Here is a 114,022-nt window from a genome sequence, read left to right as displayed (position 1 = left end):
TGCGAGTATAAAACAATGAGTAAATTAACGTCTGATATCGAACAGAACCTAAAGCTGTTTATTGAAGAAACAAGCAAAACCCAACTTGTTTGGGGTCTTCGCAACGACGAAGGTTGGTTGGCGGTTGACTCGACTGAGTTCGAAAACAGCGAAGTAATGCCTTTTTGGTCATCTGAAGAAGATGCTAAAACGCATAATGTAGAAGAATGGGCTGACTTCGAAGTGCTGCACATTCCACTCGATATCTTTGTTGAAGACTGGTTGCTAACACTGGATGAAGATGGCGTACTAATCGGAACTAACTGGAACGATAAGTTAGAAGGTAAAGAAATGGAGCCTTCTGATGTTGCTAAGCTTTATCTAAAAGCAGATTAATAAAGAAAGAGGCGCTTAATGCGCCTCTTTTTAGTTGGACTTGTCTTCTAAGGACTTCATTACCGTTTCTTTATTGTCTAGGTACTGATTCAGTCCATTGGCTCTTAGCTCACATGATGGGCAGTCGCCGCAACCATCACCAATCACACCGTTATAACAAGTCAGCGTCTCATTTCTAACTAGCTCAAGTGCATCGTATTTGTCTGCTAACGCCCACGTCTCCGCTTTGTCTAACCACATTAGTGGCGTCACAATATCGAGCTGTCTATCCATGCCTTGCACCAAAGCGCTGTTCATCGCTTTGATGAAGTCATTACGGCAGTCTGGGTAACCAGAAAAATCGGTTTCACAAACACCAGTAATCACTGCTTGTGCACCAATCTGGTACGCATAGATACCAGCAAGCGTCAGAAATAGGATATTACGACCAGGCACAAAAGAATTCGGCAAACCGTTCTCTTGCAGCTCATGGGAAACAGGAATATCGTCTCGAGTCAGTGAGCTGATAGCGAGTTCGTTAAGAAGACCCACGTCCATCACTTTATGAGCTTTCACGCCTAGCTTTTTCGCTACCGCTTGTGCTACTTCAATTTCCAGCTTGTGTCGTTGCCCATAATCAAACGTGATCGCGTGGACTTCATCGTACTCCTTTAGAGCCTGCACCAAACAGGTTGTGGAATCTTGACCACCACTGAAAACAACTACTGCCTTTTTCATTACTTTCTCCATTTGCGGAATTCTGCGCTATCCAATTAAGCAATATTCAAATATTTATGGGTCTGAACCGACAAACGCCAATTACGAGCAATACAAGTCGACATACACAGCTCCGTCGCTCGAGGCTTTTGACTGATCGGTTGAAGAGCAATCACCACATCATCTTTAAGTGCAACGCCATCTAGCAGTTCATCTAGCTGTTCGATGTTTTTATCTGTCGCTACTGGATGCTTAATCTCGTTCGCACGCTCTAACGCCGATTCTAATACTTCACGTTTACCTTTCATTGCGATTTTAGGTGACACTGTCACCCATGTCGCATCGGTAACTTTCACTTCAGACGTACCGCTGGTCTCAATTTGACATCGAGCACCTATTGCCTCGAACACTTCACATAGCGGCGTCAGATCGTACTCACACGGCTCCCCGCCTGTGATAACAATATGCTTAGCATTAAAACCCTGCGCGTTATACATATCAACGATGTCTTGAGCACTTACATCGCTCCACGTTGGGCTATCGCCTTGCTTCGCGATGATTTCTCCAAACGCTCGCTCATCCTCTGCTTTTGCTTCCCAAGTTTGCTTGGTATCACACCATGCACAACCAACGTTGCAAATCTGAAGCCGGACGAACACCGCGGGAACGCCTGTAAATACGCCTTCACCTTGGATGGTTTCGAACATTTCGTTGATCTTGAATTGTTTACCGCTCATTGAATATTGCCAATTATATAAGATGAGCAGACCTTAAAGGATGCGCATTAGAAATTCAATACAAACCCACCGACAAAATTGCTGGTAGTTCACGACACTTTTCCCTATTCTGGAATCGTTTTGTTTTATTTCTTTTTTTAGGTAAGTCACGTGTACAAACTCATAGCTATCGATATGGATGGCACCCTACTCACATCCGAAAAAACCATCTCTCAAAGAACCAAAGAAGCGATTGCCGCGGCCAAAGCGAAAGGCGTCACTGTGGTTCTAGCATCGGGCCGTCCACTTAACGGCATGAAGGATGCGCTTGCTGAGCTAGAACTAATGCAGCAAGACGATTTCGTCATTCACTTTAACGGTACCTATGTGGAGAAAGTAGCGAGCGGTGAACGTTTGCACGAGCAAACACTAACAGGTAAAGATGCCAAAGAGGTTGCGCGTCTTGCTCAAAAGCTCGGTCTCGACTGCCACGCCTTCAGTACTGAAATTGGGTTGATTACACCAAGAGCCAACACATATACCGATCACGAAGCTGAAATCAATAAGCTCGATATCAATATTTATGATTTTGAAAAGCTAGAAGATGATCATCAGATTATTAAAGCTATGATCGTAGGCGAACCTTCCAAGTTAACCGAGCAGATCGCCAACATCGATGTTGATTACCATAACCGCTACACCGTTGTGCAAAGCGCACCTTTCTTTTTAGAGTTCCTTAACCCTCTAAGTAACAAAGGTGAAGGGGTCAAGGTCATTGCAGACCATTTAGGTATCCCATACGAGCAAACCATGTGCTTTGGCGATGCAGAAAATGACCATCATATGATCAAATTTGCAGGTAAAGGTGTCGCCATGGCGAATGCGATGGAAGAGACCAAAGCCATTGCCGATTACATTACCGACAGCAACAACGAAGATGGCGTTGCGAAAGCTATTGAAAAGTTTGTGCTATAGTTTCAGCTAACTCTCTGTTTTAAGGAAGAAACATGACTACTCGCCTACTACTTAATGGAAAGAAAGCGTCACAAGAATATATTCGTGAGGCGGTCTATCAACTTAGAGAACAGGGGCACGAGCTGGAAGTTCGTGTCACTTGGGAAGGCGGAGACTTTGAGAGACTAGTAAAAGAAGCCGGAGAGCAAGGTGTCACTCGCCTGATTGCTGGTGGTGGAGACGGAACGGTGAACGAAGTCGTTGATGCCTTAATCAGGTATCAACTGCAGCACATTGAGTTAGCCGTTCTACCTTTAGGCACGGCTAACGACTTCGCCACGGCCTCCGAGATCCCCACAGCGTCACCTTACGACGCCCTTCTTCTCGCAATGACAGGCGACGCTACACCTATCGATGCAGCATCAGCGAATGAACGACATTTCATCAATATTGCAACCGCCGGTTTTGGCGCGCAAGTGACGGCTAATACGCCCGTAGCTCTCAAGAATTTTCTGGGCGGCGGCGCCTATACACTTGCAGGTGTTGTTCAGGCAATCAATTTTCAACCATTTAGCGGCACTGTACTGTTTGATGGCGAGGTGGTCGAAAGTAACGTCGTTGTAGGGGCGGTATGCAATGGCAGAATGGCAGGTGGTGGTCAGCCGCTATCTCCTAACGCTCTGCTGAATGACGGCTTATTAAATGTCGTGTCTCTAGAAGAGTTCTCGCCTACCGATATTCCTGCGGTTGTAGACGAGTTGCTTCAGGATTCTGATTTCAGTGGTAAATATGTCAAACGTAACCAAGTCAAAACGCTTGAGTGGGTCTCGGACAGTATCATGCCCGTAAACTTAGATGGTGAGCCGCTGATGGCAAAACATATAAAGTTCAGCGTCTTGCCCAACGAAATCAAACTTGTGCTACCTTCATGTTCGCCCGTGCTTGTCAACGGCTCAAACGGTGGTCAGGGTTAAACGCAAGTTTAACCACCTCTAGCTGCTCTAAGTTGAAAGCTGCGTGTTGTATGTTGAGTAAACAATTAAACTCTCTAGGTACTATTGTCGAAGGGATTTTTAAGCACAAGCTCATCTCGCTCTCAAGCCACTCATCTCCAATCTGAGCAGTGGAAGATGGCGCCGGGTCTTCTTGCCAATCGTCTGGTAGATAGCTCTGGTCGAGCTCTATGATCAGGGCTTCTTCAATATCTATTCGATAAAGATCGTAGTCGTTAAGTAATTCGGTATCGTTTAAGTGAACCAGAACTTCGAGAATCGCGAGCGATTCTGAGGTAGCGAGATAAACACAACGGTTACCCGCTGAATTCCAGCGCCCGCCGTATCGCCTCGCTCCTTCACCATCGAATACTTGCTCGATATTAGTAGCAAATTTCTTTTTGACGATACGATATAAGAACATTAGTTGAATACACCGTGTTCGAGGCGACCGATTACGCTCAACACCTCTTCGGTCTCAGCACTGGTTTTCAACATATCGCTTGGCGCAACGTACCCGAGAGCTTTAACTGGATTGTGCATCCATTGAAACGCTTTCAACTTATTATCTTCAAATAGTCGCAAAGACGCGTTATACACTTCGGCGTAGCGATAAAGTCTATCACTCTCTTCAGAAGAGAACTTACCGTCCTTCGCTCGTCGACTCAGAGTCGCACTTTTAATGTTGGTGATACGTGCTAGCTCTTTTTTCTCAATGCCTGTAACGTTGGCGAGTTTTTGATAGGTCGCATAATCAAAGCCAGCCTCGATCGCCTCATGCAGTTTGCGACCTCTTGGCGGCACACCAATTTGCGACCAAAATCCGGCAGTCGATCGAGAAGGAACAAATTTTGTTGAGGCAGTCATAAAACCTCCACTTGATAGCTTATAAACATATCAAATGATATACCAGTTTGATCGTTTTCTCAAACCAGACTCCAGAAACAACAAAGGCGACCACTGCGGTCGCCTTTAGCAAATTCAAGCGTCTTATTTGATGTTCAAGAATGCTGCACCACGAACACCACCTGAATCGCCGTGCTTCGCTTTAACAATCTTAGGACACTTAGCCACAGACATTAGGTATTTAGGCACGCGCTTTGGCATCTCTTCGTAGATAAGCTCAAAGTTTGACAGACCACCACCTAGCGTAACGACATGTGGGTCGTTCGCGGTGAAGATATTTGCAAAGCAGATTGCCAATAGCTCCATGAACATATCAACAAATTCAATCGCATCCGCATCGCCTGCTTCGCGAGCTTTAATGATGTCGATCGCTTTTTTGCTCTCGCCGTAATAGTTAGCGTAAAGCAACTCGAAACCGCGACCTGAAAGGTAGTTATCTAGACAGCCTTTTTTGCCACAGCCACAATCAAGCAACGGTGCTTTGTCACCAAGGTGGAACCATGCATCGATAGGTAGACGCATGTGGCCCAACTCACCCGCAACGTTGTTGCGACCAGAGAACACTTTACCTTCGTAAATTAGACCGCCACCAAAGCCAGTGCCTAGAATTAGACCCATAACTGATGGGGCATCTTGTAGCTCATCATCCCACGCTTCAGAAAGCGCGAAGCAGTTTGCATCGTTCTCTAGCTTAACTTCGCGACCGATCTTTGCTTCTAGATCACTACGAAGCGGCTTGCCCTTTGCACAACCAATGTTAACGGTCAGTACCGTACCATCGTCTGCATCTTCCATACCCGGAAGACCAAGACCAACCTTACCCTCTGTACCCAACTCTGCATCGTACTTTGCTACAAGACCAGCAAGTGTGTCTAGTAGTACTTGGTAATCATCAACAGGTGTTGGAACGCGCTCAGTTGCCACACGTTCTAGTTTTTCGTTGAAAGCACCAAACTCAATTTTTGTGCCGCCGACGTCAAAGCCGTAATACATGAAACTCTCCTTGAAACCTCAAACCGAGGCAAAAAAATAGATAATTGATGGCATTATCCATATCCCTACCCCCTCAAACTGTGATGGAGCCCCAATTTATACCTTTGCTTGCACTGCTTGGCTAACAAGTCGTCACCTAACTGAACACAATTAGAGTCAGGTCTCGTTTTTTATTAGACCTATGAAATTATTCAGTGCCGGGCGAGACATATCGGAAGAAAAACGTGTCTTGCTCAACATATAACTTTCACGGAAAACCGCAAACCACTCAGACAAAATCATCGCGTTTCTTGAAGCGCCAAATTGCTCAAAAACCAAACTCGCGACTTCGGCAGTCGCTAGGTGGTCTTCTTTCTCTGATTTTCGCATCATGTAGTTAGATACAGCTTCTGGTTTGATCGAACAAACTGGGAACCCATCTAAGTATGGAGACTTGCGAAACATTCGTCTCGCCTCGCGCCAACTGCCATCAAGCAAAATGAATAGCGGCTTTTTACCTTCCAATGAAACTAATTTCGTCTCAGACAACACGCGCTTTTTGTCGTCTACATACTCTTCTGGAAAGATAATGATAGGTTGTAGGGTCTCATCTTTGAGCATTGCCAACATCTCAGGATTAGGCTCAGTACGATGCCAAGGAAACGCATAGCCCTGTTCTACCGTATCAAGTATCAAGCGACCTGTGTTACTCGGCTTTAGGATTTCAGCATCAGATACAAGAAGCATCACCGCAACATCTGAGCTCGGCTCTGGCTGGTGCTCACAGATACAATATTGCTGTGCAATTTGGCATGTTTTACAGCGCACCACTTTTGCTCCGCGAGCATTAAATGGTTTGGTTGCAGCGGCAAGGCGCTCGTCGTACATTGTATGGAAGGCGTGGCGTCTCATGTTGGTGTTACTCTGATAAAAGGTGGCGGGATTCTACTTCGCCCGTCACAGATAGTAAAAGGAAACTCATCATTAATGGAAAACAGTGACTCAATTCGATTAGCGATTTTTCTCTCCGTACTAATAATCTGTGCAGTATGGGAATGGTGTGCGCCTCGAAAAACCCGCACTCGCAGTCGCTGGCTGCGTTGGACAAATAACTTGGGCTTGGTTGGTTTTAACTCACTGGCACTGGCTTTAGTAATGCCTTTACTCGCCATTGAGTCTGCAATGATCGCCGCCGAGAACAATATTGGTTTATTCCATTGGCTTGAGCTTCCTCTATGGCTCTCTTTACCTTTATCGGTCGTACTCCTCGATGCCGCTATTTACTTTCAACACCTCGTTTTTCACAGAGTTCCTCTATTGTGGCGTTTACACCGCATGCACCATGCGGATCGCGACATTGACGTCACCACCGGAGCTCGGTTCCACCCTATCGAAATAGTACTTTCAATGTGGATCAAAGTGGCTATTGTTATGCTATTGGGCGCCCCTGCTCTCGGAGTTTTGGTATTTGAGATCGTATTAAATGCCAGTGCTATGTTTAATCACAGCAATGCCAAACTCCCGCTTGGTGTTGATAGATGGCTTAGAAGGATCGTTGTCACCCCTGATTTTCATCGCGTGCACCACTCTGTCATTCCAAGGGAAACCCACTCCAACTTTGGCTTCTTTTTGTCAGTTTGGGATCGTTGGTTTGGTACCTACCGCGCGCAACCCGAACTCGGTCATGATAGAGTGGAGATTGGCATACCTGAGTTCTCAGCGCCAAACGAACAAAGGCTGGATAAACTACTTACCCAGCCTTTTAGAAACGATTCAAACCTTGGTTAGATTCGGTTCAGCTCGTACTTGTGCAACATCGCTTGCTGGTGCCCAGCAATCTCTGCGACCTGTTCGGCACTCTCAACCATAGATTCAAGTTGCATGTTTGAATGCTGCCCTTGGTCTGTTACGTGAACAATAGCGCGCCCTACTTCAGCGGTTGCCCTTTCTTGCTCTTCTGTTGCCACAGAGACCTGCTCAGCGCGTTCGCGGATGTGGTTCACTGATAAGGCAATATCGGCAAACGACGCTTTTACTCGTTCACTTGACTCTAACGCGTGATTCATTTCACCTCGTGATTCAGTCACAGATTGTCGAGAATCTTGAGCAGCATGCATTAAATCTGACATCATTTGACGGATGTTCGTGGTTTGCTCCGAGGTATCACTTGCAAGCTTGCGAACTTCATCGGCAACAACCGCAAAACCACGCCCCATCTCGCCAGCTCTTGCTGCCTCTATGGCAGCATTAAGCGCAAGCAAGTTGGTGTTATCGGCAATGCCACTGATCATATCAACCATTTCTTGGATCTGTTTTACTTTACCGTCCAACTCGTTCATCGACGCTTCGTTGTTGCCAAGTGTTGTCTCAAGAGAGTGTAATCGCTCTTGGTTGTCTTCCACGGCTTTAAGTCCGAGCGTAGCGAACTCTTCAGCTTGTTGAGAGTCGGCAAATGACGCCGTTGTCACCGTGGCGATCTCTTTAATCGAAGCTTCTAATTGAGTCACAGTTGCCACCATGCTGTCTAGCGACTCATTTTGAGCAAGTAGGCTATTGCGAGTCTCTTCAGCTGCGCCATGGCTAATTTCTGCTGTTTGATACAGGGTCTCGCAGTTCCTTGTCACCACTTCAATAGAGTCATGAGTCGAAGCGATGACTTGGTTGAGCTTGCGTGCAATATCGCGCATCTCCGATGGACCGGACATGACTACATCGCCCGTCAAGTCATGCTCTACTAGTCGCTTCAACTGGCGAGTAATATTCTTGAGAGCGCGATTTACCCAGCGTCGCAACCCAAAGAATACCGAAAGCACAACAACGACCAGAATCGTTGTCGTGATGACAAGAGTGACAATATTGGTTTGAATCGTGTCATTAACCACTGACTGGCTCTCATCAATCAGAATCGCTGCCGTATCAGATATGTCGGAGAGAAGTTGAGTCGTTTCATTCGCCAACACCGCTGCATTCGCCAACTCCTCTCGCTGAGTCGTCACAAGCTCCAAACGTTCTATGATCTGGCGTACCACTCCTGCTGGCTTAAAGCCTTCTTTCACCATCTCGTAAGGTGCTGTGAAACTTGGGAACTCACTGATCTCTGGGTGCCACTCTTCAAACTGATCGTAGGCTAAGTTGATGCTCGCATAGCGATTTCGCATTTGACGATACTCAGCATTCGCTTTCTTAAGGTCGGTTTGCATCATTAACATAAGGAAAGCACTTTCCATGGAGCTTGCCGCTGTGACAACTCGCGTCGCAGCGTCCGCTGAGGATGGGTTATTCTGAGTGAACAGCAAACTAATACGATTCATCTCTTGCCCTAAAGTACTGATCGCATAACGAAAGCCTGTAACTTCCTTATCAATCTTAGCATCCATCGACAAGATATCTGACTGAAAAGCAAGAATCGCCTGAGTGACCTCTTGGAGTTCTAGAATTTTTTGAGCTAATAGATCGCGTTGTTCTGGTGTTACCGCGTTGCCCATTTCAGCAGCGATAGCGAACAGATTTTGGACTTTGCTATCACTTTGCTCGACAAGTTCGGTAATGCGCAATCTGGTTTCTTCTAACTCTTGTGTTGAATCAAGCTGTGTGCCGTAATTGAGAAGCTTGACCTGCTCTAATACATCTTGCGTCAACGCAGCATTATTTAACGAAAGCGGTAAAGCGTTCTCTGACAAATTATCAAATTGCTGCTTTACTTGATTTAGACCGTTAGTACTTAGCAAGCTAACGCCAATAAATGTGAGGATAATAGTTAGGAAAATGGCACTTAAAGCGTGCACGAGCGAAATGGAGCGTGTTCCCTTGTCTGGGGGTGTCATAATCAGTCCGTTGTCTTGATCAATTAAACTGTAACCAAATCGGTAACTCATTCGTACAAGTTAATGATTTGGTATAGAATTATCGGAAATACTAGAGAGCGTTAATGACGTTTTTATTACATTTAAATGTAAGCAGTGTGACAAATGAAAGTTGTTAAATTATTGATTTCATACAGTATGGTAGCTTTATTGGCAGCGTGTTCTAGCCAACCGCAGCGCGCGCAACACACTCAGCAAAGCTACAACACCCAAGAAAATGCCGCCTTTTTAGCAGAATATAAAAAGTGGCAAGGTGTGCCCTACCGACTCGGTGGAACTAATTATTCTGGCGTGGATTGCTCGGCTTTTGTGCAGGCGGTATATAAAGATGCTTATGCTTTGTCATTACCAAGAACCACAGCTCAACAAGTAAAAGTTGGCGATAAAGTCTCTTACAATAACGCACAAAGCGGTGATTTAGTCTTTTTTAAAACGGGAAGAAAGACTCGCCATGTCGGTATTTACTTGGGGGGAAACACCTTCATGCATGCGTCGACATCGAAAGGAGTGGTGCTATCGAGATTAGATAACCCTTACTGGGCTTCTACTTTTTGGCATTTTAGAAGTGTGCAATAACCTTTCTCTTATCACCATTATCGACAAGAGAAAGGTCAATATCATTTAATCGTACTTTGCGACAGCGGTATCAAATAAATTTTTAACCAACGCAATGTATTCATCTAGAAAAGCGATTTGCTCGTTCGTCGCTTTTTTATTCCAGACTCCCGCCAATACCTCTTCCAGATCTTGAATGACTAAGTCGACTTCTTTTAGCAACTTGAAGCGAACACTTGAGTGAAGCTCTGGGTTCTGCTCAAAGACCGCCATGATGTTAGATGCCACCATATCGGTTGATACATCCTCAATCGTTTCTTCGCCGGTATCCCCGACTTCTGAGGTGAACACACTTAAATTGAGTGCAAGGTGTTCGATGAGTGCTTGATAGCCGTCAGTATCTACAACCACGACTGCTCTCCTAGCAATTACTTAAATATGACAAGGCGTTAACCATAGCAAACCTAGGTCACGTTTGTAAGAACACAAGTGGAAATTCGGGTGGCATGTCAATGAATCTGTGCGCTGACAGTATGTTATGTAAGCAATATTGTTCTACACTAGCGATAGTGTTGGCAGGCGGGGGTAATCTATGTGGCAAGCAATTTCAGATCAGCTTTCGGAAACGCTCATGTTCGAGTTCAATATTACCGAGCGAATAAAAATGAGCGGCGGAGACATTAATCAGTGCTACATGATTAGTGACGGCGACCAACGCTACTTTGTTAAACTCAACGACAAAGACTTCATAGCGAAATTCGAAATCGAAGCCGACAACCTCACAGCGTTGCGTGAGACCAATACTGTGCACGTCCCTGAGTTGGTATTGATCGGCAAAACCAAAGAATCTGCATTCATCATCCTTAACTATATCCCCGTTAAGCCTCTTGATACCGGTCCGGCAAGCTACCAGTTTGGAGAAGAACTTGCCAAGCTCCACAAATGGGGCGAACAGAAAGAATTTGGATTCGACCAAGACAATTACATTGGTGCAACGCTCCAACCTAATCAATGGCATAAGAAATGGTCACGCTTTTTCTCAGAGCAGCGCATTGGTTGGCAACTGCAACTACTTAAAGAAAAACAAATCACCTTTACCGACATTGATGACTTCGTTGAGTTGGTCAACGAGCAACTCTCGGGACACAACCCAAAACCTTCTCTGTTACACGGTGATTTATGGTACGGAAATGCCGCCAATACGGCATTTGGTCCAATTTGCTATGATCCTGCTAGCTACTGGGGAGACAGAGAATGCGACCTAGCCATGACTGAATTGTTTGGTGGGTTTAGACAAGAGTTCTATGACGGGTATGAGAGTATTCTCGCGATAGAGCCAATGTACGAATACAGAAAGCACATTTACAACCTTTATCATGTTCTCAACCACTGTAACCTGTTTGGTGGTGAATACTTAGACCAAGCAGAAAAGCTTATCACCACCATCCAATCATCTTAACGGCTTTCCACGACACTCAATCGGCTTTGCTCAGCTTGAAGAATCTCCTCTAGTCTAGCAAAGCCGTTTTCATTGTTGCCTTCATCAGACAAACCACTAGGATTAAACCAGTTTGCTCTTAATCCAGCCCGCAATGCGGGTTCAATGTCCCTTTGATTTTGGTCACCCGTCATCACTAATCGCTCTGGTGAGACGTTTAGCATACTCGCTATAGTTGGGAAGAATTGGGCGTCATCTTTCGTCACACCCAGATTGCTATAACAAAAATATCCAGATAAATACTGAGCTAACCCAACACGCTCAAACGCTTTATGAATATCTCTTTCAGCCGAATCCTTTGCATTAGTAGCAACGTAAACCGGACAAAGAGCGGATAGACCTTTTAGTAAATTAGCCGCACCCTCAACCGCACGAACTTCAGTCCAATCGCACATTTTTCCTTGTTGCGAAGGGTCGTCAAACATCAAGGTATCACCCCAGTCGAAAAGATAAATATGGTTTTGCCGACGCCATTGCACTTCTAGTGACTTCCATTCCTCGCGTAGCACACCATACTTAACCGAATCGTAGTACTCTCCTCGGTAGTATCTAACTTTACGAAGGCGCGCCTCTTGTTGCATCCCCAGTTTTTCTGCGCAGCGCATCATACGAGGGTTTCCAGACCAGGTCGTTAACCCTACACGTGCAATGTCTAGCGTATTGAATAGATGGCTTACCCAGGACACTAACGCTTTCTTGCCGATACTTCTGCCCCACAAAGTAGAGTCATAGACTAATACACCGACTTCAAGCCACCGAGTTGCCTTATCTTCCCAATAATAACTGACGGTACCAATCGCTCGTCCCAAATACTCGATGACCAATGCATCTTGACCTTGTTTCAGTCGCGAAAAGTAGTTGTCCGCAAACTGCGCTTGGGTCGGCCTTTCATAACCAAAGTAAGGTCCGTTGAGTTGAGTCCAGTTTTCATCACCCGTCATAAGATCGTAGATTGCCGGTAGGTCTGCATCGATTGCTTGGCGAAGAATGACATCTTGAAAGCTTAACTTAATCATACCTTTCTTACCTCGCACTCATCGAGTGTCTGCCAAGAATCTGCACCATCAAAGTATCGAATATGCAAATTGGCCAAGTTGTCCGCAAGTCTGAAATTAATCGCTGTTCGCGAACTGTCGGCTTTGCCACTAGAGGAATAATGAGTAACGCATCCACAAATAGAGCAATGTTGGAAATCGATGTAACCATCTCCCCATCGATACGCTTTGGTCTCAATTTTTTTGATTGTCACTAACACATCTTCTGGCGAAAAGTACCCCCAAAGCGCTGCATAACGTCGACAGATAGAACAATTGCAGCTAGTGACGGACTCTGGCATAGATTCAAAAGAGAGTTGAACATTTCCGCAGTGACAACTTAGTGTGTGCTTTTCATGATGAATAGCTCTGTGCATGATGATTCCCCTATTTACCGCCTGATACATCAATAAAAGTGCCGGTGACGAAAGACGCATCATCGGAAAGGAGCCATACGATAGCTTGAGCGACTTCCTCTGCCTCACCACCTCGTCCTAATGGGATCTGAGCAGCAAGACGATTAACTCGCTCTGGTTCTCCACCATCGGCATGCATCTCTGTGTGAATCAGTCCTGGCCTTACTCCGTTTACACGGATATTGCGCGAAGCGAGTTCCAACGATAGCCCCTTGGTTATCGTATCCAAAGCACCTTTACTAGCCGCATAATCGACATACTCAAATGGCGAACCGGTAACTGCCGCACGTGAAGATACGTTAACGATGCTTCCACTATCTGAGCTCATGTATTTCACTGCCTCGCGACAGCAGATTAGCGCACCTGTCACGTTGGTCATCAAAATCTTGTTGATCCTCTCACTTGTCAGAGCCTCTAACGTGCACTGCTTGCTCAATATGCCGGCATTGTTGACCAGTCCATCTATCTCGCCATGCTTTTCATACACCTGACTAAACATGGCGACAACTTCATCTTCATTGGCGATATCAGCTTGATAACACCATGCTTGACCACCTTCTTTTCTAATAGACTCAACTGTCTCTTCTGCTCGGGTCTTATTCGCTAGGTAGTTCACGATTACGCGGTGTCCCTGCTCTGCCAATAGCTTTGCCGTCTCACTGCCAATCCCTCGGCTGCCGCCTGTAACAACAATTAAACGCCCCATAAGTACTCCTAAAATCCAATCAGTGAAATGGCAATTGCCAACATAATACAGCCGACAAGGGCTTCAAGGATCTTCCATGAAATCGGTTTATGAAAAATGGGTGTAAGTAGCCGAGCACCGTAGCCTAAAGAGAAGAAAAACACGAATGATGCCGTCACAGCGCCCAAACCAAAAGAAAGTTGCTCTGGCGCATATTGAGTCGATATCGATCCTAAAAGAACGACCGTATCGAGGTAAACATGAGGGTTAAGCCAAGTTAGCGCTAAGCAGATAAGCACGGTTTTCGTTAGGCTAGAGTTCGCCTCTCCTTCTGGATCAAGTTGATGTGAGCTGGAAATCGCCGACCGAAAACTCTGGAAGCTATAGACAAAAAGAAAAGCAGCACCCGCGTAACGGGCGACCTGTTCAACTTGAGGGTATTTTTCAATCACCACACCGAAGCCACTGACTCCAGCGGTAATCAAAGCGGCGTCAGATATTGCACAAACAGCACAAACAACAAAGACGTAATGACGTTTGAGCCCCTGCTTAAGGACAAATGCGTTTTGAGCCCCAATGGCGAGAATCAAAGAGAGACCAAGCGAAAAGCCGGTAAAAAAGACGGCGATATCCAAACTAACTCCAGTTTACATCCATATAACAAGCTAGTTTGTAACGTGTAATTAGTTGAATTTCAATCTAAACATCATTTTCATGGCGCACGGTAACGAAGACATCATCACTATCTAGAGTGACTTCGAACAAAATAGGACGGCAGCAAACATAACAATCTTCTATATACTCCTGACTATCGACCGTGCAATCGATAGAGGTCTCGAAAGCCTCTCCACAGTAAGGACAATTTACCCGCCACGCTCTGATTGCTTCCATGTTCAATCCCTTTTGCTTTTTTCATAAGTTTAGAATTGCTATAAGGCATTAACAAATGTTGCGTCGTATTCCACATACGGAGCTATAAAAAGCTCCTGTAGATACTCTAGACTGAAGGATCAGATTCAATTGTCGCGAAGTTATAGAGTTTTCGTCATAAACGTACTATTTGGGTCGAGCACATAATCAGCAAACGGCTCGCATTCAACGAAGCCATGACTCAAATAAAGAGCTCTTGCTGCGCTAAAATAGTCCTCTGTGCCAGTTTCTAGGCTTAAACGAGCGTAACCGTGCTGCTCAGCCTTCTTTTCCAAATGGGCTAACAACGACTTCGCAACACCCTTGCCCCTAGCTTGATGCGATGTACGCATTGATTTTATTTCAGCATGTTTGGCATCTAGTGCTTTAAGCGCAATACAGCCCAATAAGTCCTCGCCACGCCAAGCCGTCCAAAACTCAATATTTGACTGACGTAACGCCTCTATATCGAGAGCATGAACACTCTCTGCTGGGGATGTGGCATACATATCGTCCAAGTGCTCTTGAAGAAGAGCCTTAATCTGAGAACCCTTTAAGTCATCCTTGATAATATCCAATTCTTTTTCCTCGATTTAATTTGTTGAGTTTTTGGCAGACTCTATTGCACTTTTCCTCGCAGCGCTTTGGTTTGACTCTTGCGCTTCTTGTTATCCACCCGTCGTTTCTGAGATGCTCTTGTAGGCTTGGTCGCTCTGCGAGCTTTTTGAACGACGGTCGCAGAGAGTATGATCTGCTTGAGCCTCTCTAGGGCGTCTTCACGATTTTGCTCCTGAGTCCGAAACTGTTGAGCTTTTATGATGATGACGCCTTCTTTGGTGATTCTTGAATCAGTTAAAGCTAGGAGCCGCTCTTTGTAGAAATCGGGTAACGTGGAGCGCTTGATATCAAAACGCAAGTGAATAGCTGAGCTCGTCTTATTGACTTTCTGACCACCAGCTCCCATCGAGCGAATAGCGGTCAGTTCTATCTCCCAATCGGCGAGTGTTACTGTATTTGAGATCTTTAACATAGCTATCTAGAGCGAATAATCAAAGACGACAATGTCTTCTAGAATTGGACGAAACACTGCCTTTAATGCGTCATGCTCTGGATGCGGAAGGTAATTTTGGCGCCCGGCTTCGTCACGGAAGGTCATCAACACAGTATGTGTATAGTGTTTATTCTTACCTTCAGGGCTATCGTTTACGCCCCACTCTACAGCGTCTACTCCTTCCACTTTCGAAGGCATAGCCTCAAACAGTGCCTTTAGCTCACTGATGTTTTGTTCCGTTGCGGTTGGTTTAAACTGAATGAGGAGTATATGGCGTATCATGCTCATCACCTTCTGCGTGCTGTTGGCGCGTTAACTTATTGAATTTAAGTGATGGTACAGAATATATCGTCAAGACTCTAGCATGTTGAGACTAAGTTCAAACAAAATGAACAGGGAAAGATGCTCCTTGCCCTGTCCATTAAAATATTACGAGTTATCAGATGCGGCGTCTTTTACCATATGCAGATGCACATCTTGTTGTGGGAATGGGATCGAGATACCCTCGCGATCAAATCTGAGTTTGACCTCTTTGGTAATATCCCAATACACATCCCAATAGTCATCTGTTTTAACCCAAGGTCTGACGATAAAATCGACGGACGAGGTATTCAAGGTATGTACTTTAATATTGGGCTCTGGGGATTTCAGAACGGCTGGATGAGCATGGACGATCTCAGTTAAGACCTGCTCTGCTTTAAGTAAGTCATCGCCGTAGCCAATACCAAATATCATGTCTACGCGTCGAGTACGTTCGTGTGTGACATTCTTGATAACGTCACCCCAAATCTTGCTATTTGGAACGATGATAATCTGGTTGTCGAAGGTGCGAATAGTCGTGTTTACTAGACTCATATGGCTCACCTTGCCATCTACGCCACCCGCAAATACAAAATCCCCCACATCGAAAGGACGGTAGATGAGGAGCATCATACCAGCAGCAAAGTTAGACAACGTATCTTGTAGCGCGAAACCAATAATGACACCCGCAATACCGAAACCGGTTAGGATTGGCGCAAGATTCAAACCGATCTGCGACAGCCCCACCATGATGCCGATAACCCAAACAATGTTACCTGACATCGAAACAAAGAAGTTTTGCATCAGATGGGACAGTTTGAGGTTTTTATTGATTACCGCCTTCGAGACAACCTTTCGTACAAGCCTTACTATCGCTCGGGTTACGAACAAGATGAGTAGAAAAATAAGTACCTGGAACAGCTGCTGTGGAGCATTATCTGCGAGCCAATCAACAGCTTGGCTCCACCAATGGCTTATTAGTGAAAACATTACTTTGGCATCGAGAATATCTTGTGTAATGTTGCCAGTAATGGAGAACACCTGACGCTTATACTCAGACGTATCTAGTCCAACTTCATCACCCAACACAATAAGGTTTCTTAAGCTTTTTGTCTCAATGCTCAGGCGCTGTTTAAGAATCAGCTGGCTCGTTTGCAGCCCTGCTTTATCACCTTCTGGGGCCGACGCTATTTGCGTGCTTATTGCACTTGCTTGCTGTCCAAAATACTCAATAGACGCTGACGTTAAACGAAGGTTTTTACCAATAAGGACTTCAAACTCCGCTTCTGCTTCCTTGTCTTGTACATCCAGCTTTTCGAGCCATACTAGGTTTTGCCAGCTAGCGTCATAGGCTGAGTTCAAGTATTCCTGTAGCTCACTATAAGTGTTGAGAATAGACAACTTGCTCTCGTCTTTAGCCGCGTTAAACTGCTCTGTCACCTCTTCAATCTTCTTCTCGAGGTAAACTTTTGCTCCCGTCGTATATTTCTGTTGGACTCGAACCTGTTCGATCAGCATGTTTTTCGGCAATGAATCAGCGTCAATAGCATTACCAATCACTTCCCGAAGTTCATTGTTTTTGTTGAATAAGCGAAACTGAATCGCGTCTTTTTGATCACCACTCGTCACTTTCAAAGATTCGGATAAATCACGAATTTCGCCATTCACACGTGCCAACGCAGCTTCCGCTTTAGAGGTTGCAGGCGATGCTGTTTGAGCAGGTTCACTTTCTGCATGTAACAACCCGCTAAAACAAGTCAATGACAGTGATAAAAGTAGCGCAGCCCATATACGTCGGGATGGAAAAGAAGAAGGAACACTCATTCAAAACTCCTTGAAGGTGCTAGGTTTTTTATTAGTTACCTAATAATAGAACACTATTGCTCACTGCCTACCATCTCTAAATTGAGATTGTCTATATGATCACCGTCTACAACCAATAGCAAGTCTTTAAAAATCTAACCATCGTCTATGCTTAAGAAGATTCTCACTTCAAAGGAGTTACACATGGGCATTATCTCATGGATTATTCTAGGACTGATTGCAGGCGCCTTAGCAAAATGGTTAATGCCGGGGAATGATGGTGGTGGCTGGATTGCAACTATGCTTCTCGGAATTGCCGGCGCTTTTGTTGGTGGTTTTATTGGTGGATTTTTGGGATTTGGTGGGGCAAGCGGCATAAATATCGGCAGTATTATTACTGCGACGCTCGGTGCCTTTATCTTACTGTTTGTCTACAACCGATTCTTAAAAAATTAAATATTGACAGAGCGCAGTACGGTTCTAAATCTTTCCTGCGCTCTTTATCTGCGGCTTCAAGAGGCTAGATATCTAAATTGGCAGACGAGTTAAACGAATACATCTTCACTTCCTGACGCACCTCCCACCCCATAGACTTATAAAACATCTGAGCCTGTTCATTCTCAGTATTCACGAATAGATGGGTTTTACTGATCCCAATGTGGGCGAAGGCGTTGGTTACTTTTTCAACCAAGGATTTTCCGATGCGTTTGCCACGATAATCTGCCCCAACCGCAAGATGCTGAAGGTATCCACGCCGACCATCAGTACCCGCAAGCACTGCACCTACAATCTTGCCATGGACAATGGCGACAAAACTCATGTTCGGGTTTTTATCGAGGTACGAGGTGACGTTTTCTCGACTATCAGCCTCACGAATCAACATATGTTCAGTCTCTTGCCACAATGCCAAAACAGCATCATAGTCGGCGACCTGCATTTCACGATACGACACGTTCACTTGAGTAACTCCTTTTTACCTCAACGACTTCAACGGTGTAATTTACATACCACTTATCTTTACCTAGGAGCTGAGCCTTTTTATGTAAAGGGTCATCGCGCCATCGCGCGATATCTTGCTCACTAACCCAGTAAGATATGGCTAACTCTTGATTGCCTTCACAACTGCTGACAAAGTCTATACATCCGTATTTTGACATGGCGAGATCACGCAGTTGATTGGCGTAGAAAGAATACTCCTTATCTAGAGTTCGAATAGTAGCTTTAAAGATGACGGCAAACAAATCTGGCTCCTTGCTCTGTTTGTCGGTATTGGACGGGATTCAATATTGAGCTGTATCAGGTGCAGTCGTACCTAGATTCCATGTCTGATACCACTTTCATGAGAAGATCCTCTAGTGCTGAACGATCAATTTTTTCCAAATTCGTGATGTAAAGGCATGACTTAGCGGTTTTTACTTTGCCCAACGCGGCTAACTCTTTCTGAAATTTTTCAAAGCCTTGCATTACGTAAATAGTCGTGTTGCTCTTTCTAGGAGAGAAACCCGTCATCAACCAAGAATACGTTCCACGCGTGTTAGTGTATCGGTATTCTCCAAATCCGATAATACTCTCTCCCCACATAACTGGCTTACGACCCGTAATTTGAGTGAACATTGTGAGTAATGTCTCAGCATCCTCACGGCGCTGCTTATGTTCTACGCTTTCGATAAATTCGACAGGGCTTGCGTCTGATGGTCGTGTTTTTAGAGATGACATGGCTTTCCCCTATTTTGGTTATCTCGTTATAGCTTAAACCCTTTTGCCTCTATAACTGAAAGCTTCTTACCAAGATGGCTACTTTCCATAGCAAGCTCAATCAATCGAATAACTTGCAGCGCTTCTTCTGGTTTTACGGGAGGTTCAAGGCCATCCTGAATCGACGTAGCGAGTTGCTTAAAGTAGTCCTGATAAGCCCCAAGTTCAGTTTTTACCGCCTCTGAACCGACCTCTTGGTACAACGTGCCGTAGCTCTCCTGTGTCTCTTCTGACCAATTTAGCCTATTGGGAAGCACGCCAGAGATTAGCCGCGCTTCTTGAGGATCAAAGCCACACTTCTCATAATTTCCTAGCGTTCCTTTGACGGTGAAACGCCGATTAGGTCCAGCATCAAACATATCACCATGCAAAATCGCCAGACGCTCTGGATAATGTAGAATCACATGAAAATAATCGACATTAGTCGAGTTTTCACGTCGCATTTTGCACTCAGCGCTGACATAGTCCGGGACACCAAACAGCTCCACAGCTTGGTCAATAAGATGGGAACCGAGATCGAATAAGATCCCACCACCATCCGTCGTTTGTTCGCGCCAGCGTTGACGGACTTGAGGTCGGAAACGGTCATAGTGGGATTCAAAGTGTTTGATATCCCCGAGCTTCTCTTCTTCAATCAACTTTTTGACCGTAAGAAAGTCACCATCCCAACGTCGGTTGTGATAGATGCTCAAAACTCGATTGTGCTTTTTCGCCATTTCAATTAACGCTTCTCCGTCTTCAATACGGGTCACAAACGGTTTCTCTATCACCACATGTTTACCACTTTCTAGCGCTAGCTTCGCCAATTCAAAATGAACATGGTTTGGGGCGGTAATGATGACTAACTCTGCATCCGTATCCTCGATCATTGAGGTTGCGCTGGTGTAGTGTTTAACATCTGGCAACCTAGCATTGACCTCACCCGCTTTACTGGTGCTGATAGCGGTCAGTTCAAACTCAGGTAAGGTGGTGATAAATGGGATCTGGAAAGTTTTGGCGGAAAATCCATATCCGATGATGGCTGTTTTAATTCTCTTCTGTGTCATTGAACACTCTCTTTATTGATTAGTGACTACGGCATCATCAGCATTTCACTTAAGCGAAACCCTTCACTTTTCGCTTAACGTAACTTAAAAAATGCAAATTAACTTACGAAACCGCACAAACACGAATTATATTGCACATAAACTTACGTAATTTCAAGTTTAATCACGAACAAAGTGCTACATCGGACTTTTAACAACGAGTTAGCAAACCAAGATAAGTGGTTTTACGCACATATAAGTATTTATTGATATTCACTTACGCTACAATGACAAGCAGATGCAGCAAAGGATCAAACAATGACTCAAGAAGAACGATTGATAGCGATCGAAGAGCAGATAAAAAACCACGGAAAAGTCACCATCGAAGAGATATGCCAAGCCTATGAAATCTCTTACGATTCAGCTCGGCGAGATTTGGTTAAACTATCAGAGCGACCGGGAATATTGAGAATTAGAGGTGGTGCAATCTTAGATGAGAAAACCGTTAGTCTCTCATTTCATCAAAGGTCTGGTACAGATCCAATCAAGCTGCAGCTTGCCAAGTTTGCCGCTTCCCTAGTAGAAGAGAACGATATTGTTTTCCTCGACGCCGGTACGACGTGCACGGCGCTCGCTCAAAACCTCTCAGTCAAATCAACGGTCATTACCAACTCAATTGAGAGCTTGAGTGCCTTAAGTCATAAGCCCAACGTTCGAAAAAGTGTGCTTGGTGGCGCATTCGATGACTTTTCACACGCCATTCTGGGCGATATGACTATTGAGCAGATAAAAAAATATCAGGCAAGCAAGGCGTTTATAGGGATTGGTGCGATATCAGAATCTGGCATCACTACTGATTTAGAGACCGATGCCAACCTGAAACTGGCGATGGCAAATCAGTCTAAGCAAGTGATATGTGTGGTGGACAGTACTAAGTTCAACACGCAACTGATGTATCAATCTTGTACATGGGCAGATATTGATATCGTTGTCACGAATCAGCGACCACCAGAGAACATCGTAAAGCAGATCGAGCTTCATGGTGTGGAGTTAATTGAGGTCTTTTTTGAGTAAGTAATGACAGACTTTTCCTACATATGATTACTATTTGGTACAAGACGTTACAAAAATAACGCTCACATAATAACCATAAATGCAATCTTAGTTTTCATAATGCTGACAAATGCATCATTTACCCCTGACTCTGTGCAGGGTTTTTTTGTGTGTAATTCGCTCGTCCTCAAGGGGGATTAACACGACATTATTGACACATTTGATTTGTGCCCAGCCCAAGGGTTTTGCAGGGATGCATCTCTACAAATAGTATTTACAAGGCTAAGAAATGAAGAAGAGTTTACTCGTAATACCAATGACTGTACTTGCTAGCGCAAACGTTTTCGCAGATGAAGGCGCAAGTGGGGTAATGGAAGTTTACATTGATCAGGATTCAAACGCAGGTATCTACGGTGCAGTTGACATTGTTGAAGATGTGTATGCCGAAGTCGAGGTCGCTGAAAATGGCTATGGTTACATTGGCGCAGGCTACATGCTCACTCAAGACACAGGTCTGGCTGCTGGCTATGCCAAAGATGATTTTTCTGAAGAAGCACGTATCAAGACCTTCACTGGTCACAGCTTTGGTAACCTCTACCTACGCGGCGCGCTAGAGTACCGTCACGGTTTTGATGACTTCGTCGCGGGTGGTTCTGTTACGGGTGATGGTGTTGGTTCTAATAGCGATGTTATCTTGCCTAACCCGAGTCCAACCCCACCTCCAGAGTTCTTTTCAAACGATAGTGTGATCTTACCAAATTTTGAACCACACAACGGCTATACGGTCAATGTTCATCACGACAAGAGTCAAATTGTTAAGTTTACCGTTGGTGCTGATTACAATCTTGCAGACCAAGTTAAGCTTTCATACGACTACGATTACTTTAGCCAACTTGGCGACTACTACGGTGCCGAAGACGCTCAGTCTCATACATTTAAAGCTGTGTACACCGGTAGTGACATATTCCAGCCTTACGTGAAGCATGCCGTAGACCAAGACTTCAACAACGGTTTCACTACGTTAGGTATCGCGATTCCATTCTAAGCCAATGGATCTCTATAAGTTTGAGAGGGTTTACCGCCCTCTCATCAAAATGCTTCACACGTCTATTAGGAGAGACAATGACAATATCATACGCCGTTCAATCACAGCGAAGGCGTCCAACATGAATTCGATCATGAGCGCTCTATACGAGCAAATTAAGGTATTGCGAGAGACCAATTCTCCCTATAACTTGATCCGAGCCAGTGAGCTCACCGATATGGTAAAGAGGCTGCGAAGCGGCAAGTATTGCGTTTACCAACTTCAAGAAAGCTTAAGGACAGGAAAACAAACAATACATATATCAAGTTTGAGTCGAGACAGTGTTCGAGCGCAATATCATCATGAGTTAGACGCTGCGAAAGAAGAGATAAAAAAGCTAAATAAAACAACCGATAAGGAGTACTGGATTTACGATTGGGGAGCTCACGAAAAGTTCGAAGTTTACGAAATTGTCCCAACAGGTGGGGACATCCTAATCAGAACCGTAGAGCTAGTAGAACGCCCTTTAAATTAAACTTAAAAACGCTTTAAAGGCTAGTCGCTATTAACATCACATAACTATTTCAAGACTAGCACGACAGTCCCGTTCCAAAGAATCCATTAGCAGTGGTTTCTTCTCACAAAGACCCGCAACGTCATTCAACGCTGCAGGTAGATTCTTCGCACTTTCACTCTGAGCTATCGCTCACCCAACACTTCAAACTCATCGTAAGTTAAACGAGATAACCCATCTTCTTGTATCTCCCACAACTCTTTGTGTACCACACCGAACGCTTTATTCATGGTCCAATCGGCACTCAAGATGTAGCCAGTGTCATTCTCTTTTACCCACTTCACATTGGTGTAGTCAACATCGGCAAAACCCTGATCCATGATGCCTTGCCAAAATGCTTCAATCGCCTCACGTCCTTCAAAGGTACCAAATGGTTTGGCGACCATTACCGCATCCTCAGCGTATCGTGCTGCACAGCCTACTGCGTCTTGGCTATTGAACGCCGATTGCCAACCTGAAATACCTGCTTTTGACTGTTCTAAAACGGATTCACTCATCATTTTTTCCTACTGTTCCCGCTGTTGATAAGCCAATATTAGGCGTACAATTAACAAAGAAAAACAAAGTAATCAGAAATAACTATTCTGTAAAACAGAACAATAATGAATGGGTTAACGAAGGTACTTATGAATAAGCTACGTTTGATGTCGGTATTTGTTCAGGTAGTCGAAAGCGGTTCTATTTCCAAAGCAGCAGATAAACTGGATGTCTCCAAATCAGTGGTCAGTACTGCCCTCAAGCAGCTTGAGCAAGAGCTCTATACCACATTACTTAAACGCACGACCAGAAAACAGACCCTCACCTCCGCAGGCGAGCGCTTTTATGCAAAGTGTGCCCAGATGAGTGCAATCGCCGAAAGTGCTTGGTTAGAAGCGTCCTCTTCTCTTGAAGCGCCCAAAGGTAGGCTGACCGTTACCGCGCCCCACGCACTAATGAAATCGATTGTCTTGCCAAGCCTCACTGCCAAATTCAAAGATCATCCACAAGTAAGCTTAAACTTGATTGCTGACGACAAGCATGTCGATATTATTCAAGACGATGTCGACCTTGCCATTCGCATTGGAAGCTCAAAAAATTCCAATTTGAAACAACGTAAACTTGGAGAGTTCGTCGATCTGCTTTGTAGCACTGAGACCAAAAACATCAATGTTCTATCGACACCATACATCGCGCAACATTGGGAGTCTGAACCAATAACGCATGAGTTAGAAGTCAATGGTCAAAGTGAGACTATCCACTTCCCTATCTCACATAGAGCCAGTACGGTTTTTGATGTAGTTAGTTTGATAGAAACAGGGTTAGGTATTGGATTGGTTCCCGACTTTATTCTTAATAAACACAAGAGCCTAAGCGCTATCTCAGACGCGCGACCAACTAAAGTGAATCCGATTTATGTACTGCATCCGTATCAAGCGCATGTGCCGCTGGTTGTTACGTTAGCCATAGAGGCTATTGAAAAGATGATTAGTGAGCGATTGACTAGCAGCTGATTGGAGCCAACTAACGTGCATCCCAATAGCACAACCCTTGAGTATTATTATCGATAAATTTTTCTTCCAAGAAATCGATAACAACGCGAACCTTTGCAGCCAGGTTATCTGTATCTAGATAAAGCGCACTAATCACTTGAGGCTCGGCACTGGTGGATACTTTGTAATCTTCCATAATAGCTACCAAGCTGCCATCCGCAAGGTGCTCACCTATCAGCCAAGATGGAAAAACGACAATTCCGCTACCGCCTATCGCGGCTGAGACTAAACTCTCAGCGTTGTTGCTATAGAGGGTTCCTGAAACCTCAAAGGGCTCCAGCTTGTCGGTACCAACGAACCAACGCTGCAAACCCGATGTGCCCCGAAACACGAGGCAGTTGTGCTGCTTGAGATCGTCTGGTGTCTGAGGTGAACCCATCAATTTGATATATTTAGGACTTGCAGCCATGACATAGCGTTGGTCAGCAAATCGCTTCATCCTTAGTGACGAGTCTTGTGGAACCCCAATTCTAATAAGAAGGTCAATTGCTTCCGCCGCTGGATCAATGAAGGCGTCCGTTTGCTGAATTTCGACTTTGAGTAGAGGATACCGTTCGAGCAGTTCTGAAAGGTATGGAGCAATATGAAGGCGACCGAAAGCGACTGGTGCGCTTATCTTTATCGTTCCTCGGGGCGTATCGGCTCTTTGTTCTATTTGCTCAACGACTCTCTCGTACTGGTGGATCATTTCTCCACAGTATTTACTAAATGCCACACCTTCATCGGTCAAAGAAATGGAACGAGTATGGCGATGAAGCAGCTTACTGCCGACCTTTTCTTCAAGCTGTGCCATTTTCCTAGAGACAGACGACGGCGTCATATCATGAGCACGGGCGACGGCTGAGAAATTGCCGAGCTCAGTAGTCATCAAAAACAGTTTGATTTCCAGCAAGGTGACATCGTAATTCACTAAAACTCTCCTATGTTTAGTCCCTAAGCGTAACCCTTAAAAATGAAAAAGGACAAGCTCTCTGTTGGCTTGTCCTCTCTTTTTAGTATTCTGGCAATTATGAGTTCATTGCACCAAGAATGTTCTCTGTAACAATAAACTGAGCATCTTTAGCGAACGAGTTGAACTGCTCGACAATCGCTTTCATTTCCCCAGTTTGAACATCTTCTAAGAATGCCTCTTCTGAGCTCACCTCAATTACCTCAAAGTAATCCCATGGTGAAGCGTTTTGCGTCCCAAACATGTTCAGCCCTTTGTATACGTTAAATGACGATACGCTGTTTAGTCGATTTACTGTCGGAAGATCGGCTTCCTTAGCCCACTTAAGATACGTGGTTTCATCTACATCATTTTTAAGATTAAAAAATACGATTAGCGTTTTAGCTGACATTCGAGAGTTCCTGTTTCAGTTCATTTTCAATAACGGGTGTTTTTTGTCGATTGGCGAAATAGATACACACCAATGCGCCCGCGATACATAACATGGCAGCCAAGCGCCAGTAGTTTAATTCTATTTGTGCGTTGCCGAGCCAGCCTTGAGTATCAATGACTAGGCTCATAATCATCTGACCTAAGATGGTTGAAATGCTGGCCATCGCGACACCGACTCTAGGCACTGCAGCCACCATAACGACCATATAAACGATGCCAAACAGTGCACCAGTAAGTTGCCACTTAGGTACAGACAGCAATGTCACGTCGTAGCTTGGTTCAAAGAAAAAGATCAATAAGCCCGTGATAACCGTGCCCATCGCAAACGTCAGCAGTGAGCTTTCAATAACGCCTACTTTAGCGCCAAGCTTTCCATTAATCGCGGCTTGAGCGCTCAGTGCCATACCAGAAGTGATGGCAAGTATTACGATTGCAAACATCATTGCGCTCCTAAGTAAACAAAACAAAGTGCTAAACCGACCAAGACCAAAGCGACAAGTCGTAGCAGATTCGTCGCCTGTTTTTTCACTCCAAACCATCCAAAATAGTCAATGGCGAAGCTCTTGGTTATTTGCCCAAGTAAGACACAAATCATGGTCATCGCAACACCAAGCAATGGCGTCGCGAGTGTCAGCACTACCACATAAATTGGCCCTAGTAGGCCTCCAACAAGCTGCCACTTTGGAATAGATTTCCAATCGGTAAACTTCCCATTCGGAGTGAAGAAGCGAATAAGCCAAAGCAGTGCAGTCCCCACCCCAAAGATGCTCAGTGTTGCCCATAAGTGCCCCACTTCCTCTCCAAGGGGTCCCAAAAGACCCGCCTCGAAAGAGAGTCCCATACCAGCCAGCACAATCAGTGCGATAAAAATAATATTCATCGTGGGTCAAACAACACAACTGAGCTATCACGTTGGTAGGCTTTACCATTCGGGTAAGACACTAATTCAAGTTGCATTCCCCACGGAGCCATAACGTAGACCCAAGACTCGCCAGCGGTTGGACCGTCGGTCATCACACTTGGCTCGCCAAGAACTTCAATTCCCTGTTCTCTTAGGTATTGAACTGCCGTGTCCATATCATCGACATAAAAAGCAAGATGATGCCCACCAATATCGGCGTTGTTTGGCGATGTTTTACGGCGAGTGACCGAATCTGAGTATTCAAAAATCTCTAGGTTGATGCCTTTAGCGCTCATCACCGCAATCTTGGTGATCTCTGCTCGAGGATCCACATTTAGATGCTCAGCCATCCAGTTGTCGTCAGACGCAAAAGGGCCAAACTGGTACGCTAGCTCGAAGTCAAAGTGCTGCTTAAAGAAAGCGATAGCTTGTTCTAAGTTCGGCACAGTGAAACCGATATGATCCGGTTTTTTAAGCCCTGGAATAGCCATTAGATATCACCTCTTTCATGACGAAGTTTGTTAAGTGCACCCATAGTGGTCGCACCTTTATTAAAGCCAGTGTAAGCCGATGCGAAGATAATCAACTCTTCGAGTTCTTCATAAGTCGCACCTTGCTTCAATGCCATATCAACATGCGCACCAAATGGGTTACCTTCCCCAGTGACGTTTAGCGCCATTTGATCAATAGCAATACTGATTAGCGCTTTAGTTTTTTGGTCGATTAGAGGCATTCCCCAACCTTCCCCAGCAACACGAACGGTCATATCACCCCATACCGGGTTGATAGATTTAAGACCTTCAATCAATGCTTGGTCATCAAGCACAGCATTTTTATATTTGTTCGTCATAACGACACTCTCTTTCAAAACTGTTGGACCACTTAGCTGAGTCATGTCAGCGGATGAGAGGAATTATAGAGAGGTGGGCATTTGGAAAAACTAGCGGATGAGAACAACACTTGTGCAGAATTTGCATAGATAAAAAAGGCACTCATTTGAGTGCCTTTGGAAAAACTAAAACTTCGCCATATACGACTTATCAAGCGGCATTCTGAAATCCTTACCCATCATGTCGTAAACGTTGAATTGAACCGTATTCCAGTTTTCATCGAAGTTGTACTCGAATACTGTGTCACCGGTTTCAAGACTCTGCGTGATGGTGTATTCCGTAGCGTAGCCTGACATACCGTGACCAAAGTCTTTGTATGGCGCATCTACTGGCACTCGGAATGGAACGGTTGACAACTTCATCATGCCATTGGTAACACTTGTCGGTTGCTCTAGGTGACTCATAAAGTAGTTTGCGTGTAGGAAACGACTGTGAGAGTTACCGTTGCCGATTGAACCATAATCGGTATCACGCGTTGCGTCTTTAAAGCGGGGTTCCACTTCTTTAAGTTGCTCCAACTGAATCTTCATCGATGGATCGTTAGTCATGACCATAGCATCGTCACCTCGATAGGAATTGATACCGTCTTCATCCATCTCGATGACAAGACGGTCACCACTCTTATCGGTTACCGACCAGTGCAGTTTCATTTCAACTGGCATACCTTCCATATCAATCGATGCAAACTCAATGTTTGGCAACGCTTTCACTATTTCATCAACTGATGCGTAGCTGGCCAGTAAGTACTCTGCTACCGTAAACTGAGTCACCTCAGAGCCTTTTGTTGCTTTCTTCATTGTCATGTCAGGGTAGAACAGTGCGTTTACCTGCAAACCTTCGCTATTGACGCCATCCGCGACTAGTTCGCCGTAAGCAAGCACGGCAACCATGTCATACTTAACCGTATATTTGTCACCCAAGCCGTTGCCTTGGATGGCTCGGATGTCACCTTTGTTGATATTTCCCAAGACAGGTTTGGTCGATTCCATCCAATCCATTGTTCTTGAGGTAAAGGTGCCAAGCTCAGTATTCCAAGCTACTGATGTACATGCGTCAGCGATGCCCGAAGCCATAGTGCCAGTAAGAAGTGCGATAGTTATTGCTTTTAATTTCATGGTAACTCCAAATCACGTTAAGGAACGATATGGAGTGTAAAATGGTAATGAGAAATCAATAACTCTGCAGGAGAGGACTGAGCCCTCACCTAAGCTTTAATCGAAAACACTTTTGAGTAAAACTCGATAAGTAACAATGACATAAATAGTATCACGATCATATTGAGCGGTCCCTGTATGTTGAATGAAGGGACTAACTCAACCGCACTAGCAGGTATGTTCACAAGGATGTTCCCCGCGAGCGATTTAAGTGGGCTCATTTTAAGGATGTCGCACAATTGCCAAAACAACACAGCGTTGCAAAAATAGAGCGCCAAAATCTGCCACGCTTCTGTAAGCGCAGGCATGATAAAGGTGTACTGCAGCAATAAAAACGCTGCAACGATAGTATAAAACAGCATGATGTATTTCACTGCCTTGCCTGGAATCGCCAATATGTTCGCAGCCAAGACACCTGCCAATGTTGGGAAAAGCACGCCGTTAGGCACTGGCATGTAAATCCACAAAGCGAAAGCAGTGACAGTCACACAAGCTGCAATGTTGGCAAAAAATATCCTTTTTTCCTTGGGTAGAGACATTAGCGGCAATCTAGACAAACTTCGTTTATTGATGTGATGCAGCGGAACATCGCCTTCACTTTCAAGAAAATCTCGGACTTTTTCGATCAGTTCATCGAGAACTTGCAGATCGAGTTCAGATACATTCGTCATCTCTCCTGAACTCGCTTGATCGACGATCTTACTTGCGTTGTCGACAACCGTACTCAGTTCCACCAGCCTCTCTCGATGACGGGATAAAAAGTCACTATCTTCTACCGGAAGAGAAAGCAGTTCCTTTAATCCATTAGAGGTCTTCTTCACACTTGCAGCTAGCTTGCTGATTGCTTCAAAGTCGGGTTTATCAGCTTTAAGCAAGGTTGAAAGCGTTTGGAGTTCAGCCAACCCAGTTTGGGCTCGTTTGATGTAAGCCTCATCCGTTGACGTTGGCCAAACCAATCGATACACCAATGAGAAGACCACTACACCGAGTACCGTATCCTGCATTCTCAATATCGCAGTATTGATTACCGAGGCACTGTCCGCCGAAACGGAGCTAGAAATGATTAAGCAGACAGTAATCGCAATATTGAACATATAGCCCAATGAACGGTGGGACTGATAATACACACAGACCCACAAGAAAGCGGTGAGTGACGCGATAAACATCACTCGATCTTGTGCAGACAGCCCAATTATCAGAAACGCAACAACAGTGCCTATCACCGTGCCATAAAGACGATTGCGGCTTTTTTGCGCCCAATAGCCATATATCTCTAAGGTTGCGAGTACAGTTACCGTAAGCATCGACCACGATGTTTTTGACCACCCTAACGACATAGAACAAAACATCGCGAGAATTAACGCGAGCCCGTACTTAATGGCCGCTTTCATAGACGGATTTAACATAGCTCACCTCAATCAGACAAGATCTGCACAGAAGCTGTGGTTCCGACACGCAGCTGAAGGTCATCTGGAACACGATCAAGCTTTACTTTCACTGGTAAACGCTGTGCTAACCTAATCCATTGAAAGTTAGGGTTCACGTTTGGTAGAAGTGCATTCCCCGTGCTTCCATTCACTTTTGAGATGCCGTAGCCAATGCTTTCTATCTTGCCTTCTAAGACCTGTTTGCTATCGGACAGCAAGGTCACACGCGCATTTTGGTCTAACTTCACATCGCTTAAGTCTGTTTCTTTGAAGAAACCCTCGATCCAAAAGCTGTTCTCATCTATCAATGCGACGACAGGCGCGTTAGCAACGACCTGAGAGCCTACTCGATAATTAAGGTTGGTAATGTATCCATCAACTGGGGCTTTAACCTCGGTGTATTCAAGTAACAGCGCTGCCTCTTGGGTGTTCGCTTTCGCGGCGGCCACATTGGCCTCTGCGGTTTCTACTGCACTCTCATAGTTGTTCAATGCCAATGTCGACACCGAGCCTTGTACTTTATGTTCTAGCGCTTCCGCTCGATGCTGCTCATTTTGTGCTTTTCGAAGCAGTGCTTTTGCCTGTTGCTCAGCCGCTTTCGCACTCGCTAACCCTGCCTTGTATTGGCTGTCATCAACTTTAAACAAGACATCGCCCGCTTTGACCTCTTGGTTGTCAGTCACATGGAAGGCAACAACCTGCCCAGTCACACGTGGTGTGACCTGAACAATGTGTGCACGCACCTGTCCATCACGTGTCCATGGGTTCTGAACGTTATGTGTGTAGTACGCGTAAGCGCCAGCTCCTGCTGCTATCGCAAGAATCGCCGTAGTCATGGTTTTGTGAAACATAAGTCACCTCATACAAAAGGAATGAGCAGACCAATGATCAGGCTCATTAAAATAAATAAACTGATATCTGCGATGGCTGGGTAAGCTAAGTGTTTATAAACGTGAAACTTAGCGAACATCGCAGTGACAAAATGCGTAGCTATATAGGAGAGCGAAATCACCAATAGAAAGGGTGGAATGTAAATTTCGCCAATGGTTATTTCATGTGGCATATCGAATCCTCGTCAAGTGAGAATGCATTACACATCACTAAAGAAAACACGCACACTCTGCAGCAGAGGATTAAAGCCTCACCTTTTGATAGGAACTGAATATAGGACGTCTGAATTGCATAGACACGGAATGACGGAAGGATATTAAGTGAAGAAGCTATGAAGGTGTCGGTCAGATTTATCGCTCAAGGTGACATCTTGAGAGACTCGACTATTGCCGGAACTAGAGTTTATCTAGAAGCAACCACTGTTGCTCCTTAGACTTAAAGCGTTTTTTGCCAGTATCCAACATCTAGCCAGCGGTCAAACTTGAAGCCAATTTGTTTGAAGTGCCCTACTTGCTCCATGCCCATTTTATGGTGGAACCTGGTGCTCTGATCGTTAGGTAGTGTAATGACACTCATGACGCTCTTGATGCCATCGTCACGTAATCGGCTAAACAATTGCTCGTAGAGCCCACTACCCACGCCTTTTATCGGACACTCAGGTGAAAGATAAACAGAGGACTCCGCCGTAAACCGATAAGCACTTCTCGCGTTCCATTGCTTGGCATAACAATACCCGATCACTTGTCCTTGGTGCTCATACACAAGCCAAGGCATCTGTGAGTCAATTAGCGTCTCAATACGTTCAGCCATTTGCTGCGCTGACACAATTTCTTCTTCAAACGTGCACGTTGAATGGACTATGTAGTGGTTATAAATCGTTGCGATAGCATCCGCATCCGCTGCGGTGACATTACGAATCAAAGGGCACTCCTTGTGACATTAGCCGCGGTGAAAGATGTGGTCATCATAGGTTTGACCACCAATTTGATAGGCGTCTTTATCAACCTTGGTCAGCACAAAGCCGCATTTCTCTAACACACGCTCTGAGCCTCTATTTCCGTTTGTCACAATCGCGGAAAACTTGTTGAGATCGAGATCGCGCTCCGCCCATTTTATTAAGGCTTCTAGCGACTCCGTACCGATTCCACGGCCATGAAATTCAGGCAGAAGCAAATAACCCACTTCTGCACAACCATCACAGACTTTAAAGCCGGTCACTCCAACGGTCTCACGAGTTTGCTTTAGTGAGATAACCAAACAGAGCCATTGTTCTGACCCTTTGCTCCATGTCGGTAGACGCTCATCAAATCGCGCTTGTATCTCTTCATCACTAGGTTTATCGAAACAAAGCTCAATAACCTTGGGCTCCGTCTGTAAGCACTTGAACAAGTCAAAATCAGCTTGGGTGATTTGCGCCATAGAAAGACGTTCAGTTTGGACAGCAATACTTTTCATTTAGCTTGGATACACCTTTTTAAAACGCTCTAACACCAAATCACTTTCGGGAGTAAATACCACGCCGATCTCGTTAGCATACCATTCAAAAAACTTAATGTGAGCCTCTTTCCACCCAGCGTATGTGCGATCGCCTTCGCCCTCTGCATAGGCGAACTCTTCGCTCACTTGATTGAACGGACATACTTCGACAGATGCTAATTGAATCACACATACCGGATTCTGCTGCCAATCTAAGACAAGCGAATAGCTGCCTACTTGAGGTAATGGCTCGTCTTCGACATCCCAACCTGCTTTTAGTCCACATGATGCGGTTTTGATCCCTTCATTGATCAGTCTGGCGCACTCGTTGGCGTTGTATTCATCGGCGCAGTAGTGCTCAGCAATGACGTTGTCGATATCGACACTTTCAGGGTTCGGCAGAGTATCGAGAAACTGTTGGAAAAACTCTCGTTGAATAGGTGTCATATTATAGTTCCTTGACCATGACTATCACCTCACAGCCTTTATTATTAGTTTGATGAAGCTTTTTCCATCCGAGTTTCGCGTACAATCCGCCGGATAGATCTTCTGTTTGTAGATAAAGCTTCTCAACCCCAAGGGCTTTGGCTTTTTCGATCACGCTATTGACCATGACTTTCGCAACGCCTTGGCCTCGATAATCGGAGTCCACGTACACACCGCCAAGCCAATTCTCATAGTCAACGTAACTGGGTATTTCATGTTTACGAATATGCGCAGTCGCAATCAGTCGCTCGTCATCACAAATAACTAAATGCGCTGGAATGGAGCCGTCTTGTAAAAAGGTCTCAAGCTTCTGGGTATAGCTTTCCAACGTGTTATTCGGATCTCGCGTGCCCCAAGCCTTAAAATACCAATCGATCACTGTCAGCTTGTGCTGAGGCGCATCAGTCAATAATACGCTACGCCATTCTTTGTTATTTGTGCGGTTTAAACTAGACATAGGATTCAATTCCCTTTTTCTGCATTAGGAACTCCGGCTTTTGAATCGATTGGAATCCAAATTGTTGGTAAAGAGAGTGCGCATCGACTGTACCAAGCATGGTTCTTCTCAATCCCTGCAGATCAGGGTGTTCTTCAATAGCGCTTAATATCAATTTAGCGATACCCTGCCCTTGCTTATCATCGACAACAAAGACATCACTTAGATAAGCAAACGTCGCACAATCTGTAATAACGCGCGCAAACCCTACTTGGCTGCCATCGCTATCATAGGCGCCAAAACACAAAGAGTGTTCAATAGACTTTTCAACCACAGACAAAGGGACACCTTTCGCCCAATAACTGTTGGAGAGATAGCGGTGTATGAGTGTGATATCGAGATCGTTTTTATCAGTAGATACCGAATACGGCATGGTGGCTTATCTCCTTCATCCTTGAACTTGTTATAGAGATAAACAATTTAAGCTTTAATATCAATGGTGTATTTGAATAGATGCAAGCTATTTGCGGGAATTTCGGCGCATAGTAATAATCATGAAGCCAGCTAACATCATTGCAAAGGCAACGGGCATCCCCCACAAGAGGATATTTTTACCAGACATAGAGGGTTGATACAGTACATGTTCACCGTAACGGTCAACCATATACGCTTTAACTTGTTGATTGCTTTGTCCTGATTTCACCAACTCAAATACTCGCAATCGAATATCCTTTGCCACAGGAGAATTGGACTCGATAAGGTTTTGATTTTGGCACATCGGGCAACGAAGTGTTTTCGCCAACTCTATTGCTTGCTTTTGCTGTTTGGGCGTATCGAACTCAAACAGATCGACAGAGTGCGCTTGTGTGGCGAATGCATGACTGGCGCTTAGTAAGACTGCAACAAACAATACGACAGTAGAAATAGCTATCCGGAGTTTATCCAACATTTACAGCCTCCCTTGAAGTAGAACGTCTTGAAACTAAGGCTGTCTTAGACTTTCTAAGCAATGCGATACATGCCGATAGACACACCAATAGCGCACCAAACCAAATCCAACGAACAAAGGCCTTAAATTGAATGCGAACGGCGTAATCCGTTGCATCCACCTTGTCACCCAAAGAGATATAAATGTCACCATGCCAAAGTGGTGTCATTGAAGGCTCCGTCATAGTCATGACACGTACTGAGTAATGACGCTTCTCAGGGGTGGCGACCATAGTGCGTTGATCGTTTTCCTTATCAGCGATCTCAATAATGGCTTGTTCAGCCGTAAAGTTTCGACCTATATACAAACTAGTATCAACATAGGTAACTTGGTAATCTCCAAAGTCGGCTTGACTGCCAGGACCGAGCCTTTTCGTGATTTCGTATGAATACTCGGCATTCATAACGCATCCAAACGCGGTTATCGCAATACCAATATGGGCAACCAGTGCCGACAGCGATGTTTTACCTACCTTAGCGATCGCTGAAACGATATGTGAGATTAGCACCCAAAGGCTCGCCCAGACAGTAAACAGTGCCCAGTTCGACCACTCAGCCCCCACAGGCTCGTAATGCATGGTGCTGTAGGTAACGATAGCAAAAGCCAATAGCAGTGAAACAAGCAGCAGGATTACAGGCTTCCCGATGCTTAGCTTTTCGTTTGGCTTCTCGTTTGTAGTGGACCAGCGGAGAAATGGCACGGCACCCATGATAAATAAACTCATTATCGAGATGGGCCCAAAGAGCAAGTTAAAGTACGGAGCGCCAACGGAAATATTCCCAAGCCCAGCTAGCTCGTAAACCATGGGATAAAAGGTGCCAAATACTACGACTGCAGTCGCCAGTACAAACAAATTTGCTGAGATCAGCACTAAGAATGGTTTGGTCACCACACTAGTAATACTTGACGACTTGATAGCATCAGCCCTGTAAATAAGAGCAACAAAAGCGAGGACAAAAACCAATGTTAAGATCGCTAGTAGGCTAAAGCCTTTTGTAGGATCAACCGCAAACGCATGAACGGATGTAAGCACGCCAGAGCGAACAATAAAGGTACCAAGAATACTCAAGCAGAACGTGATGAACGCTAGCGAATAGGTCCAGAAAATGAGCTGCTTACTACGAGCGACCATCATGGTGTGCAGTAGCGCAGTTGACGTGAGCCAAGGAAGCAAAGAAGCATTTTCAACGGGATCCCAAAACCACCAGCCTCCCCAACCTAGCTCGTAGTATGCCCACCAAGAACCTACGGCGATGCCTGCCGTCAAAAACAGCCATGCAATTAAGGTGTAGGTTCGCGTTCTAGGAATCCAATCAATGTCAACGTGATTTGTTAGCAGTGCCCCCAACGCCATCGCGAGAACCGACGCAAAGCCCACATAACCGATATAGAGCAAAGGCGGATGTATGATAAGTCCGACGTCTTGAAGCATCGGATTTAAGTCACGTCCTTGTAGCGGTATGACCGCATTCAACTCGAACGGGTTGGATGCCGCCAGTGTAAACCATGCAAAGATGGCTACGATGCACTGCATGACCCAACTTGCGTGATTCTTCTCACTGGTGCGATGCTTTGACCAAGCGATGACGACACCCCAAAGTGACAATGTCACTACCCAGAATAGCATCGAGCCTTGGTGTCCGCCCCATGTGGCGGCGAGTTTGTAGCCCAGGTGGAGTTGGTGATTGGAGTTATCCGAAACATAGCGAATGGAGAAATCGTCAATTGCGAACGCGTAAGCCAATACTAAGATAGCACTCAACGCGAACAAGAAAGATATTGTGCTGAAGAATCGGCTTAGGGTGATTTCACTCGCGGCGAAGCGCTGAGGCTTAGCGTAAGACACCAGTCCATGCAAAACTGCGCATGAGCTCGTTACTGCAACTGTGATTAATGTGAACAATCCTATATAGCCGATCATGTAATGATTTAGTTCCTATTAAAAGATGACGTCACTCCTGCGAAGGCAGGGGTCTACTTGAAGCCCGAACCAAGCCTCCAGTAGATTCCTGTCTGCACAGGAATGACGGTGGTTGAGAGTTTTTTACTCTCCACTTATTCCTATTCAAAGCAGTCGTCGCCCCTGGATAGGCAGGGGTCTACTTAAAGCGTGCACCAAGCCTCCATTAGATTCCTGTCTGCACAGGAATGACGGTGGTTGAGAGTTTTGTACTCTCCACTTATTCCTATTCAAAGCAGTCGTCACCCCTGCGTAGGCAGGGGTCTACTTAAAGCGTGCACCAAGCCTCCAGTAGATTCCTGTCTGCACAGGAATGACGGTGGTTGAGAGTTTTGTACTCTCCACTTACTCCTATTCAAAGAAGTCGTCACCCCTGCGTAGGCAGGGGTCTACTTAAAGCGCGCACCAAGCCTCTAGTAGATTCCTGTCTGCACAGGAATGACGGTGGCTGAGAGTCTTGTGCTCTCCACTCATTCCCGTTAAAGAAATCGTCACCCCTGCGTAGGCAGGGGTCTACTCAAAGTACGCACCAAGCCTCTAGAAGATTCCTGCCTGCGCAGGCGCACGGCCAGTGGAATGACGCGTGTTGGGAGTCATTCCATTACTAACACACACCCAAATTAACCGTCACCCCTGCGTAGGCAGGGGTCTACTCAAAGCGCGCACCAAGCCTCTAGAAGATTCCTGCCTGCGCAGGCGCACGGCCAGTGGAATGACGCGTGTTGGGAGTCCGCATTAAACATCTCCCCCTAAACCACCGTCATCTGCCCCGCATACAACACAAACGTACGCAGCATCAACACCCCAATCAAACTCAGGGTCGTTACCACGAGAATAAAGCCGTGATTCAACTTCACTTCACCCGGGCTGAAGTAGTTTAGCCCTAACGGCAACAACATTCCGATACCAATCACGCCATACCAGAACCAGCTCGACCAGAAGCCGCCTCCAATCGCATTCCATGCGGCAACTTCGTTCTGACCACCACTGAAAATAAGACCAGTAAAGAAAGTGACAATCACAAACAACTCAAACAGCACTACTGGGCGCTCAAAGCTGTGAACCCACTTAACGCTCGGACTATGTGAATCTTCTTTAAAGACCAAAATGCCGAACAGCAAGCTTGCCGCAGCCCCCGAGGACAAGCTCGAGAATAAGAACAAGATTGGTAGTACTGGGTTATTTAGCATCGGATAGGTTTTAAGTGCGGATAATAGGAAACCCGTATACGCCGCTAAAACGATAGCTAAGAAACCTAAAAACAGTTCTAATCCGTTTTCAATTTTCTCCAACTTTAGCAAGATAGTCTCGACAAAATCGAACTTACTACCCAACACATCCATGATTGGTTTTCTGAAGATCATACCAATCCAAACAAACAACACCGCCATGTAGACTTGGAATAAGATGACACCCATCGACATCACGGAGGATGGATTGTAGTAAATCATGATTTTCCAGAACTCAAGCGGCTTAGTCAGGTGGAATACCAGGATAAGCAAACCAACAATAATGCCGAACGGCGCGAGCCAAGCCATCGCCTTCATGATGCCATTTTGCGCCGGGTCGCCTTCGATAACCTTACGCTTGAGGTAAATGGCAATTAGAGCGGAGCCTGCTGACATCCCTGCTAAGAAGAGATAGATCGCGATGATCCAGTCCCAAACAAGGGAGTCGAAATGAAAGGCTGTTTCCCACGTACTCATACTACACCTCCCCCTTATGGAATGCGGCTTTGAACAGCTTAGGTTTGGTACCCAGATGTTCCTTATCGCGATAAATCACTTTAATACTCAGCATTTTGTTGATGTCGCTATTAGGATCGTTCAAATCACCAAACACCAAAGCCTTAGTTGGGCAGCTCTCTACACATGCTGGCAGTTTGCCTTGTGCCAAATTGGTATCGCGGCAGAAATTACATTTGTCCGCTGAGTGATTCTCAGGATGGAAAAAGCGCACTTGATAAGGGCAGGCAGCCAAACAGTATCCACAGCCCACACACTTTTCTTTGTGCACGTCGATAATGCCTGTCTTCTCATCTTTGTAGGCAGCGCCTGTTGGGCACACATAAACGCACGGAGGGTTTTCACAATGCTGGCAGGACTCACGAGTGAATCGATATTCGACATCAGGATACTCACCAATAGGCTCTGAGCGATGTATTTCCAGTCTGGACACACCTTCAGGCACCTTGTTCACCTCACGACATGCATCGGTACAGGCCGTACAGCCAATACAAGCATTCTCATCGTGAAGCATGCCGTAACGCACTGCTTTTTCGGTGTCATCACTTGCGACTGAATTACGTGCCGTTAGCACTGAGGTCGTTGCCACACCTGTGGTAAATATTACAGCCCCAGTACCGGCAAGGAAGTTTCGTCTTGAACAACTCATATTACTTGCCCTCCTCTTCACGTTTTTCATTGAAGTCTTTATGGCAATCGACACACATCTTGATTTTGGCTTTGTGGTCGTAAGAGAGCACTTTCGCTTTTTCTGCGTGGACCGAGTGACAGTTGGTACACGTTAGATTCTTCGCGTGGACATCATGAGTCCAGCTGTCCTCACGCAAGTATTGCGGTTGGTGACAGTCAGTACATCGGCTGTTTGCTTTGAGAATAGCTGCGGGATCTAGCCATGTTTTATCTGTGCCCGGCTGTGACTGAGCGGCATGATATTTAACAACGGTTGAGGCGCCATCACGATGATCAGGTCCGATATTACTGTGACAGTCCGTACAGCTAGGTGCCGCACCTCTGATCTCAACGACATTCTCGCCGTGCGAACCTGCCAGAGTCTGTTTGGAGTCTTTGTGACATTGAATACATTTGTAGTCCTTATCACGTATCAACTCCACCTTATGCCTTGTAGAGTCCCCTTCTTTAACGAGGGCTGCATCGTCGGCTAAGGCATTGAGTGAGTAACCACAGAGAATGAATGCTAGGAGGGTCTGAAGCATCATCACCATGGTCAATTTAACATTGCCCATTGTATCCTTTCCTTAAACCCAATATTGCGAACCTTAACATTCACCTATCAGGTTAATAACCAATGACTTTTCCTTTCAATAAACAAACCAATAACCGCCAGCCTGTTATTTACACAGAAATGAAATCAATTCTTATTTAGGATGAGCCACAACGCTTCACGAATAAATAGTAGTACGACACCGCTTAAACCCCTAGCACTCAACGTTCAATTAGTGAGCAATATCACCAATATTTGTGTGTGAACTTTTACATAAACCATTGTTTTTAATGAGAATGAATTTCACCTAAATAGTCCCACCACTACCCCTTTAGGGTTAGTTAAAAATAGATGTGAACTCAATCACTTAGATAAATTGATCTAAAACAGTAAATAGCGCGAGTTGTAATCAAATATTACGAACTATGAGTTAGTATAAATACGTCTATATAAGTTAGACATCTCCAAGTCTTGTTTAGGAAATTCGCCCCACAACGCATTTCAAAAATTAGAATATGGAGATACCATCGTGAACAAGCACTGGATTATTAGTTCCGTTGCTGCATTAGCTATATTAGGCGCTGCGAGTGTGCCCGCTTTTGCTGCCTCTGAAAAAGAGTTAATAGACCCGAGAAATCAGGCCTACGAACAAGACCACCCTGACCAATACCAATCCTGGAAGCAAACCAGCGAGAGTGTCGAGATCGAAGACGCACTCGCTCATGACCCGAACATGGTTATCCTGTGGGCAGGTTACGGTTTCGCTAAAGACTACAACAAGGCTCGTGGGCACTTCTATGCCCTTGATGACGTGCGTCAAACCTTAAGAACTGGCGGTCCCACAGATCCTAAATCTGGCCCAATGCCTATGGCATGTTGGAGCTGTAAAAGCCCTGATGTTGGTCGCGTAATTGATGAACGTGGCGAGGACGGCTATTTCGAAGGAAAATGGGCAAGGCTCGGTTCAGAAATCGCAAACCCAATCGGTTGTGCAGACTGTCACGATACGCGCAGTGATGCGTTTAAAAACGGTGAACCAGCTCTAGCCGTTGCGAAACCCTATGTTGAGCGTGCATTTGAAGCCATTGGTAAAAAGTTTGACGAGCAATCACGCCTCGACCAGCAAGCAACGGTCTGTGCTCAGTGTCACGTAGAGTACTACTTCACAGGTCCAACGAAAGCCGTGAAATTCCCATGGGATATGGGCACCTCAGTAACAGAAATGGAGCAATACTACGACGCGCTTAACTTTAAAGACTGGCAACACGCTGTTTCTAAAGCACCAATGCTAAAAGCACAGCACCCGGGCTATGAAACTTGGCGCGATGGTATCCATGGCAAAAACGGCGTAGTTTGTGTTGATTGTCACATGCCAAAAGTAACGAAAGAAGATGGTACAGTCTATACGGATCATAAAGTGGGTAACCCATTTGACCGCTTCGAAGATACATGTGCAAACTGCCACACTCAAAGTAAAGATCAGCTACAGGGCATAGTATCGACTCGCAAAGCGCAAGTGCTAAACATGAAACTGACTGCTGAGAAGCAAATCGTTGCTGCGCACTTTGAAGCTGGCGCAGCATGGGATGCAGGCGCAACAGAAGAAGAGATGAAACCAATCCTAATGGATATTCGTCACGCGCAATGGCGTTGGGACTACGCAATCGCTTCTCATGGTGTCCACATGCACGCCCCTGAAGTTGCACTTGAAGTACTCGGTACCTCAGTAGACAAAGCGGCAGATGCTCGTGCGAAACTGATTCGTTTGCTTGCGAAGAAAGGCATTACTGACCCTATCGAAATTCCTGACATTTCTACTAAAGAGAAAGCGCAACAAGCTCTTGGAATGGATATGGACAAGATGAACGCTGAGAAAAAACACTTCCTTGAAACCGTGGTACCAGAATGGGACAAAGAAGCAGCGGCTCGCGAGGCTAATTACTAATGTTATTGGCTATCTACTCGCTTTGTTAAAGAATGAATGTGTGATCCATTCGAGATAACTGTAAGCCCCAACCCATTGGTTGGGGCTTTTTGCTAGAATGTTTAGTACGTAAGTATCTGAAACCGCTTTGTGTTTCGAAAGGCATGAGTCATTCATACTCTAAAGGAACCCCATGAAAAGACGTCTGTTGATCAGTTTATGTTTAGCCTCATCGTTCTCTTTTGCGGGCACCTACAACAGTGTCTCTGTCGGCACAACCAGCGAAGGTGGGTTTGGCGTCGGTTTGTATTACGACAGAAACCTAAGTTACGGTTTCTACGCCAACCTCGCCGGTGGCACTGGTCCGAATAATGACGACTTTGGTCTTAACGTGGGTCTTGTTAAGTCTCTAAGCGATAACTTTGTGGGCTACGCAGGTATCGGGGTTGCCAATCGAAGTGAAGAGAAAATTTCAGACCTGCCTTTCAAAACCTATGAATCAGACCTACGCTTCAACGGCAACATAGGTCTGTTAATTAAAACGGGTGTCACAGGCTTTACGGCAGATGTTGGTTACAACACAGGTCTAGAGGCTGCCTACTTTGGGCTTGGCTACACCTACTAGTATTACCAATAGTTCTCACTAGAGAAGTGCCCTGGCTTTTTGCGCAGATGTTTGTTTAAACCAAGCTCTGTTAACGCGGAGCTCGTGTCTTTGACCATCGCCGGATTACCACACATAAATACGAAGCTATCTGGTGCCTGTAAGTTCATCCCTACTTTTGTCTGTAGCTCACCGCTCAACAGAAGCTCTGGTATCCGCCCTGACAAACTCTGCTCGTGATGCTCACGGGATACAATCGAAACAAACTTAAATTTTTCCCCCAACCTAGATAAGGTATCCTTAATGGTTTCAGCATAAACCAATTCGTCTGCAGTTCTGACTGCATGAGCCAGCACCAAATTGTCAAACCGGCTTGTTAGTGTTTCGTCATCTAGCATAGACAGAAAAGGACCGATCGCCGTACCTGTAGAGAGCATCCACAAATCTCGCGCGTAGTCAGGTACTTCTTCAATAGTCATAAACCCCGAAGGCTGTTTTCCTACAAAGACTGGATCACCAGAATCAAGCTGATTAAGTTTTGGCGACAATTGTCCGTCGCTATCGGCAATAATTAAAAATTCCAGATGCTGATAGCCATATTCATGGTTAGGGTGATTTACCATAGAGTAGGCTCGGCGCACCCACTCGCCCTCTTCGTTACGCAGACCCAGTTTTGTAAACTGACCTGCTACGTACTGTTCTATGGGCGCTGAAACTTCAAGACTGAACAAATTATGAGTCCACTGCTTTTTCGCAAGTACTCGCCCTTCGACTAAACCATTGGGAATGTCTGTCATATCTCATCTCCGATACAGGAACGCATAAAGCTCTTTCATCATAGAAGTAAACTCAGTAAAAATTAACTACATTATGTTTAAGGACTTATTCGACGATTAGACAAAAACTTTGCGATTTTAAGGAAAGAAATCGAACGGACTCCGGTCTACGTATAGTGTGTGTTTTAAAAAGGATTTTGAGAGTGCCCATGAAGCCATGTTTTCCGTCTGTTCCATTTGAAGGTGTAAGTGAGAGCCCTGTGAAGTACTGGCTCCATGAATATCGTGATACGAGGTTAGAGTTCACGGATTCTCAGAAAACCGCCCTTTCACGTCTTCTTCCCTTACTAGTCTGTGGTGAACAAAGCTCACAGTGGGTGTTCTATAACGAATCTCAGCGTGAACTTCCTGAATCACTTGCCTCTGCTCGTGACGACTTTGAGCGAATTGTTGCCGATGAACAGTATCATGAGGATGCGCTTGAGTTGGTACAGTCACAGTTAGAGTTACCCGAAGACGTTGTTGCGATAAAGCGACGCAGCCAACGCTTTTTCGCGTCGCTTGGTTCAAGGAAGACATTTGAAGAACATTTCGCGCAGATCGCCTGTCTTGATGCCCTGGTCTGCAAAATAATGTTGTATCTAGAAAAAGGCCGATTAGACCCACACCATCCATTTGTGCTCTTGTGTCGTTCCATTAAACAAGATGAAGCACGACACGTTACCGCAGCCAGACAGCATGCTTTAGCGCTAGGCTACGACCGCTCAGAATGGAAAGCCCTCAACACACTCATTTCCGAGAAGTTATACAAACTATTGAATAGCGAGCGAGAAGCCTTCGAAGAGCTAGGCATTACTATCGAGCACATCTTTGATTCTAGGGAGAGTTAATCAATGAGCACGACTTTCTTACCGGGCAGTGTGTCGCTGCTCGCAGCAAACCATTTATTTCCAGATCAGCACCTTACCAACACACAATTGCTTGATGCACTCGAACGTCTATCAGGCAAAAGATACGCGAGAGTTGCAGCTCGTATCGCACCATTTTTAGGCATTGAAGGTCGTCACTTTTCACGCAGTATTTATTCGCACACCAGCGTCCCTACGCCAAGTAACTCCGATCTTGTGGTGCGTGTAATAGATACTCTACTTGAGCAATCAAACACAAGTTTGGACGCCATCGATTACCTGATTGGACACACTACCACCCCAGACACACAGCTCCCGCCTAGCATCGCTTGGGTAGCGGAGAAGCTTCGCTATCATGGCCCGTTTATGGAATTAAGGCAGGCGTGCACCGGTTTTTCTAGTGGATTGCAAATCGCCATCCCACGTCTCGCTATGCTCCAAAAACCAGTGATGATCGTTGGCAGTGAAACAGGGTCAGTCTACTTCGACTATAACGAAGACTTTCTCGACCAATCCCAGCTCGTTAATTACATGCAAATGGGCGATGGTGCTGGCGGTGTTATTATTGCTCCGGAAAGTGAGCAAGGAATGGGTAAAATTTCTGACTGTTTCACCGGACAGATTGGTGTTGAGCAGTCACCTGGTTTGTCTCTCGATGGCGGTTCTATGTCGGTGTATACCCAAGAGGGCAAAGCGCGCTTCCATCACGATGCCACTAATGTGAGAAAAAGTGGCGAAGCGCTATTTCAAGCCAGTATTTTGGCATTAAGAAGTCGAGGCTACGAGCTGAATGACTTTGACTACATTATTCCCCACCAAGCCAGTGGACGAATAGACATCATGCTAGCCGAGGCGCTAGACATCGATCCAAATAAGATCGTCAACGATGCCAAACATTGGGGTAACCTGGGCTCAGCCGCGATTTGGTGCAGTTTCTCTAAACTCGTGAACAGTGGGAAGCTATTCCAAGGAAGCAAAGTGGTTATCTTAGGGGCAGAAGCGACTAAGTATATGTATGGCGGGTTTGTTTACACCCACGGCTAGAACTTGCTAGACACGGTAGCCACTTCCTATATGGTGGCTACCTCATTCCCTTAGCCTGATTGATCTTCTTGATGATTGCAGCCCGATCGATACCCACTCTGTTCGAATCTAAAATCTGAGTCCAAACACGAATCGCCTCATCGTAATCAGCATTCAAAAAGTAATCCGAAGCGATAAGTTGCAACGCTGTGTCGTTGTCACTGTCTAGCTCTAGTGCCTCATCGAGGTAACGTTGAATATCAGGTGTAATAGACTGAGAAGACTGGTAATACAGCGCGGTTGCTAACGCGGCATATTGACCAGCATAAGGCATACTAGAAAGGCGAATGGAATAATTGAAACAGGTAGCCGCTGAATCAAACTCCAAGCTTTGCATATAAAGCTGACCTAGCTTAAACCACGATTCAGAATCATTAGGAGACTCGGTTAGTGAATTTTGCAGGTCAATCATGGCACTTTGGTGGTTGGGACGCTCTTGTTGCATTTCTTGCTGAGGCAGCGGCATTCGCAATTGGCTCCAAATCAAAAAAGACAAACCGACAATCGCCAAGCTTGAAAGGATTGAATAACCAACCCGGCTTTTAATACTGGTTATTTTAGTCAGACATAGATAGGCGACAACAGAAACGACAACGCCGCTCAACAACACAAAACTCAACATGTTAAAACTATATTCTTAATTGGATTAATCTGAGTACATTGTATCGGTTAGCGAAGAACAGCGCTGTGAGTTAGTACTCTGTTCTTCACGAGTGACGGTATTAGTCGTAACTTTATCGATTCGCAATGAGGTTAGCGTATCAAAAAAATACTTAACACGCCCCAACCAGGTCATAACCCTATGCAGCTAGAACACTCTACGTTTCAACCCAGCGCGTTCAAGTACCCGAGTCGAGATCTCTTCGACTGACAGCGATGTGGTGTTGATATAAGGGATAGCTTCGCGCCTAAACAAAGCTTCGACACTTGCGAGCTCCTGTAAACACTGCTCTGTGCTCGCATACTCGCTACCCGCCAATCGATTTTCGCGGATTTCGGTCAGGCGCTCAGGGTTGATCGTTAAACCAAACAGTTTGTGCCTATGGATCTCAAACTCAGGCATTAGACGCAGTCGCTTGATGTCGTCGTCGATAAATGGGTAGTTAACGACTCGAAGACCAAACTGCATCGCTAGATAGAGACTTGTTGGCGTTTTGCCACTACGCGATACACCCAGAAGTATTAAATCTGCCTGCTCTAGGTTTTTCAGTGAAACACCATCATCGTGCGCTAAGGTGTATTCGACAGCGGCAATGCGGTCGAAATACTTAGCGGAATCTTTCCCTACGCTATGTGAACGCTGTAGTTTTGGCTTTGGTTCCAGTTGTAAATCACTTTTAACTTGAGCCACCAAACTTTCTAACACATCGTAACAAAACGCTTGCGAAGCAAGTAATCCTGCGCGAATTTCAGGCACTACAATCGAGAAAAACACTAAAGGTTTCACACCGTTACGTTCATAAGATTGATTAATTTCTCTAATGAGTTCATCGAGCTTATGCGTGCTCTCTACGAAGGGGAATGTCTTTTCTTTGGCTTTGAACGGAAATTGACCTAGGACTACGTGTCCCAATGTCTCGCAAGTAATCGCTGTACCGTCAGAAACGTAGAATACGTCACGACTTTGACTATCATTTTTCATTTTTTATTTAATTTTTCAAATTAATTTAAGTAGGATGCATTACATAATATCGATAACAAACCCTAGCATTCAATAACGTTCCCCCACAGTTTGTAAAAATAGTTAACTATTTTTACACTGAATACGTAATCGTTTGCTATATCCTACAGCTGCAATGTTTCTGGAGAAAGACATGCAAAACAACACCCTTTGGTTCAATGGTCTATCCATGGACGATGTCGATAAGGTCGGCGGCAAAAATGCTTCGCTTGGCGAGATGGTATCTAATCTTGCTAATGCTGGTGTTTCAGTGCCAAATGGCTTTGCGACTACATCCTATGCCTTCAACCAATTCCTCGATTTCGAAGGATTGGATGAGCGCATTCACGGACTATTAGACGAACTTGATGTTGATGATGTTGACGCACTGCGTAAGACAGGCGCGACCATCCGTCAATGGGTATTAGAAGCCCCCTTCCCTGCTGACCTAGAGCAGGATATTCGAACTAACTATCAAGAACTCATCGAAGGCAATGAAGAGCTTTCTGTTGCAGTGCGCTCCTCCGCTACTGCTGAAGATCTTCCTGATGCTTCCTTTGCGGGTCAACAAGAAACCTTTTTGAACGTAAAAGGCATTGATGCAGTACTTGAAGCCACCAAGCATGTCTATGCGTCTCTGTTTAACGACAGAGCGATTTCCTATCGTGTACACCAAGGATTTGACCATCGTGGTATCTCGCTATCAGCGGGTATTCAACGAATGGTTCGATCAGACAAAGCGTCCTCAGGCGTGATGTTTACGTTGGACACTGAATCTGGCTTCGACCAAATGGTATTTATCACTTCGGCTTGGGGTCTAGGTGAGATGGTAGTACAAGGTGCTGTGAACCCTGACGAGTTCTACGTTCACAAGCCACTACTAGAGCAAGGTCAAGCGCCTATCGTTAAGAAGACGTTTGGTTCTAAACTCATCAAGATGGTTTACTCTGACAACCAAGAGATTGGCAAACAGGTAGATATCATCGATACGTCTGACGAAGAACGTAACCAGTTCTCTCTAAACGACGAAGAGATCAAAGAGCTTGCGAAACAAGCTATGATCATCGAGAAGCACTATCAGCGTCCAATGGACATTGAATGGGCGAAAGATGGCATCGACGGCAAGCTATACATCGTACAGGCTCGTCCTGAAACGGTATGTTCTCAAAGCGAGCAAAACGTGATTGAACGCTTCCAGCTAAACAACAAAGCGGATGTGTTGGTTGAAGGTCGTGCGATTGGTCAACGTATTGGTACGGGTACCGTTCGTCTGGTTGATTCACTTGACCAGATGTCACTTGTTCAAGAAGGCGATGTGCTGGTTACTGACATGACTGACCCAGACTGGGAACCAGTAATGAAAAAAGCGGCGGCGATTGTAACCAACCGCGGCGGCCGTACTTGTCACGCAGCAATCATCGCTCGTGAGCTTGGCATTCCAGCTATCGTGGGTTGTGGTAACGCTACCGACAGTCTAGAAGACGGCGCAGTGGTTACTGTGTCGTGTTCTGAAGGTGAAACGGGCTACGTGTATCAAGGTGAATTGGACTTTGAGATCCGCCGCTCTGCTGTTGACGAGCTGCCACTGCTGCCAACAAAAGTGATGATGAACGTGGGTAACCCAGACCGTGCGTTCGACTTCGCTCAAATCCCTAACGAAGGTGTGGGCCTTGCGCGTCTTGAGTTCATCATTAACAAGATGATTGGTATTCACCCGAAAGCGCTACTGAACTTTGACCAGCAATCTCCTGAGCTGCAGGCTGAGATCACTCAGCGTATTCGCGGTTATAAAGATCCGATCGATTTCTATGTCAGCAAGCTGACTGAAGGCATTTCAACGATCGCAGCCGCGTTCTGGCCTAAGCGTGTCATCGTCCGTATGTCTGACTTTAAGTCAAACGAGTACAGCAACCTTGTGGGTGGTAAGGAGTTTGAACCACACGAGGAAAACCCAATGCTTGGTTTCCGTGGTGCTTCTCGTTATATCTCACCCGTATTTGAAGACTGCTTTGAGCTTGAAACCCAAGCGATCAAACGCGTTCGTAATGAGATGGGACTGAAGAACGTTGAAATCATGATCCCATTTGTTCGCACGCCTAGCGAAGCCGCTCAAGTTATCGACCTACTTGCGAAGTTTGAGCTTCGTCGTGGTGAGCAAGGCTTGAAAGTCATCATGATGTGTGAGCTACCATCAAATGCGGTTCTTGCCGAAGAGTTCTTGAAGTACTTCGATGGCTTCTCAATTGGCTCAAACGACATGACTCAGCTAACGCTCGGTCTTGACCGTGACTCTGGCGACGTGGCGCATCTCTTTGATGAGCGCAACCCAGCAGTAAAAGCGATGCTGAAGATGGCTATTGATGCTGCCACCAAAGCAGGCAAATACGTTGGTATTTGTGGCCAAGGCCCATCGGATCACGATGATCTTGCAGAGTGGTTAATGGAACAAGGTATTAGCTCTGTATCACTAAACCCAGATACGGTGATTGATACTTGGTTGAAACTAGGCAACGTAGCGAAATAATCAGACTGAGTAGCTCCACTATTTAAGCTGATTACAAACTAACAATAAACCAAATGCCAGGGTGTAAACTCTGGCATTTTTTCATTTACCACTTGTTCATCAAGCGAACGCGCGCATCGTTTTACATCAACATCGCTTGCAGGGTGCGATCCTTCATAGGCGAGTTAGGCGTCACTCGCATCTCTTCTAAAATACCGGCCTCTATTTCCAACCTTAAGAAGCCAACTATGTGGAACAAGCTAAACAAATCCATGATGGTCTGCCAGATGCTATTTGGCCTATCGTTCTATGGCGTTTTGGTCAGCCTGACACGATTCTTTCTAGAAGACCTTAACTACAGTGAAGCCGATACCATGATGGTAGTTGGCGCTTTCGCCGCTATTGGTCCCCTATTTGCCATCGCTGGCGGGTTTATTGCCGATAAGTTACTAGGCGCCTACCGCTCGCTCACCATCAGCTATGCCGCATTTACACTGGGTTATCTACTTTTGGTCCTAGGCGCTACGACGCTTCATGTTCCTATGGCGATGGCAGGCATCGCGCTGGCAAGTTACGGACGTGGCTTGATGTCTCCGTCTTACCCTAGCCTCTACAAGCGCACGTTTGCCACTCAAAAAGAATTTGAACATGGCTTTCCGATTAACTACTCGGTCAACAATATCGGTGCGTTCTTAGGACAATACCTGTTCCCAATGATCACGCTCTATATCGGATTTAGCGGCGGATTTGCGCTATCTGCTCTGATGGCTGTTATTGCTTTGTTTGTGCTGATAACACTGAACAAAAAGTTCAAACCACTTGGGAAGCCAATTGATACCCAACACGTATCGCTCAGAGCTTGGGGGATCTTTTTTGCTCTATCGGCCGCTATGATTGCATTGGTGTTCTTTATGTTCTCCAACATGGATGTCGGCCAGAACATTGTGTATGCCATTGGAGTCGCTGCCATTGGATACTTTGTGTTTATGATGTTTAAGGTGACGCGCTCTGAGCGACTAAAAATGGGCACTATCCTCATTATGACATTTCTGACGACATGCTTTTTCGTCTACTACGGTCAAATGATGACATCGATGAACATTGTTGCCATGAACACACTTAAAGGTGAGTTGTTTGGTTTCATTCCACTCGAACCAGAAGCCGCAATGGCAATGAACCCATTGTGGTGTATGGTAGGTGGTCCGATTATCGCGACCCTATTTAGCCGCCTAGAAAAAAACAATATTCACTTGTCGACATCGACCAAGATCGCCGCAGCGTTTGTCTTTACTGCGATTGCATTTGGCATCTTAACCTACTTTATCTCAACAGTTGGCGAAGATGTTGCCATCAGACCTGAGGTTTTCCTCGCAGTTCACTTCTTCCAAGCAATGGCTGAAGTCGTGGTTGGCTCTATGGTTGTGGCCTTTATCTTGTCGGTTGCACCGCATCACATCGAGAACTTCTCTGTGAGTTTGTTTTCTGTCGCGATCGCCTTAAGTGGTATTGTTGGAGCAGCGCTATCCACCAATATCGCACTAGAAAAGGGGCAACAACTTACCCAACATATCGCTCAAACTGTGTACGGTGAATACTTTCAACTGCTAACTGTCATGGCGGTCATCATGATTGGTGTCGCGCTCGCTGCATCGAAAGTCATCCATAACATGTTGAAAGCCGCAGTAGAAGCTGAACTGGGCGCTGGAGAGTTAGTGAAGCAGTAAAAGTGCAGAAACTAGAGCGGCAATCCGATGGTTATTGCCGCTCACAAATAGATTAACCTTGATGCGTGATCAACCAAGCCTCTTCAGCAAAGCGGGTCAATCCTTGCTGAATACGACGGTGATTACTATCTGCTTCATCACGTTCTAGAAGTGTCACTTCAAACTCATCGCCAAAGTGCTGCGCCACTTCTGAACTTGGTACGCTGTAAGGAGGGCCTGCCATTTCACTTTGAACATAATCAAGCGTGATAAGTAGAATACGACCACCCGGTTTCAGAGACTGTTTTAGTTTCTCAACGTACTGTACGCGCAGTTCTTCCGGCATTGCGATGAGAGCAGCCCGGTCGTAGATAAGCTCCACAGGCTGAATCGGTGCGGTAAAGTAGTCGCCGACATAGATGTTAAGCTCATCAAACTGGTACAACTCAAACTGACCGTTAATGGGCGTCACCATTGGTGTGTAGAAATGCTCAGCGAAAAATGAACGTACGGCGATTTGGCTAAGTTCAACACCTTGAATGTCTTCGTGGCGTTGGGCAAGCCAGACAAGATCTTCGGACTTACCACAGAGTGGGACGAAAACCTTGTCTTCGCGTTTTGGGGATAGTCGGTCCCAGTACTTAATGAGTAATGGGTTTACATCTTCTAAGTGGAAGCCAATTTTATTGGCCGCCCATTTGTCGTGCCAAAGTTCAAAATCGTTCATTTATGGTTCATGTTCGCTGTAGATAATGGTTAACGTAGAGTTTACAGAGTGCAGACAAAATGTCACACCCAATCGCGTAGATTTTAATTAGCGATAGGCATCACAGTTTACAAACTCTGTTACACAGTTTGTATTGGGTTTTCGGTATTGAACCCCATATTATTGTTAGCAAGACTCCTGAGCGTTAACGCCCTTTTTGTTCCCGTTTTTGTAACGTAACTAGGAGAGAGAATGAGCACGTTTCTTCGTACTGCAGCACTAATGCTATTGGTACTCAGCCGCGCACCTGCATTTGCGGCTACGCTTAATCAATCCGATTCCACCCCAACAAAAGGAAAGCAAGAGCAAAACGAAGTTTGTCCATCTGTATTCAAACACAGTCTTAGTGGCTTGTACGGCATCGATGCTGTTCAAGGCGCTGCCTTCCAACCCCATAACGATTTTGACATCTTGTACAGCAAAGCCCACCAAGCTCAACATGAACTCGAAGCGCTTTGTAAAACAACCGCCCTACTGACTGACACCGACGCTTACTTCGCAGGCGTAAAATCTGCTGAGCGTGCAAAGGTGAAGATCGATACTGAGCTTAATGGTCAGGTAAATCAAATCACAGACCTAGCTCGTGGCACTATCGTCGCTAAAGACGTGGAGAGTCTTGTAGGCGCCTATGAAGCGCTTAGCCGTGAAGCCCAAGTTGTGCGTGTAAAGAACCGCTTTAAAAACCCTGCAGCGTCCGGATATCGTGACCTGAATATGTTGGTGAAACTACCTAAAACTGGGATTATTGCTGAAGTCCAACTTCACCTTAAAGACATCGCCGACGTGAAAAGTGGCCCTGAACACGATCTATATGAAATCGTCCAAGGTATTGAACGACGAGCGGCTGCTGAAAAACGCGAGCTCAACGAGTTTGAAACCGCGCAGATTGCCAGCCTAAGACGTCAATCGATGGAGCTGTATCAGAACGCGTGGCAGCCATACATCACAACGAATATTCGGGCGGCGTAATAAACTCAACATCAACCAATAGAAATACAAAAAGACCACACTAGGTGGTCTTTTTGTTTAACAGTAGGACATTAATCTACTTTGATGTTCTCGACTCGAGCCTTCAATTTCTGACCCGGACGGAATGTCACTACGCGTCGAGCGGAAATGGGAATGTCTTCACCAGTTTTAGGATTTCGACCTGGGCGCTCATTTTTATCGCGCAAGTCAAAATTACCAAAACCCGACAGTTTTACCTGTTCGCCACTTTCGAGTGATTTTCTAATCTCTTCGAAAAACACTTCTACCGTTTCCTTGGCATCCCTTTTACTGAATCCGAGTTTCTCAAATAGGTTCTCAGCCAGATCGGCTTTTGTGAGCGCCATAAAACTCCCCTCAAAGCTAATTCATACCTTGTTATCATAGTGATAACGCTAAAGATTTCGTTCGACCAATCAACAACATAACGGCCTAACTTTGAAAAGTGTAAGCCAACCTTCTGATTTTCGCCAACTTTTTTATTTCAGAGTAATGTCAGGATTTTGCGTTAACTTTTAGCAAGTTATCGTAAAAGTAGCATATTATGGATGCATAATTTACTACAAAACCCTCAAGCAATAGATATCACTAAAAAATAACAAAAAGCCAGATGAAAATAAATTACAAACAAAGTACAAAATAGTGATATTGATACAGTATGGCAGAAAATTGTTCCTTAAAAACAGTGAGTTGCGAAGAATATAGAATATGAAACCAGTTTGTTTTATCGGCTAATACTGGATATAAAAAAAGCGAGTTACTTTTCAGTAACCCGCTTTTCTAGGTAATTCGCGTTGACACGCTAACTGCGATTAGTCACGCAGCGTTGCACCAAATTTCTCAGAAATATGAGCAACAATTGCGTCTACTGCACCAGCAATATCCGCATCTTCAAGCGTACGCTCTAGAGACTGTAGAGTAAGCGCAATTGCTAAACTCTTCTTACCTTCTTCAACGCCCTTACCAACGTAAACGTCAAACAGTTTCGCGTCTTTCAGGAACTCGCCGCCTTGCTCTAGACAAGCTGCAACGATGTCGCCAGAAGCTACTGCTTCATCAACAACAACTGCGATATCACGACGGTTAGCTGGGAACTTAGAAAGCCCTGCTGCTTCTGGAATCACTTTCGTGTTGATCGCTGACCATTCTACTTCGAATACGATAGTGCGACCGTTTAGACCGAACTTACGCTCTAGCTCTGGGTGAACCGTACCAATCACACCCACTTCTTTGCCATCAACAACGATTGCTGCAGATTGACCTGGGTGAAGTGCTGGATGTTTCGCTGCAGCAAATGAGTATGCTTTCTCGTTTGCCGACAGTTCTAGAATCGCTTCTAGGTCACCTTTTAGGTCAAAGAAATCAACGGTGTTGGTTTCAATGTCCCAATGCTCTTCACTGCGTGTACCTGCAATCACACCTGCAAGCATAGGCTCTTGGCGCATACCGTTTTCAGCGTTCTCACAAGGGATGAAACGTAGGCCGTATTCGAATAGACGAACACGTGGCTGCTGACGCTTCTGGTTGTGAACAACGGTATTTAGAAGACCTTGGATAAGACCAAGACGCATTGCTGACATTTCCGCAGAGATTGGGAAAGGTAGAATCAATGGCTCAACGTCTGGCACAACAAGTTTTTGTTGCTCTGGCTCAACAAAGCTGTAAGTAATCGCTTCATGGTAGCCACGATCAACAAGCAGATCGCGTACACGTTTCAGTGGAAGATCCGCTTCAACGTGGTTGTGCATCTTAAGTGTTGCAGCAGGGTGTTGATTTGGAATGTTATCGTAACCGTAGATACGACCCACTTCTTCAATCAGGTCTTGTTCGATTGCGATATCAAAACGCCATGTTGGCGCAACGCCCGTCCAACCTGTATCAGTTGTCGTTACTGTTAGACCTAGACGCTCTAGGATCTCAACAACTTCAGCGTCAGCGATATGGTGACCAAGAAGTGAATCTAGCTTAGTACGGCGCAGTTCAACCGTGTTTGGCTTAGGCAGATCTGCGTCAGACTCAACAGTAACCACAGGTGCTACTTCACCGCCACAGATTTCAACTAGAAGCTCAGTTGCACGCTCCATTGCGCTGACTTGTAGTGCATAGTCAACACCACGCTCGAAACGCATTGAAGAATCCGTGTGTAGACCGTAGCTACGTGCGCGGCCACGAATGTGGTCTGGTGCGAAGAACGCACACTCAAGAAGCACATCTTTCGTTTCTGTTGTTACACCAGACTCTTCACCACCAAAGATACCCGCAATAGCAAGTGCTTTGTTGTGGTCAGCAACAACAAGTGTGTCTGCGTTTAGCTCAGCTTCAGTGCCGTCTAGAAGAGTCAGTTTTTCACCCTGCTCTGCCATACGAACAACGATGCCACCTTCAATCTTAGCAAGATCGAATGCGTGCATTGGCTGACCTTGTTCTAGAAGAACATAGTTAGTGATGTCTACAACAGGGTCGATTGAGCGAATACCACAACGACGCAGTTTCTCTTGCATCCATAGTGGTGTTTCAGCTTGAACGTTAACGTTCTTAACGATACGACCTAGGTAGCGAGGACATGCTTCCGTTGCTTTAACTTCGATAGAAGCCACATCAGCAATAGATGCTTCAACAGGATTAACCGCTGGTGCTGTTACGTCAGCACGGTTTAGAACGCCAACTTCACGAGCAAGACCACGGATGCTGAAACAGTCAGCGCGGTTTGCTGTTAGGTCCACGTCAACAGTCACGTCATCAAGACCTAGGAAGTTACGGAAATCAGTACCGATAACAGCGTCTTCAGCCAGCTCCATGATGCCGTCAGATTCAACATCGATACCTAGCTCAGTAAACGAGCACAGCATACCGTGTGAAGGTTGACCACGTAGTTTTGCTTTCTTGATTTTGAAATCGCCTGGAAGAACAGCACCAACTGTTGCTACTGCTACTTTCAGACCTTCACGGCAGTTTGGAGCGCCACAAACGATGTCTAGCAGTTCTTCTGCGCCAACATCAACTTTAGTCACGCGTAGCTTGTCTGCGTCTGGGTGCTGACCGCACTCAACCACTTTACCTACTTTAACGCCAGTGAAAGAGCCCGCTACAGGTAGTACGTCGTCCACCTCTAGGCCAGCCATTGTAATTTGGTGCGTAAGCTCGTCAGTAGAAACTGAAGGGTTTACCCACTCACGAAGCCATGATTCGCTGAATTTCATTGTGATGAACCCTCTGGATTACTTGAACTGTTTTAGGAAACGTAGGTCGTTCTCGAAGAACGAACGTAGGTCATTTACGCCGTAACGAAGCATAGCTAGACGCTCGATACCGATACCGAATGCAAAACCAGAGTATTTTTCAGGGTCGATGCCTACGCTGCGAAGTACATTTGGGTGCACCATGCCACAGCCTAAGATTTCTAGCCATTTGCCATCTTTGCGCTTAACGTCCACTTCCATTGAAGGTTCAGTGAATGGGAAGTATGACGGACGGTAACGAACTTCAAGATCTTCTTCGAAGAAGTTAGTTAGGAAATCGTGCAGGATACCTTTCAGCTGTGCGAAGTTAACATTTTCGTCAACCAGCATGCCTTCCACTTGGTGGAACATTGGGGTGTGTGTTTGGTCGTAGTCGTTACGGTAAACACGGCCCGGTGCGATGAAGCGGAATGGTGGTTTGCCATTTTCCATCGTACGGATCTGTACGCCAGACGTGTGTGTACGTAGCATAAGATCAGGATTGAAGAAGAAGGTATCGTGGTCAGTACGAGCTGGGTGGTCTTCTGCAATGTTCAGTGCATCAAAGTTGTGGAATGCATCTTCAATTTCAGGACCAGACTCAGTGCTAAAGCCTAACTCACCAAAGAACTTTTCAATACGCTCAACAGTACGAGTAACTGGGTGTAGACCGCCGTTCTCGATACGACGACCTGGTAGGGTTACGTCGATAGTTTCTGCCGCTAGCTTCGCTTCAAGCTCTGCACGTTGTAGTGCGTCTTTGCGTGCTGCGATCGCTTGCTGAACGACGCCTTTTGCTTTGTTGATCTCTTGACCAGCACTGCGGCGCTCTTCTGGTGGTAGTTTACCTAGGCTTTGAAGTTGAGCTGTTAGCTCACCTTTTTTACCTAGATACTGAACACGCACTTCGTCAAGTGCGACTAGCGAGTTTGCAGCTTCAATAGCTGTGCCCGCGTTAGCAATGATCTCTTCTAGATGTTGCATCGTTTCCTCGTCTACCGTCCGGTAGTATCCATAAGGGTGTTTTTTGATAGCTGTACATACTAATAAAACCCGCCGCTAATGCCAAATTGATTTGTAAATTGAACGGGTTATTGGGCAAAAAAAACACGTTTTTTGCCCTTTTGATGAAAATCTAGCAGGAAACGATGACTATTTAATGTTAACTCAAGAGAATTAATTGGCTTTAGCGCGGATAAAGATGAAGTTTGGTCGGCGCGACAATCTTTCGAACGTTTCAGGTGACTCGGTTTTCATCTCAGGATCTGGTTTACCCTCTGAAAACTTGTCCAACACGAATCCCCCTTCGGAGAGACTCTCAAACAAATTGGTAAATGAACGTCGATAGAAGGAGACCTCTACCGGCTCACCAACGGTATTCCACTCTTCGGTCAGCAGCTCAACATCAAAGTAGTTATTAAACGCGTTCTCTTCAAAGTCAACGAGAGGATGATGGGTCGAGAAAACAAACAATCCATCCGATTTAAGCACACGGTGAACTTCTTTGAACAGCGGGACGAGGTCTTCTAAATAATGCAGCATCAACGGGCAGACGACGATATCAAACGCATCGTCTTGCTCTTTAGGCAGTCCGTTAACCAGATCTTGCGCATAACATGTGACATTGTCACCTAAGCGTTCTCTTGTAATTGCCACCATTTCTTCAGCTAGGTCGATTGCCGTCACCTGTGCACCAGCCTTAACAAAATGCTCGGCATAAGCGCCAGGACCACAACCTAGATCAAGTACCTTCTTATTTGTCACATCACCAATTAACGCTAGTGTTGAAGGACGCTCGTAAAGTGCATTGTACGCATTGTTCTCAATGGCATCTGCGTACTTTTTCGCGTGCTTGGTATACATCTCACCCATAAAAAACCTCCAACTATCAGACTATTAATTCACCGTTTTCGGGGAATGCAATCTACCGACCTGAGTAAGAGACGTCAATCTTAAGTTGCATTAAGAAGGATAGCATCCTTCAAAGTGGAGTTTTCTATTTTAACGGTCACACATAGTATGCCCACAAAGCCATTGCCTCACTTCTTGAGGTACTCATTAAATCAATAGCAAGCCATCACTATGTCTGACATTACCTTAAACAGCGCAGAATCTATGCTACTTGCCATCCTAATACTTTGGGTTGGGTCAAAACTGCTAAGCCACATCAAATCATTCAGTAAGTACCACATTCCATCTCCGATTATTGGTGGTATTCTGATGTCTTTGATCACTATGGCACTGCATTACTCCGGCACTGACATTTCGTTTGATCTACCACTCAAAGACACCTTGATGCTAATGTTCTTTACCAGTGTCGGTTTGTCAGCAGATTTAAGACTTCTGAAGCACGGCGGCTCTGCTCTTATAAGCTTCCTAATCTGTGCCGCTCTGTTTATCTTATTCCAAGATACGCTGGGTATTGCACTGTCTAGTCTTCTAAATCTAGATCCATTACTTGGCCTGATGGCCGGCTCTATTACTCTCTCTGGCGGGCACGGTACTGGCGCAGCGTGGGCAACGGTTTATAGTGAGCAACTAAATATTCCGGGGGCATTAGAAATAGCAATGGCTTGCGCAACATTTGGTTTGGTCGCAGGTGGGATTTTTGGCGGACCATTAGGAACAAGATTAGTAGAGCGCTATCAGCTCACACCTTCAAAAACTCAAAGCTCTTCAACGATTCGAACGCATACGAAAGACAATATAGTCAGCAACGCGAGTCGCATTTTAGGCTATTTCATCGCAATCGCAGTACTAATAACCTGCGCTGTTGTGAGTAGCGACATTCATCAAAGCGCGCAGTCGACAAATATCCACATCCTAACCCTAGTGCCAAATTTCGTTTACGCCATCTTGCTTGGTATGTTAGTTGGCCATATACCTTCGGTTAGAACCAAGCTCGATACTATTCGACTTGAGGTCGACAAAAGTGCGAATCTATCACTTAGTCTCTTTCTCGCGATGGCTCTAATGGACTTGAAATTGTGGAATTTATTTGATCTCGCAATACCGCTACTCATTATTTTGGTCGCACAGCTTATTTTAACTATCGGCTTTGTGTACTGGGTAACGTTTCGCATCATGGGTAAGTCTTACGACGCCGCCGTTCTTGCCGCGGGACATGTGGGCTTTGGGATGGGAGCGACACCGACAGCAATGATGAACCTAAAGGCCATCACTGGCTCTTATGGCCCCTCACCACAGGCCTATTTTATCGTTCCACTTGTAGGTGCCTTCTTTATCGACATAATCAATCTGCTCGTCATCCAAGGTTATATCGCATTTTTAACCTAGCGACATGCTCACACTAACTATTGGTCGTTGCTGCGCCATATCAGGCGCAGCATGTCTTTGTGTTGAATACCGTGCTCGAATATAGGCTCATCGTAATTATCTAGAAAGAAGTTCTTAACGACTGAATCTACTCTAAAGCCATGTTTCTGATAGAAAGAAAGCTGATAGCCAAATGTCCCAGTTCCGAGTTCGACGGAGTCGATACCTTTTTGCGACAGCAAAGCTAAGGTCTCACTAAGCAAAACACCACCAAATCCCTTTCCTTGAAACTCATCATAAATGGCGATATTGAATAGCTCTGCAGAGCGCTGTTTCGCATCAACCTCCACTAGCAATGCACCCACCAATGCTCCCTGCATATAGACAGCGAAACCGATGCAGCGCTCTCGATAAGCATTAATCGCCGCTTCTTCTGGGTCAGCAATCAGCAATATATCGAGCGGTAACTCAGTCTGCTTTACTTCACGGACATCAAACATACTAGAGCTCATTATCAAGTGACCTTTCCATCAAAAAATTATTGAGCACGACGCCTCGTATTTCCGCTTCGTTAGGGCGCACGACCGTAAAACCGAAGTGTAGATAAAAAGGTTTAGCTGTAATACTCACAAAGGAATACAACCTCTCGAGCTTAGCTAGCTTTGCTTTGTCGAGAATAGTGTTCATCAACAAAGACCCCACTCCTCTCCGCTGAGCTCGATGATGACAATAAAAATGATCAATTAATCCATCGGGTTGTAAGTCGCTATAACCTAGGATCTCATCGCCCTCTACGACGATAAACGGGCTGCATCTTGAAATATAGCCCTTAAATACCTCTTTAGTAAGATCTAGAGGGGCCCATGCATCAATCTGCATCTTATTGTAATCATTACAATTTACAGTGCGAATTGTTTGCCGATAAAGCTCTAGCAATTGCTCTGAATCTTGTTCTTTTGCGGGTCTTACTGATAACGACACTGAAAATACTCCTTATGATTCAGCAATTTGAAAACAGAGTTAATATTATCACTTAATGAAAAAACACTGAAAGTTGTATAGGTCACTAGATGGTAACCAATTGAAAAATATCTTTTTGTGTACTAGATATTAAGACTCATAGACAAAGCTATCCGGAAGCGATTATGCCCGAAAATAACAATAAAGTTCTTGTGCTCTATGCACACCCTTCTCAGCGGCGCTCCGAAGTCAATGCGCCCATGTTCCGAGATGCCGCCTCCATCAAAGGCGTTACAGCAGTTGACCTATATTATGAGTATCCGACCTACAACATCAATATCGACCAAGAGCAGCAACGCCTGATCGATCATGATGTGATCATTTTTCAGTTTCCTCTTTATTGGTACTCAACACCATCGATTCTCAAAGAGTGGCAGGACCTCGTTTTGGAGTATGGGTTTGCTTATGGTCAAGATGGCACCGCGTTGCACGGGAAAACGTTCTTGTGTGCAATTTCTGCAGGAGGAAAGGCGGAGGCTTACCAAACTGATGGCTACAACCACTTTACGATCCGAGAACTTTTGCAGCCTTTGGAACAAACCGCAACGCTAACTGGTATGACTTACTTGCCACCGTTTTGCTTATTCGGTTCGCGCACAGCGCAAGAGGAGCATCGCATTCCCGAACATAGAGAACGGTGGAGAGAGTTGCTCAGTCTATTGGCCAGCGGCGATTTTGACATAGAGCGAGCAAAACCTATGGACAAACTCAATCACTACTGGCCATCGGAACAAGCAATTCAATCGGATGAGGGAACATCATGACAGGCTATTTTCTTCAGGCATTCATATACTTAGTTGCTGCCGTTATCGCCGTGCCGATTGCCAAACGACTTGGACTTGGCTCTGTTCTTGGCTACTTAATCGCGGGTGTTGTCATTGGACCAATCATCGGTCTCGTCGGTGAAGAGACCACGACTATTCAGCACTTTGCTGAGTTTGGTGTCGTGATGATGCTATTTTTGGTTGGTCTCGAGCTAGAACCCAAAATGCTATGGAACATGCGTCACAAGCTGATTGGCTTGGGTGGCATTCAAGTAGGTGGTACCGCGGCAGCGGTTATGGGGATTGCCCTTGTTTTCGGCCAGACATGGAGCATCGCGCTTACCATTGGTTTGATTTTTGCCCTATCGTCGACCGCTATCGTACTGCAAACCTTTCATGAAAAAGGGCTTGCTAAAACTGAAGGCGGTCAGAGCTCGTTCTCAGTCTTACTGTTCCAAGATATTGCCGTGATCCCTATGTTAGCGTTCATCCCTCTTTTGGCGATACCAGAGCTAGTAGAGCAAGCTCAGAACGCGGTTGAACATGCCGCAGATCATCATGAAGAATTGAGCTTGGTCGCTGGTTTACCTGGATGGGCTTACGGTTTGGTGATTACAGCCTCTATTGCAGTTGTCGTCGTCGGCGGACATTATTTAAGTCGGCCACTATTCAGATTTGTTGCATCCTCCGGTCTTCGCGAAATATTCACTGCCACCGCACTAATGTTGGTTATCGGTATCGCGGCCTTGATGAGTCTAGTAGGTCTATCCCCTGCTCTCGGTACGTTCTTGGCTGGTGTCGTATTAGCGAACAGTGAGTTTAGACATGAGCTCGAATCTAACATCGATCCATTTAAAGGGCTGCTACTTGGCCTGTTCTTTATTACGGTCGGTGCTGGTATTAACTTTGGCATCTTGTTCAATGATTTCTTTGTCATCATTGGTTTGACTCTAGGCGTCATGCTCTTGAAAGCTGCCGTGCTTTACGGACTTGCCATCATCTTTAATATTCGAGACAGCGCAAGATGGCTATTTACGCTTAGCCTTGCTCAAGCCGGTGAATTCGGCTTCGTTCTTCTTAGTTTCTCCGTTCAAAATCACGTGCTACCGAACGATATCGCCCAAACGCTATCGCTTGTTGTCGCGCTATCTATGTTCCTAACACCCGGCCTATTTATCTTGTTTGATAAGGTTATTTTGCCGCGTTATGAGAAACAGAGTAACGATCGAGAAGCGGACACTGTCGATGAACGTGGTACCGTGATGATCGCAGGGATGGGACGATTTGGACAAATTGTTAATCGCCTATTAGTTGCTAACGAAGTGAAAACAGTGGCGCTTGATGTCCGAGCGGACCAAGTCGATAACATGCGTCAGATTGGTACCAAAGCCTTCTTTGGTGATGCATCTAAACCTGACATACTGCACACCGCAGGTATAGAGGAAACCAAGCTTTTAGTAGTGGCTATTGATAATCAAGAGGCCAGTATCGAGCTTGTAAAATACGTCAAACATACGTACCCTCACGTCAAAATTCTTACCAGAGCATTTGACCGCGGTCATGGTTACCAATTGAGACAGGCTGGTGCAGACTATATTGAATCTGAGACCTATCATTCTGCACTTGAGCTAGGCGCGAAAACAATGAACTGCTTAGGCTTCCATCCTTTCTTTGTCGAACAGCAGAAAGCCACCTACAAGTCGATTGAGGACAAACAGTCTGATCGCTTGTACGAAGGCTGGAAAGGAGGCGCTGAAGGTGAACGCTTCGACAACAACTACCGAGACCTGTTTATTGAACTAGAGGGGCTCATCCGCGACGCCATGCAAATCGACCGCAATGACAAGCACTCGCGCGAACGCGGCTGGACACCGCCGCCAAAAGGTTATGCAGACAAGTTCGAAGAATAGCCTCTTAGGTTTGGTCACGTGCTAAGGAATAGCCGTAATTCAATCAAGGACGGGCTCGCTGCCCGTCCTTCCTATTTTTTAGCCATCGTTCGTGACAATAAGTCGGAACACAAAATAAGAGAACAACGTGGATAAAGATTCTAAACAGTTAGCCAAGCAATTGTTCAACATGACCTTACCTATGGTACTAGGTGTGCTTTCGCTAATGAGTTTCCAATTGGTCGACAGTGCCTTCATTGGTCAACTCGGCGTACTGCCTTTGGCAGCGCAAGGCTTTACCTTGCCGATGCAGATGGTGATCATCGGGATTCAAGTAGGTTTGGGCATCGCAACGACTGCCATTATTTCTCGTGCACTCGGCGCTAACAATGAAGAGTATGCCAAACAGCTCGGTGGATTAATTCTCGTGTTCGGTAGTTTAGGCGTCGCCATCATTGGTGTGGTGATTTGGTTTATCCGGCACCCTATCCTAGCAATGCTGAGCGCTCCAGAATCCGTTTACCCTGTCATTGATAGCTACTGGCCTTATTGGTTGTTAAGCTCTTGGGTAGGGGCTGTACTCTATTTCTACTACAGCGTGTGCAGAGCTAACGGTAATACTGTTCTACCCGGCATGATGATGGTCATCACTAGCATTATTAACCTTGCCCTAGACCCACTGTTTATCTTTACCTTTGATATGGGGATTAATGGTGCCGCTATCGCCACGGTAGTGGCGTTTGGTATTGGTATTTTGGTTGTTGCGCCTAAGGTTGTCTCTAAAAACTGGGCATCATTCAATTGGTCTAACGTGGATATTGCTGAGAGCTTAAGATCGATATGGAAGATCATGGCACCCGCTATGGTGAGCCAGTTATTACCGCCACTCTCCTCTATGTTGGCGACAAAACTGCTCGCGACATTTGGCACGGCTGCCGTTGCGGCTTGGGCTCTTGGCTCTCGTTATGAGTTCTTTGCCATCGTAACCGTGCTTGCACTGACCATGTCGATGCCACCTATGGTGGGCAAGCTCTTGGGTGCTAAGAATCTAGTCGATATTAAGAAGCTCGTGAACATCGCCGTTGCCTATATTTTGGGCTTTCAGTTTGTTGTGGCACTCATTACGCTGTTGTTCGCCAACCAGCTCTCTGCGCTGATGACCAGTGAAGATAACGTATATCAGATATTGAACTACCACCTTATTTTGGTGCCGTTCAGCCTAGGCCCTCTCGGTGTCTGTATGTTGATGGTGTCAATATCTAACGCACTAGGTAAAGCTAAGACGGCATTGACCATCTCTACACTACGCTTGTTTGCCTTCTTTTTACCTTGTTTGTGGGTTGGCGCACAACTTGGAGGTATCCAAGGGTTGTTCTACGGAGCACTAATCGGGAACGTCCTTGCCGGAGTAAGCGCTTGGTTCACATACAGTTATTCTGTGAAGCAGCTTGAAAAAGCGCTTTCAAACTAACCTTATGAAATAAAAAGAAAAGCCTTCTTATTTTTGTCAAACGCCCTCTCCTTTGCTACGTTTAAAATACGTAGTGAAAGGAAAGGTGCAATTAATGAAAATAAACATTCAGACCCATCACGTATCTATCGGTGACGACTCAAGAGAAGAGATAGAAAGCAAGTTTGAGAAAATTGCGGCTCATTTCCCGCAACTAATTAGCAGCGACATCATCATTAGAAAAGAGCACGACCAACACGAAGTCGAAATATTTACTAACTACGAAGGTGTACGAGTCTCTGCTAAAGCGACCCACGACGTCATGTACCCCGCGATCGCAGCATCGCTTAAGAAACTCGAAGCAGGTCTTCGCAGCCGTAAAGGACATCTAAAATCCGGCGCCCATTAATAAAAATGCTGACCACTGTATAGTTTCAGCGGTCCATGCCCTCACTAGATTTCAAAGCCGACACTCTGTCGGCTTTTTTAGTGCTCTACTTTTCCCTACAAAACAATACTGAAATATTTTCTTACCGTGATATTGAACAATCAAATAGCTGCTTTATCGCGCCCTATATCGCTCATCATTCCCCTCTCAGATAGTCTCATCTGCTTTTCAACGCCTGTGGCACAAAATGGCAACTTTACAATTTCTATCCCGCTACTATGTGCTCCAGATTAAGAGGAGCAGACACGATGACCTATAGAGAATTTCAACACACAGACGCATACAAACTGATGGTAGGTACTGGCGACCTAATCACTTCCATCGCCAATTTCACGTTCACCGTAATCAAAGCAGTGGCTAAAGCTGCCTACTGGATTACACGCAAAACGTACTTATGGATCGCCCAGCGATAACCCTGAATCCAACCAACTTTTGAGAAAGCGAATGAAAAGCAAATTAGCACTTGTTTTAGCATTGGCAATTGGAACTGCCTCTCCCATTACAACTTTGGCTTCGGATAGCGTATCGTCAACCGACAACCCCTTATTAACGCAGTCAGAGGCATTGATTCTAGACGTTGAACGCCTTAGCGCTACCGCTGAGCTCAACCGTTTTGAAGAGAGCATTATCGATCGTAAGAATGACGCATTACGACAATCACTGTCCGAGCGTTTAACCAGCAATAAAGATGCAGAAATCAACAAGCAGATTGTCGCTAGCCAACTAACGTTGATGCAGGACCTTCTTGCTGCTAATGAGCAAGATCTCAAACGCTTATCAAAAGAGTCAAAACAAGCCAACGATGCAGCGAAAGACGAAGTTCAATTCGCAATGCAAAAACGCATCACCACTATGGATGAATACTATGCCGATCTGTCTACGACACTAACATGGGCGTCAGATCTAGGCATAGACACTACAAAGGCACGCACCATTCTCGAACGTGACCTTAAGGAACGTGCAGATTTTCTCTATAATTCGGTTCTGTATCTCGACAGTCAACTGAATGATGTCAATGACCGACTCGCTTATTTGCCTGAAGAAGAGAAAGCGGCGCTACAAGAAGATGCCATTAGGATTACTGGTCAGATAAACCTATTAATCTTAAGTCTTGAATCGAGCATTACCTTGCTTGAGCAATATGGTGTCGACACGACCGATTACAAACAACTGTTGTTTACAATCACAGGTGATATTAGCACCGACGTCCTTGATGTGAGTGTCATGATGGGGCTGCTCACTGAATGGCTAGGCGCTTTCAAAGATTGGGCAATGGAACACACACCATCGCTAATCGTTAAGATCTTTGTCTTTGGTATCATTCTTTGGTTGTCGCGCTCATTTGCAAAAATTGTTGGTAAAGCCGTACGCAAGAGTGTCAGTCACTCAACCATGAAATTCAGTGTATTGATGCAAGATTTCTTTGTCTCAATGGCTCAGAAAGGGGTTACCGCACTCGGTCTGTTGATCGCATTATCACAATTAGGGATCGAGCTTGGTCCACTGCTTACTGGTTTCGGTGTTGCGGGTGTTATCATCGGTTTTGCATTGCAAGATACCCTGTCGAACTTTGCATCGGGCATGATGATTCTAATCTATCGTCCATTTGATGTTGGGGACCTAGTAAAAGTGGCTGGAATATCGGGTACCGTTAGCCACATGAGCCTTGTCTCTACGACAATACGAACCGTAGATAACCAGCGCCTCGTTATTCCAAACAATAGGATCTGGGGCGACACCATAAACAACATCACAGCAGAGAAAACTCGTCGAGTAGATATGACGTTTGGTATTGGCTACGGTGATGATATAGATAAAGCAAAACAGGTATTTGCTGACATTCTTGCAGCACACCCGAAAGTACTAAAGTCACCTGAACCGATGATTTATGTCCATACCTTGAACGAAAGTTCCGTAGATTTCATCGTCAGACCTTGGGTGAAAACGGAAGACTACTGGGATGTTTACTGGGAAGTCACCGAAGAAGTGAAGAAACAACTTGATCGCAATGGCATCAGTATTCCATTCCCGCAACGTGATGTTCACGTATACCAGCATGCAGCAGCGACAGAAGTCGACTTGCTAACGGTCGCTCAAGCTGGGGCAAAATAACCAAATGCGAGCATTCACACCTTGAATGCTCGCATTATTTTTTCTAATCAATAACTGAAATTTTTATCGTGATTAATATCACATTTTGTTATTAATGAAAGTCCAAACTGACTCTAACATCTGCGCCCTAATACTGACAGGGCTATTCCTAGGCAGGTTTAATCACTTCCTATTGTTTAAGAGATATTTGAGAAATGTCATCCAAGTTTCCATTAGCTAAGCTGACCTTTTTAATCGCTATTTTGACCGCGGTCGGTCAAATGACCCAGACGATGTACGTGCCTTCAATTGGTCAGATGGCAAAAGAGTTCCACGTTAATCCTGCTATGCTGCAAGCTGTTATGGCGTGTTACTTGATTCCCTATGGTCTTTCACAATTTATATACGGACCATTGTCGGACAAGCTTGGGCGCAAACCTATCATTATCTCGGGACTTGCGATTTACCTAGTTGGTGCGCTAATCAGCTTATTTGCTCATTCATTCGAACTGTTTTTGTTAGGAAGTTTTGTCCAAGGCGCAGGTATCGGCAGCGGTGGTGCAATGTCTCGCACCCTATCTCGCGATTGTTTCTCTGGTGAAGAATTGCATCGTGCAAACAGCATCATTAGTATGTGCGTGATCTTTTCGCCTCTGCTGGCACCAGTACTTGGTGGCCTGCTTACAGAGACTTTAGGCTGGCGTTCAAGCTACTTATTTTTGACGCTCTTCGCTGTTGCCGTAGTCATCGTAATGTCATCGAAGTTGGTCGAAACACTGCCTGAAGAGCGTCGTACGAAAAGCTCGGCAGTGGACAACTATCGATTTGTTCTGTCCGATCGCCGCTTCCAAGGTTACGTGATTTGTCTTGTGGCGACGTTTGCTGGAGTCGCAGTGTTTGAAGCAGCAGCTGGTGTGCTATTTGGCGGTGTATTGAAGCTTTCTGCGCTTACGGTGAGTATTTTGTTTGTCATGCCAATCCCAGGGTATTTACTCGGGGCAGGATTTTCCTCGCTCATCGCAAAACGATTTGGTAATGCAGCGGCGTTTAAGTTCGGTCTAATTGCTATTATTGTTGGCTCTGTGATCGTCCTTATTCCAGGTTTAGAGGGCAGCACAGATGCATGGACACTCACCATTGGCTCAACGGTTTATTTCTTGGGTGCTGGCGTACTCTTTCCGGCTGCAACTACCGGCGCGCTGACCCCATTTCCGAATCATGCTGGCACAGGTGGTGCAGTTCTCGGTGGAATGCAGAACCTTGGTGCGGGTCTTGCTACGCTCGCGGCATCGGTCATACCAGCGAGCAGCCAACTGCCGCTTGGTGTCATAATGTTAGTCATGGCGCTTCTTGCCATGTGGGGACTGCATATTGCTAAACGCGATCGTGGTCGTGATAACACTGGTGGTGCCGTCGCAGTGTAAAGCACTTGGTCATGCATTCACCTATGCATTCACTTATGCATTCACTTATGCAGCGCGTCTTGAAGACGAAGGCGCGCTGCTTGATAAAGATCATGGAAGTCCCCTTCTCCTCAATAAACTCAGGCACAAGTTTGATTTTGCGCTGACATTTCTCTAAGATGCGCCACCTTGAGCAATTGAGTAATCACTCAAATTTGTTGCTAAACCGCTTTGGTTATTATGGTTACCATCCTAACTCAGTGGTCTTCAAGTAACTCGTCTCGATGAGGATCGGACTCTCATCACGCTCACATCATTTAGAGGGGAATGACCCTCGACTCTCTGAGAAGCCTGCCAATTATGGCGCTCTCTATTCAGGCTCGGTGACCGGCTTTGTTTGCCCGAACCTCACTGACCAAATACACAATGTGACTGAGTAGCAATTTGCCTACTTCTGCTCGCCTAGCGAGCAATAAACTATTATAACGATAGGAGTTTTTATGCCTAACGGTTTGATGCTGTCCGATCTTGCGATCGCTGGCGGACTGCTGCTTTTAGGGAAAGTACTTCGAGTACACCTTACTGTTTTCCAAAGAATGTACTTACCATCTGCGGTGATTGCGGGCCTTCTCGGTTTGGCGCTTGGCCCCGCAGGCGCTGACATTCTGCCGTGGACAGACACCTTTGCAAGCAACGCTGGTCTTTTAACTGCTGCACTTTTCTCAGCACTTGGTCTTGCAACCGATGTTCCGTCACCTTCAGTCGTAGCAAAACGCGCTGGTAGTATGTGGGCGTTCAACCAAGTCGCCTCTGTTTCTCAGTGGTTGTTTGCTGCGATGTTTGGCCTGTTTTTAGCGTCTTTTGTATTCTCTGACTTAACACCAGCGTTCGGGATCCCAATGGCGGCAGGCTTTATGGGCGGTCACGGCACCTCGGCGGTTGTCGGTGATATCTTCACAAACCTTGGCTGGGAAGATGCGTTTACGCTAAGCCTTACGTTTGCCACCGCAGGTATTTTTATCTCTATCTCTGTTGGCATGATCATTTTACAAGTTGCCCTCAAGCTTGGCTTAATCAAACGCTTTAACAGCTTTCAAAAGATGAATGATCACGAACGTAAAGGTCTTATTGAAGAGGGTGAGCAACGCTGGGCGATGAAATCAACCATGTCGTCGTTGTCCGTTGACTCCTTTGCGATTCATGCTGCTTTGGTGGTTGTCGTGACCGCTTTTTCTTATGTGGCAGCGGATTTTTTGTCTTCTTTTCATGACAAAGTTCAAATCCCAACCTTTGTAACGGGTTTTCTAGGCGGAATGTTTGTGCGTATGGTGGCTCAACGTACTGGCGCATCTCAATACCTGTGTGACGGCGCATTCAATCATGCCTCGGGCATTAGTACTGACTACCTCATCGTGTTTGGTATTTCAGCCATCAAAATTACAGTACTCGTGCAATATCTGCTACCAATGACTCTACTTGCCATCGGCGGTATTTGTTTCACTCTGTTCCTTATTTTCTGGGTAGCACCCCGTATACTTGGCGATAACTGGTTTGAGAAAGGTATCTTTTCTTGGGGATGGCTAACGGGTACGGTCGCAATGGGTATTGCGCTACTTCGCATCGTCGATCCAAATATGAAAAGCAAAGTATTGGACGACTATGCTATTGCTTATGTTCCAGGGTCCATCACCGATATATTTATTATTTCTCTGATGCCAATTGCTATGTATTCCGGTTACCACTGGGAAGCGTTAGCTGTTGGTCTTAGCTACATCGCGTTTGTTCTTTTTGTTTGGCGCTTTGTATTCCAAAAGTCAGGACAACTAGTGACAGAATAGACCCACAAGGCGGCGACACTTGCTGCCTTTTTTCTACCAAACCTGCCGCCATAACCGACACAACAATGCTCACCCTTACCAAACCACGACTTTTATTTTGATTTCAGTCAGTTAACATTGCATTATGGTTAATAGAGACTAGAATAAAAAACGTGTCTCGCCCCCAAGCCATGGAAGGAGTAGTTGGAGTTGAGAATTCGCTGTATACATAACATGTTTGTATTTCTTGTCTCTGCTGTATTTCTTTTCTCTGGAGCGACTTCTAACGCGCTTGCGGACACGCCAGACAATAAGACGTACTACATCTCTGCTCATGAACGTGACTTCTTAGCGCGATTTATTTTCTCGACTATAGAGAAAGAAGCGAATATTGCATTTGAATATGTAGACTACCCCGATTTCAGTGAGCGACTTAATGCGATCGAAAGTGGTGAATTGGACTTTATTGCCAACATTACTTTCACCAAAGCGCGTGCGCAGCGATTTATCTTCTCGCCACCCATCAATATTGAACCGACTTACTTGTTCACCGAAACAGACAAGAGTTTTGATGATATCCATGTGGTAGGCACTACGATGGGAACAGCTTTTAACGATATTATTCAGCGCTATTATCCAGAGAAACGTGTATTGGGCTTTCTCGACAATGAGGTGGCCTTTGAGAGTATACGAAGTGGTGATATCGACGGTTACATAGGTACATTCTTGCAGCTCGAATGGTTTTTGAGTGCTGGTTTTAAAGCGACACTCATCAACGATAAAGTGTCTATACCACCAGTTTCGATCATCACTAATAAATCCGAAAATGCTCCGCTCCTCGCAAAGTTCAGCCGCATCATCGCTCAGGAATCAGTACAGAAACAGATCCGTAGCTATATTGAAAGCTACATTACCGAGATAGCCATTAAACAGCTTAAAAATGATATTGAGTCTTCGGGCCTAAACTTGGAAGATCCTATCAATGTCTACCTCAACCCTCGTAAGCCATATGTTTTTACTGATAAAAACGGTGTCGTGACAGGAGTCGCGGTAGATCTAGTCAATGAGATCTGTCGCCTTGGTTCTCTTGAGTGCCGATTGGTATTCCAGCCTGATGAACCGTGGGCAGCGTCTTTGCAGAAACTCATGCTCGGCGAACATGAGATCATGACTCCGATTGCTGATCTTAATCACCGTAAAGAGCGCCTTATTTTCAGCGACCCGTACGCATCTATTGATGGTGTTATCGCTAAACGAGTCGGATACAAAGAAGAGGTATATCGCCATATCTCGGAGCTGTTTGCTGAGCGTGTCGGTGTGGTCGAGAACGGTGTCTTTGCGACCGTTACTCGTCGCCTCCTTCCCAACAAAGAACTGGTCTACTTCAAAGATACTGAAGCTTTGGTGCGCGGGCTAATAGGTAAAACCATCGACTATGCGGTGACCAACCGAGTCACTCTCAATACGTTACTTTATGAACAGTCATTGTCTGAGATTACCGAGGATCGTTATTTTAAGCCTTTCTATCGATCTCAGCTGACGTTTGGTTTTCCAAAAACAGAACGTGGCGCAACACTATCGAAACTCTTTAATCGAACGCTCGACTTTGTAGACGCCGAAACGATTCATCATCGCTATCAACCTCCAGCGAATTGGCGAGAATTGAACGAAAAAGAGCTCGATAAACAGCGACTGAACGTCATCAATATTTTGCTTGGTCTATTTATTTTAGTGACGATCACCTTTGGTTATTTGACTAATCACCGAGCTAATCATGACGTTTTGACCAGGTTAAAAAACCGCTATGCTCTAAACCGTATTCGCAAGCAACCCTTGGGTAAAGGTAACGGCCTAATCTTTATTGACCTAAATGGGTTTAAGCAAATTAATGACACCTACGGCCACGCCGTTGGTGATCAGGTACTACGCTGTTACGCTAAATTACTTCGCCAGACTGTTAAAGGGACGAGCTACCGAATCGGTGGTGACGAGTTTGTTGTTATCGCACCCATGAATAATGAGCTACTTCGAGAACTCTTGCCCAAGTTAGAGAGTTTTCAATTCGGTGTTCGTGGACATGATCTGACCTTGGACCTAAACGCGGCAATTGGTGTATTCCTTCCTGACAGTAGTGATTTGAGTATCAGGCAGTTACTAATCTATACCGATTTTGCTATGTATGAAGCCAAGCGCAATAAAGGCCTTGGGAGCGTGATTGTCGACAAAGCTAAGCTAAAAGAGTTAATAGCAAAAAACAACGTAGCCAATCCCGTCGATTAAATAATAAAAGGGAGAGACCAGTTATAGTCTCTCCCTTTTATTAAGCCATCTATTACAGCGACTACCCTACACTTCGAAACGACCAACCAATTGATCCAGCCTTGATATCGAGTTTTGCATTAGTGCAGTTCGACGTGCTAATTGCTTCGATTGATACTGCAAAGAGCCCGTCGAATCGGCTGCTAATTCTGCCGTTTGAGAGTTAGTGTTACTCATGCTTGCCAAGCCAGTGATGGCATCAAAAAGCGAGTTTACCGATTCTTGTAATCGAGCGTTTTGTTTCGAGTTATCTGCAAGATAGGCATTACTTTCTACGTTATCAATACCAGCTCTCATCGTCGTCACCGCTTTTTCAGACTGGTGACGAAGCTGCTCCATCAAGTCACCAATATCTTTAGCTGCTGCCGCCGTTCTATCGGCAAGCGTTCTCACCTCATCGGCAACCACAGAGAACCCACGTCCGTGCTCTCCCGCTCTCGCAGCCTCTATGGCTGCATTAAGTGCAAGCAAGTTCGTTTGTGCAGTGATATCCGTAATTAGTGTGACAATGTCACTAATCTTTTCCATCTCACTATTCACATCATTCACACTCGCTGATGAAGATTGGACGATTGCCTTGATTGTCTCGGCACTGTTACGCGCCGTCTCATACTCGTTTCTCGCTTGTTCGACAGACTCTGTCATGAGTACGTGCATTTCACGTGCGTTGTCATTGGCTGAACTGATTTCGCCAACCTGCTTTTGAGAGAGGTCAATCAGCTGAGAGATCGATTCTGAGGTGCTTTCACTCGATTTAGAAAGTCGCTGACTGCATCGAAACATCGATTCCGATACGTTATTCACTTCTCGACTGGCGAAGACTAACTCGGAAACTACGGTTTCGAGGTTATCGATAAAGCTATTGGTCCAACGGCCTAGATCGCCGGTTTCATCTGCCTTAAACTTCGATGAGTCCAGTCGCTGTTTAAGGTTTCCATCCCCCTCTGCCAATACCTTCATCACACCAGTCATCTGTTCGAGGCTGCGCGACAAAGGCTTGGCTGTTCTCGCTCGGAACAACACAGTAAGTAAGCATGCAAATAAGAAAGACAAACCAGCGCTTGTGTATGCGTCTAGGCTTAGAAAGTGTTGTAGCATCACCGGTAGCAAAGTTACGGCTATAGCGGATGCCATAAAGCGCCTTGTTAGTCGGCCAACCAGAGAACGGTGTCGATGTACTTCTTCTAAGTCGGATTCACACATCATACCCCAGGTATCAATTGAGCCCGGCAGTCTGAACGTGACGCCTTTGCCTATTACCGGAATATGGCGGTAGTCTGAGTAACCTGGATAATCGACATACAAATTGCTGCCATTTTTAATGGTCTCTCGAACACCCGGGTGAAGTTGATTGGTCGCTGGATCATTAAACACAACCTCAAACTCAGTATGTTTTTGGATCTTCACGGTTCCCCAGTCTGTTTGCACACCTTGTTTTAGGTTCTCTCCGTGTGAAAAAGTATTGTCCTCAAAACGCGAACGAGATAACGCAACGCCCTGTGCTATTGACGGGTCAAAGTTGGACTCAACCATAAACAGATAGTTGTCACCCGATTCACTGTAGATATGCCCTGCTTCTCGCTGAATCAAATCCCCCAGTACGTCATTTGGTACACGTCCACAGAGGATCGGTGCATCAGCATCATCAATATTGAGGGGCTGGTAGAACATCAAGGTCACAGCATCATGAAACTTGGAGGATGACGGACCTATATCTAAGGTCTTTTTATCGACATACGGGCCATGCAGAAACGGCTTGTTCCTCGCAAGGTCAAGAGCTTTCTTCGATGCGCTCTGATGACCAATATATTCTCTACTGGTCGAACTTAAGACGGAGCCATGTTCATCAACCAAAAACAGCTCAGTAAAATCCTTACCTCTGCGTAGTAATAGGTCGAGCGCCTCCGCACGCTCATCTTCCGCCTTTGAGGAGAGGTAAAACGCGGCATCTTCTAGAAAACGCCACTGGTTTTGAGTCCATGCTTCCAGCAGTTTGACCCTAGTTTGTGCAATGCTCTCGAACGTTTGCTCTAGTTCGGTGATTCTATCTCGATTGGAGAAACACGCCTTCCGCATGGCGATTTTTCCGGTACTACCTAGCCAAGGTAACCAACGTTTTTCTTCAGAAGTTAAGTTCATTTTCATTCCTTTGAATCTACTTTATTGATTACATTGCAATTTATATACCCGTACTTTGTGTGGTTTAACCCTCTTCTGTCACAAGAGGGCTGTTAAAACAAGGAACCCAAAATGACAATGTGCATCAAAATCGTCACCATCTTAGTGCGTTCAATGCACCAATATAGTGACTTTAGCATTACACTTTCTAACACTATGTCAAACTAGGTAACAGTCTGATTTGCTGAACAAATTCGCTATCCGTTTATTTGCTAGTACAATAAGGAAGCCCCCAAAAATAATTCCTATTAGGAGACTCTATGACTGAGAATCGTAACGCCAGCCAAATCGTTTCCATTATTTCCACTATTCTTGTTATCGGACTCGCGATTTACCTGGGTACCTTGGTGAAATCTGTCGATACCATTGAAGAGAAACTGAGCCATCAGGCACAGCAAATAGAACGCGTAACAATCGCATCAAACGGCAGTGACGCCACCAGCGCCTATGTACCGGCCTATTCACATATCTACACCGATGGTGGCAAAGCCGTGCTGCTTGAAACAACGCTAGTCGTGAGAAATACCGACCCGAAGAACAGCATTAATATCCATAGCATTGACTACTTCGATACCAACGGTAACTTGGTCAGACAGTTTTTGGAGGAAGGTTACGAACTCAGCCCATTATCAAGCTCTGAGTACTTAGTGGAGAAAAGAGAAACCAGTGGCGGTGTTGGGGCAAACTTCATCGTAAACTGGTCAAATCCGAATCAAGCATCGAAACCTATTTTTGAAGCGGTGATGATTGGTGCTGGTCAAGGGAAGGATATCTCGTTTACTAGCCGCGCTCCGCAATAACACGCCATCAAACACCAAAACAACTCCCATTAAAAAAGCCCTGCGCAGAGACGCAGGGCTTTCTCGTTTAATCATTAGCCTATTGAGCTTGCTCGTTAAGATAGGCCTGTAGAGAAATGTTCGTCCACTCGCGCATTTTAGTTAGATAATTGGCTTGAGAGTCCAAGATCTCTTTTGCTAGTTCGTCATTTGAAGCCTGCGCTTTCAATAGTTCGCCATTTGCTTGTTTCAGTGCATTGATGACTTCAGGTGGGAAGCTGCGAACCTTGATGTCCGGGTACTCTGAGCTCATCTTAGACCAGCTGTCGGCATTCTCATGCAACGCTTGCGTATACATGTCAAAAGCAGCGACACGGAAAGAAGTTTCGAGGATTATTTTAAGGTCGTCCGGCAGTTTCTCCCACACCTTTTTGTTTACGAGAAATTGTGTCTCGGAACCAGGCTCATGCCATGCTGTGTAGTAGTAAGGTGCGATTTTCTGAAAACCCATTCGAAGGTCAAAAGCAGGGCCTACCCACTCAAGCGCATCAATGGTTCCACGCTCAAGGGATGTGTAAAGCTCACCAGGAGCAATATTGGTTGGTTTCGCCCCTACTTGCGCCAAGACTTCACCCGCAAAACCTGGGATACGCATTTTCAGACCTTTTAGGTCCTCAACAGAGTTAATCTCTTTCTTAAACCAGCCTCCCATTTGGATGTCAGAGTTTCCGCCTGGGAAAGAAAGCAGGTTATGTGGAGAATAGACTTTTTGCATCAGCTCTAGACCGCCACCATGATAGAACCATGAGTACTGCTCCATCGTTGTCATACCAAAGGGCATCGAGGAGAAATACAAGGTGTTTGGCACTTTACCTTTCCAGTAATAAGAGCTTGAGTGTCCGAGATCGTATTGTCCCGATTTCACCATATCAAACACACCCAGCGGCGCTTTATGCTTATTGGCAGAATCGATGCGAATGATTAAGCGTCCGTTCGACATCTCTTTCGCAAGCTTAGCCATATTCTTGCTCGCATCCCCTAAGATAGGCGTATTTGGTCCCCATGTCTCAGCAAGTTTTAGTCGGAAAACTTTGTCTTCCGCATGAGCATTAACTGCGACAATGGTAGTAAGGGAGGCGACGATGAGGGTACTAACTCGGCGAATGGTTTTTTTGAAGTCCATTTCTTTGATTCCTGTGTACGTTGTTGGATTGCACCTTCACAATGAATGTAAATACCCTGTATGTCAAAGTGTTAAAATTGGGTATTTTAAACCGTAGGCAGTGTAATTGACTAACATTTAACCAGCCATCCATACAGCATGCTTTAAACCAACGACCTGCTTTATTTAACTCCATCCGAGTGCATAAGATAAACATTCCATTCTGTTTAACAAACTGATAGTTCTGTCACGAAATGTCTGCTATTAATACGAAATCGTTCAATATTCTAAAAACAGTAACTATGGACTGGGCAACACTTTCACTCTTCATCCCCACCTTCTTTTTCGTCTCGATCACACCAGGGATGTGCATGACACTCGCTCTCACTATGGGAATGAGTATCGGCTACAAACGAACCCTTTGGATGATGGTTGGAGAGTTGTTAGGCGTCGCTCTTGTTGCCTTAGCTGCCATTCTTGGCATCGCTGCGGTTATGCTCAAATACCCAGACATCTTTTTTGCTTTTAAAGCTATAGGCGCAGCGTATCTGTTCTATCTTGGCATTCAGATGTGGCGTTCTAAAGGCAAGCTCGCTATCTCATCAGATATGGAACATCAACCTAAGCACAATGATTGGGATTTGGTCGCTCAAGGTTTTATCACCGCGATCGCCAATCCTAAGGGCTGGGCATTTATGATCTCCCTACTCCCTCCTTTCATCGATCAGTCGAAACCAATGACGCTTCAAGTCTCAATAATGTTGGGAATTATTTTACTCAGTGAATTTATTTGTATGACTATTTATGCCACGGGCGGTAAGGGCCTGAAACGCACACTGGGTCAGGCTCAGAATGTCAAAACCATGAATCGCATTGCAGGCACATTAATGTGTGGAGTCGGTATCTGGCTGTTTATTGGTTAATTCTATCAATATAGAGTGATTTATCACTATCATTCCCTGCCATTAACATTTATTCATAATTGGACCACCCACGGTGGTCTAAACTTTCAATTTCGTAATTCAATTGCTTTTGTATTACAAAACAGAAAGTGTACAGCAAGAACCATTTACATAACCCACCACGACTAGCAACCATTTTGCTACCAAAAATTTACGCATCATTGTATTTTCCGATAGGTTTTGTAGAAAAATATAGTTATGTACGATATCTACACACCTCACCTACCCCTTTAGGATAGTTTAATTCTGTAATTGATTTACATCATGTTTTAATTTTCTTTCACATTTAACAATGCGCGTAGATTCGATAATAACCCTTAGGTATTAATAATGAGCAAGATGAAGCTTGTCGTAGTAGGAAACGGCATGGTTGGTCATCGCTATCTCGAGGACCTCGTCGAGAAAGCGGATATGGCGAACTATGAAGTCACTGTTTTCTGCGAAGAACCCCGCGTTGCGTACGACCGTGTGCACCTTTCTTCTTACTTTTCGCACCACACTGCTGACGAACTTTCACTCGTCAAAGAAGGCTTTTACGAAAAACACGGCATCAAGGTATTGATTGGCGAACGCGCTATCAACATCAACCGTGAAAACCACATCGTATATTCCAGCACTGGTCGTGAAATCAAATACGACAAACTCATCCTAGCGACTGGCTCTTTCCCATTTGTACCGCCTATCAAAGGCAACGAAAGCAAAGACTGTTTTGTTTACCGTACTATCGAAGATCTGAAAGCTATCGAAGCAACCGCTAAGAAGAGCAAGAGCGGCGTAGTTATCGGTGGTGGTCTTCTAGGGCTTGAGGCTGCTGGTGCACTGAAAGCACTGGGTGTAGAAACTCACGTTGTTGAGTTCGCACCAAAGCTAATGGCAGAGCAGCTAGACCAAGCTGGCGGCAATCAGCTTCGTTCAAAAATTGAAAGCATGGGCGTGAACGTTCACACCAGCAAGAACACGCTAGAAATCGCTCCTGAAGGCAAAACAGCACGTAACGTGATGCGCTTTGCTGACGGTACTGAGCTAGAGACTGACTTCATCGTGTTCTCTGCAGGCATCCGTCCTCAAGACAAACTTGCTCGCGAAATGAAGCTAGATATCGCACCTCGTGGCGGTATTGCTATCAACGACTTCTGCCAAACGTCTGATGAAAACATCTACGCGATTGGTGAATGTGCGTCTTGGAACGAAACGTTCTACGGTCTAGTAGCGCCTGGCTACAAGATGGCAACGGTTGCTGTTGACCACATTGTAGGTAACGACAGCAAATTCGAAGGTGCTGACATGTCTGCGAAGCTTAAGCTTCTTGGCGTGAAGGTAGGCTCAATTGGTGACGCTAACGGTCGCACTCCTGGCTGTAAGAGCTACGTTTACCAAAACGAAGAGCAAGAAGTGTATAAGCGTCTTATCGTTTCTGAGGACAATAAGAAGCTTCTTGGTGCGGTAATGGTTGGGGATACTTCTGACTACGGCGACCTACTTCAGCTAATGTTGAACGAAATCGACCTACCAGAGCACCCAGATGCACTTATTCTTCCAGCACACGCTGGCGCTGAAAAGCCGACGCTAGGTGCAGACTCACTTCCAGAGTCAGCGGTTATCTGTTCTTGTTTCGACGTAACAAAAGGCAAGATTGCAGAGGCGGTTGCTCAAGGTCACCACACCATTGGCGACATTAAAGCAGTGACTGGCGCAGGCACGGGCTGTGGTGGTTGTATCCCTCTTGTGACCTCAGTTCTGAATGCTGAACTTGCCAAATCTGGAATCGAAGTTAAGAACGATGTGTGTGAGCACTTTGCTTACTCTCGTCAAGAGCTGTTCCACCTAGTACGTATCGGCGAGATCAAGACGTTCGAAGAACTACTTGAGAAACACGGTACAGGCTACGGCTGTGAAGTATGTAAGCCACTAGCAGGCTCTATCCTAGCGTCTTGCTGGGGTGACCACATCCTTAAGCCTGAGCTAGTGAAGCTGCACGATACCAACGATAACTTCCTAGGTAACATCCAAAAAGACGGTACTTACTCAGTTATCCCACGTATGGCTGGCGGTGAAGTGACACCACAAGCGCTAAAAGTGCTGGCTGAAGTAGCTGCAGAATACAACCTTTACACTAAAGTCACGGGTGCACAACGTATCGGTCTATTCGGCGCGCAAAAAGACGACCTTCCAGCTATCTGGAAGAAGCTGATTGAAGCGGGTTACGAGACAGGTCAAGCGTACGCAAAAGCACTTCGCATGGCGAAAACGTGTGTAGGCTCTACTTGGTGTCGTTACGGCGTTCAGGATTCTGTTGGTTTAGGCTCTCGTATCGAGAACCGTTACAAAGGTATCCGTACTCCTCATAAGATGAAGTTTGGTGTGTCTGGTTGTACTCGTGAGTGTGCAGAAGCACAAGGTAAAGACCTTGGCATCATCGCAACTGACGCAGGTTGGAACATGTACGTGTGTGGTAACGGCGGTATGAAACCTCGTCACGCAGACCTACTGGCTTCTGATCTAGACGAAGCAACGCTGATTCAATACATCGACCGCTTCATGATGTTCTACATCCGCACAGCTGCGCCACTACAACGCACCTCTGTATGGATGGAAAACATGGAAGGTGGTGTGGACTACCTACGTGAAGTTATCGTTGAAGACAAACTAGGCATCAACGAGCAGCTTGAAGCTGACGTTCAACGTCTAGTGGGCGATTACAGCTGTGAGTGGAAGAACACGATTGAAGACGAGTCTCAGCTTACACGCTTTGCTCACTTCATTAACAGTGACCTTCGCGACGACAATGTGGTTTTCGTTCAAGAGCGTGACCAACACCGTCCAGCAACATTCACTGAGAAGCACCCTGAAGCGAAAGGCGACATCCTACACGTTGAGCTGGAGAAGTAATCATGGCATTTCAAAAAGTATGTGACATCCAAGATATCGTCCCAGGCACAGGTGTTTGTGCATTGATTGACGGTCAGCAGGTTGCGGTTTTCCGCCCAAGTGCTGCAGAAGAAGTTCGCGCAATCAGCAACATGGACCCGTTCTATCAATCTAACGTGCTATCACGTGGTTTGATTGTTGAACACCAAGGTGAGCTTTGGGTTGCAAGCCCGCTTAAGAAGCAGCGCTTTAACCTAACTACTGGCGCATGTATGGAAGATGAGCGCTTTAGCGTGAAGGCTTACAAAGCTCGCGTGACCAAAGGTGCGGTAGAGATTTCTGCATAACGTTAATTGCCGTCATCCTCGTGAAAACGAGGATCTCGTAAAGCGAGTGATTCGCTGTGAGAGGTCTCCTTCTTCAAGGAAATGACGGGAATTCATATGAGAATGAATAGCCTATAGGGGTTAGCCACCCTAGCCCCTATCACTATTCAATCTTAACTTTTATATTTAAACTTTGTTGGAGAGACATGATGTCTACTGATTTTAAACCAGCACAATTCGTGCAAACTATGATCGACGTTGGTGAAGCGAAAACCAAAACCAGCACTCGCGATCTACTACTACGTGGTACGATGGCAGGTGTGATTCTGTCACTGGCGGTTGTGGTAGCAATCACGACTATCGTACAAACAGGAATGGGGGTTGTTGGCGCACTCGTGTTCCCTGTTGGTTTCGTTATTCTGAGTGTGATGGGTTATGACCTAGTAACGGGTGTTTTCGGTCTTGCTCCACTAGCAAAATTTGAAAACCGTCCTGGTATCACTTGGGGTCGTATCTTCCGCTGTTGGGGTCTAGTAGGCCTTGGTAACCTTATCGGTTCTCTGATTGTTGCTTACCTAGTGGCTGTATCGCTAACTGGTAACTTCTCTCTTGAGCTAAACGCGGTAGCGCAGAAGTTCATTGCCGTATCTACAGCTCGTAGCCTTGGTTTTGAGAACATGGGTATGGACGGATGGATCACCTGTTTCGTTCGCGGCATCTTCTGTAACCTAATGGTTTGTCTAGGTGTAATCGGCAACATGACAGCGCGCACTGTTGCTGGTCGTGTGGCTATGATGTGGTTCCCAATCTTCATCTTCTTCGCTCTAGTATTCGAGCACACAGTCGTAAACATGTTCCTATTCCCACTGGGTATGATTCTAGGTGCGGACTTCGGTGTGATGACATGGTTGAACTTCAACCTTATCCCTACCATCCTAGGTAACATCGTTGGTGGTCTAATCATGACTTGTATCCCGCTTTACCTAACTCACGCTAAAACTGCACCTTCAATCTCTGCTGAAACAGAAGAACAAGTGCAAGCTGAACCAGCTCTAAGCGCGAAATAGTATTAATAAGACCTCACCTTCAAGGTGAGGTCTTATACCTCTTTGGCTATAAAAAGTCGTACTGGCAAGTGCCACTCTTTATATCCAAATTCTGATTTGATAGGCGTAGCTTATGACCACTAATCACACATCTTTAAATGCCGGCTTTGTTTCATTAGTCGGTGCGGGGCCTGGAGACCCTGATCTTTTGACAGTGAAAGGATATCGCGTGATTCAGTCTGCGGATGTAGTCGTTTTCGATAGACTCGTATCCAAAGATATCCTTTCGCTGGCAAAACCTGATGCAGAGATGATCTATGTGGGTAAGAAGCTCGACTATCACTGTGTTCCACAAGATCAGATCAACCAGATCTTGGTAGAGAAAGCCAAAGAAGGTCATAAGGTGGTTCGCCTTAAGGGTGGCGATTCATTTATCTTTGGCCGTGGCGGCGAAGAGCTGGAAACACTGGCAGAAAACGGCATCAGCTTCGAGGTAGTTCCGGGCATCACTGCAGCTGCCGGAGCAACAGCGTATGCTGGCATTCCCCTTACTCACCGTGACCATGCGCAAAGCGTACAGTTCATTACTGGTCATGTGCAAAAAGATGGCCGTGAGATTGAGTGGAGCTCACTGGCTCAATCAAACAATACGCTTGTATTCTACATGGGTTTGAAACAAAGCGGTCGCATCACTGACAAACTGATTACCCATGGTCTTGATGAAAACACGCCGTGTGCGGTCATCGAGAATGGAACGCGTAAAGAACAACGTGTATTCCAGGGAGCACTTAATACACTACCGCATATGGCCAGTGAAGCAGAAAGCCCCGCGTTAATTGTTGTCGGTAGCGTGACTCAGTTGCATGACAAGCTTAAGTGGTTTTAACTGAATCAACCCTCACGTAAGACTAAAATCACTCAGTTCACATACTAAAGCGGGAACACAATGTGTTCCCGCTTTGCTAACTCGATAGATCAACCTTTACAGAATTGGCGTAATGTCCTGCTCTGTAAACTCGCCTTCCTTAACCTCAACAGGCACATAGTGTTGATAGATCAAGAAGCCATCTTCTGCAGTTTCTTCTGTTTCTGGTTGGTCAATATAAGCGGTACAGGTGTAGCCGATTGAATAGCTACCTGGACCAACGTAACCAAACTCGTACTCATAGACTGTGTTGTTGTCTTGGTCGACACTTTCGTTAACGTTTGCCACTGACACAGGTGCTACACGCTCGCTGTCTGAACCTACATCTCCCATAGTAGTACGATCCATCTCACCCGCATACAGGTAAACCGCGTGGACGGGCTCAGCGCCACCGATCGCGTTGTAGGATGCACTATCCGCTTCACACGCTTGATACTGCATAGTATCCACTTTGCCGCGAATATGTCCTGATTCTGAAGCATTGACGAGCGCGACACCATTTCGGTTCATCAACATATGCTCTTTACCTGTAGGGTCAGTCAGCGCTTTTCGCAAATCAAACTCAACAATATAGCTATTAAAGCCAGCCATGATTTCAATAGATTCACTTGGCTTTGCGAAAACTAACGTGCCCTGGTCTTTATCATCTGGCTTATAACCTAAACAACTGCCTTTGTTTGGAACCACCAGCCCCTTTAAATTGCCATCAGTCTTTCGTACATAAGAGGTCGTGTCATCAGCCGTTAAGCCGTCTTTTGCATACAGGCACAATGCGTAATGACCCGTCGGGATTTCATAATCTCTGATGATGGTCTCCGCATTGCTCCCTTGATACTCCATCAAGTCAATCTGACGAAGCTCTTCATCTTCACCGCTCACGTCCAACGCAATTGGGTCACCTGTTTTCGCACCACTTTGTGGGTCAATCGGTACAAGTACCACATCTTTGAAACCCAAAACCACTTCCATCGCATCATCAACTGGTGCGTCAGACACACCTAGGTTTAGTTTGCCAGTGGTTGCTGTAGGTGGTGTTGCGGTTGTCTCTTCAGATCCACAACCGACCAATAACGTTGAAGTAAGCACAGCAAGCGCTGTTAGACGTGTTTTCATTTTTTTTCCTGTGATTCTGCCAGTGATTTTCTTACTGACGAATTTAACGATTAATTCAGAGTAGCTATGTCAAAGCAGAGTGATGGAAAGTTAAATTATTAGTTTTAACGCCATCTTTGCTTGTTCGCTTCCAAATACGATCATCAAACTATGTAACCACAGTCATAACGACGTTTGGCGAGTACAAAAAAAGTGTCTCAATTGTGGTATTCGTTACCCTGCGGTGGGCTGCTAGCGAGCGTCTGATTAGTTCACAACTAAACTAAAGGGTGAACATGGTAGTTAAACTATTCACTAACATCAGGTAGGTTCGAATGAAAACACTTCTCCCCTTATCCCTAGCCCTTTTGTTTTCACTTCCCATGGCTCACGCTGACGTCACCATCAAAGGCGATCGAATGGAGATCAGCGAGGATTGCCGAAAGATAGAGGGCGAAGTAATGACACTGCGCTCTGAGGATTGCGAGTCTGATTCAAAAGGCTCTCACAAAAACAAAGGCAAAGGTGAAAACCGCAGTGTGCACGGTGATGACAACCCAGGCAAAGGACACGACAAGAAGAACAAAGACAAAGACGACGACTAACCTCAATGGATTTTCTCATTGAATAGCTAAGGACTAAAGTTATGAAGACCTTACAAATTAGTGCAATTGCTGGCTTGGTATCGCTGGCTCTTGTCAGCTGCGGTGGCGATTCAGGATCTGGCGCATCGACTACCGCACCTTTGACGTTGAGCGTCACTGATGCCCCCGTCGACGACGTTAAAGAAGTTGTCGTCACCTTCGGAAAAGTAGCCCTACTCTCTCAAGGCGGTGACGCGCCGCGAGTGTTCGATGTTTATCTCACCGATGATGAAGGCAACCCCGTTGACGAAGAAGGCAATCCTATCCCTGATGGGGAAGATCCCGTGCCAATTAGCGTCAATCTCCTCGATTATCAAGGAGACAACGTCATGCCTCTCTTAGAGGATGAAATTGTCAACGTAGGTGAGTATCAGATGTGTGTGTTTGCCAATGACGGTGACCATCCGACTCACCCTTCATACGTGATAAAAGATGATCCAGACAGCGATGATGAACTAACGTTAGAATTAACTGTGAAAGGCGAAGGCACCTGTCCTCAGGGAGTCGGGAGAGAACCAAACGCTGGTGTCCTATTCTTCAATAAGTCCTTTACGATCAACCAGCAAACTAACAATTACGCCATTGAGTTCGACTTGCGTCGAGGTCTCAAAAACCAATCTACTTTCCCAAATTACACCATCCAGAGAACATCCATCACCCTAATCAACACCGCGGAAACCGGCAACATTAAAGGAACGATTACAGCCGACAAGTTTACTAGCTGTAATGACCCATTATCAGATGCGGCGGTTCAATCAGTGTATCTATATGAGAGTGGAACAACCCTCGAAAACATGGCGCCAATTGGAGGTACTGACTTAGTCAAACCTATTACCTCAGCGTCCGTTGGTGATAAGAACGCTCAGGATGTCTATGAGTTCGCGTTTGGTTTCCTTGATGCTGGTAGCTATAACTTAGGCTATACCTGTACTGCGCAGCATGATGATGGTGAGGAGGATTCTGATCCCGTTGCTGCTGGCTTCACAATTTACGATGTAATAACCGATGTATCCGTTGTGGTAAACGAAGATACCAACGTTGAATTCTGAGTTGCATGTAACGATTGGAAAGAGAGTGATGACCACTCTCTTTTTTGATCATTCTCCAGACAAAGAAAAAGCGGCCAAGCATCCTTACTCAGCCGCTTGTATCGTCGCGAGTAAGACCTAGTTACTTGTGACGATAACTTCTTTTGCTCTGACCTCAGAGAGTGCTCTTTCTAAATTGTCGTTCGCTAGTTTGTAGTACGACGGTTTAGCATCTATGGCTTGTTTGAAGTACGGGATGGCACGATCTGGCTTCCCTTTTAACATTAAAAAATAACCAACATTATTCAAAGCTTCATGCCTTTCCATGTGTCTTGAAAACATATTTAACGCTTTATTTTCCTCACCCATTCCGATATATATCAAAGCTAAGTTGTTTTGGGCACGTTGATTACTAGGCTCGCGTTTCAGTGCTCTCTGAGTACTACTTTCTGCTTTATAATAATCTCCAGACATGTAATAAGAATATCCTTGATTAATGAAGACCTTAATCAACTTAGGGTCAGCTAGATTTGCCTTGTTATACAACTCCCTTGCGGCGCTATATTGTCCCTTAACGTCTAAGAGTATACCAAGTCCCATATACGCATTCGCAGGAGACTCTGAATCAACAACTAAACTAGACAAATCGTTGTTTTCTAGGTTTTTCGCATTCAGTGTAACTCTGGAGTTTTGTCTAACTTGGTCTGCATTTATCGACCTATAAAAATAAGTCTCTCCCTCTTCTGAGTCTCCTAACTTGGTATATATAACACCTAACTGCTGAAGCGACATATAATTATTTGGATTTGCCTTTATGGACATTAGAAAGGCATCTTCTGCTAACTCATTGTTGTTGCGAGACAGATGTATCTGACCTATGGTAAACAACGTTTTGTCTTTGTAATTAGTAGGCTGAAAAGATAAAGAGCGGATGTACTCATATAACGCCAAATCGATATTATCCGCAGCCAGTGCAGCGTCTCCCCTCTGTAAAGCCTCGACTTCACTTTTTGGCGGGGGATCTTGAGTGAGAGTGTCTATTGGTCGTCCAGAGTATAGCGATGTATCATAAGACGGTTTGTCTGATGTTGACGTACAACCAATCAATAAACTCGCGAACAATAATAAGGGTGCTTTTTTGAATCCTTTCATACAAGTTCCTCTATTCAAATGCTTTAATCAGAGCTAATATTGCCGGCCCAATCGCAACAATGAAGAAACACGGCCAAATAAATAGCAACATTGGAAACACCATCTTTGTTGGAATTTTAGCAGCTAGCTCCTCCGCCGCTTGGTTTCTTTTATCCCTATAATCTTCATTATAGTCTCTCAGAGTACTAGCAAGACTTCCCCCAACACGAGAAGCATGTGACAACATACTTACTAAACCATTAATTTCGACCAATCCAGTCCGAACAACAAACTCTGTGAATGCCTTAGGAAGTTCTACACCCGCTTTGATTTTGACACAAATCGTATCTAGCTCATCAGCCAGCTCAGGATGTGATATATAGATTTCTCCAGCGACACGCTTAAGAGCAGCTAAGAACCCCAATCCGGATTCTGTACAAACCACAAGTAAATCTAGCGCATCAGGAATACCAGCCCTAATTTTACTTTGTCTTTTTTTAGCTAGATTATTCAATATATAGTTTGGAAGGACTAACCCAATAAAAATAGACAACATCATTATTGTCCACACTTGAGAGCTTTCTGAAAAAAACACAAAAAGCATGCCTGCAACGACAACTCCTAGCGTAAAAGAAACAAACTTCAAAGCATAGAAATTTGCCAATGCCGATTTGCTATGATACCCAGCATGCATTAAGGTTGATCTAACATTCTCCCTTTCTTTAGCATCCTTGGTTATGTAAATTGGTGAAAGTGATTCCAATGTATCCTTAATCTTGCTCTCTTTTTTACTATTATCTTGCGAGGCGAGACCACTCATCCTCTGCTCTAGAACTGTCTTTGAACCTATTAATACAAAGCCTGTTAGAAAAACGAAGATCATCACAGAGACTAGGATTAATCCCAAAACTAACCAAGACCTATCGACGCTAAATGAAGAAAGCCATGTAACTATATTGTCCATCTTCACACCTCTATATTGATTATCTTGCGAATCCAAAGCGCACCGATCATAAGGCTTATCAGCCCAAACCCGATCATCTGATGACCTCTTGGATCTGTGTAGAGTGGTTCGACAAACTCTGGATTCATAGTGGCCAATAACGCAAACAAAGCGAATGGTGTCAATACTAGTATCCAGGCAGACATTCTGCTCTCTGCGGAGAGAGTCTTTATTTTTCGAGTAAGCTTGAACCTCGCCCTTAGCACTTCAGAAACCTTCTTAAGGTTCTCTGCAAGATTTCCCCCAGTATCCTTTTGCAAAAGCACTGCGGAAGAGAAAGCTAATAAAGAGACGGTCGGAACCCTTTCGGCCATGTTGAGAATAGCAACATTGATATCATAACCAAAATTTAAGAGGTTAAATGTATTCTTAAATTCCTCACCTAAAGGAGCTGGAAGTTCATCTCCTACTTCTTTAAAAGTCTGAACGAGAGGCTGCCCAGTTTGTAACATTCTACATATTATATCTAGCGCTTCGGGCAGTTGCTCCTCAAACTTCATAAGGCGGTCGCTTATTTTCTTATTAATATATAGAATAACACCTAGCAAGATAGCAACACAAAGAATAGGACCAAAATACCAGGGATTGCCAGACAAAATGACGACCAATATTGTAATAATGCAAATACAAATAGTACCAAGTATTATGGTCCCCAAGGGAGTTTTAATACCCGCAAGCTCAATCATTTTTTTCAAGTTAGCAAAATACGGCACAGCTACCAGCTTTCTATCTAATGGTGTCATCGACTTACTGTAGTGCTCGTTTAGAAGATTTATACTCTCCTTGTCCAAATTGTGCTTGGCATCATTTAATCGTTTAGTAAGATCCTTATGTTTAACCTTTCTGCCTGCGGCAGGTAGTAATAGTGCTTGTGAGATCAGCACGACAGATACAAACAAAAGGAAAAAAAACATCGAAGCATCGAACGTCATATATAACTCCTAATCTTCACTCTGTCTCATTAAAGAGCTCAAAAGGCATATCAATTCCGCGCTTTACAAGAGATGAGTGACAGCTTGGTACAATGCCAGTTGCTGTATATCTTCCGACTACATTGCTATTCTCATCAACTCCTTCTCGAACGAATCGGAAGATTTCTGACATTGTAATGACATCACCCTCCATTCCATTGATTTCCTGAATGCTTACCATTCTACGTTTACCATCTTCTTGCCGCTCCATTTGCACGACAAGGTGAATAGCAGATGCAATCTGAGCTCTTAGGTTCTTGGCACTGATATTCCAACCAGCCATGGCAAACATATTTTCTACTCGGCTTAGAGCATCTCTGGGAGTATTGGCGTGAATCGTAGCTAAAGAACCATCATGCCCTGTGTTCATCGCAGACAACATATCAACTGCCTCACTACCCCTGACTTCCCCCACAACAATTCTATCAGGCCTCATTCGAAGTGAATTTTTTACAAGCTCGCGTTGCGTTATCTCACCTTTCCCTTCTAAGTTCGGTGGCCTCGTTTCCAGACGTACGACGTGAGGTTGTTGCAATTGTAGTTCTGCAGAGTCTTCAATTGTAATAATTCGCTCATCTTCGGGGATAAATCCCGAGAAGATATTGAGAGTAGTTGTTTTTCCTGAGCCCGTACCACCAGAGATCAATATGTTTAGCTCTCCAGTTACAGCTCCTCTTATAAATTTTGCCATTCCATCAGACAGCGAGTTGAGCTCGAGAAGATTGTCCATTGTCAGTCTGTCCACAGCAAATCGACGAATAGACACTGAGGGGCCGTCTATCGCCAAAGGAGGGATTATCGCGTTTACCCTAGAACCGTCTTGCAATCTCGCATCTACCATTGGTGATGATTCATCAATCCTCCTACCGACCAGACTAACAATTCTATCAATGACATTTCTTAAATGTTGATCATCTAGAAATGTGTAGGGAGTTTTCTCAATCTTACCTCTTCTTTCGACATACACACTCTTCGCTCCATTAACAAGGATGTCTGAAACAGTCGTGTCTTTCAAAAGTGGCTCAAGTGGGCCTAAGCCAAATATTTCATCTTCTATTTGAGCTAAGACTCTTTTCCTACCTTCAAAGCTAAGTGGGTGAGTATCATCGTCGCTCATCAAGGCTTGTGCAGCAGCGTATAACTCTTTTCTTGCAATCTCTTCATCGAGATTTGACAATAAGCCTAAATCAAGAGTTTCTAAAAGCTTACCGTGAAAATAGTGTTTAACCTCCAAGTCCTGCTCAAGCTGCTTTCTTGTATTCGCAATAGCTACATCTTTGCTATTTGGAACATCAGTATCACCACTATGGTCAGTATCTGAAAGTGCAGCGCTTGTACTTTCGTTAACCTCATCATGGCTTAACGCCCTACTTGCAAAATCTGGGTTGATATTTTTCCTTTTAAAAAACATGATAATCCCTTATCAGTTGAGTTTAACTAAATAACTTAGAGAACCATCCGCTTTTGCTATCTTGTGAAGCTATTAGTGAATTCCCAAGTTCTCTTACAGCTTTACTAATTGCACTCTTTTTTTTGTAGTCAATGACAGGCTTGCCCAAATTTGAACTCTCATTGGCTATCTTAAAATCATTAGGAACAGTATGAATTTTTACGCTACCTACGGTTTCTTCTATCGCTTTTTTTGTTATCTGTTGGTTTTTTTCATAACGGTTTATAACAATCTCGACGTCTTCTTTAGATATTCCGTAATCAAATTTCAGGGAGTTGAGCAAATGACCGGTATTTTTAACTGACATATAATTTTGCTGTATGATCATAAACACCTTTGTCGAAGGCGCTATCAACCCACTAAATGTAGGTTCAATTCCTCTAGAGAAGTCTAAAATAACGTACTTGTAGTATTGACGAAGTATTGGCAATAACGCTTGCCAGTGCTCTGAGTTCTTTATCGCTGCTGCACCGTCATTACTACCAAACCCTAACACGTGTAACTTTTCATCATACTTGGTTACAACACCGTTAATCGAAGACTCATCAAGCTCAGGCATAACATCTATCACATCAAGCAACGTGTACTTTGGCCTTAAGTCCATATACTCAGAAACAAGCCCAAACTGGGTATCAGTATCTAAAAGTAAAACCTGATTTGGATAAAGGTTAGCCAATTCAACAGCAAGATTAATTGCTAGTGTCGTTGCTCCATTACCCCCTTTTGTATTGATAAATGAGTACAGTTCACCCATCTCTTTAGTCATAAATCTTTCTTCAGCGACGCTTTTTAAAAGCGGCATGATAGCTTCCAACTTACTGCCTTCAGACAAAAAATCGGACGCACCAACTCTCAACGCAACCCTTAGAGCCGCACTATCTGACTCATCACCAAAAACTACCAGAGACGACTCTGTTTCAGAAAATGGCAGGTTGAAGCTATTCATTTGAGATATGATGTTAGCCCAAGAGCCTTTTCCTTCTACAAAAATAACGTCTGGAGCCGTAAAAGATGAACAGCTTTCCTCAGAGATAGAGGTTAACTCAAGCGTTTGAACCGTTAAACTTTTACACCGCCCAAGCTCATCCACTATGTGAGTTCGAAATATAGAAGTTGAATACAAAACCCATATACACAAATTTGTCTTAAGCGGAATTTGAGGTTCTTTCATAATATTACGTTGAATAGGTACCGGTTCGCCCATACTATAACTCCTAACAATTTTCGTTCGCTCCGTCTTCGGAACCACTGTTTGGTCTGACTACACCCAAACTCTCTACAGGCAAAACAGTAGTAAAGGCGGGAACGTCCAGAAGACCACTGTCCCCAATAAAGCTAAGTAAGGGCATGAACCTAAACCGATATCCATCGATTTCGGCTTTTACATAGCGTATTTGGCCAAATATTGAGGTTTTAGAATCATCATCCATACCTTCATACCCTGTAACAGATACTTCGTTGCCACTTGAGTCAAGATAGCTAAGAACCAAATGTTGACTCTCGAACTCTATGGGACGGTTTTCAGCAACCTCACTCAAGTCACGTATATCAAGCCTGTCCTCTATAGAACACACCACACCCAACCTGGCGGCTTTTCGTGTCATTTCATTAAGCATCTGCATCGAAAACATATACCTACCTATTTCGAAAGCAAACATCATCAAAACCATTAAGCCCCAGGCGATTAGAGTAAACTCAATAATTGTCAGCCCACGCTGACTAGAAATCGCCATTTTCATACCTACTCCGTTGTAGCAAATCTACCCAGCATGACACTTGAGGCCGTCAGATCGAACTGAGTCGAAATTTCTGTAAAAGGTAAAACCTCAAATATCGGCTGATACGTGTATACAGCGGTAATCGTTATCAAACTCGAATCTATGCTGACACTGACATCACTCACTGACAAACCAGACAACACAGGTGACCCTGCACCTAAAGGGTTAGCGAAGACTGCAACATTTTTGATTTCCGGTTCTATTTCGTACACCGCATCCACTGAACCTGCGGTGCCGACAACTTCACTTACCGCATATCTCGCTGCACTTCGAACGTGCTTGTTTAGCAACTGATAATCGACAAATACGTTCCCTAATTCAGCACACATCGCCATAAAAAGAATAACAAGTGGAGAGATCCATAGAAATTCTAAAGCGGCTAATCCTTTCTGTTTAACATTGCTATTCTTCACAACTATGACTCCCCACTTAATGGATCTTTATACAAAATTATTTTGTAAGGACCATCTCCACTTGGATTAGGACCGGTTGTTCCATTTTGAATAACACAATCCTTCCCAAAAGCTCCCAAAATAGACCCTTTATCCGCATTGCTTGAGGGGGCTTTCTGAAGCATCAAAAAGCATCTAATTCCAACAATGGGTAAATCCGTCTTACCATTTTTGGCTTCAGTGCAATCGATCATGGGAACATTCAAGATTCGTCTAGAGTTACCGCTGTACGAGTCGAATGTGACTTCATTGTCACTTGCATAAGAAAAAACAGTTGCACCGCTTTCGTCAAAACTTTCATCAATAAGTGCTTCGGCGAGATATGTGTCACTTGGGTATTCATCTGCGCTTAGCCCTGCTTTGTATTCTCCGAAACGGGTATTGAGTCCCTGAGCGGTCGGACCAATAGTGTTACCTGGTTTACTTTCAGTAATGGGTGGTGGTGATTCATCATCCACGCAAATACATCCGTCATAACCTCCAGCTAAAGCATCTCTTATGTGGATGTCGTCAAAATCTAGGAGTTGATAATTTCCTGAAGTGAGATCGGCTTCGTCGCTATCACCAACTTTGAGTTTTTGGATTTGGTCATACTCATAACCCCAATTGCTAGCTGACGTTTCGTCGGGGTCTACACATACTGCGAGAGGAACAATATTACAGGTGCAGTTAACGTCAGCACCAGGACCAGCCACAGCACTTGCTGAACTTGTTTTACTCACTTCAAAAAACCTGGCAAGAAAAACGTCAAGAGGTACATCAGCAACCGCTACTCTAACAAAAGTGTCCAACGTATCATCATAACTACCAGAAAAGTCTTGTGGATCATTTGAAAAACTAACAGAAATAAGAGAGCTATCGGCAGTAGCCAAGATGTCTAGTTCAGTGTTTCCGCTTGCTAAGTACATAGAAGCTATAGTCGACCGGGCTGTTAGTTCTGCTTCTGAATCACTCGCTCCTTCATCTAATTTAACGGCGGCAGCTAGGGCAGCCGCATCGACCCCATTTTGAAGTCTTGTCTTGTTTAGAAGAGCGTGATTGACATCAATGGCTAAAGCAGCGAAGAAAATAAACACAACTAATAACATTGATATCAGCAGTCCCGCCAATCCTCTTTGACTTCCAATGCTTTTTATATTTTTAGCCATGTTAACTCCTTAGCCCAAACCATGAACAGATAGCTAAAATTGATCAGAACTATCAACTGCAAGTGGTCTGTTCAATACAGCCTCAGCTTTTGCATCATAAGCTGTTTGACCAGTATAAGCGTCATAAGCGACCTGCATTCTTGCACCAGTTCCCGTAGGCACAACATCTTTATTTTTCACTGTGGCACTATGGTCGTATGTCTGTTGATGACGAACATTTGCCACAGCGTCTCCCAGTGGGGCATCGTTGGCACATCCTACAAGCAAGACAGAAGATACAACCAACGAGAAAGTAACTATTTTCATATCATCACCTTTGTATCTATAAATCATGTCCAAATGTACCTTCTGAACCACCATCAGTTACGGGTACATTCTGAGTTGACTGACTACCAGACCTAGAAGAGGGCTTCTGTTCTGATATATATGACGTCTGGCCAAGAAGGTAAAACTCAACATCGTTAGGCTTTACAAATGCGTCTGTGGGTAACACTACACTCGAACGGTCAATAGGCCGAGCGAGCCTTGGAGTAACCAATATAACTAACTCAGTTTCGCCGGAAACAAATTGCTGGCTGTTAAACAGTTGTCCCAAAACAGGTATGTCACCAACACCAGGCATCTTTTCAGAAATGTCGCGAACGTTCTCACTTAGTAGTCCGGCAATACCAATGGTCTGCCCGTCTGCTAACTCTAAGGTCGAAGCGGCGGTACGTTTTGTTATAGGAGGAATAAGATATGTCGCATTCGTTTCAATAGGGTCTAAGGTTAGTGCGCCTGAGTTTGCAATTTCACTCACATCAACAGACAAAACCAGATTGATTTTTTGATCCGACAGAATCGTAGGAACAAACTTCAAACCCACACCATACTCTTTATACTCAACGGTTATCCCGTCCCGATTAGGTACTGGTATAGGAAACTCACCGCCAGCTAGAAACTCAGCCTTTGAGCCACTAAGTGCTGTTAAATTTGGCTCGGCAAGAACTTTAGCAACGCCATTTTCTTTGGCAATATCCAAAGCAAGCGTAAAAAGTGTGTTGCCATCTAAAAACGTCGCTAACAATCCGGTTTCACTGATAGTAGGAGGGCCAAACACTGGACCTATACCCCCACCAATATCGTCTATTATCGCGCCTCCACTAGTAGCCCCCCACCCAAAATTTCCGTTTTGATTGAAAAAGTGAAAATCCGAGTCAAAGCGTCTTACAAGGCTTCTTTGCACTTCGGCTACTGTCACCTCTAGCATGACCTGCTGAGCGCCTCCAATGGTCATAAGATTGATGATGTTTGTGCTGTTTACTACTCGGTCTCCTGAGTTCGTGGAGCTATCGGCGGTTTCACCAGCAGTAAATGTTTCAGCCACTTTTACTGCCATGTTCATTGCTGATTGATTACTAACTTGACCACTTAAAATAAGTTTGTCTTGTGAACTGTGGACGTTTATAGTTTCATTAGGAAGAAACTCGTACAGTTTGGCTTTCACACCATTCAGGTCATGTGTAACTTCGATGTTTATTGACTCTATTAGACGACCGCGACTATCCCATGCCATTAAATTGGTACTACCCAGCTTCTTACCAATGAGAAAAACTTCGTTGGAACGGAGCATTACAATATCTAAAACGTTAGGATCACCTAAAGATACCCGCTTAGCCTTACCCGCCAATATTACGTTTTGTGATTTATGATGTGGTACGGTCACTAGTTTTCCGCTTTGCGTAGCTGCACCTAAATAGAAGCTGACTATTAGGAGCGGTAACAATATAGAAATCCTTTTCATAATTTTCCTCAATCCCTAACGCGAATGTTTGATGACTGTGTACCTTTAATGATAGTCACACTTGGTGGTGCAACATATCTCGTTTTTGCAACAGGTTTATTTTTTTGTTGTGGATTTCTCAAAGCAAGCTGAACTACTCCTTCACTCTGAGCCGTCAGAAGTTTTTCAGCCTCTTTTGGAGTAACTTCAAGTGTCACTGCTCGCACTATGACCGGTTTGTTGTCATTTGTTCTAGCAGTCTGATCCACCGCAAGCACTTTGATATCGCTCAAAACAGTTTTTGATGATGAACGTGTCTTTGATACTTTTTTCGTATTGATGATATCGACCTTATTTCCAGGTAAGAGAAACCCAGCGACACCAATTACGTCATTCACTCTGATGGTTACAGCTCTTTTGTCATCACTAATCACCGCCGCTAAAGTGGAGCCCTCACCAGGTAACTCTGTTCGGTAACGATGTAGTATTTCTCCAGAGAAAAGATTCGCATTAGACACTCGTCCTTTTACATCGTCGACCGATGAGTAGTGGGTTTCCTCGCTTATGAGATCCTTTTCTACCAGCTTCATAGAAACATCTTTTAGCTCTATTACGGTGCCAGACAATATGTCTCTCTCAACAACCACAACAGGGACACGCTCTATCAGTTCTGTAACAACTTCAGGTTGCACTTGGCTATCCATCCACTTCTTTGCAAAGAATACAGCAGTCAAGCCTATCGCTATTGATAGCATTAATAGTAAGAACATTTGAGCTCTAGTCATGATTAACTCCCCCCATTCCATCGGAAGTAAAGTAAAGGCGCCAAGCAGCGTCAAGAATGTTAGCCGTTATTTCTTCTGACTCGCCTTCGAATCGAATTATATCCCCGCAAACACCAACAATATCCTTTGGTATGCATGGGTAATATGGCACGCCATACATTTTGTGCATGGAGAGTAAATAGTCTGTCGCAGAGGTAGATATCGTGACTTCCTTATTGACGCATACACTTTTCACCAAACTAATATAATTAGCTTCATTTAGAGCGTGAAATTCAATTTTGTATCCTAAACGCCTTAAAAATGCTGGGTCGCCTATATCAAGTGGATTCAAGTTGGTGGAAAACGCTAGAGTCAATACAAACGGTATGGTTGTTTGTTGACCATTGGGCAAGACAAGATGATCCACGGCGTACTCCATGGGTACAATCCAACGGTTGAGTAGATTCGATACTGAAACCGATTGCCGCCCCAAGTCATCTATTACAAGCAAACCGTTATTTGCTAACATCTGAAGAGGAGCTAACCAGACTCTATTGTGTTCCGAATGGTTGACCTCTAGCATTTCTAGGGTCAGCTCCCCTCCCACTTGAATGTTTGGGCGTTCGCACAGAGTCCATCTTCTATCATATTGCTCCTCAAACCGAAGAGTGTCGGCTGTCGAATTATTGTCTACTTTTGTGTGATGTTGCTCAGAAAAGACTTTTACGATATTCCCTGCACAATACACTGAAAAGGGGATATAAACAGACGTGTCAAAAGAATTTATGAGTTGTGCTGCTACATAACTTTTCCCCGTACCTGCATGACCATAAAGAAGTAGTGCACGACCGGAGTTCAACGCAGGACCGAGAACCGGAACCATATATTCTGCACCAAACACACCTGATAGAGCAGACTCAATCTGGTCTCGACCAATATTATTCCTCCGAATATCTTGAAGATTAACAACGTAGTTGTACTCATCTATAGTCACAGGAACAGGGCCAATATATGCGTCTTTCAAAAAAGCAATATCTGCCTCTTGAAGCCCCATAGACGATAACCCAAACAACACGCGATTCTTGTTAGTGGATATAGCCGATGAGTGGTTCTGAAAAACCTCAATGAGAGAGCGCTTCCTAAGTGGTTGCATCAACTCTTCAACAATATGTGAACTCACTCCCATAACCCTAGACAAGGTAAGGTAGTCTGCTTTGCATTCATGGCTCAAATGTTTGATCAGCAAGTTTTCGAGCACAGGAACAGGTATCCCGAGATCCTCTACAGAAACCGGAACAAGGGGACCCTCGATCTGAGGTGATAGAGTAGGCTTGTTAGAGAATGACGTAATAGCGTTCATACACATCACCTCAAAATGTGAGTGGGTATAAGAGAAATCCAAAAACTATTGCCGGTGCAAGAGGCATTCTATATACGACGATTGGACGAGAGTAAGAGCGTAGTAATCGGCTTTTAACGTTGGTGTCGACATATCCTGACATCCACTGAACCACAGTCTGATCAGATGTCGCTATGTACGATAACCCGTAAAACACAACGAAAACAGTTCCTGAAATAAAGATAGTTGCATAGAAAGGAACGAGGTCTTGAATACCAACGTACAGGCACAGCACCGATATCAATTTAACGTCTCCGGCAGCCATTACTTTCATCGTATAAAGTATTAGTCCGGCGGAAAAACCAATTACAAACCCCAAAATGTGACTGCTTGGAACCAAATAGAGCCCACCATAAACAAGCTCGAGTTCCAAGACACACAGTAAAAGCAGCAACCCTATAAGCTTGTTGGGAAGCCTATTCTCCCGCATGTCAAAAATGAGTAGTATGCAGAGCACACTCCAAATCGCTATTATCACAACCAACTCCTTGTCGAGTTAACAATCCTTTGCAGCGGGAGTGATGAAAAACCCACTCCCTCTGACATGTTACTGCGGCTAGCGACTTACACAGGATCTGTTGTGCCTGGATCTGTTGTACCCGAATCTGTGCCTCCACCTGTACCTCCACTTGCGTCGGCAGCGCTGTCAATAACGCCTTCGACCGCTCCAGAAAGGCCATCCCAAGCTCCCGACCCAACTAGAGCACCAACCAACACAGCTCCGCCTACGATGTACTCAACAACCGAGAGACCATCTTCTTCCTTAATAAAGTCAACGACTAGTTTTTTCAAATCAAACATAATTATCTCCATATTTGTAGCAATGTGATTGCCCTTTAAAGCTAATTTGATTCGTATAAACTGGTTATGATTTTTTTGTCGTATTTATCGAAATCAAAAAAACACAACAAAATATTAAAGTCCTAAACTAAGTCAATTGGGTGATACGAAATATAAACTATAGTTGTAATAAAACCATGAATTAACAATTTAGAGAGTAAACATTAGGTTATCTCTTGGATTTTATTTGTGGTTATTTTATTTGTTCTAATGATTCATCCTCATCAGAACACATAAATCTAAGAAGGTAACCATTTGAATTTTTTGACACAGCCGTCAAAAACTGCTTTAAAACGTCTAATTTTTGAGACCAGAGTTTGATTAACTAGTACTTTCTTATCATTTGAATTGATGATTTGGCTTTCACTACTAAGCTAATAATATAGTTTATAGAGATTGTCGCATTTGTGAGATAAGAAATGACGTATTGGCTTGGAAAATCTAGTCTATTTCTCCCTACAGAGGTCAGAGATTTTGTCGTGGAGCGTTACCAGATTGTGGATGCACATACGGATGTCTCAGTGATAACAGAACGTTCGGTTACCCAGTGTTTCTTAATGACCGACGATATATTAGACGAGACGCTACTTGTCATGTGCATAAGAATTTGCAGAAATCTGGGTAAAAAGCTAGTAGTGTTTCACTCATCAAACATCCCGGAGCAGTTTCTCGCAGAAGGTCTAGTATATGCTCATATCGACTTGACTTCGGCTAACTGTCTTAAAGCCTTAGCAGCCCTTGAGACTAAGCTGGGGTTAGGTAAAAACGCTAGACAGAACAGCAACCCTTCGAAGTTTGCACCGAGCAGAACTCAAAGCTCATCATTGGAAAACAACAGAGACATTTTACTTGTTAGAAAGATGCTTGAATATGTAGATGAGAAATTCACCACCTCACTTCGAGAAAAGGATGTCGCGGAGCATTGTCACTTATCAGTCTCTTATTTCTCACGTATTTTTCACCAACAAGTTGGTCAAAGCTTCAGAAACTACCTTATAAATAAACGTATAGAATACGCTAAGCAAATGCTCAAAACGGATTCTGAACAGCGGGTTTCCAGTATAGCTTTTAGCAGTGGGTTTAATGACTTATCGTACTTTTCAAGGGTATTCAAAAAGCGAACAGGAATGAGTCCAAGTACCTATCGAAACCTAAGAGGAACTATAGAGTTTATCGATAAAAGCTGATACCAAAGTAACCACAAGACTGATTGATAAAAATCCGTCTTATTAGAAGACCGCTGTTAGGAACAATCACCACCGCATAACGGTGATTTAGGGATAACAAAAACGCCCTCTCAGAGGGCGTTTCTAGCGTAAGAGGTAAATCTTAAGTTACCTAATACCTACTAATTCATACTTACCATGCAGATAAAGCGATTGGTTTCGAACGTTTTGTCAAAAACGTCTTTCTTCTGTGAAGAGTACACTCTTCCCTCGTCCGTCCAATAGTCACCCGGCTTGAGATCCGCGTACAGCTCTAAATACTTGTATGCGGCCTTCGTTGGAAGCTTAGAGGACAACTTCTGTTCACAGTATTGTGTCGCATCTGAGCGGCTAAGAAATACTTCTGCTGATTTGTTATTGCCACGGTACACTGGGTAAAGATAAGTGAATACCTCATCTTTATAAACGACCGTATTTGAGAACGTGCCTACTTCTTTGTTCGAACCCTTTGCTTTCTGAGGTGCTTCTAAAACCTTTTTGGTTATTTGAGCCGCTTCATTAGTCTTGGCACTTTTTGTCACACTCGCAGGTTTTGTCTGTGTTTTAGATTGTGCTTTTTGAGTTTTCTTAGCAAATGGGAAAAAGTAGTCACCGTCGTTTTTCAGGTTTAAGCGTAATGACTGTGTCTTACCCTTATTAACCGCACGAACATTGTATACACCCACATAATTACCAGACAGCTCAATTGAATCGCCGCTGCCTACTTTTTCTTCGTTGATGTAATATTCGGTGTCCGCAGAGTTAGAGCGGAAGACAAATCGGATCTTATCTAGATTTAATGCTTTGCGAATCTCGCCATCTAAGTTTGAATTGAACGCATTCTTATATTCCGCAGACACGGTATAAGTTAGGTCACCATTCAGTTTTTGTGTGGCATCAACAACTCTATAAGACGTAAGTTTGATTCGCTCGGACCCGCCTTTCTCTAATGCAAACGCATTCTTCATGTAAGGTAGATTTCTATTTACACAGGCTGATAGGCTTTCAGTAACCTTACATTCTAGCTTGCCTGCGTAGTTCTCGCGATGAACAACATCAGCCTCTTTCAGGTGGCGATCTTTGATTTCTCTATACAACGCAAGCAGTTGTTCATTTTTGTCACGCTCAATCTGCGTCACACTTGACTGACTCGTAGCAATCGTTTTATTGAGTTCAATTAACTTGGCTTCAGACTCTGCAAGTTCTTGATTAAGTATACTAATTGACGATGAAACGCCACGAAGCGCCACAGCGATACCTTCGTCGTATTCACCAAGAACTAGCTTATCTTGGAATACTTTAGAGTCGGCTTTGACAATATCGATATTGTTAAGCAGTTTGATCTTATTAGCATCGATACTTGATGAGGTTTTGTTATAAAGCGCAATAGTGTCATCTAAACCTACTTCGCTATAACGAGAAGAATACTCGCTGTTAATCGTTTCTAGCTGTGCTTGCTCACTGCCATTAACCAGATCAGAAGCCCAAGCGCTCGACATAACGGTCACGCTTGCAAGCGTTATCCATGTTTTCGCTTTCAAGTGTGGTAATACTTTTTCTAGATTCACAACAACCTCATAATCCTTCTTAAATGCCAACGCATTTCCATGTGCGGCTTTTTCTTATAGCGAAGGTTTCATTCTGAAATAAGTGTCCATTCTATCAAAGCCCCAGTGCAGTGTCGCTACAATGGAGCATATTTGTGTGATCTTATTCATCAATTAAGAGGGAGTTCAAGCATCAACACAAAGAACGACTATTTATCCGATACTACATAGATTTCGGCGCGACGGTTTTCTGCTCGATTTTGTGGAAAAGTATTAGGCACTAACGGTTCTGTTTCTCCCAAAGATTTAACCGTGACTTTACTTCTTTCGACACCTTGGAATAACAAGACATCGTGAACAGCCAAAGCACGTTTTAGACCCAATCCCTGATTATATTGAACGGAACCTAAACTGTCTGTGTGCCCCTCAACGATAAGATCATAAGAGGCATCAGTTAGCGCTGCACTGGTTCTCTTCAATGAAGTTCTTGCCATTGGGGATAAACCATAGCTATCAAACGGAAAGTTCACTCTTACTACAGGCTCTTCTTTGTTTACATTAGCCATCGACATCTCAGAAACGCAATCGCTCGGGTGAAAGAGCACATTCGCTTGCTTAGTCAGGCTAGCCGATAAATCGCTATCGTTACTGGATTGTTGAATACTCAACATACCTTGCCTGTGCTGGGCAATAGCATCAACACTGGTTACAGAAACAGAATATTGCTGTTCCCCTGCACTACTTTGACAGTAACTGCGAAACTCAGTTTGCGATGCGTAGGCACAACTTGTAACCAACGAAATCAGAGCGACGCTCAACATAGTTCTCATAATATCTCCTAATACAACTTAGTCACGCCGCTGCTCTTTGAGCCTTTGCGGATTAGCTCTTCTATTTTTTCAATTAGTTCATCGAGGTTTTTAACGTCGATAATGTCTTCATCTTCGTCGAGTACGCAATCCTTGAAGCCTTTACTGTGACTCGCTGCAAAGTCAACGCCGATAACTCCTATATATAAACCCGGAATAACCTCACGAGCTTTATCACAAATACCAAGCTTATTTCCTCCAGGTGATACTAAGCTGTTTAAAATGCCATTGTTGGGACTTTCTTGGCCGTCACTCAAAATTAAAAGCATCTTTACCTTTTTATCGTAGGCTTCTTGCTCTTCTTCATCATCACTGTTTGGGTTACCATCGGCCAACATTCGCACTCCTCGCATAATGCCCTGGAATACAGCGGTACTGCCTCCTGCCCACATGGAGTCAATCGGTGACAAGTTTTTGACATTATTGGTCAAAGGGATATTGGAAAACTGGCTACCAGTCCTGCTTCCAAATCCCGCGTAGAGAAGGTTATCATCTACTCGATAATGCGTTTTGAGAGCGGGGAAATGCTCGGTCATCATCTCATTAATAGAAGCATCAAAATCGACGTAATTATACAGTTCTGTATGATAAGTGCTCTTTCCATTGCCCAACCCTAGCGCATATCTCAGTCGCTTTGCTTGCTCATGTTCTCCATTTCGTTCATTAGGGCATTCATCAACATCAATCGCACAAGCTCTCACTTGATAAGAGTAAAATTTACGCCACTTATTCCAGTTAACTTCTTCATAATCGCGGTCGGAACTCGAGTTATCTACATCATCACGATATCGCAACTGACTCACAGCTCTTACGTTTCCGCCGCTATCTGTTTCTCGAGTTCGAATGTTATAAGGAACAAATGCGATTCGGTTATTGACCTTATCTGCTTGATTACTGTTCTCTTCATTGCACTGACTTACTTCAAGATCTGAGGATATATCTGAATCATTCTCTCGACAAAGAATGCTCTCTGATATCGTTGAGATCGCTACCATGAGGTCATCAATTTTCCATGGACCGCTATTGCAACTGTATGTTTTGCCCCAACACCAGTTCATGGAGCCAGAAAAATCAGATACAAAAGTAATATCTATATTATTGTCACCCAAAAACGCAGTGTATTTTCTGGCTAACGAATAGCCGGCAAGATCCTGAGTTTCACTGAACGATGGTATAAACGTGCTGTGAAACCAAGAATCATGAGTCGTTACCGCATTAACCGTATACTGGGTGTACTCATCCTGATCCGCACTATCATCTTGTTCTTGGAAGAAGCGCGTCGTGGTCACATTACTTGATTTGATTTCGCGAACATAACTATCGACGTAGTGCGTCGCCATTGCCTGTGAATTGTCTTCATTATCTTCGATTGTTACAGCAATAGCTGCGGCTTCGGCCGCATCTTTGAGTCGACTCGTTTCTTGAACGTAACGGGTTCCTTCCACAGCCCAGAATGTAAAACCCATAATAGGTACTAAGGTCAAGCCAAACCAAATAGCTGCTACACCAGATTGCTTTCTCATGTTGGCATTATATGAAGATCGATTTCCGTGTTTTAGTTTCATACTCAGCACTACCTCCCCGGCATAATCGATGACGAGGTCAAACGCATATCTGTACTGCCACCAGCAGAGAAAGCTTCAAACCATGAATGGTGTTCTTCACATAAGGTGACGCGATATAGCGGGTATGAAACACCTTTCTCCACTGGAATTAGGTTTTGATAATCACTGAGGGTATCAGTCTGACAACCTAATGACGTAAATTTGTCACTTTTTAACGTCACCAGCCCCTGGTCGGTCACATAGGATTCAATTTGAAGTGCTACGTCTTCCGCAGAATTATTGAGCATTCGACTGGCGGCAGCCGTTAAATCTGAAAGATCCTGCGCCGTAACTTGAAGATTACTCCGAGCTGCGACATCAGCGCCAAAGTAACGTGAACGTTCTTTGATAACATTAACCAAAGCAAAGCTTGATCTATCTAGTTTCGCGCGTACCAAAAGCTGTTGGCTTAAGTCCGTGGCAAAAAGGTAGATTGCACAAATGCCAATCAATACAAACGCTAACTCTATGGCAAACACGCCTTTTTGAGTCTTCGCACGGGGCAAGTACTTCGATCTACTCTGTTTCATCAGCCCACCCCTCATGCTCGAGGTTGAGTACCATGGTACGAGAAATATCGACCGCTTGAGCCCCATAAACCCACAAGATAGGTTCATATTGATAGGTCACCGTAATTTCAGCTAAGTCATAGTTAAAATTGAGGTCTTGTTTTGAATACCCAACGTTATTAATAAAGTCTCGATAACTTGGAAAATACTTCCCATCCAAAGAAAACTTGTCTTCATCAATCAGGAAGTGCCAAAGGTTACTATCATCGGAAATTAACGCCTGGAAACGGGATTCATACTGTTCGTGGATACCACTGCCCTGAAAAATCTTGGTGTTGCGAATAGTCTCTCTTAACGCATACTCAGTCATGTTAATGACATAGATGCGATAACATATTTCAAAGATGGCAAAGGTCGAGAACATCAAAACAATAGCGCCCAACGCAAACTCCACCGCCGTTACACCTAACTGTTTTTTGAAACCCTTCATAGACTAGATCTCTTTACCACTTAATTGCTGGGTAATTAAAGTCAGCTCAGCGGAACTATACTCATCACTAAGAAGTTTTTTAGCCGCATCAATCTGGTCCGCTTTTATTAGAGCAATCGCCAAGTTGGCGCGAACCACCTTATTTTGAGGCGCATCGGCGATCACAGGAGCAAGAGTGCGAATTGCGCGTTTGAAATCATTCTGGGCGATGTAAAGCATGGCAATATTGTTTTTTACTGCGACGTCATCGTAACCTTTAAGACGGGCTTGATTAAACTGAGCTTTCGCCTCTTGGAACTGACTATCTTTGCTATACGCCACACCTAACAAAACATGAATTTTGCCCGTCTGATTACCTGCTTTAAGAGAGTCCTGATACGCCTGAATAGCACCCGAGATATCTTCCTGAGCAACCAATACCTGTCCATGTAACTGACTTAAGCTTGCTGAATGGCTACCCTGCTCAATTAAGTGGCTAACATAAAAGTCAGCGGATTCAAAATCACCTTTATTGAAATAAGCCAGCGCTAGCTGCTCGACAGTTGCGACAGAGTTATCGCCGGCCTCTAGCTTTGTCTTATAGTGCGCGATTAGACCATCGTAGTTATTGACTTTCTCCATGCTTGCTACTGTCTCTGCTTCGGTCTGCAGATTATTCGCCGTGGACTGACATCCCGCCATGGTCAACACTAATATTAGTGAACACGTGAATTTGAGAGAACCCATCTTAACCTCCTACTGATATCGACATCTGCATGATTCCAGGAGCAAGAATCAAGACAACAATGGGAAACATAATAAATAGAATCAATGGAACGCTCATTTTTGCAGCAAGCTTGCCCACTTTTTCTTCTATCGTCAGTATTTGTACCTTGCGAATATCTTCTGCAAGATCACTCATCACTTGGGCAACTGAGGTACCATACTGTAAGTTTTGGATTACGGTCAGTACGAAACTACGTACTGCTGGGGTCGGCACTCTGACACCGAAATCATTCAGTGCTTTTTCAAGTCCATGAATTTTAGCGGCGTCAGACGTTCTTTTGATTTGATAGCAAAGGTCCTTGTCGAACAACTCCAATTCATCTGCCAAATAGGCCAAACTTGCTTCTATGGTCATCCCGGTTTGAACACAAACGGACATCATATCTAGCAGATAAGGTAACTTCGCAGATGTTCGGCCAATCAGCATCTTACTTCGTAGAGAGAGGATAAGATCCGGTACAACAATTACCCCAACGAGCGAAAACATGGCACTGAGTAACTTATTAGTACTCGTCATATCGCTAAAGGCGATAAGAGCAAGTAATACAAACAGTATTAAAAGCTTAACTGGAAAGTAGTACTTGGCCCACTCTTTGTTGTAATAGCCAGCTTCAACTAGTTTCTGCTCCAACTCTTTCCGATGCTCTTTACCAAAGCGAACCATAAAGTGCTTTATTTTGGTGCTTCCAGACTTGGTCTGAATGCCGACAAACGTATCCATACGCTGCCTTCTGCGTTCAGCTCGAAGCGATTCCATAATGATGAATAGAATACACCCGACAAAGACAGTGATCGCCAAAAGAAGCGTCATGACCTGACTCCCTTAACTAATAACCAAACAATCGTCAAACCGATGAACTCACTTATCAGCACGTAATACAAAATGACGCGACCTGCGGGGTCATAGAGAACAAAATTGACGTTGTCAGGATTGATGTAATTAAGCAGAATCGTAAATGCTAAAGGAATAGCTGCAACTATCTTGGCCGAGATTCGCGCCTCAGACGTCATGGCCATCTTTTTCTTTTCTAGCGTTCTTGAGTCAACTAACACTCGAATAAGTCTTGCAAGCACACCTTTGAGCTGACCACCGCGTGAAATGTTTGCACGTAGCGTAATGGTAAAGAAAAGAAACTCTGGATAGGGATAGTTCTTACAGGAACGCATTAGTACGTTTTCTGGTGCTTCACCAAGTTTTAGTCGGTCAGCCATCATCTTAAACTCTCGACCAATCGCATTATCCATCGTTTCACCGACGTAGCTGATTGCTTGCATCAAACTGTCACCTGCAGTGACAGCACTCATTAATATATTCAATGCATCAGGAAAGCTATTTTCGAACTCACGACGCCGGCGCGTAAGTAAGAATCGATACCCCAGAATGATGAGTATGGCGACTGCACCACTAATCAATAAAGGGTTCGTTTGGTGAAAGAGTATCACCAGCACATACCAAGAGGCTGTGATCGCCCCTATAGCATAGAGTGCAATATATAAGGTTGAGCGTGGACCTAATATTAAGAGCGTTGGAGACACTGAATCTTTCAATTTTTGCCATTTTTGCTTTTGTGACAGTGAGCGAATATTAATCGCACTCACGCTCTCAGCGTGTTCACTATCTACATCAAAATAGTGGTCAAGCTTGCTCTTCTTACTATTTCGATTCAGAAGAAGCGCTACAGCAAATAAAATCAATGAAATCCATAGCATATTAACGTCCCGTGAATGACGCCATGAGATCTTTATAAAGCCCAAAGAACTGAGCTTTCTTAACCAATTCAGAGCGCTGCATAATACCGTTTGTTACATACTCGCCTTTTACTGCTTCACCATACTCACTGTCGTCGTATTGAAAACGGTATATTTCTTCCATAACCACGTTATCGCCTTCTAGACCAACAATCTCAGAAATGCTGGTAATTTTTCGGCTGCCGTCTCTCAAACGATTAACTTGAATAACGAGTTGAACCGCACTGACAATCGTGCGTCGAATAGCATCAAGTGGCTGATTTAAGTTAGCCATCATTACCATTGATTCAACACGAGCAATAGCGTCTCTTGGCGTGTTGGCGTGTAAGGTTGACATTGATCCATCGTGACCGGTGTTCATAGCCTGTAGCATTTCAAATGCCTCTGCTCCACGACACTCACCCAAGATTATGCGATCAGGGCGCATGCGGAGCGCATTGATTACGAGATCCCGCTGGGTTACTTCACCTGTTTGCTCGATACTGGAGGTACGAGTTTCTAACCTTACCAAGTTTGGCTGCTGTAGCCTCAGTTCTGCTGCATCTTCAATAGTTACGATGCGTTCATCTTCAGCGATGTATTGAGATAGAGCATTTAGCAGAGTCGTTTTACCGGAACCGGTACCACCAGAAATCAGTACGTTCATACGACAGCGAGAGGCAATCATTAACACTCGAGCCATGTCCATCGACATTGAACCGAATTCAATCAAATCCTCAAAGCCAATGTTTTGTTCGCGGAACTTACGAATCGATACCGATGTGCCATCGAGCGCAATCGGTGGAATAACAATATTTACACGACTGCCGTCTTCTAGACGCGCATCGACCGTAGGTGACAGCTCATCAACGCGTCGTCCTACACGAGAAGCGATACGCTTAGCGATGGCTAACAACTGCTCTTCGTTTACAAAAGTCAGCTCTGATTTTTGAACCTTACCATGGCGCTCGAAAAAGATATTGTTTGGACCGTTCACCATAATATCGGTGATCGATTGATCCTCGACCAAAGGCTGAAGTGGCCCTAAGCCAAACAACTCGTCAATCAAGCTTTTTACCAAGCCTGATTTCATCATTGCCGTGATCGGACGCTGATAGCTGGTTGCCAGCAAATCTACTGCGCTCTGAATCTGGGACTCGAGCTCCTTACGGCTCATTTTCTGAACGGCTTCGGGGTCTAGTGCTTCAAATATCTGGCCTCGAAAGGCGAGGTACATCTCTTTATTTGAACTCATTTGGACCCTACCTTATTGAACCAGCGATTGAACCTAGGCACCTGAATGGGCTGTCCGTTAATATGTTTAACCAAATGATCGAGAGAACGGCTCATATTACGATCGTGCTTGTGGGCACGCTTACCGTCGATGATGATGTGAGAGAGCTGTTTACAAAACGCTATTTCAAGGATCGGCTCTTGACCTAAGTAACGTTTAAGATCTGACTTATCCATTACATAAGCGCCTTCCGGTCGATGGTAGTTCACCACAGTTATAAGTCGAAGGCGAGTCGATAAGGTAAGTTGTAGGTTTTCCAGTTTATCAATCAGTCGCTTGGCATTACGCACTGCAGAGACTGACGCATCCATCACTAAAACCACAACATCGAAGCCATCTAACAGCATTTGTGGCTCAACTGGAAAACTGACGCTGCCAGAGTAGTCTTCAATAATGAAGTTAGCGTTGCGCGCTAAAAGTTCGCAAAGGTTTTGACTGTAATTTAGGATCTCGTTCTGAGACATATCACCATCTAGAGCAAGCAACCTTAGATTTTTTCGAGCCGTGTGCAGATAACTGAGAGCACCCTCTTCATCCATTTCATGTAAAGGAGCAGTAAACTCGTCGATCATTCTGGGCTTAAATTCTTTTAAAGCCAGCAGCACGTCGATATCGCTATCAACATACTGATGGTCGACCAGAATGGTATCTGTCCCTTGAGTGGATAGCAGTGAACTGAGTTCAGTAGCGATAAATGACGTGCCTACACCACCTTTAGCACCAACTACGGCTACTCGTTTTGCCTTACGAGCCTTACTGACCCCAGAAAAGTTCTTTAGGTTGTTATTTACGTGCGTTAAGAAGTCCGCGAACTCTTGTTTATTCACAGGCCAAAAGACGTAATAAAAACCCATCTCTTTGAGGGAGCGAAGTGTCGAAATTGCATCTTCCTTACCAATTACCACCACGCCTTTATGGGTCGGTAGCTTACTTGCAAAGTTTTTGGCATCCTCAACGACGTTACTTGACTCGTTCAACTCCAAAATTACGATATGGCTGCTTTGCTGCTCAGTTAATTTGGTATGACCTTTTGTTGTTCTTACACAATGCGGATCGTTCCATCCTTCGAAACGAAAGACTTCTTGGACGAGCTGTAAACACTCCGTCGATTGATAGAACAAGGTACAGCCAGCAACTCCCGATTGATTCTTGGGCTCTGGTTTTACTTTGGAGCTCAGTGCTTTCGTCAAATCAAACACTATTTATCTCCTACTAAGCGAGATTTGTAGGCCACTTGTTTAAGACGCATGGTTTCCACAAAACAATCTGGCTGACCAATTTCTTGTTGAACCTGAGCTGGCTGGCAGGTTTGCGTCTTAATCTTGTGGACAGCTACGATAATACTTATATCAGCAACACCACTCATATCTTGGTGATATTGAACTCGTGATGGAGATATCGTTAATGCATCAAACTTGCTAAATGCTTGCTCTGCTAGGTTCTTTGCTGATTTCGACTTGTAGGACACGACATAATTTGCTTCTTTGTCCGATGATTCGGACAGAGCAATGAACTGTTTCATGTTCGCTAAGGTTGCGTCACGCTTCTTAATCACATAATCCACGCGATGTACTTCTTGATAAACAATCGTCTCAGCACCATTACCATTGAAATAACGTTCTGTGGTACATCCGCTAACAAGGAGCACTAAAAGCAATAGAGACAAACCAAGATATAAACTTAAACTCGTCCTCATTGGATGAACCCTCCTTGCTCGACCAAACGAATCGTGGCATTAGATGGTTGGGTGTAATCATCATTGTCTGGAAGATTCAGCCATCGCATGAGGGTCGATGTTTTTCGAATATATGGCAGTTGAACGTCAGTTGGTCGAATTGGCTCAACCAAGTTAACAGTTGCCACAATGATCAACTCAGTACGCTTTCTTTCCGTGACCGATTTTCTAAAGGCCGCACCTAAAACTGGAATATCACCAATCAACGGAATTTTTTGCATCTGTTCAAAATCTGCACTACTCATTAAGCCACCAAGAATAAAGCTATCTCCATCTGCAAGCTCAACCGTCGTCATCGCTCGTCGCGATGCTAACTGAGGAACTTCAATACCCGCTGCCTGCACATATTTTTCGACTTCAGAAACTTCTGGGAATAGCTGCATTCGGATCTTGTTCTGATTTAGGACTTTAGCTGTTAGATCGAGGCGTATACCAAATTCTTTGAATGAGATATTTACGTTGCTGTTGGTAGACACCACGACAGGTACTTCACCACCAACCAGGAAGCTAGCGGATTCACCTGATAAGACGGTCAAATTGGGCTCAGCTAAAACCTGAGCAATATCATCATTACCCAGAGCTGTGATTAGTGTGCCGATATCTGCTGCTTCAAACTGATTGAATACAAACTCACCAACACTACTACCAATTGAACTCCACTCTACGCCAACTGTTTGTGAAAATGATTCTGTAACTTGGGCTACGGAGATTTTAACGTTGACCTGCTGGACAGTTGCGACTTCAATGCGCTCAATAATGCCTTCCCATGTCATATTCCGGGAAAAGATCATGCTTTCAGGCTCTTCCAGATCAAACCCATCTTTTTTGAAGGTTAGCTTTTGGGCCTCATTCCATTTCTCGGTTTTTTCGCGACCGAGTAACGTGGCAACCAAACGATAGATATCGTCACGCTCCTGCTCTGAATCAACAATTCCACTTACAGCTACTTGAGTACCTATAGACTCAACTTTTACGCTAACGTTGGGAAAATGAAACTTTAGCTGGCGCCTTACATCTGAGAGATTTAGGTCTACTATAATTCTGTCAGACACTAATACTTCATCAGACGTGCCGTAAACAATTAATCTAGACTGACCCACCTTACTCGCAAAAACGACAAGAGTATCCTCACTGATGACCTTGTAATCTGCAACGCTAGGGTCACTGATAAAAACCTTACCTATGGGGTTATCTAGCTTGATATGCTGTCCCTCAGACAAGGTAATATAGCGATCAGCAGCAAAAGCTGACCCTGAAACCATAACCGCACCAAAGAGAACCAACGCAAAGTGCAACACCATTTTACTCGCTAGATGACGCGTCATTGAATTGTTTCTCCTGAGGTTGAGGCATTGCCACGAAACTCTTCAACACCCATGTAATTGGTCATAATATTGCGTACTTCAACATAAGTTGGCTGGCGGTAAGTTTGGCTACGATACACTTCAATATGCATAGTGCGTTGGGCTAGAGCTAATCGTGGTAAATCATCAGGTTTCACTTCAATGACAACTGTAGTAAAGCCTTGTTCTTTCGTCGGAGCCTTCGCAGTAACAGAACCATTCTCGTTGCTGTCAACATTGAGTACTTTAACCTGTTGTAAAAACAAATTGGCGTTTACGCCTTTAAAATTTCTTGGTTTATCGCTGTTGGCAGCTAAGTTGTTATTTGGTGAGCTTACTGTGAGAATATCTATATAAGTACCAGGGCGAATGTAATCATTAATTAGATTTTTATCACTAACTTGTAGTGGATATGGTGTCATACCTTCAGTCACCAGCAAGTCAATATATCCAGATTGACCGACTCTGACTTGGTACTCAGGCAGCACTAAATCGCCAACACTCAAGTTTCGATTAGATAGCGTTGATGGAGAGAAATCGATCTGAATATCTTTCTTGATACCTTTAGCGAGGGCCTTACTCAGTGGTAACTGCAGCTTGTCTACTTGATCGGTACGTATAGACATTCCCTTCGAGATCGCTGATTTAACGCGCCATACTGAAACGTGCTCTTCCACTCGTTGCGAGGGCGCAGTTTCTGTAACGTCGTTCTGTTGTTCTGATTTCTGACGTAACAAGTCACGAAGCCCAAAGACTCCAATCACCAAAGCTAACACAGCGACCACTAACACTAACCGAGAACGCATTTTTTCCCCAAAAAATTAAGCTAAATCCACTGAGACACTGAAGCTTGATGCAGCAGAATAGACAAGTAAAAACCTGAAGTAATAGCAACTCCGTAAGGGAGACCTGAGTTTTGTTGTTTTTTATCAGAAAGCCAACAACGAATTATGAGATAGCTAATTGCTAGAAGCCCCCCAAGAATACCAGTGAATATAACCGCTGTAGTTAGCTTGCCAAGTGGTAATCCTAATGCCAAAACGCTTGCAAGCTTTATGTCCCCCCCCGCTATCCATTTGCGCCAGAAAAACAACAATCCAAAAGCCAAAGTTACAATTCCAGACACCAGGTAGAATTGATTATTAGCAAGGAGCAAACATTGCAACAAGAATAAACAAGCTACACTTCGATTCGTAATACAACGATTACGAATATCAAGGACAGAGATATAAACGCAGAAACAAGCTAGCGCTGCTAAATAGAACATTGATTATTTATTGGTGTAACCTTAGTAGTAATGTGTCGGATACAATAACGTCCCCGACACATAAGTCTTACTTAACAACAAATCAAAGTTTAGCTAGCGTCACTCAATGCTTTACCGATAGCATCAAAGGCATCAGTCAATTCCTTTAGAAAATCACCATTTGAACTTCCAAGGATAGCGGTTAGTGCAACTGCCATTGCCACACCAATCAAGCCATATTCAATAGCCGTTACACCGCGCTCATCACGCTTAAATTCGTTTAAAAAAGTCGCTGCTTTTACATATAGCTTAGTAATCATATTTTTATTCCCTTGAACGTTATTCAACAATAAGCATGTAACATTTTAATTTATAGGGATAAACTGAAGAAAATAGCTGCTATCGATATTATCGATAGAGAGACTCGTGTTTCGATATTGTTATCACAATTGCATAATGGCGTGATCTTTGTAAACCTTTATTTTACAGTAGGTTAGGGTTCCATAAATCTTCTTACTCTGGGAATAAGATGGTACGATGAGTAATATATATGTGGCACATATCACACTTTGTCGCAATTTTAGTATAATTTGCGGAACGGCATTCAAATTTTATAGATGACTCTGATTTTTATTAAACCACTCTTGACTTGAGCATTTGTTAAACAGCACTCTTTGTTTGGAATGGCAGGGAAAACTTCAGTGTTGTCATCGTCTCATCAGCAGGTTACTGTATGTCAGTAGAATGTAAATTATATAACTATAAATAGGCGACACTATCGCCAGGTTGGTTTATTCATGAAACTGCAATTTGAAAGTTTAATCACGTTTGTTGCTGTGGTAGATACAGGGTCGTTTAGTTCTGCGGCACGTAAAATGGGTAAATCCCAGTCAACAGTGAGTACCGCAGTACAAAATTTGGAATCTGATTTAGGGTTTCTACTTTTTGTCAGGGCAAATGGCAAAGTCTCATTAACTGAAAAAGGTAAGCGCTTTTTTCACCTATCCACGCCTTTGGTTTCCAGGTATCGAGATTTACTAGGCATTGCTGAACAAATGAGCTCATCGGAAAACACTGTCTTCCGCATAGGCATCGATCCTCTTGTATTCAATGAGAATGTAAAAAAGACACTATTCGATTTTTCAGAAGCTTTTCCAAATATCGACCTCGTTGTTGTCACTAAACCAAGCTTTGTACTGAGTAACTATATCAGCGAAGGAAAGATTGACCTCGCTCTAGGTAACCCATACCACAAGACAAATAACGAGTTTAATACTGACGAATTGTACAAAGTTAACTGTTGGTGGGTAGGTCATCCGGAACTCGTACATGGTATCGATTGCAACCAATGGCGAGTATTACTGATGGATGGTTTTGATGAACTGCTCAATCTCTCCGATATTGCGCTTCGCTGCTCATGGCGATTTGATGATCTTTCGACCATTGTTGACTTATGCGCTGAAAAAAAGGGAATTTCTTTTTTGCCAGAGCATATAATTAAGCCGCTAGCTGACAAAAACAAACTCGTTACTATCACAAACAACACCGAGTTCTTTGGTAGAAAAGTCGTCGCTTCACTGTTTTGGCCCGTTCACTCAGAATTCGGTTTATATAACCAGTGGATAAAAAACAAGCTTAAAACCGCGGTTGGGGTGCAACGTTCATTTGTCGCCGACCTTGCCAATTAGACGCTTTTTGTGACGTTAATTGGGTAACGAGGCCCTTTCG

Annotated in this window: 121 protein-coding genes and 1 pseudogene; 38 read left to right on the top strand and 84 right to left on the bottom strand. The window is 44.6% G+C overall.

The features are described 5' to 3' along the window. The first annotated feature begins 15 nt into the window (after positions 1 to 15). Complete coding sequence (locus J4N45_RS07880) at positions 16 to 375, top strand: DUF2750 domain-containing protein (protein WP_042475668.1); 360 nt, start codon at positions 16 to 18, stop codon at positions 373 to 375. Between the two features lie 30 nt (positions 376 to 405). On the opposite strand, the gene queC is transcribed toward J4N45_RS07880, so the two are convergent. Together queC and queE are read right to left on the bottom strand one after the other, a co-directional pair. Then, positions 406 to 1,092 carry a 7-cyano-7-deazaguanine synthase QueC gene (gene queC / locus J4N45_RS07875; RefSeq protein WP_252014420.1) on the bottom strand — a complete coding sequence of 229 codons (687 nt, stop codon included), beginning with the start codon at positions 1,090 to 1,092 and terminating at the stop codon, positions 406 to 408. 35 nt (positions 1,093 to 1,127) lie between these two features. Further along, entirely contained in the window at positions 1,128 to 1,808 is a 681-nt protein-coding gene (gene queE / locus J4N45_RS07870; protein ID WP_252014419.1) for a 7-carboxy-7-deazaguanine synthase QueE, read from the bottom strand. Between the two features lie 150 nt (positions 1,809 to 1,958). Here queE and J4N45_RS07865 point away from each other — a divergent pair, with 150 nt between their 5' ends. Continuing rightward, the gene (locus tag J4N45_RS07865; RefSeq protein ID WP_252014418.1) at positions 1,959 to 2,762 is read left to right on the top strand and encodes a Cof-type HAD-IIB family hydrolase; all 804 of its coding nucleotides are present in this window, start codon (positions 1,959 to 1,961) and stop codon (positions 2,760 to 2,762) included. A gap of 32 nt (positions 2,763 to 2,794) precedes the next feature. Next, the gene (yegS, locus tag J4N45_RS07860) at positions 2,795 to 3,715 is read left to right on the top strand and encodes a lipid kinase YegS (protein ID WP_252014417.1); all 921 of its coding nucleotides are present in this window, start codon (positions 2,795 to 2,797) and stop codon (positions 3,713 to 3,715) included. On the opposite strand, the gene J4N45_RS07855 is transcribed toward yegS, so the two are convergent. The 4 genes from J4N45_RS07855 to J4N45_RS07840 all read right to left on the bottom strand — a co-directional run bounded on the left by J4N45_RS07855 (position 3,687) and on the right by J4N45_RS07840 (position 6,523). After that, positions 3,687 to 4,157: an RES family NAD+ phosphorylase gene (locus tag J4N45_RS07855; protein WP_252014416.1), complete on the bottom strand. Its 471-nt coding sequence runs from the start codon at positions 4,155 to 4,157 to the stop codon at positions 3,687 to 3,689. The genes yegS and J4N45_RS07855 overlap by 29 nt on opposite strands. Continuing rightward, a complete protein-coding gene (locus J4N45_RS07850; protein ID WP_252014414.1) occupies positions 4,157 to 4,600 on the bottom strand; it encodes an Xre family toxin-antitoxin system antitoxin in 444 nt (147 codons plus the stop codon). The genes J4N45_RS07855 and J4N45_RS07850 overlap by 1 nt, the downstream gene beginning before the upstream one ends. Positions 4,601 to 4,723: 123 nt before the next feature. Next, entirely contained in the window at positions 4,724 to 5,632 is a 909-nt protein-coding gene (gene nagK, locus J4N45_RS07845) for an N-acetylglucosamine kinase (protein ID WP_128648638.1), read from the bottom strand. Positions 5,633 to 5,788: 156 nt separating this feature from the next. Then, positions 5,789 to 6,523, bottom strand: coding sequence for a tRNA-uridine aminocarboxypropyltransferase (locus J4N45_RS07840; RefSeq protein ID WP_252014412.1), 735 nt, complete (start codon positions 6,521 to 6,523; stop codon positions 5,789 to 5,791). Between the two features lie 75 nt (positions 6,524 to 6,598). Here J4N45_RS07840 and J4N45_RS07835 point away from each other — a divergent pair, with 75 nt between their 5' ends. Then, the gene (locus J4N45_RS07835) at positions 6,599 to 7,399 is read left to right on the top strand and encodes a sterol desaturase family protein (RefSeq protein WP_252014411.1); all 801 of its coding nucleotides are present in this window, start codon (positions 6,599 to 6,601) and stop codon (positions 7,397 to 7,399) included. Here J4N45_RS07835 and J4N45_RS07830 read toward each other — a convergent pair. Beyond that, positions 7,396 to 9,435 (bottom strand): methyl-accepting chemotaxis protein, encoded by a 2,040-nt coding sequence (locus tag J4N45_RS07830; RefSeq protein WP_252014409.1) that lies wholly within the window; start codon positions 9,433 to 9,435, stop codon positions 7,396 to 7,398. The two genes, J4N45_RS07835 and J4N45_RS07830, sit on opposite strands and share 4 nt — an antisense overlap. A gap of 144 nt (positions 9,436 to 9,579) precedes the next feature. Between J4N45_RS07830 and J4N45_RS07825 the strand changes: the two genes are divergently transcribed. After that, positions 9,580 to 10,050: a C40 family peptidase gene (locus J4N45_RS07825; RefSeq protein ID WP_252014408.1), complete on the top strand. Its 471-nt coding sequence runs from the start codon at positions 9,580 to 9,582 to the stop codon at positions 10,048 to 10,050. Positions 10,051 to 10,095: 45 nt separating this feature from the next. Here the strand turns inward: J4N45_RS07825 and J4N45_RS07820 are convergent, their stop codons facing one another. Next, positions 10,096 to 10,440 (bottom strand): DUF3802 family protein, encoded by a 345-nt coding sequence (locus J4N45_RS07820; RefSeq protein ID WP_042475645.1) that lies wholly within the window; start codon positions 10,438 to 10,440, stop codon positions 10,096 to 10,098. Positions 10,441 to 10,621: 181 nt separating this feature from the next. Between J4N45_RS07820 and J4N45_RS07815 the strand changes: the two genes are divergently transcribed. Next, a complete protein-coding gene (locus J4N45_RS07815; protein WP_234493770.1) occupies positions 10,622 to 11,488 on the top strand; it encodes a fructosamine kinase family protein in 867 nt (288 codons plus the stop codon). On the opposite strand, the gene J4N45_RS27340 is transcribed toward J4N45_RS07815, so the two are convergent. From J4N45_RS27340 to J4N45_RS07765, 9 genes are all read right to left on the bottom strand, one after another. Next, positions 11,485 to 12,543, bottom strand: a complete 1,059-nt coding sequence (locus J4N45_RS27340; protein WP_503056641.1) for a GNAT family N-acetyltransferase — start codon at positions 12,541 to 12,543, stop codon at positions 11,485 to 11,487. The two genes, J4N45_RS07815 and J4N45_RS27340, sit on opposite strands and share 4 nt — an antisense overlap. Next, positions 12,540 to 12,938, bottom strand: a complete 399-nt coding sequence (locus J4N45_RS07800) for a GFA family protein (protein ID WP_252014407.1) — start codon at positions 12,936 to 12,938, stop codon at positions 12,540 to 12,542. The genes J4N45_RS27340 and J4N45_RS07800 overlap by 4 nt, the downstream gene beginning before the upstream one ends. A gap of 10 nt (positions 12,939 to 12,948) precedes the next feature. Then, complete coding sequence (locus J4N45_RS07795) at positions 12,949 to 13,683, bottom strand: glucose 1-dehydrogenase (protein ID WP_252014406.1); 735 nt, start codon at positions 13,681 to 13,683, stop codon at positions 12,949 to 12,951. 8 nt (positions 13,684 to 13,691) lie between these two features. Further along, positions 13,692 to 14,291, bottom strand: a complete 600-nt coding sequence (locus J4N45_RS07790) for a LysE/ArgO family amino acid transporter (protein WP_252014670.1) — start codon at positions 14,289 to 14,291, stop codon at positions 13,692 to 13,694. 70 nt (positions 14,292 to 14,361) lie between these two features. After that, positions 14,362 to 14,553 (bottom strand): CPXCG motif-containing cysteine-rich protein, encoded by a 192-nt coding sequence (locus J4N45_RS07785; RefSeq protein ID WP_081936078.1) that lies wholly within the window; start codon positions 14,551 to 14,553, stop codon positions 14,362 to 14,364. Positions 14,554 to 14,693: 140 nt separating this feature from the next. Continuing rightward, on the bottom strand, positions 14,694 to 15,149 hold the full coding sequence (locus tag J4N45_RS07780; protein WP_252014405.1) for a GNAT family N-acetyltransferase: 456 nt from the start codon (positions 15,147 to 15,149) through the stop codon (positions 14,694 to 14,696). A 41-nt stretch (positions 15,150 to 15,190) separates the two neighbouring features. Further along, positions 15,191 to 15,601, bottom strand: coding sequence for an alternative ribosome rescue aminoacyl-tRNA hydrolase ArfB (gene arfB, locus J4N45_RS07775; RefSeq protein ID WP_252014404.1), 411 nt, complete (start codon positions 15,599 to 15,601; stop codon positions 15,191 to 15,193). A gap of 6 nt (positions 15,602 to 15,607) precedes the next feature. Next, positions 15,608 to 15,904: a Dabb family protein gene (locus J4N45_RS07770; protein WP_252014403.1), complete on the bottom strand. Its 297-nt coding sequence runs from the start codon at positions 15,902 to 15,904 to the stop codon at positions 15,608 to 15,610. Positions 15,905 to 16,051: 147 nt separating this feature from the next. Then, positions 16,052 to 17,746: a mechanosensitive ion channel family protein gene (locus J4N45_RS07765; RefSeq protein ID WP_252014401.1), complete on the bottom strand. Its 1,695-nt coding sequence runs from the start codon at positions 17,744 to 17,746 to the stop codon at positions 16,052 to 16,054. A gap of 183 nt (positions 17,747 to 17,929) precedes the next feature. On the opposite strand from J4N45_RS07765, the gene J4N45_RS07760 reads away from it, so the two are divergent. Continuing rightward, positions 17,930 to 18,181, top strand: a complete 252-nt coding sequence (locus J4N45_RS07760; protein ID WP_252014399.1) for a GlsB/YeaQ/YmgE family stress response membrane protein — start codon at positions 17,930 to 17,932, stop codon at positions 18,179 to 18,181. A gap of 64 nt (positions 18,182 to 18,245) precedes the next feature. On the opposite strand, the gene J4N45_RS07755 is transcribed toward J4N45_RS07760, so the two are convergent. From J4N45_RS07755 to J4N45_RS07740, 4 genes are read right to left on the bottom strand one after another with little or no spacing between them, the layout of a single operon-like run. After that, positions 18,246 to 18,662, bottom strand: coding sequence for a GNAT family N-acetyltransferase (locus J4N45_RS07755; RefSeq protein WP_252014669.1), 417 nt, complete (start codon positions 18,660 to 18,662; stop codon positions 18,246 to 18,248). Between the two features lies 1 nt (position 18,663). Further along, entirely contained in the window at positions 18,664 to 18,966 is a 303-nt protein-coding gene (locus tag J4N45_RS07750; protein WP_252014398.1) for an antibiotic biosynthesis monooxygenase family protein, read from the bottom strand. A gap of 55 nt (positions 18,967 to 19,021) precedes the next feature. After that, on the bottom strand, positions 19,022 to 19,441 hold the full coding sequence (locus J4N45_RS07745; RefSeq protein WP_252014397.1) for a DUF1801 domain-containing protein: 420 nt from the start codon (positions 19,439 to 19,441) through the stop codon (positions 19,022 to 19,024). A 26-nt stretch (positions 19,442 to 19,467) separates the two neighbouring features. Next, positions 19,468 to 20,526 carry an oxidoreductase gene (locus J4N45_RS07740; protein WP_252014396.1) on the bottom strand — a complete coding sequence of 353 codons (1,059 nt, stop codon included), beginning with the start codon at positions 20,524 to 20,526 and terminating at the stop codon, positions 19,468 to 19,470. A 297-nt stretch (positions 20,527 to 20,823) separates the two neighbouring features. Here J4N45_RS07740 and J4N45_RS07735 point away from each other — a divergent pair, with 297 nt between their 5' ends. From J4N45_RS07735 to J4N45_RS07725, 3 genes are all read left to right on the top strand, one after another. Continuing rightward, a complete protein-coding gene (locus J4N45_RS07735) occupies positions 20,824 to 21,579 on the top strand; it encodes a DeoR/GlpR family DNA-binding transcription regulator (protein WP_252014395.1) in 756 nt (251 codons plus the stop codon). Positions 21,580 to 21,847: 268 nt separating this feature from the next. Beyond that, positions 21,848 to 22,603 carry a hypothetical protein gene (locus tag J4N45_RS07730; RefSeq protein ID WP_252014394.1) on the top strand — a complete coding sequence of 252 codons (756 nt, stop codon included), beginning with the start codon at positions 21,848 to 21,850 and terminating at the stop codon, positions 22,601 to 22,603. 121 nt (positions 22,604 to 22,724) lie between these two features. Further along, positions 22,725 to 23,117 carry a hypothetical protein gene (locus J4N45_RS07725; protein WP_128648648.1) on the top strand — a complete coding sequence of 131 codons (393 nt, stop codon included), beginning with the start codon at positions 22,725 to 22,727 and terminating at the stop codon, positions 23,115 to 23,117. A gap of 164 nt (positions 23,118 to 23,281) precedes the next feature. On the opposite strand, the gene J4N45_RS07720 is transcribed toward J4N45_RS07725, so the two are convergent. Next, entirely contained in the window at positions 23,282 to 23,653 is a 372-nt protein-coding gene (locus J4N45_RS07720) for a YybH family protein (RefSeq protein ID WP_252014393.1), read from the bottom strand. A 129-nt stretch (positions 23,654 to 23,782) separates the two neighbouring features. Between J4N45_RS07720 and J4N45_RS07715 the strand changes: the two genes are divergently transcribed. Beyond that, entirely contained in the window at positions 23,783 to 24,646 is an 864-nt protein-coding gene (locus tag J4N45_RS07715; protein ID WP_252014392.1) for a LysR family transcriptional regulator, read from the top strand. Positions 24,647 to 24,656: 10 nt separating this feature from the next. Here J4N45_RS07715 and J4N45_RS07710 read toward each other — a convergent pair whose 3' ends face one another. The 20 genes from J4N45_RS07710 to nrfB all read right to left on the bottom strand — a co-directional run bounded on the left by J4N45_RS07710 (position 24,657) and on the right by nrfB (position 39,664). Further along, positions 24,657 to 25,595, bottom strand: a complete 939-nt coding sequence (locus J4N45_RS07710; protein WP_252014390.1) for a LysR family transcriptional regulator — start codon at positions 25,593 to 25,595, stop codon at positions 24,657 to 24,659. 97 nt (positions 25,596 to 25,692) lie between these two features. After that, positions 25,693 to 26,025 carry a RedY/HapK family protein gene (locus tag J4N45_RS07705; protein ID WP_252014389.1) on the bottom strand — a complete coding sequence of 111 codons (333 nt, stop codon included), beginning with the start codon at positions 26,023 to 26,025 and terminating at the stop codon, positions 25,693 to 25,695. Continuing rightward, positions 26,015 to 26,509, bottom strand: a complete 495-nt coding sequence (locus J4N45_RS07700) for a DMT family transporter (protein ID WP_252014387.1) — start codon at positions 26,507 to 26,509, stop codon at positions 26,015 to 26,017. The genes J4N45_RS07705 and J4N45_RS07700 overlap by 11 nt, the downstream gene beginning before the upstream one ends. Continuing rightward, entirely contained in the window at positions 26,506 to 26,946 is a 441-nt protein-coding gene (locus J4N45_RS07695) for a DMT family transporter (RefSeq protein WP_252014385.1), read from the bottom strand. Before J4N45_RS07695 ends, J4N45_RS07700 begins: the two co-directional genes overlap by 4 nt. After that, positions 26,943 to 27,458, bottom strand: a complete 516-nt coding sequence (locus tag J4N45_RS07690; RefSeq protein ID WP_252014384.1) for a VOC family protein — start codon at positions 27,456 to 27,458, stop codon at positions 26,943 to 26,945. The genes J4N45_RS07695 and J4N45_RS07690 overlap by 4 nt, the downstream gene beginning before the upstream one ends. After that, a complete protein-coding gene (locus J4N45_RS07685; RefSeq protein WP_112479909.1) occupies positions 27,458 to 27,817 on the bottom strand; it encodes a carboxymuconolactone decarboxylase family protein in 360 nt (119 codons plus the stop codon). Before J4N45_RS07685 ends, J4N45_RS07690 begins: the two co-directional genes overlap by 1 nt. Positions 27,818 to 27,982: 165 nt before the next feature. Further along, a complete protein-coding gene (locus tag J4N45_RS07680; protein ID WP_252014382.1) occupies positions 27,983 to 28,972 on the bottom strand; it encodes a linear amide C-N hydrolase in 990 nt (329 codons plus the stop codon). An 89-nt stretch (positions 28,973 to 29,061) separates the two neighbouring features. Further along, positions 29,062 to 30,417, bottom strand: coding sequence for an FUSC family protein (locus J4N45_RS07675; RefSeq protein ID WP_252014381.1), 1,356 nt, complete (start codon positions 30,415 to 30,417; stop codon positions 29,062 to 29,064). Positions 30,418 to 30,425: 8 nt separating this feature from the next. Beyond that, on the bottom strand, positions 30,426 to 31,289 hold the full coding sequence (locus tag J4N45_RS07670; RefSeq protein ID WP_252014379.1) for an HlyD family secretion protein: 864 nt from the start codon (positions 31,287 to 31,289) through the stop codon (positions 30,426 to 30,428). An 8-nt stretch (positions 31,290 to 31,297) separates the two neighbouring features. Then, a complete protein-coding gene (locus J4N45_RS27270; RefSeq protein WP_353505880.1) occupies positions 31,298 to 31,501 on the bottom strand; it encodes a DUF1656 domain-containing protein in 204 nt (67 codons plus the stop codon). Between the two features lie 263 nt (positions 31,502 to 31,764). Then, positions 31,765 to 32,250 (bottom strand): GNAT family N-acetyltransferase, encoded by a 486-nt coding sequence (locus J4N45_RS07665; protein ID WP_252014377.1) that lies wholly within the window; start codon positions 32,248 to 32,250, stop codon positions 31,765 to 31,767. An 18-nt stretch (positions 32,251 to 32,268) separates the two neighbouring features. Further along, positions 32,269 to 32,784: a GNAT family N-acetyltransferase gene (locus tag J4N45_RS07660; RefSeq protein ID WP_252014376.1), complete on the bottom strand. Its 516-nt coding sequence runs from the start codon at positions 32,782 to 32,784 to the stop codon at positions 32,269 to 32,271. Continuing rightward, a complete protein-coding gene (locus J4N45_RS07655) occupies positions 32,785 to 33,252 on the bottom strand; it encodes an ASCH domain-containing protein (RefSeq protein ID WP_252014375.1) in 468 nt (155 codons plus the stop codon). It lies immediately after the preceding gene. A 1-nt stretch (position 33,253) separates the two neighbouring features. Further along, complete coding sequence (locus tag J4N45_RS07650) at positions 33,254 to 33,748, bottom strand: GNAT family N-acetyltransferase (RefSeq protein WP_252014374.1); 495 nt, start codon at positions 33,746 to 33,748, stop codon at positions 33,254 to 33,256. After that, the gene (locus tag J4N45_RS07645; protein ID WP_252014373.1) at positions 33,741 to 34,160 is read right to left on the bottom strand and encodes a GNAT family N-acetyltransferase; all 420 of its coding nucleotides are present in this window, start codon (positions 34,158 to 34,160) and stop codon (positions 33,741 to 33,743) included. Before J4N45_RS07645 ends, J4N45_RS07650 begins: the two co-directional genes overlap by 8 nt. An 87-nt stretch (positions 34,161 to 34,247) precedes the next feature. Continuing rightward, entirely contained in the window at positions 34,248 to 34,676 is a 429-nt protein-coding gene (locus tag J4N45_RS07640) for a cytochrome c-type biogenesis protein (protein ID WP_252014372.1), read from the bottom strand. Continuing rightward, a complete protein-coding gene (locus tag J4N45_RS07635; RefSeq protein ID WP_252014371.1) occupies positions 34,666 to 36,636 on the bottom strand; it encodes a heme lyase CcmF/NrfE family subunit in 1,971 nt (656 codons plus the stop codon). Before J4N45_RS07635 ends, J4N45_RS07640 begins: the two co-directional genes overlap by 11 nt. A gap of 788 nt (positions 36,637 to 37,424) precedes the next feature. After that, on the bottom strand, positions 37,425 to 38,381 hold the full coding sequence (nrfD, locus tag J4N45_RS07630) for a cytochrome c nitrite reductase subunit NrfD (protein ID WP_234493803.1): 957 nt from the start codon (positions 38,379 to 38,381) through the stop codon (positions 37,425 to 37,427). A gap of 1 nt (position 38,382) precedes the next feature. After that, the gene (gene nrfC, locus J4N45_RS07625; protein WP_234493804.1) at positions 38,383 to 39,069 is read right to left on the bottom strand and encodes a cytochrome c nitrite reductase Fe-S protein; all 687 of its coding nucleotides are present in this window, start codon (positions 39,067 to 39,069) and stop codon (positions 38,383 to 38,385) included. Position 39,070: 1 nt separating this feature from the next. Beyond that, complete coding sequence (nrfB, locus tag J4N45_RS07620; RefSeq protein ID WP_252014370.1) at positions 39,071 to 39,664, bottom strand: cytochrome c nitrite reductase pentaheme subunit; 594 nt, start codon at positions 39,662 to 39,664, stop codon at positions 39,071 to 39,073. Positions 39,665 to 40,171: 507 nt separating this feature from the next. On the opposite strand from nrfB, the gene nrfA reads away from it, so the two are divergent. Together nrfA and J4N45_RS07610 are read left to right on the top strand one after the other, a co-directional pair. Then, positions 40,172 to 41,587, top strand: a complete 1,416-nt coding sequence (gene nrfA / locus J4N45_RS07615; protein ID WP_446568793.1) for an ammonia-forming nitrite reductase cytochrome c552 subunit — start codon at positions 40,172 to 40,174, stop codon at positions 41,585 to 41,587. A gap of 172 nt (positions 41,588 to 41,759) precedes the next feature. Beyond that, positions 41,760 to 42,191: a hypothetical protein gene (locus J4N45_RS07610; RefSeq protein ID WP_252014369.1), complete on the top strand. Its 432-nt coding sequence runs from the start codon at positions 41,760 to 41,762 to the stop codon at positions 42,189 to 42,191. A gap of 2 nt (positions 42,192 to 42,193) precedes the next feature. Here the strand turns inward: J4N45_RS07610 and J4N45_RS07605 are convergent, their stop codons facing one another. Continuing rightward, the gene (locus tag J4N45_RS07605; protein ID WP_252014367.1) at positions 42,194 to 42,967 is read right to left on the bottom strand and encodes a ferredoxin--NADP reductase; all 774 of its coding nucleotides are present in this window, start codon (positions 42,965 to 42,967) and stop codon (positions 42,194 to 42,196) included. Between the two features lie 188 nt (positions 42,968 to 43,155). Here J4N45_RS07605 and J4N45_RS07600 point away from each other — a divergent pair, with 188 nt between their 5' ends. Together J4N45_RS07600 and J4N45_RS07595 are read left to right on the top strand one after the other, a co-directional pair. Continuing rightward, a complete protein-coding gene (locus J4N45_RS07600) occupies positions 43,156 to 43,836 on the top strand; it encodes a hypothetical protein (protein ID WP_234493808.1) in 681 nt (226 codons plus the stop codon). A gap of 3 nt (positions 43,837 to 43,839) precedes the next feature. After that, a complete protein-coding gene (locus J4N45_RS07595; RefSeq protein WP_252014365.1) occupies positions 43,840 to 44,898 on the top strand; it encodes a 3-oxoacyl-ACP synthase III family protein in 1,059 nt (352 codons plus the stop codon). A gap of 37 nt (positions 44,899 to 44,935) precedes the next feature. Here the strand turns inward: J4N45_RS07595 and J4N45_RS07590 are convergent, their stop codons facing one another. Both J4N45_RS07590 and ppsR read right to left on the bottom strand, forming a co-directional pair. Beyond that, positions 44,936 to 45,559, bottom strand: coding sequence for a TPR domain-containing protein (locus J4N45_RS07590; RefSeq protein ID WP_252014363.1), 624 nt, complete (start codon positions 45,557 to 45,559; stop codon positions 44,936 to 44,938). Between the two features lie 186 nt (positions 45,560 to 45,745). Beyond that, complete coding sequence (ppsR, locus tag J4N45_RS07585; protein WP_234493812.1) at positions 45,746 to 46,579, bottom strand: posphoenolpyruvate synthetase regulatory kinase/phosphorylase PpsR; 834 nt, start codon at positions 46,577 to 46,579, stop codon at positions 45,746 to 45,748. A gap of 154 nt (positions 46,580 to 46,733) precedes the next feature. Here ppsR and ppsA point away from each other — a divergent pair, with 154 nt between their 5' ends. After that, a complete protein-coding gene (ppsA, locus tag J4N45_RS07580) occupies positions 46,734 to 49,121 on the top strand; it encodes a phosphoenolpyruvate synthase (RefSeq protein WP_252014362.1) in 2,388 nt (795 codons plus the stop codon). Positions 49,122 to 49,348: 227 nt separating this feature from the next. Next, positions 49,349 to 50,824 (top strand): peptide MFS transporter, encoded by a 1,476-nt coding sequence (locus J4N45_RS07575; protein ID WP_252014359.1) that lies wholly within the window; start codon positions 49,349 to 49,351, stop codon positions 50,822 to 50,824. Between the two features lie 52 nt (positions 50,825 to 50,876). Here J4N45_RS07575 and J4N45_RS07570 read toward each other — a convergent pair whose 3' ends face one another. Further along, entirely contained in the window at positions 50,877 to 51,530 is a 654-nt protein-coding gene (locus J4N45_RS07570) for a thiopurine S-methyltransferase (RefSeq protein WP_252014357.1), read from the bottom strand. Between the two features lie 231 nt (positions 51,531 to 51,761). On the opposite strand from J4N45_RS07570, the gene J4N45_RS07565 reads away from it, so the two are divergent. Beyond that, the gene (locus J4N45_RS07565; protein ID WP_042475561.1) at positions 51,762 to 52,538 is read left to right on the top strand and encodes a RelA/SpoT domain-containing protein; all 777 of its coding nucleotides are present in this window, start codon (positions 51,762 to 51,764) and stop codon (positions 52,536 to 52,538) included. Between the two features lie 71 nt (positions 52,539 to 52,609). Here the strand turns inward: J4N45_RS07565 and ihfA are convergent, their stop codons facing one another. The 4 genes from ihfA to J4N45_RS07545 all read right to left on the bottom strand — a co-directional run bounded on the left by ihfA (position 52,610) and on the right by J4N45_RS07545 (position 57,646). Then, the gene (gene ihfA / locus J4N45_RS07560; protein ID WP_006074250.1) at positions 52,610 to 52,903 is read right to left on the bottom strand and encodes an integration host factor subunit alpha; all 294 of its coding nucleotides are present in this window, start codon (positions 52,901 to 52,903) and stop codon (positions 52,610 to 52,612) included. 465 nt (positions 52,904 to 53,368) lie between these two features. Then, positions 53,369 to 55,756, bottom strand: a complete 2,388-nt coding sequence (gene pheT / locus J4N45_RS07555; RefSeq protein WP_252014356.1) for a phenylalanine--tRNA ligase subunit beta — start codon at positions 55,754 to 55,756, stop codon at positions 53,369 to 53,371. Between the two features lie 18 nt (positions 55,757 to 55,774). Next, positions 55,775 to 56,758, bottom strand: a complete 984-nt coding sequence (gene pheS, locus J4N45_RS07550; protein WP_252014354.1) for a phenylalanine--tRNA ligase subunit alpha — start codon at positions 56,756 to 56,758, stop codon at positions 55,775 to 55,777. Positions 56,759 to 56,950: 192 nt separating this feature from the next. After that, entirely contained in the window at positions 56,951 to 57,646 is a 696-nt protein-coding gene (locus J4N45_RS07545) for a class I SAM-dependent DNA methyltransferase (RefSeq protein WP_252014352.1), read from the bottom strand. Between the two features lie 210 nt (positions 57,647 to 57,856). Between J4N45_RS07545 and gltS the strand changes: the two genes are divergently transcribed. After that, positions 57,857 to 59,071 (top strand): sodium/glutamate symporter, encoded by a 1,215-nt coding sequence (gltS, locus tag J4N45_RS07540; protein ID WP_252014350.1) that lies wholly within the window; start codon positions 57,857 to 57,859, stop codon positions 59,069 to 59,071. 17 nt (positions 59,072 to 59,088) lie between these two features. Here the strand turns inward: gltS and J4N45_RS07535 are convergent, their stop codons facing one another. Together J4N45_RS07535 and J4N45_RS07530 are read right to left on the bottom strand one after the other, a co-directional pair. Further along, entirely contained in the window at positions 59,089 to 59,562 is a 474-nt protein-coding gene (locus J4N45_RS07535; RefSeq protein WP_252014349.1) for a GNAT family N-acetyltransferase, read from the bottom strand. After that, positions 59,552 to 60,031, bottom strand: coding sequence for a GNAT family N-acetyltransferase (locus J4N45_RS07530; RefSeq protein ID WP_252014347.1), 480 nt, complete (start codon positions 60,029 to 60,031; stop codon positions 59,552 to 59,554). The genes J4N45_RS07535 and J4N45_RS07530 overlap by 11 nt, the downstream gene beginning before the upstream one ends. 164 nt (positions 60,032 to 60,195) lie before the next feature. Between J4N45_RS07530 and J4N45_RS07525 the strand changes: the two genes are divergently transcribed. The 9 genes and pseudogenes from J4N45_RS07525 to J4N45_RS07485 all read left to right on the top strand — a co-directional run bounded on the left by J4N45_RS07525 (position 60,196) and on the right by J4N45_RS07485 (position 72,212). Further along, positions 60,196 to 60,834, top strand: coding sequence for an NAD(P)H-dependent oxidoreductase (locus J4N45_RS07525; RefSeq protein ID WP_252014346.1), 639 nt, complete (start codon positions 60,196 to 60,198; stop codon positions 60,832 to 60,834). Continuing rightward, positions 60,831 to 62,744 carry a monovalent cation:proton antiporter-2 (CPA2) family protein gene (locus J4N45_RS07520; RefSeq protein WP_252014344.1) on the top strand — a complete coding sequence of 638 codons (1,914 nt, stop codon included), beginning with the start codon at positions 60,831 to 60,833 and terminating at the stop codon, positions 62,742 to 62,744. The genes J4N45_RS07525 and J4N45_RS07520 overlap by 4 nt, the downstream gene beginning before the upstream one ends. A 169-nt stretch (positions 62,745 to 62,913) precedes the next feature. Further along, positions 62,914 to 64,194, top strand: a complete 1,281-nt coding sequence (locus J4N45_RS07515; RefSeq protein WP_252014667.1) for an MATE family efflux transporter — start codon at positions 62,914 to 62,916, stop codon at positions 64,192 to 64,194. Between the two features lie 94 nt (positions 64,195 to 64,288). Next, positions 64,289 to 64,579: pseudogene (gene hpf / locus J4N45_RS07510) on the top strand (ribosome hibernation-promoting factor, HPF/YfiA family); the annotation flags it as partial. 290 nt (positions 64,580 to 64,869) lie between these two features. Next, positions 64,870 to 65,034: a hypothetical protein gene (locus J4N45_RS07505; protein WP_252014343.1), complete on the top strand. Its 165-nt coding sequence runs from the start codon at positions 64,870 to 64,872 to the stop codon at positions 65,032 to 65,034. A 31-nt stretch (positions 65,035 to 65,065) separates the two neighbouring features. Continuing rightward, complete coding sequence (locus J4N45_RS07500) at positions 65,066 to 66,733, top strand: mechanosensitive ion channel family protein (RefSeq protein ID WP_252014341.1); 1,668 nt, start codon at positions 65,066 to 65,068, stop codon at positions 66,731 to 66,733. A 194-nt stretch (positions 66,734 to 66,927) separates the two neighbouring features. Then, a complete protein-coding gene (emrD, locus tag J4N45_RS07495; RefSeq protein ID WP_128649852.1) occupies positions 66,928 to 68,136 on the top strand; it encodes a multidrug efflux MFS transporter EmrD in 1,209 nt (402 codons plus the stop codon). 479 nt (positions 68,137 to 68,615) lie between these two features. Continuing rightward, on the top strand, positions 68,616 to 69,953 hold the full coding sequence (locus tag J4N45_RS07490; protein ID WP_252014340.1) for a sodium/glutamate symporter: 1,338 nt from the start codon (positions 68,616 to 68,618) through the stop codon (positions 69,951 to 69,953). Positions 69,954 to 70,166: 213 nt separating this feature from the next. Further along, positions 70,167 to 72,212: a GGDEF domain-containing protein gene (locus tag J4N45_RS07485; RefSeq protein WP_252014338.1), complete on the top strand. Its 2,046-nt coding sequence runs from the start codon at positions 70,167 to 70,169 to the stop codon at positions 72,210 to 72,212. A gap of 66 nt (positions 72,213 to 72,278) precedes the next feature. Here J4N45_RS07485 and J4N45_RS07480 read toward each other — a convergent pair whose 3' ends face one another. Next, entirely contained in the window at positions 72,279 to 74,390 is a 2,112-nt protein-coding gene (locus J4N45_RS07480; RefSeq protein ID WP_252014336.1) for a methyl-accepting chemotaxis protein, read from the bottom strand. 299 nt (positions 74,391 to 74,689) lie between these two features. Here J4N45_RS07480 and J4N45_RS07475 point away from each other — a divergent pair, with 299 nt between their 5' ends. Continuing rightward, positions 74,690 to 75,229, top strand: coding sequence for a DUF3124 domain-containing protein (locus J4N45_RS07475; RefSeq protein WP_052412961.1), 540 nt, complete (start codon positions 74,690 to 74,692; stop codon positions 75,227 to 75,229). 79 nt (positions 75,230 to 75,308) lie between these two features. Here the strand turns inward: J4N45_RS07475 and J4N45_RS07470 are convergent, their stop codons facing one another. Continuing rightward, complete coding sequence (locus J4N45_RS07470) at positions 75,309 to 76,391, bottom strand: TRAP transporter substrate-binding protein (RefSeq protein ID WP_252014334.1); 1,083 nt, start codon at positions 76,389 to 76,391, stop codon at positions 75,309 to 75,311. A gap of 281 nt (positions 76,392 to 76,672) precedes the next feature. Between J4N45_RS07470 and J4N45_RS07465 the strand changes: the two genes are divergently transcribed. The 5 genes from J4N45_RS07465 (at position 76,673) to cobA (ending at position 82,458) form a co-directional block, all read left to right on the top strand. Next, positions 76,673 to 77,293, top strand: a complete 621-nt coding sequence (locus tag J4N45_RS07465) for a LysE family translocator (protein ID WP_042475539.1) — start codon at positions 76,673 to 76,675, stop codon at positions 77,291 to 77,293. A gap of 369 nt (positions 77,294 to 77,662) precedes the next feature. After that, complete coding sequence (gene nirB, locus J4N45_RS07460; protein ID WP_252014333.1) at positions 77,663 to 80,221, top strand: nitrite reductase large subunit NirB; 2,559 nt, start codon at positions 77,663 to 77,665, stop codon at positions 80,219 to 80,221. Between the two features lie 2 nt (positions 80,222 to 80,223). After that, positions 80,224 to 80,547, top strand: a complete 324-nt coding sequence (gene nirD / locus J4N45_RS07455; protein WP_112479870.1) for a nitrite reductase small subunit NirD — start codon at positions 80,224 to 80,226, stop codon at positions 80,545 to 80,547. Positions 80,548 to 80,735: 188 nt separating this feature from the next. After that, positions 80,736 to 81,593 (top strand): formate/nitrite transporter family protein, encoded by an 858-nt coding sequence (locus J4N45_RS07450; RefSeq protein WP_234496088.1) that lies wholly within the window; start codon positions 80,736 to 80,738, stop codon positions 81,591 to 81,593. 112 nt (positions 81,594 to 81,705) lie between these two features. Then, positions 81,706 to 82,458, top strand: coding sequence for a uroporphyrinogen-III C-methyltransferase (cobA, locus tag J4N45_RS07445; protein WP_252014332.1), 753 nt, complete (start codon positions 81,706 to 81,708; stop codon positions 82,456 to 82,458). A 96-nt stretch (positions 82,459 to 82,554) separates the two neighbouring features. Here cobA and J4N45_RS07440 read toward each other — a convergent pair whose 3' ends face one another. Continuing rightward, positions 82,555 to 83,610: a DUF4382 domain-containing protein gene (locus tag J4N45_RS07440; RefSeq protein WP_252014331.1), complete on the bottom strand. Its 1,056-nt coding sequence runs from the start codon at positions 83,608 to 83,610 to the stop codon at positions 82,555 to 82,557. 314 nt (positions 83,611 to 83,924) lie between these two features. On the opposite strand from J4N45_RS07440, the gene J4N45_RS07435 reads away from it, so the two are divergent. Together J4N45_RS07435 and J4N45_RS07430 are read left to right on the top strand one after the other, a co-directional pair. Further along, positions 83,925 to 84,194 (top strand): CG2 omega domain protein, encoded by a 270-nt coding sequence (locus J4N45_RS07435; protein ID WP_252014330.1) that lies wholly within the window; start codon positions 83,925 to 83,927, stop codon positions 84,192 to 84,194. Positions 84,195 to 84,235: 41 nt separating this feature from the next. Continuing rightward, complete coding sequence (locus tag J4N45_RS07430) at positions 84,236 to 85,282, top strand: DUF4382 domain-containing protein (protein WP_252014329.1); 1,047 nt, start codon at positions 84,236 to 84,238, stop codon at positions 85,280 to 85,282. Positions 85,283 to 85,399: 117 nt separating this feature from the next. Here J4N45_RS07430 and J4N45_RS07425 read toward each other — a convergent pair whose 3' ends face one another. The 14 genes from J4N45_RS07425 to J4N45_RS07365 form a co-directional block, all read right to left on the bottom strand. Then, positions 85,400 to 86,413 (bottom strand): tetratricopeptide repeat protein, encoded by a 1,014-nt coding sequence (locus J4N45_RS07425; RefSeq protein ID WP_252014328.1) that lies wholly within the window; start codon positions 86,411 to 86,413, stop codon positions 85,400 to 85,402. A 10-nt stretch (positions 86,414 to 86,423) separates the two neighbouring features. Then, complete coding sequence (locus J4N45_RS07420; RefSeq protein ID WP_252014327.1) at positions 86,424 to 87,356, bottom strand: type II secretion system F family protein; 933 nt, start codon at positions 87,354 to 87,356, stop codon at positions 86,424 to 86,426. 2 nt (positions 87,357 to 87,358) lie between these two features. Further along, positions 87,359 to 88,327 carry a type II secretion system F family protein gene (locus tag J4N45_RS07415; RefSeq protein ID WP_252014326.1) on the bottom strand — a complete coding sequence of 323 codons (969 nt, stop codon included), beginning with the start codon at positions 88,325 to 88,327 and terminating at the stop codon, positions 87,359 to 87,361. A 16-nt stretch (positions 88,328 to 88,343) separates the two neighbouring features. After that, entirely contained in the window at positions 88,344 to 89,777 is a 1,434-nt protein-coding gene (locus J4N45_RS07410; RefSeq protein ID WP_252014325.1) for a TadA family conjugal transfer-associated ATPase, read from the bottom strand. A gap of 22 nt (positions 89,778 to 89,799) precedes the next feature. Further along, the gene (locus tag J4N45_RS07405; protein WP_252014324.1) at positions 89,800 to 91,020 is read right to left on the bottom strand and encodes an AAA family ATPase; all 1,221 of its coding nucleotides are present in this window, start codon (positions 91,018 to 91,020) and stop codon (positions 89,800 to 89,802) included. A 10-nt stretch (positions 91,021 to 91,030) separates the two neighbouring features. Continuing rightward, positions 91,031 to 91,555 (bottom strand): TadE family protein, encoded by a 525-nt coding sequence (locus tag J4N45_RS07400; protein WP_252014323.1) that lies wholly within the window; start codon positions 91,553 to 91,555, stop codon positions 91,031 to 91,033. Positions 91,556 to 91,557: 2 nt separating this feature from the next. Continuing rightward, positions 91,558 to 92,007, bottom strand: a complete 450-nt coding sequence (locus J4N45_RS07395) for a TadE/TadG family type IV pilus assembly protein (protein ID WP_252014322.1) — start codon at positions 92,005 to 92,007, stop codon at positions 91,558 to 91,560. A gap of 2 nt (positions 92,008 to 92,009) precedes the next feature. After that, positions 92,010 to 93,194 (bottom strand): TadE/TadG family type IV pilus assembly protein, encoded by a 1,185-nt coding sequence (locus tag J4N45_RS07390; RefSeq protein ID WP_252014321.1) that lies wholly within the window; start codon positions 93,192 to 93,194, stop codon positions 92,010 to 92,012. A 33-nt stretch (positions 93,195 to 93,227) separates the two neighbouring features. Continuing rightward, complete coding sequence (locus tag J4N45_RS07385; protein WP_252014320.1) at positions 93,228 to 93,500, bottom strand: hypothetical protein; 273 nt, start codon at positions 93,498 to 93,500, stop codon at positions 93,228 to 93,230. A 16-nt stretch (positions 93,501 to 93,516) separates the two neighbouring features. Continuing rightward, positions 93,517 to 94,977 carry a type II and III secretion system protein family protein gene (locus J4N45_RS07380; RefSeq protein WP_252014319.1) on the bottom strand — a complete coding sequence of 487 codons (1,461 nt, stop codon included), beginning with the start codon at positions 94,975 to 94,977 and terminating at the stop codon, positions 93,517 to 93,519. 8 nt (positions 94,978 to 94,985) lie between these two features. Next, positions 94,986 to 95,741, bottom strand: a complete 756-nt coding sequence (cpaB, locus tag J4N45_RS07375) for a Flp pilus assembly protein CpaB (protein ID WP_252014318.1) — start codon at positions 95,739 to 95,741, stop codon at positions 94,986 to 94,988. Next, complete coding sequence (locus tag J4N45_RS07370) at positions 95,734 to 97,080, bottom strand: ATP-binding protein (RefSeq protein WP_252014317.1); 1,347 nt, start codon at positions 97,078 to 97,080, stop codon at positions 95,734 to 95,736. Before J4N45_RS07370 ends, cpaB (J4N45_RS07375) begins: the two co-directional genes overlap by 8 nt. Positions 97,081 to 97,090: 10 nt before the next feature. Further along, positions 97,091 to 97,576, bottom strand: coding sequence for a prepilin peptidase (locus J4N45_RS27265; RefSeq protein ID WP_353505882.1), 486 nt, complete (start codon positions 97,574 to 97,576; stop codon positions 97,091 to 97,093). A gap of 107 nt (positions 97,577 to 97,683) precedes the next feature. Then, on the bottom strand, positions 97,684 to 97,920 hold the full coding sequence (locus J4N45_RS07365) for a hypothetical protein (RefSeq protein WP_252014316.1): 237 nt from the start codon (positions 97,918 to 97,920) through the stop codon (positions 97,684 to 97,686). A gap of 458 nt (positions 97,921 to 98,378) precedes the next feature. Here J4N45_RS07365 and J4N45_RS07360 point away from each other — a divergent pair, with 458 nt between their 5' ends. After that, the gene (locus tag J4N45_RS07360; RefSeq protein WP_252014315.1) at positions 98,379 to 99,146 is read left to right on the top strand and encodes a helix-turn-helix domain-containing protein; all 768 of its coding nucleotides are present in this window, start codon (positions 98,379 to 98,381) and stop codon (positions 99,144 to 99,146) included. 161 nt (positions 99,147 to 99,307) lie between these two features. Here the strand turns inward: J4N45_RS07360 and J4N45_RS07355 are convergent, their stop codons facing one another. The 15 genes from J4N45_RS07355 to J4N45_RS07285 all read right to left on the bottom strand — a co-directional run bounded on the left by J4N45_RS07355 (position 99,308) and on the right by J4N45_RS07285 (position 112,614). Further along, positions 99,308 to 100,762: a hypothetical protein gene (locus J4N45_RS07355; protein ID WP_252014314.1), complete on the bottom strand. Its 1,455-nt coding sequence runs from the start codon at positions 100,760 to 100,762 to the stop codon at positions 99,308 to 99,310. Positions 100,763 to 100,920: 158 nt separating this feature from the next. After that, on the bottom strand, positions 100,921 to 101,541 hold the full coding sequence (locus J4N45_RS07350; RefSeq protein ID WP_252014313.1) for an OmpA family protein: 621 nt from the start codon (positions 101,539 to 101,541) through the stop codon (positions 100,921 to 100,923). Positions 101,542 to 101,549: 8 nt separating this feature from the next. Further along, positions 101,550 to 103,145, bottom strand: coding sequence for a pilus assembly protein TadG-related protein (locus J4N45_RS07345; protein ID WP_252014312.1), 1,596 nt, complete (start codon positions 103,143 to 103,145; stop codon positions 101,550 to 101,552). A gap of 8 nt (positions 103,146 to 103,153) precedes the next feature. Continuing rightward, positions 103,154 to 103,714 (bottom strand): tight adherence pilus pseudopilin TadF, encoded by a 561-nt coding sequence (tadF, locus tag J4N45_RS07340; RefSeq protein ID WP_252014311.1) that lies wholly within the window; start codon positions 103,712 to 103,714, stop codon positions 103,154 to 103,156. Further along, positions 103,701 to 104,183, bottom strand: a complete 483-nt coding sequence (locus J4N45_RS07335) for a TadE family protein (protein WP_252014310.1) — start codon at positions 104,181 to 104,183, stop codon at positions 103,701 to 103,703. Before J4N45_RS07335 ends, tadF begins: the two co-directional genes overlap by 14 nt. A gap of 3 nt (positions 104,184 to 104,186) precedes the next feature. Beyond that, positions 104,187 to 104,909 carry a tetratricopeptide repeat protein gene (locus J4N45_RS07330; protein WP_503056605.1) on the bottom strand — a complete coding sequence of 241 codons (723 nt, stop codon included), beginning with the start codon at positions 104,907 to 104,909 and terminating at the stop codon, positions 104,187 to 104,189. A 1-nt stretch (position 104,910) separates the two neighbouring features. After that, positions 104,911 to 105,759, bottom strand: a complete 849-nt coding sequence (locus J4N45_RS07325; protein WP_252014309.1) for a type II secretion system F family protein — start codon at positions 105,757 to 105,759, stop codon at positions 104,911 to 104,913. Further along, a complete protein-coding gene (locus J4N45_RS07320; RefSeq protein ID WP_252014308.1) occupies positions 105,756 to 106,658 on the bottom strand; it encodes a type II secretion system F family protein in 903 nt (300 codons plus the stop codon). Before J4N45_RS07320 ends, J4N45_RS07325 begins: the two co-directional genes overlap by 4 nt. A gap of 1 nt (position 106,659) precedes the next feature. Continuing rightward, the gene (locus J4N45_RS07315) at positions 106,660 to 107,931 is read right to left on the bottom strand and encodes a TadA family conjugal transfer-associated ATPase (RefSeq protein ID WP_252014307.1); all 1,272 of its coding nucleotides are present in this window, start codon (positions 107,929 to 107,931) and stop codon (positions 106,660 to 106,662) included. After that, positions 107,928 to 109,169 carry a CpaE/TadZ family protein gene (locus J4N45_RS07310; RefSeq protein WP_252014306.1) on the bottom strand — a complete coding sequence of 414 codons (1,242 nt, stop codon included), beginning with the start codon at positions 109,167 to 109,169 and terminating at the stop codon, positions 107,928 to 107,930. The genes J4N45_RS07315 and J4N45_RS07310 overlap by 4 nt, the downstream gene beginning before the upstream one ends. Then, a complete protein-coding gene (locus tag J4N45_RS07305) occupies positions 109,169 to 109,666 on the bottom strand; it encodes a hypothetical protein (protein ID WP_252014305.1) in 498 nt (165 codons plus the stop codon). The genes J4N45_RS07310 and J4N45_RS07305 overlap by 1 nt, the downstream gene beginning before the upstream one ends. Then, entirely contained in the window at positions 109,663 to 111,006 is a 1,344-nt protein-coding gene (locus tag J4N45_RS07300; RefSeq protein WP_252014665.1) for a type II and III secretion system protein family protein, read from the bottom strand. Before J4N45_RS07300 ends, J4N45_RS07305 begins: the two co-directional genes overlap by 4 nt. 20 nt (positions 111,007 to 111,026) lie before the next feature. Next, positions 111,027 to 111,854: a Flp pilus assembly protein CpaB gene (gene cpaB, locus J4N45_RS07295; protein WP_252014304.1), complete on the bottom strand. Its 828-nt coding sequence runs from the start codon at positions 111,852 to 111,854 to the stop codon at positions 111,027 to 111,029. A 20-nt stretch (positions 111,855 to 111,874) separates the two neighbouring features. Then, positions 111,875 to 112,315, bottom strand: coding sequence for an A24 family peptidase (locus J4N45_RS07290; protein WP_252014303.1), 441 nt, complete (start codon positions 112,313 to 112,315; stop codon positions 111,875 to 111,877). Between the two features lie 89 nt (positions 112,316 to 112,404). Next, the gene (locus J4N45_RS07285) at positions 112,405 to 112,614 is read right to left on the bottom strand and encodes a Flp family type IVb pilin (protein WP_252014302.1); all 210 of its coding nucleotides are present in this window, start codon (positions 112,612 to 112,614) and stop codon (positions 112,405 to 112,407) included. A gap of 477 nt (positions 112,615 to 113,091) precedes the next feature. Between J4N45_RS07285 and J4N45_RS07280 the strand changes: the two genes are divergently transcribed. After that, complete coding sequence (locus tag J4N45_RS07280; protein WP_252014301.1) at positions 113,092 to 113,982, top strand: LysR family transcriptional regulator; 891 nt, start codon at positions 113,092 to 113,094, stop codon at positions 113,980 to 113,982. Positions 113,983 to 114,022: the final 40 nt, after the last annotated feature.

The organism is Vibrio sp. SCSIO 43140 (assembly GCF_023716585.1).
Lineage (GTDB): Bacteria > Pseudomonadota > Gammaproteobacteria > Enterobacterales > Vibrionaceae > Vibrio > Vibrio maritimus_B.
This window is presented reverse-complemented; position numbering and strand designations above follow the sequence as displayed.

Excerpts from the sequence above, each read along its gene's own strand:
- J4N45_RS07880 (WP_042475668.1), top strand. The coding sequence starts at position 16 with ATGAGTAAATTAACGTCTGATATCGAACAGAACCTAAAGCTGTTTATT.
- queC (WP_252014420.1), bottom strand. The coding sequence starts at position 1,092 with ATGAAAAAGGCAGTAGTTGTTTTCAGTGGTGGTCAAGATTCCACAACC.
- queE (WP_252014419.1), bottom strand. The coding sequence starts at position 1,808 with ATGAGCGGTAAACAATTCAAGATCAACGAAATGTTCGAAACCATCCAA.
- yegS (WP_252014417.1), top strand. The coding sequence starts at position 2,795 with ATGACTACTCGCCTACTACTTAATGGAAAGAAAGCGTCACAAGAATAT.
- J4N45_RS07855 (WP_252014416.1), bottom strand. The coding sequence starts at position 4,157 with ATGTTCTTATATCGTATCGTCAAAAAGAAATTTGCTACTAATATCGAG.
- J4N45_RS07850 (WP_252014414.1), bottom strand. The coding sequence starts at position 4,600 with ATGACTGCCTCAACAAAATTTGTTCCTTCTCGATCGACTGCCGGATTT.
- nagK (WP_128648638.1), bottom strand. The coding sequence starts at position 5,632 with ATGTATTACGGCTTTGACGTCGGCGGCACAAAAATTGAGTTTGGTGCT.
- J4N45_RS07840 (WP_252014412.1), bottom strand. The coding sequence starts at position 6,523 with ATGAGACGCCACGCCTTCCATACAATGTACGACGAGCGCCTTGCCGCT.
- J4N45_RS07835 (WP_252014411.1), top strand. The coding sequence starts at position 6,599 with ATGGAAAACAGTGACTCAATTCGATTAGCGATTTTTCTCTCCGTACTA.
- J4N45_RS07830 (WP_252014409.1), bottom strand. The coding sequence starts at position 9,435 with ATGACACCCCCAGACAAGGGAACACGCTCCATTTCGCTCGTGCACGCT.
- J4N45_RS07825 (WP_252014408.1), top strand. The coding sequence starts at position 9,580 with ATGAAAGTTGTTAAATTATTGATTTCATACAGTATGGTAGCTTTATTG.
- J4N45_RS07815 (WP_234493770.1), top strand. The coding sequence starts at position 10,622 with ATGTGGCAAGCAATTTCAGATCAGCTTTCGGAAACGCTCATGTTCGAG.
- J4N45_RS27340 (WP_503056641.1), bottom strand. The coding sequence starts at position 12,543 with ATGATTAAGTTAAGCTTTCAAGATGTCATTCTTCGCCAAGCAATCGAT.
- J4N45_RS07800 (WP_252014407.1), bottom strand. The coding sequence starts at position 12,938 with ATGCACAGAGCTATTCATCATGAAAAGCACACACTAAGTTGTCACTGC.
- J4N45_RS07795 (WP_252014406.1), bottom strand. The coding sequence starts at position 13,683 with ATGGGGCGTTTAATTGTTGTTACAGGCGGCAGCCGAGGGATTGGCAGT.
- J4N45_RS07785 (WP_081936078.1), bottom strand. The coding sequence starts at position 14,553 with ATGGAAGCAATCAGAGCGTGGCGGGTAAATTGTCCTTACTGTGGAGAG.
- arfB (WP_252014404.1), bottom strand. The coding sequence starts at position 15,601 with ATGTTAAAGATCTCAAATACAGTAACACTCGCCGATTGGGAGATAGAA.
- J4N45_RS07770 (WP_252014403.1), bottom strand. The coding sequence starts at position 15,904 with ATGATACGCCATATACTCCTCATTCAGTTTAAACCAACCGCAACGGAA.
- J4N45_RS07765 (WP_252014401.1), bottom strand. The coding sequence starts at position 17,746 with ATGAGTGTTCCTTCTTCTTTTCCATCCCGACGTATATGGGCTGCGCTA.
- J4N45_RS07760 (WP_252014399.1), top strand. The coding sequence starts at position 17,930 with ATGGGCATTATCTCATGGATTATTCTAGGACTGATTGCAGGCGCCTTA.
- J4N45_RS07755 (WP_252014669.1), bottom strand. The coding sequence starts at position 18,662 with ATGCAGGTCGCCGACTATGATGCTGTTTTGGCATTGTGGCAAGAGACT.
- J4N45_RS07745 (WP_252014397.1), bottom strand. The coding sequence starts at position 19,441 with ATGTCATCTCTAAAAACACGACCATCAGACGCAAGCCCTGTCGAATTT.
- J4N45_RS07740 (WP_252014396.1), bottom strand. The coding sequence starts at position 20,526 with ATGACACAGAAGAGAATTAAAACAGCCATCATCGGATATGGATTTTCC.
- J4N45_RS07735 (WP_252014395.1), top strand. The coding sequence starts at position 20,824 with ATGACTCAAGAAGAACGATTGATAGCGATCGAAGAGCAGATAAAAAAC.
- J4N45_RS07730 (WP_252014394.1), top strand. The coding sequence starts at position 21,848 with ATGAAGAAGAGTTTACTCGTAATACCAATGACTGTACTTGCTAGCGCA.
- J4N45_RS07725 (WP_128648648.1), top strand. The coding sequence starts at position 22,725 with ATGAATTCGATCATGAGCGCTCTATACGAGCAAATTAAGGTATTGCGA.
- J4N45_RS07720 (WP_252014393.1), bottom strand. The coding sequence starts at position 23,653 with ATGAGTGAATCCGTTTTAGAACAGTCAAAAGCAGGTATTTCAGGTTGG.
- J4N45_RS07715 (WP_252014392.1), top strand. The coding sequence starts at position 23,783 with ATGAATAAGCTACGTTTGATGTCGGTATTTGTTCAGGTAGTCGAAAGC.
- J4N45_RS07705 (WP_252014389.1), bottom strand. The coding sequence starts at position 26,025 with ATGTCAGCTAAAACGCTAATCGTATTTTTTAATCTTAAAAATGATGTA.
- J4N45_RS07700 (WP_252014387.1), bottom strand. The coding sequence starts at position 26,509 with ATGATGTTTGCAATCGTAATACTTGCCATCACTTCTGGTATGGCACTG.
- J4N45_RS07695 (WP_252014385.1), bottom strand. The coding sequence starts at position 26,946 with ATGAATATTATTTTTATCGCACTGATTGTGCTGGCTGGTATGGGACTC.
- J4N45_RS07690 (WP_252014384.1), bottom strand. The coding sequence starts at position 27,458 with ATGGCTATTCCAGGGCTTAAAAAACCGGATCATATCGGTTTCACTGTG.
- J4N45_RS07685 (WP_112479909.1), bottom strand. The coding sequence starts at position 27,817 with ATGACGAACAAATATAAAAATGCTGTGCTTGATGACCAAGCATTGATT.
- J4N45_RS07680 (WP_252014382.1), bottom strand. The coding sequence starts at position 28,972 with ATGAAATTAAAAGCAATAACTATCGCACTTCTTACTGGCACTATGGCT.
- J4N45_RS07675 (WP_252014381.1), bottom strand. The coding sequence starts at position 30,417 with ATGTTAAATCCGTCTATGAAAGCGGCCATTAAGTACGGGCTCGCGTTA.
- J4N45_RS07670 (WP_252014379.1), bottom strand. The coding sequence starts at position 31,289 with ATGTTTCACAAAACCATGACTACGGCGATTCTTGCGATAGCAGCAGGA.
- J4N45_RS27270 (WP_353505880.1), bottom strand. The coding sequence starts at position 31,501 with ATGCCACATGAAATAACCATTGGCGAAATTTACATTCCACCCTTTCTA.
- J4N45_RS07660 (WP_252014376.1), bottom strand. The coding sequence starts at position 32,784 with ATGAAAAGTATTGCTGTCCAAACTGAACGTCTTTCTATGGCGCAAATC.
- J4N45_RS07655 (WP_252014375.1), bottom strand. The coding sequence starts at position 33,252 with ATGACACCTATTCAACGAGAGTTTTTCCAACAGTTTCTCGATACTCTG.
- J4N45_RS07650 (WP_252014374.1), bottom strand. The coding sequence starts at position 33,748 with ATGTCTAGTTTAAACCGCACAAATAACAAAGAATGGCGTAGCGTATTA.
- J4N45_RS07645 (WP_252014373.1), bottom strand. The coding sequence starts at position 34,160 with ATGCCGTATTCGGTATCTACTGATAAAAACGATCTCGATATCACACTC.
- J4N45_RS07640 (WP_252014372.1), bottom strand. The coding sequence starts at position 34,676 with ATGTTGGATAAACTCCGGATAGCTATTTCTACTGTCGTATTGTTTGTT.
- J4N45_RS07635 (WP_252014371.1), bottom strand. The coding sequence starts at position 36,636 with ATGATCGGCTATATAGGATTGTTCACATTAATCACAGTTGCAGTAACG.
- nrfD (WP_234493803.1), bottom strand. The coding sequence starts at position 38,381 with ATGAGTACGTGGGAAACAGCCTTTCATTTCGACTCCCTTGTTTGGGAC.
- nrfC (WP_234493804.1), bottom strand. The coding sequence starts at position 39,069 with ATGAGTTGTTCAAGACGAAACTTCCTTGCCGGTACTGGGGCTGTAATA.
- nrfB (WP_252014370.1), bottom strand. The coding sequence starts at position 39,664 with ATGGGCAATGTTAAATTGACCATGGTGATGATGCTTCAGACCCTCCTA.
- J4N45_RS07610 (WP_252014369.1), top strand. The coding sequence starts at position 41,760 with ATGAAAAGACGTCTGTTGATCAGTTTATGTTTAGCCTCATCGTTCTCT.
- J4N45_RS07605 (WP_252014367.1), bottom strand. The coding sequence starts at position 42,967 with ATGACAGACATTCCCAATGGTTTAGTCGAAGGGCGAGTACTTGCGAAA.
- J4N45_RS07600 (WP_234493808.1), top strand. The coding sequence starts at position 43,156 with ATGAAGCCATGTTTTCCGTCTGTTCCATTTGAAGGTGTAAGTGAGAGC.
- J4N45_RS07595 (WP_252014365.1), top strand. The coding sequence starts at position 43,840 with ATGAGCACGACTTTCTTACCGGGCAGTGTGTCGCTGCTCGCAGCAAAC.
- J4N45_RS07590 (WP_252014363.1), bottom strand. The coding sequence starts at position 45,559 with ATGTTGAGTTTTGTGTTGTTGAGCGGCGTTGTCGTTTCTGTTGTCGCC.
- ppsR (WP_234493812.1), bottom strand. The coding sequence starts at position 46,579 with ATGAAAAATGATAGTCAAAGTCGTGACGTATTCTACGTTTCTGACGGT.
- ppsA (WP_252014362.1), top strand. The coding sequence starts at position 46,734 with ATGTTTCTGGAGAAAGACATGCAAAACAACACCCTTTGGTTCAATGGT.
- J4N45_RS07575 (WP_252014359.1), top strand. The coding sequence starts at position 49,349 with ATGTGGAACAAGCTAAACAAATCCATGATGGTCTGCCAGATGCTATTT.
- J4N45_RS07570 (WP_252014357.1), bottom strand. The coding sequence starts at position 51,530 with ATGAACGATTTTGAACTTTGGCACGACAAATGGGCGGCCAATAAAATT.
- J4N45_RS07565 (WP_042475561.1), top strand. The coding sequence starts at position 51,762 with ATGAGCACGTTTCTTCGTACTGCAGCACTAATGCTATTGGTACTCAGC.
- ihfA (WP_006074250.1), bottom strand. The coding sequence starts at position 52,903 with ATGGCGCTCACAAAAGCCGATCTGGCTGAGAACCTATTTGAGAAACTC.
- pheT (WP_252014356.1), bottom strand. The coding sequence starts at position 55,756 with ATGAAATTCAGCGAATCATGGCTTCGTGAGTGGGTAAACCCTTCAGTT.
- pheS (WP_252014354.1), bottom strand. The coding sequence starts at position 56,758 with ATGCAACATCTAGAAGAGATCATTGCTAACGCGGGCACAGCTATTGAA.
- J4N45_RS07545 (WP_252014352.1), bottom strand. The coding sequence starts at position 57,646 with ATGGGTGAGATGTATACCAAGCACGCGAAAAAGTACGCAGATGCCATT.
- gltS (WP_252014350.1), top strand. The coding sequence starts at position 57,857 with ATGTCTGACATTACCTTAAACAGCGCAGAATCTATGCTACTTGCCATC.
- J4N45_RS07535 (WP_252014349.1), bottom strand. The coding sequence starts at position 59,562 with ATGAGCTCTAGTATGTTTGATGTCCGTGAAGTAAAGCAGACTGAGTTA.
- J4N45_RS07525 (WP_252014346.1), top strand. The coding sequence starts at position 60,196 with ATGCCCGAAAATAACAATAAAGTTCTTGTGCTCTATGCACACCCTTCT.
- J4N45_RS07520 (WP_252014344.1), top strand. The coding sequence starts at position 60,831 with ATGACAGGCTATTTTCTTCAGGCATTCATATACTTAGTTGCTGCCGTT.
- J4N45_RS07515 (WP_252014667.1), top strand. The coding sequence starts at position 62,914 with ATGACCTTACCTATGGTACTAGGTGTGCTTTCGCTAATGAGTTTCCAA.
- J4N45_RS07505 (WP_252014343.1), top strand. The coding sequence starts at position 64,870 with ATGACCTATAGAGAATTTCAACACACAGACGCATACAAACTGATGGTA.
- J4N45_RS07500 (WP_252014341.1), top strand. The coding sequence starts at position 65,066 with ATGAAAAGCAAATTAGCACTTGTTTTAGCATTGGCAATTGGAACTGCC.
- emrD (WP_128649852.1), top strand. The coding sequence starts at position 66,928 with ATGTCATCCAAGTTTCCATTAGCTAAGCTGACCTTTTTAATCGCTATT.
- J4N45_RS07490 (WP_252014340.1), top strand. The coding sequence starts at position 68,616 with ATGCCTAACGGTTTGATGCTGTCCGATCTTGCGATCGCTGGCGGACTG.
- J4N45_RS07485 (WP_252014338.1), top strand. The coding sequence starts at position 70,167 with ATGTTTGTATTTCTTGTCTCTGCTGTATTTCTTTTCTCTGGAGCGACT.
- J4N45_RS07480 (WP_252014336.1), bottom strand. The coding sequence starts at position 74,390 with ATGAACTTAACTTCTGAAGAAAAACGTTGGTTACCTTGGCTAGGTAGT.
- J4N45_RS07475 (WP_052412961.1), top strand. The coding sequence starts at position 74,690 with ATGACTGAGAATCGTAACGCCAGCCAAATCGTTTCCATTATTTCCACT.
- J4N45_RS07470 (WP_252014334.1), bottom strand. The coding sequence starts at position 76,391 with ATGGACTTCAAAAAAACCATTCGCCGAGTTAGTACCCTCATCGTCGCC.
- J4N45_RS07465 (WP_042475539.1), top strand. The coding sequence starts at position 76,673 with ATGGACTGGGCAACACTTTCACTCTTCATCCCCACCTTCTTTTTCGTC.
- nirB (WP_252014333.1), top strand. The coding sequence starts at position 77,663 with ATGAGCAAGATGAAGCTTGTCGTAGTAGGAAACGGCATGGTTGGTCAT.
- nirD (WP_112479870.1), top strand. The coding sequence starts at position 80,224 with ATGGCATTTCAAAAAGTATGTGACATCCAAGATATCGTCCCAGGCACA.
- J4N45_RS07450 (WP_234496088.1), top strand. The coding sequence starts at position 80,736 with ATGTCTACTGATTTTAAACCAGCACAATTCGTGCAAACTATGATCGAC.
- cobA (WP_252014332.1), top strand. The coding sequence starts at position 81,706 with ATGACCACTAATCACACATCTTTAAATGCCGGCTTTGTTTCATTAGTC.
- J4N45_RS07440 (WP_252014331.1), bottom strand. The coding sequence starts at position 83,610 with ATGAAAACACGTCTAACAGCGCTTGCTGTGCTTACTTCAACGTTATTG.
- J4N45_RS07435 (WP_252014330.1), top strand. The coding sequence starts at position 83,925 with ATGAAAACACTTCTCCCCTTATCCCTAGCCCTTTTGTTTTCACTTCCC.
- J4N45_RS07430 (WP_252014329.1), top strand. The coding sequence starts at position 84,236 with ATGAAGACCTTACAAATTAGTGCAATTGCTGGCTTGGTATCGCTGGCT.
- J4N45_RS07425 (WP_252014328.1), bottom strand. The coding sequence starts at position 86,413 with ATGAAAGGATTCAAAAAAGCACCCTTATTATTGTTCGCGAGTTTATTG.
- J4N45_RS07420 (WP_252014327.1), bottom strand. The coding sequence starts at position 87,356 with ATGGACAATATAGTTACATGGCTTTCTTCATTTAGCGTCGATAGGTCT.
- J4N45_RS07415 (WP_252014326.1), bottom strand. The coding sequence starts at position 88,327 with ATGACGTTCGATGCTTCGATGTTTTTTTTCCTTTTGTTTGTATCTGTC.
- J4N45_RS07410 (WP_252014325.1), bottom strand. The coding sequence starts at position 89,777 with ATGTTTTTTAAAAGGAAAAATATCAACCCAGATTTTGCAAGTAGGGCG.
- J4N45_RS07405 (WP_252014324.1), bottom strand. The coding sequence starts at position 91,020 with ATGGGCGAACCGGTACCTATTCAACGTAATATTATGAAAGAACCTCAA.
- J4N45_RS07400 (WP_252014323.1), bottom strand. The coding sequence starts at position 91,555 with ATGAAAATGGCGATTTCTAGTCAGCGTGGGCTGACAATTATTGAGTTT.
- J4N45_RS07390 (WP_252014321.1), bottom strand. The coding sequence starts at position 93,194 with ATGGCTAAAAATATAAAAAGCATTGGAAGTCAAAGAGGATTGGCGGGA.
- J4N45_RS07385 (WP_252014320.1), bottom strand. The coding sequence starts at position 93,500 with ATGAAAATAGTTACTTTCTCGTTGGTTGTATCTTCTGTCTTGCTTGTA.
- J4N45_RS07380 (WP_252014319.1), bottom strand. The coding sequence starts at position 94,977 with ATGAAAAGGATTTCTATATTGTTACCGCTCCTAATAGTCAGCTTCTAT.
- cpaB (WP_252014318.1), bottom strand. The coding sequence starts at position 95,741 with ATGACTAGAGCTCAAATGTTCTTACTATTAATGCTATCAATAGCGATA.
- J4N45_RS07370 (WP_252014317.1), bottom strand. The coding sequence starts at position 97,080 with ATGAACGCTATTACGTCATTCTCTAACAAGCCTACTCTATCACCTCAG.
- J4N45_RS07365 (WP_252014316.1), bottom strand. The coding sequence starts at position 97,920 with ATGTTTGATTTGAAAAAACTAGTCGTTGACTTTATTAAGGAAGAAGAT.
- J4N45_RS07360 (WP_252014315.1), top strand. The coding sequence starts at position 98,379 with ATGACGTATTGGCTTGGAAAATCTAGTCTATTTCTCCCTACAGAGGTC.
- J4N45_RS07350 (WP_252014313.1), bottom strand. The coding sequence starts at position 101,541 with ATGAGAACTATGTTGAGCGTCGCTCTGATTTCGTTGGTTACAAGTTGT.
- J4N45_RS07345 (WP_252014312.1), bottom strand. The coding sequence starts at position 103,145 with ATGAAACTAAAACACGGAAATCGATCTTCATATAATGCCAACATGAGA.
- tadF (WP_252014311.1), bottom strand. The coding sequence starts at position 103,714 with ATGAAACAGAGTAGATCGAAGTACTTGCCCCGTGCGAAGACTCAAAAA.
- J4N45_RS07335 (WP_252014310.1), bottom strand. The coding sequence starts at position 104,183 with ATGAAGGGTTTCAAAAAACAGTTAGGTGTAACGGCGGTGGAGTTTGCG.
- J4N45_RS07330 (WP_503056605.1), bottom strand. The coding sequence starts at position 104,909 with ATGGGTTCTCTCAAATTCACGTGTTCACTAATATTAGTGTTGACCATG.
- J4N45_RS07325 (WP_252014309.1), bottom strand. The coding sequence starts at position 105,759 with ATGACGCTTCTTTTGGCGATCACTGTCTTTGTCGGGTGTATTCTATTC.
- J4N45_RS07320 (WP_252014308.1), bottom strand. The coding sequence starts at position 106,658 with ATGCTATGGATTTCATTGATTTTATTTGCTGTAGCGCTTCTTCTGAAT.
- J4N45_RS07315 (WP_252014307.1), bottom strand. The coding sequence starts at position 107,931 with ATGAGTTCAAATAAAGAGATGTACCTCGCCTTTCGAGGCCAGATATTT.
- J4N45_RS07305 (WP_252014305.1), bottom strand. The coding sequence starts at position 109,666 with ATGAGGACGAGTTTAAGTTTATATCTTGGTTTGTCTCTATTGCTTTTA.
- J4N45_RS07300 (WP_252014665.1), bottom strand. The coding sequence starts at position 111,006 with ATGGTGTTGCACTTTGCGTTGGTTCTCTTTGGTGCGGTTATGGTTTCA.
- cpaB (WP_252014304.1), bottom strand. The coding sequence starts at position 111,854 with ATGCGTTCTCGGTTAGTGTTAGTGGTCGCTGTGTTAGCTTTGGTGATT.
- J4N45_RS07290 (WP_252014303.1), bottom strand. The coding sequence starts at position 112,315 with ATGTTCTATTTAGCAGCGCTAGCTTGTTTCTGCGTTTATATCTCTGTC.
- J4N45_RS07285 (WP_252014302.1), bottom strand. The coding sequence starts at position 112,614 with ATGATTACTAAGCTATATGTAAAAGCAGCGACTTTTTTAAACGAATTT.
- J4N45_RS07280 (WP_252014301.1), top strand. The coding sequence starts at position 113,092 with ATGAAACTGCAATTTGAAAGTTTAATCACGTTTGTTGCTGTGGTAGAT.